The sequence below is a fragment of the Occallatibacter sp. FHG110214_02 genome (assembly GCF_059115385.1).
The window spans coordinates 1-105,965 of the sequence record NZ_JBZYWK010000049.1 but is presented as its reverse complement, the minus strand read 5'-3'; the positions used below and the strand labels follow the sequence as shown (position 1 = coordinate 105,965).

The following is a 105,965-nucleotide window of genomic DNA, read 5'->3' as shown; positions in this document are numbered from 1 at the left end:
CGAACCGCAGCTCGGGCACACGGGATAGTACGCGTTCTGGTTCGGAATATGTTCCTGGCCTTCCAACTGAACACCCACGTACTTGTTGAAGTAACGCGAAATGCTCACAATCGAGCCAAAGTTGATCGCCTGCGTCTGAACACCCGTCGTCGTCGTGCCGTGCGGCGCCAAGTAGCTATAGCCCGCAAAGATGTCCCACTTCGAATTTCCGGGATCGTAATCCCCTGACTTCGCCTGCGCGCTCAAACCCACTGGCAAACACGCCAGCAAGCCCAACGTCAACACGCGGCTCACCTGCCTCATTCCTCGAGAGTACATGCGTTTCTCCTCCGCAATCGAACTCGTTGCATGGTTCCACTTGCATGGTTCAATGCGCCGTATAAATGATGAATGGTTTGTGTGCCCCTGTTTAGCTTTCATTTCCCCCGGGGCTGCTACCTTCACAACAGATAAAAGTTACCATAGGTTTGAGGTAATTGTGTATTTTTTCAATCGGATGCCTCAGAAGTTGCAACCTGGCAATGCCTGAAAGACCGGGGATTCTGGCATTCCACACAGAAACATTTTCCGACTGAAAGAGCGGAAAAAGCTCCCAGAAAAGCACTCCAATACCTGTACGCAGGCCTGGGATTATGCGGTAAGGAGTTATTCGCTAAGTGGGACTTCGCTCACCAGGGGAGCTTTTAACTCGCCAAGCTGAATGAGGGCGGGCGGGGTGATTCCCGCCACCCGGTCAACGGGATAGCCGAGCTGCTTCCAAGCATCGTAGCCGCCGCGCAGCGGACGAACGCGCTCAATCCCACGCTTCTGCAACTCCAGCGCGGTTTTGGCGGCGGTCACTTCTCCGGGGCAGGAGCAGAAAACCACCACGTCACGGTCATGGGGCACATCGGAGATCCACGTTTTGAGGGTGTCCAACGTGCCGTGATGCGCTCCGGGGAGCGTATGCGGATCCTCGCTAAGCTCAACGGTAGCGCGCATATCCACGATGTAAACCGGTTCGCCGGCATCAATCTGGCGCTTCAAATCCTCTGGTTCCAGCCGCGCAGCCGCAAGCTTGCGCAATGTACGGTGCCGCCGCCAGAGGCGAACGAGGAAGAAGCCCACAATACCCACCAGCAATAGCGCGCCGGAGAACCGGCCAACCTCTTCCAGCAAACCCGGATTGTGCTTGAGAACATCTCCGAAAAGACGTCCGGCTAGAAGCAGCGAGCCTACCCATATGACGGAACTGATGCTGTCCAGCCAGAGGAATTCTCCAATGCTCATGCTGCTCTGCCCGGCAAGCGGAGAAACCACGGTGGCCACGCCTGGAATGAACTTGGAAAAGATAATCGTGATGCGTCGACGCCCGCCCAGCGAGTTTTCCGTGCGCCGCACGCAAACAGTCGGCTCCATGGACAGCTTGCAGAGCAGCTTGACGACCTGATGCCCGAAGCGCCGGCCAATATAGAACCACGTGCTATCCGCAATGAGGCAGGCGACAAGGCCATAGAGGAGCGCCAGGAAGAAGTTCATCTGATGCTCAGCCGAAAGCGCGCCAGCGGCCAGAACAACGGGCGCGGACGGAATCGGCGCTCCCAACTGCTCAATCAGAATCCATCCGAAGAGCAGCAAGTAGCCGTATACGAGCAAGATGTGGGTAGACAATTCCATCGGGTCCCGGCCTGTGGTCCTTAAAGGTTGGTAAGATGCGGCTCTCCGCACGCTGCGATGTGGCCGCTTAGTTGTTTGATGTACAGGATACGATTTTGTTTCACACTACGGCTACTACGGCTGAAAATCCCTATTCCTGAGGCTTGGCAAGACTGGCCGGTGGAGCCTCCGCCGCATCCGGCAGGATGCGCATTTCTCCTGCGTAACGATGGCAATTCGAGTATGTCGCATACATCCGGCCTCTGTCGTCCACATCCTCCGAATAGAACTTTGACGGCAGCCAGAATATCTGCTCGCCAAACTGCTGCGGCGCATAATCCATTGAGGCAAAGTGCGCCTCGCGATGTGCCTCTGCATTCTCCGGGGCAATTGTACGCTCGTTATGCAGAACGCGGCCCGTCTCCGGGTCAGCAATTACCATCCAGCGCGACCCCTGCCAAACCTTTTCGCTGCAAATGGAAATCTCGCGGCGCGACTTACCATCCCCAGGTTCCAAGGGAAAGGGCTTTACCGAAATTTCTATTTGCACATTTTTGCCGTCAGGAGCCCAGGAAAGCTGGTACTCGAAACAGTCGATCAGATCGCGACGGCGGAACCCCACCATGTTCGCAAAGCCGCCCTGCACAAAATAAGGCATCCGCAGCTTGAGCGCGTTCTTGAGGCGTCTGCCGTTCACGTTTTTGAAGTCATGCTGCTCTTGAAAGGGGTCGTCGGGGTCTTCCGAGCGAGTCTCGCGCATCGTCCCTTCCACACGCACGGTCTCTTTCACTTTGCCGTTCTTCACGCGCTGCGAAACGATGGACTCATCACAGGAGAGCGACGGCAGAGTGGCCGTATATCGCTCCGAGTAGGCATAGAGGCGGCTGAGAAACGCATTCAGAGGCGGAAGCTGCTGGGATTGCGCAACAGGTGCGACCAGGAACAAAAGCAGCAATGCCAATGGTCTCATGCCATCTCCGAAGGATTCATAAACAGAATGCCAGAAAGAAGAAGGCCGCCCGAAGGCGGCCTTCGCTTGAAAGAAAAGATACATTACTTGGCAACTGAATCAGCCAGGGGCCGAGCCGCGGACGCCGAGGTCTGCACCGGCGTATTCACAAAATAATTGTGATCCCACAGATTGCGGTAGAAGGATCCGGTCAGCTCCGCGGCACGCGGGCCAAATGTCGGACGGCCACCTTCGAGGAAGAAGACCGTTACCAAGCCGCCTTGTGGAGTCTGCGAGAACGAAGCAAACCAACCGAAGCGCGTTCCGTTATCCGAGCAGGTTCCCGTTTTGCCGAAGACCGGCAGTTCCGTAAAGCTGGCGCGCAGGCGGCGGGCAGTACCGTACTCCACGGCACCGGCCATTCCCTGCTCCAGGTCAGGAACGAAGCGGGCAATGTCCAACTGACGCTTGACGCGAGGCGCAAACGCGGCAACGTCTTCCGGCGTGGTGGGGTGCTGCAGATAGTAGAGCGTTCCACCGTTGGCCAGCGCGGCAACATACGCGCCAAGTTGCAGCGGTGTGAGAGAAACTCCCTGCCCAAAGCTGCACATCTTGCCTACGCCGCCTTCAGAGACAGGAATCGGCTCGTCAGGATACACGCCAAGATGCTCGCCGGGGATGTTGTAACCGGCCAGCTCACCGAGTCCGAACTCACGGGCATAGCGGCGCACACGCTCAAAGCCAAGCTCGCGGCCCAACTCTTCAAAGTAGGCGTTGTTGCTCTTGGCCAGCGCCGTGGTCATGTTCATCCGGAAGCCGTGCAGGTTCACCATCGTGTCGCGGGTGACAATGCCTTCCGAAAGCGCCGCCATGGCAACGGTAATCTTGATGGTGGAACAAGGCTCAGCGCCTGGCGAAAGGGCGAGCTTCTGATTGACCATCGCGAGGATGCGGCCATTCGAGGGATTGATGACGACAGCCGTACCGTTCATGCCGTCGAGTGCATCAATCGCGGCCTGACGCACCACCGGGTCTTCGCCCGTGGTCACATCGCCGGAAAAAATGTCGTTTGTGGCAAAGGAACTCGCAGTGAAACGCTCGTAGAAGCGATGACGCCCGTGCAGGCTGGCGCGCTGCACAATCACGCGGCCGCGACGGCCACGGCGAACGACCACGGTTGCCCGGCCCCCGGCCGCAGCACGGCTTGCCGAAGCACGTCCGGCAGAGCGGCGAGCCGAGCCATGTTGAACCGAATGGCGCGACTCATTCAGGTGAGGAGTCTTTTCATGGCGCAGCGTGTGATGCACATTCAGCGCATGAACACTGGCCGAACCGCCAGCAGCCATGACCACCGACATAGCCGCCGACAAAATATGAGCGTGAGAAAATCGCATTTCGCTCGCATCCTCTCAAAAAAAATCGAGTCGCGCCATGCACAATCCGTTTGGAATGTGCACTTCTTGCCTCATCGGCACCGAGGGGGACTTCCACACCCTGCCCTGCGGAACCGACCTTCCACTGAGAAAATAAAATCTCCAAATGCCACGCCCGGCGCTGCCGCTTTCTGTTTCAAAACGCCGGGCCTATTGCAATAACAGACCGATTGTCTGAAAAAGCGTACAGCCATCCGAATCAGTCACACTTGTTTGCGAACGGCACTCAAATCGAACAAACTGGGGAGCTTAGTTATAAGCACTATACAGCCTGCCGTCTCCCTTGCAAGGCCGTAGTTCAAAAAAACGCGACCTCGTCCCCATGAAAGTTACCTTACATAGTGACTTTCGCAGCGTCTCTCGAAGCCGGACCCGGGAGATTTTGCAGGCGTTTTTCCTATTATCAAACAATTTCCCAATTTGCGCTATTTTCCCGGGCCTGATTCTGCTTAAAACAAAGGCGACCGCCGCATGAACGTAGGTACTTCGAGGTCCCTTTCCACGTCGGGGTTGTTTTCGACAAACAAACCACCTGTAGGCAGGGGACGACGCTCGTCAAGCGGTGCCGGATGCCAAGCCTCTTCATGAGATGCCGCTGCATATGTCGAGGGTTCCGCCATCTCCATAAACTTGGGAGCGGCAGCTACCGGAGCTTCCTCTATCTGCATCGTGGCCACCGGCTCATGTGAGGCTCCGGCTCCATGCGAAGCACCTGCAAAAACCGGCTCCATCTCATCTTCTTCGCTCATAAAGCGCGGACGGAGCGGAGCAACTGTCTCGGGCTCAATCTCCGGCTCTGGTTCCATCTCCGGTTCGGGCTCGGGCATGGGTTCGATAACCGCCGTGGCAACAGCAGCAGGAGCCACAGCACGCGCAGAAGGCGTAGCGGGAGGCTCAGGCTTCTTGGCTGCCGGGGCGAAAGGAACAACCGGCTCCCGCATCCAGTTCTCGTTGGACATGACCGGCACGGAGACTACCGGAGCCTCTTCCACGCTCAGCATGCGGGCGCGGCGCTCAGGCATCTGCTCCTTGAAGCCGGTGGCGATAACCGTAATCTTCACCTCGTCGCCCATGCGCTCGTCGAGCACAGCGCCGAAGATGATGTTCGCATCCTCATGTGCGGAGGATTCAATCAGCGACGAAGCGGCATTCACTTCCGAAAGCTTCAACGCGCTTGAGCCGGTGATGTTGATGAGGATGCCGCGGGCGCCATCGATAGCTCCCTGCTCCAGCATCGGCGAAGCCATCGCTGCTTGCGCCGCTTCCACTGCGCGATTCTCCCCAGAGCGAACAGCCGTGCCCATCACTGCGTGGCCCATGCCTGCCATCGTTGTCTTCACGTCAGCAAAGTCGCGGTTGATGATGCCGGGGATTGTAATGATGTCTGAAATGCCCTGCACGCCCTGCCGCAGCACGTCATCGGCAATACGGAACGACTCGAAGAAGCCCGCATCCTTGGCTACGGCAAGCAGCTTTTCGTTGGGGATCACGATCATCGTGTCCACGCTCTCGATAAGCTCCTTCAATCCACGCTCGGCTTGCGCCAGACGACGCTTGCCTTCAAAACCGAAAGGCTGCGTGATAACAGCGACAGTCAGAATGCCCATCTCGCTGGCGAGCGATGCGATGACAGGAGCCGCTCCAGTGCCCGTTCCGCCGCCGAGACCAGCGGTGACGAAGACCATGTCCGCGCCTTCGAGAGCTTCAATAATTTTTTCGGAATCTTCCAACGCAGCGCGGCGGCCTACATCAGGATTCGCGCCCGCGCCAAGGCCGGCGGTCAAACGCACGCCAAGCTGCAGCTTCACGGGAGCCTGGCAAAGCTTGAGCGCCTGCACGTCGGTGTTGGCCGCGATGAACTCCACGCCTTCCATCTTGGCCTGGATCATGCGGTTCACGGCATTGCCGCCGCCGCCGCCCACGCCGATGACCTTGATACGCGCGCCACGCGGCGTCTCGTCGTGATACTGAATCCGCATCTCGCCCGCTTCGTTTTTCGCCTGATCCATAACCCGTTTGCCTCCGTCTCTTCTTTAATAACTTGCCGCGAATATGGCCCGCAGCTTCGCCCGTAATCCGTTGTTCTCAGCCGCGCGGGTTACGCGCGTTCGGTGTGCATATAACAAGAGCCCAATCGCCGTTGCGTACGAGGGATGCGCCAGATCTCCCGGCATATTTGAGAGCCGCACCGGCATGCCTGTTCTCGCGGGCACGCGAAGCTGGCTCTCCGTCACGTCCAGCATTCCCGGCAGCATGGAGCCACCGCCAGTCAGCACGCAACCAGCACCAAGCGCGTCCAGCACGCCTCCCTGCCTCAGACTTTCTTTGACGAAATACATCAGCTCTCGTGCGCGTGGCTCAAGAATTTCCGCAATCGTGCGCAGGCGCAGCATCTGCGGCTGCGGATTGGTAATCTCTATCTCCGCAGTTTGCGGCACGGCTGTTACAACCGCATGACCATAATGCCGCTTCAACTCTTCCGCCTGCGAAACCGGCATCTGCAAACCAACCGCAAGGTCATTACTGAAATGCGCGCCGCCAACAGGCACAGAAGCCGTATGCGCTACCGCGCCTTCAAAGAAGACAATCAGGTCGCTCGAATGCGCGCCGATATCCAGCAGGCAAACGCCAAGTTCGCGCTCGTCGGCGGAGAGCGTAGCTTCCGCTGCAGCAACCGATTCAAGCACCGCTTCCGTTACTTCAAGCCCTGCGCGATTCGCGCATGTCACCGTGCTCTGCAATGCGCTGCCGGAGCAAGTTGCAATGTGCAACTCCACTTCCAGCCGCGCACCAATCATGCCAATCGGATCAAAGATGCCCGGCTGGTCGTCCACGATGAACTGGCGCGGCAGCAGGTGCAGAATCTCGCGATCCGGAGGCCGCTCCACAGCACGCGCACGCTCTACGGCAGTGCGAACGTCTTCCCGCGTAATCTCGCGCATGCGCCCGGCAAGGTCAAAGCCGCCATGCGTGTTGATGCCGCGAACATGCGGGCCGCCCACACCAACCACGCACGAATCGATATTCACGCGAGCAGCGAGCTCGGCCTTCTCCGCAGCCGACTTCACCACGCGAGCAGCCGGGTTCAGATCCGAGATCATTCCCTTGCGCATGCCAGCCGACTCCAGCGCCGCGTGGCCGCGATAGCGAAGCGCGCCTTCATTCAGGTCCGCCGCAAGCACACGCGTATGCGCACTGCCCACATCCAGCACCACAATCAGATTTTCCTGCGCCTGGCTCATCGTTCGCTCACTCGTCCGTTATTGATCCCACGCGGTTGTTGCGTGACTGGTTTTCTGGTTCGGCGTTGCAGCAGCATGCGCTGCCGCTGGTTTCTTTACTGGTGTTGCAGGCTTCTTCACCGGAAGCTTATGCACTACAGGCTTCGCCGCTGCCTTGGCTGCGGGCTTACCGGCCGGCTTCCCAACAGGCTTCTTTACCGCGGGCTTCGCTGTTGTGCTTGCAATCTTCTTCCCGTCATCCGTTACGGCAACCTGCTTGCCATCCGTGCTGGTTGTTGCTGCCTGCGCCGCGGCCCCCGTTGCATTTGCAGTCCCCGGAGCCATCTGCAGAACCACCTGCTGGTCATAGCGCAAATCCACCGCGCTCAGATGCGGATACTGCTGCCGCCACTCCGTAATGTGCGCCTTGTAGCGCTGGTAGCGCTCCATAAAGTTGTCGCTGCCAAAGTGCGCAAGAATATCGGCACCCTGCTCCGGCATCAACACCCGCGCATCTTCGGGGTCCGTCAGGTCAATCTCTGAAATCTGTTCTGAAAGATGCTGCCCATTCGCGTCAAGATCATGAATCAAGCGCTGATACACAGCCATGCGCTCCCTGCGCGAAGGCTCCGAATCGCCAGCGTCAATCCCCGTTACCACCGGAAACGAATAATGATGCTGCGTCATCGCCGCCGCGGACATGTTGAGCAGAATTCCATCCGCATCCACAAGGCCAATCTGCTGCCCCTGCCGCACAAAGGCAATCGGCGTACGCTCCACAACGCTCACGCGAATCTGGTCCGGCAGAATACGCATCACCGTCGCGTGCTCAATCCACGGAATCTCTTCCAACTGTTTGCGCCGCGCTGCCAGATCAACAAAGAAGATGTTCTTGCCGACGTCTTCTCCAAAGACCGGCAGAATGTCTTCGCGTGAAACCTGCGTAAGGCCCACTGCCTGAATGTTGCTCACACCTGCAATGCGAAAACGGTTGTCATGCTGAAGAAACTTCTTTGTCACCCACACGCCGGTGCCAACGCTCCCTAGAACAGCCATCACTCCCAGCGCGAGAAAAACACGTCCAGCCTTGCTGGATGGCCGCCACCATTTACGCGCAGGTTCATCGAAGCGCCTGCGTGGACGCCGGAGGTCGTCATCTTCGTCTTCCGGCATATCGAGAGGCATGCCCGGAGCGCGCCGCGCACGGCCCGCTGGAGACAATACCTGCTGCGAGCGCCGAAAGCGAGATTCAGCGGGCGCGTCAAAGTCGTTTCTTTGCATCTCTTCTGTAATCACGCCTTGAGCAGGGTCGTGAGATTCGCCAGACTTCAATATAGGGCGCATCGATTCCAAAACTACCCGAAGAAACGGCAGGGGAACCCGCACGGTTAACGGAAAGGTCAATAGCACAGGAACGAGGCACGAAGAGCAAAGGACGAAGCATTATGCTGTCGGCATGACTAAAGTCATTTCCATGAAGGTCGTGCTGCTCCTTCTCTGTGCAGTCTTCGCAATTCCCTGCTCCGCGCAGCCTGCAAAGGCTTATCAATACTTCCGCGTTGGCAATACAGCGGATTCGCACATCACGCCGCATGCAGGATTCGCCTTGATGGGTGGCGGCGAGGATTTAGACGAAGCTTTTCTCTGGCTTTGCGACCATGGGAATGGAGGAGATCTGCTGGTGCTGCGCGCTACCGGAACCGATGCCTACAATCCCTACATCCAGAAACTCTGCCATCTGAACTCAGTCGCGACGGTTGTGATTCCGAATAGCGCCGCAGCAAATGATCCCTTCGTCGCGCAAGCCATTCGCAACGCCAGCGCCATCTTCATCAGCGGCGGTGACCAGTCCAACTACATCAACTACTGGATGAGCTCACCAGTGCAGACAGCTCTCAACGACGCCATCGCACGCGGCATTCCGATTGGAGGCACCAGCGCAGGCCTTGCCGTACTTGGCGAATACGCCTACTCCGCGCAGGGCGACAAGCCCGACGACCCCAATCTTGATTCCAAAACCGCGCTCGCCAATCCCGACTCGCCGCGCATCACGCTCGTTCACGGATTTCTACGCATTCCCCTGCTTGCCGGCATCCTCACCGACTCGCACTTTGCCAAGCGCGACCGTATGGGCCGGCTGCTCATCTTTCTTACTTCGCTCAAAGCCCGCGGCAATATTCGCGGCATCGGCATCGATGAACGCGCCGCCGTCCTTCTCTCACCCGATGGAAGCGCTACTATCGCAGGCCATGGCAGCGGTGCATATTTCCTTAGCCCAGGCAGCGCATCCAACTCATTCACCGTGCAAAAGGTAGCCCCGGGCCACACCTTCAACCTGAAGATCTGGACAGGAGACGCAACCAGCTACCAGCTCAGCGTGCAGAACGGAGCAATCCACTCCACCCAGCCCGGCGGCTCTGTTTATTGAATTACGGGAGCAGAATGCGCAAAGGGCCTCCCTTTTCGGGAGACCCTTTATCAAGAGAACCTGCAGCCTAAAACTCCCCAGCCTCACGGCAATCGAACTGCCAATTACCTTATCGTGAGCGGAAGGAGCGAATCGTTGCAGGCAAACGTTCTTCAATCAGCTTGACGCGCTCGGCTGCAATTCCACCGAGATAGGTTGGCACCGGCGTTGCCGTCAGTACCAGGATGAACGCAATCAACGAGAAGCACACGCCCGCAATAGCCGCGGAGACCAGCATCTGGTACATCGACGGCGTATCCAGCCCCAGCACGTTAAACGCAACGTGCTCCAAAGGCTTGACATGCTTGATAACGGCCAGCGCGAAGAGAAAGAACATAACTGCCAGCGAAGTTAGAACAGCCAGGGAAACATCCAGCCCGCGGTGAAACTTCAACCGCGCACGGCACTGGCTGCACTCCACAAAGTGCTGCTCGTAGTCGCGGCGCATTTCAGGAGAAATCCCCGAAATGTCGTACCGCCAGCTGGCTAGAATCGCGCCAACAACCGGATCTGTGCATCGGGTTCGTGCCATAGTTGTTAACACTCACTTTACTGAAAATTCAACACAACCGCTGTCCGATGCTGCCCAAGGGTAATCACAAAGTAACTACCGCCGTAAGACGCATACGTTAGACAACGCACTCCTGCGGACACGATCAAAATAAGCACACCAAGACAATCGCCCCGGCAAACCCGTGTCCAGAACCGCATGAGAAGTGATGCCCGTGCAACAACGATTATACCGTATTTACACAATCGTTAACAGCAAATTTGCTCGCTGCAGCCGGGCTATTACTTTCCCTAACTTATAGATTCTGCAACGCAGCCAACGATGCGTCTGTGATGTGTACTACATGGGCGCAATCCGCATAAATAGCGCAAAACAAAGCGGCTCTGCGCACAAAAACTTTTGCGCCGTTCCTGCATGCGGCACAAAGCCCTGGGAACCAGTCGCATTCCTCTGCCCACAGCATGTATAACCAGCCTTGCATGGCCTACAACAAGCCCATTCCGCAGCAGGACGGCAAGCGCAAGGACTCCTCCGGCCTCGCCACGCTCGTGCAGGCGGAAAAGCTCATGCAGATCGCCATTCTGCTGCCTTCCGCAGCCTTCGTCGGCTGGCTGATCGGGGCCTTTCTCGATTCCAAGCTGCACACCACGTGGATTGCCGCGGTAGGCATCATCTTCGGCGGCATCTCGGGACTGGTCTATGTCATCCGGCTCGTTCTGGCCGCCAGCGCCGAACTCGACAAGAAGCCCAAGCGATAATGTAAGACAAGCAATGACCGACTCCACCCCTCCCATCGCCAACCTTTCCGACGACGCGCTGCGGCACATCCTCAATCGCGCCATGCGTATCACGCTGATTCTGGGCGCGCTTGCGGGCCTTGCGCTCTGGTTCGCCTCCGGCTGGCGCACCGCCGCCATGCTCGCCGTTGGCGCAATCATCTCCGCCGCCAGCATCTTCGAGTGGAAGCGCCTCATCCAGCTTTTCAACGCCAAGCTCGACCAGCAAAAGACGCCCAAAGGCGCCGCGACGGTGGTGTTCTTCTTTCTGGTACGCCTGCTTATCTATGCAGGGGTTATTTATGGTAGCCTTAGGTGTTTGAAGGGTTCTCCCGTAGCGCTCCTTTGCGGTTTGGGTCTGGCCATGGTGGTTTTGGCCTGGGAAGCGCTCCGGCTGCTGCGAGACTGAGTCAGCGCTCGCGCACATTCACCCGAAACAGAAAGAATTCTTTTCAAGATGCACGAATCCTACGCGATTACGCGCCTGTTGAACTCGCTCTTTGGCCCCGCCGTGGCCGCGCTGCTGAACCTCGTCGGCGTACACCCGGCTGACGCTGAGGCCCCCATCAACAACACCTTCGCGCTTGAGTTCCTTGTCGCCGCGATACTGGTTCTCTTCTTCCTCATCGTGCGCTTCACGCTTTCGGTAGAAAAGCCGAACCCCGCGCAGCAGATCGCCGAGATGATCCACGAGTTCTCCGGCGGCCAGGCAGACCAGATCATCGGCCACGGATACCAGCGCTTCCAGGCCTTCGTCACCTGCATCTTCCTTTTCGTGGTGCTCAACAACCTGCTCGGCCTCATCCCCGGCATTGTCACGCCGACCAGCGCCCCGGTTGTTCCGCTTGGCATCGCGCTCTGCACCTTCGTCTACTACAACTTTTACGGTTTCAAGGAGCAGGGCCCGATCGGCTACATGAAGCACTTTGCCGGCCCCATCTGGTGGGTTGCGCCGCTGCTCTTCCCCATCGAGATCATCTCGCACTGCGCGCGCGTCATGTCGCTCACCATCCGTCTTTACGCGAACATGTTCGCCAGCGATTTGCTCACGCTGGTCTTCTTCTCGATGGTGCCCGTTGCAATTCCTGCCGTCTTCCTCGGCCTGCATGCAGCGGTTTCGTTGATTCAGGCGTACGTATTCATGCTGCTGGCGATGATTTACCTCACCGGCGCGGTTTCGCACGACCACTAAAACCAGCTTTTAGCCGTTAGCTATTAGCTCGATGCTGGCAATACAAACATTTCACGCTCTACGCCACAGTTCCCTGCCGCACAGCGGACTAAAAGCTAAGAGCTAGCAGCTAAAAAGCTGCCTTTCAAATTTCTGCCGGAGAGCGCTTCCGCTCCGGAACAACAGACAGGCCGCAAGCGTGAGGGGGTCAGCACGGTGAACCTCAACCACCCACTGGCGGCTAATTTTCAGGGAAGCTGGAGAACTATGAAGAAGCTTCAATATGTGTTCATGACTCTGGCGGTTCTGCTCCTCGCAACGCCGGTCTTCGCGCAGGGTGGCGGTTCCTCGTCCATCAACCTCGTTCCCATCGGCGCCGGCATCGGCATGGCGCTTGCCGCCGGCCTCTGCGGCCTCGGCCAGGGCAAGGCCACTGCTTCGGCCACCGAAGCCCTCGCCCGCAACCCAGGCGCACGCGCTGGCATCCAGCTCCTGCTGGTTCTCGGTCTCGCCTTCATCGAGTCGCTCACGCTCTTCACTCTCGTCGTGATCTTCCTGCAGGTCAAGTAAGCGAATCGCAAGCAACAACAAAGCGGCTCCGTCCAATGGACGGAGCCGCTTTGTTTGCTACCTCATCTTCCGGCAGCATTCTGTCTTGCTCGCATACGGCATCTTAGCGTTCGCCTCCGAATTGAAACTGCACTTTGCCGAAGTAAGAGCGAGCGTCTCCGACAAATCCACCCACGCCATTTGCCGCGGTAAAATACCGTTCATCCGAAAGGTTGCGCACGCCAAACACGCCCGTCCAACCACGCGTCTGAAAGTTAGCCACAGCATCCGCTGTCGTATAAGACGGAACCGAATTGGTATTGAGCAGGTCTGCAAACATACTGCTTCGATTGGTGAACCCACCGGATAGCGTGAAGCTCTCGTGGCTCGCATGCAAAAGGTCGTAGCTGGTCCACAGATTAACAATGCGATTAGGAACGCCCTGTGGCCGCCGTCCGGTTGCCGCAGGATTAGAAGGATTGTCCGTCAACGATGCGTGCATCCCGGTTGCATTCGCATTCAGCTTCCATCGGCGGCTCAGCGCAAATTCCACCGAACCCTCGCCCCCCTGCGTCCGCTGGTCGTTAAAGACAGGAACATCGCTCACCAGAGAAAAAACATTATTGCGCATGACGTGAAAGGCCGCGGCTGTCACCATCACACGGTCATTCAACGCAGCCACCTTTACGCCCGACTCATACTGCATGCCCGACTCAGGCGCCTGCACGCCGTTCTGCGTGGCTTCCGAATTAAAGTTGGCAAGGTTGCTATGCGCAACACCAAAGAAGAGCGAGACACCGGGAAGAACGCGATACACCGTGCCGGCGTTCCAACTGAACGGCGTGTCATTGCGCGTATACGTACCGGGCGGCTCAATCAGCTGCCCATTGCCCAGGCTGCGGCCCGGAACAAAAATCTGCGGAGCCAGCTTTGTCTGCCACCAGTCCTGACGCCCACCGATACGAAGCTTCCAGCGCGAGGTAAGGTCAAGCTGGTCGGTTGCATACAGGCCCTCGTAATTCACGCTCAGTTGGTCCAGAAAACCGGAATGCTTTGCATCGCGCAGAAAGACAAGTCCTGCTGTTGACGTCTCAGGAACCACCGGCGCAAAGATATCGAGAATACTCGGAAGGTCTGCGGTAGAACGGTTCGCCACCACGCTTTGGTGCTGCACCTCCAGTCCCGTCAGCAGCGTGTTATGCACCGAACCAATACGAAAGCTCCAGACTGGCTCGCTTTCAAAATCGAAATCGTTCACAACATCATGCTGACTGCGAAGCGAGCGTCCCGGAAGAGTGCTCCCCACCACTGCTCCTCCATCGCCGTTACGCAGAATAGATAGGTTCCTATACATGTACGAAAACCTGTTGTTTACCGTGACAGAATCCGTAGCCTGCCAGGCATCCGACCCGGTAAACCGGCCAATCGATTGATTGCCGAACCCAAACGGCGTGGAGTACTTGGCCTCGCGCGAAACAACCGTAATCGGCACGTGGTTGTAATAAATCAGTCCCGCCGGATCAGGAGTCGATTGCAAATATCGCCCATCCGCGGCAAGCAGCAATACGTTGTGACTCGTTGTAAAGCCAATCACCGGGCGTAATTCATAATCCGCACCCGCCAACGCACGAAATCCATCCTTGTGTTGAAACAGTCCGTCCACGCGGTAGTCCAGCCCATGGATTCCTGTTGCGCCAGTAAGGTATGCGCTGCCGGAAAAAAGCCCGAACGAGCCCGCCTGAAATTGCGCTCCGGTATCAAGCCGTGGCGAAGGCGTGTAATGCACCAGGTTAATCGTGCCTCCCGGAGGTCCGCTGCCAAAGAGCGACGACCCCGGCCCTTCCAGGACTTCAACACGCTCAACGCCGTTGAGCGAATGCGGAATGCCGTTGCGCTCATCCCCATCGGAGAACCCGTCGTTGTAAATGCGAGCCTCCAGGCCGCGAATCTGGAAGCGGTCTGCAAATCCGAATCCGTCCGTCCCGCCTTGAATAACACCGCTGGCATTGCGCACCGTATCCTGCAGCACAAGGTCGCCCTGCGAATCAGAGAGCCGATGGCTGATGACGGCAATGCTCTGTGGAATATCCTCCAGCAGCGTTCCCGTCTTGCCCACCGTGGGCACCTGCTCCAGCGTCTCGGCATCTCCCTGCACAACAATCGACTGCGAGCCGGATTGCAACGAGAGCCGAACCGTCCAGCTCAGAGCATCGCTACCGGAAACATGAATCGAGGAGTTTTCGTAGCGGCCAAACCCCGGAGCCTCCACCGTCAGCGTATAGGTACCCGCCCTCAGCAGCGAAAACCGGTAGCTACCAGCCGAATCGGAAACCACATTCTGGGTGCTCCCATGACCAGCAAGAGCAATATGCGCTCCCGCAACCGCAGCCCCGGACGGGTCAAGAATCGCCCCCTGAACAGCAGCATTTTGCCCCACAGCCCCCAAAGAACAGAAAAGCAACAACAGAACAGCAAAAAAATACTGGAAACAAACGCCCAACATAGACAACCATCTCCCAAACCGCACAAAAATGCGACTGATTTAGTCGCTTTTAACAGCGACCAAATCAGTCTGAATTAAGCGAACAGGTAAGGTTGTCAGGGAAATGTCTGAAAATTGTAGCTTTTAGCGGCAAAGTCTCAAATTGCGACGTTGCCCTTCAGCGCTATGACTCGCTCTTGCAAATGAGCGCACCATTACACACTACGGCAACTTTCACCACTGCAGCACAGGCAAAAGCGCCGAATAGTCATCCGTCCACAAGCGCAGGCCGGGCTTCAACTGCGGAACAAACGCATGCGCCGCAACTTCCGGATGCGCAAGAAAGCCGGTGTTCTCCGTAACCAGCATCCACGTTGCAGTGAACTCTCCACGAGCATCATTCGCCAGCGATGTAACTCGCCGCGCCTGCATCCCTGCAGAGACCGCCAGCAACGCGATAGGCGCGCCAAGGTCCACATGCTGATTGGAGATGTGAAACGCCACAATCCCACCCGGAGCAAGGTGCCTGCGATACAAAGCAAGCGCCTGCGCTGTCAGCAGGTGCAACGGAATCGCATCGCCTGAAAAAGCATCCACCACCAGGACATCAAATCGCTGCGAATCCTCGCGAGACAACTCCGCGCGCCCATCGCCGCCTACAACTTCAACCTTCGCACCCGACTCGCGAATATAGGTGAAGACATTGCGAGCAATCGGTTCCACGGCAGGGTTGATCTCATAAAAACGTATGTGGTCGCCCGGCTGCCCGTAAGCAGCAACCGTCGCTGCCCCTAGCCCAATCACGCCAACATTACGCGAGTGCCCTTCGCAGCAAAAACGCAGCGCCAGCCCCACGCCAGAATCCCTCGCATAATACGTAGTCGGAGTGTGCCGCAACTCATCCGTGGCAAATATCTGCGTACCGTGCTGAATGGAGCCATTGCTCAGCGTCCGCAGCGTGCCTCCAGGAAAGCTATGGTCCTGCTTCACGCGCAGGCTGGCATAAAAATTGCGCACCGCAACCATCGTCTGGCGCTGGCTTGCAATGCTGAGCCATATCACCAGCACCGCAAGCATCACGCTGGAAGAAACCCAGATGAGCCGTTGATTCCAACCACCATTCCACGTAGCGGCCAACGCCAGCAATGCCGTCGCAAAAAACGTAATCGCAAGATCAAAATCAAACCGAAACAGCAGCGGAAAAGCAATGCCAATCAGAAATGACCCCGCTGCTCCACCAGCAGCAAACAGCAGATAGAAGAGCGTCGCATCCGAAGTCTGAGCAGGACGCAGCGCAACCGCCCCCGCATGCAGAAAGAGCCCGGCGAAGAATAGCTCCACGAGAAAGAAGAGGATAGCAATGCGCATGGGAAGCGTCGCTTCCGTCTGCGTCAGCAGATAAGCAAGCGCCGCAAGCATCACCAGCAGAAACCGCGCCACAACCGCATGCTGCCCAAGCCGTGGAAACTGAAACGCCACAATCAGCGTAAGCAGATAAACCGCCAGCGGAAGAATCCACAGCAGCGGAATTGCTGCGATGTTCGCGATGAGATGGCTCGTAACAGCGCTCAACTGCATCGCCCCGCCCATCGGCAGCAAAAACCACAATGCCTTCGTAAACCGCGTAACCGAAGCCGCATTCTCTCCCGGCTGCACAGCCTGTTGCGAATCAAGCGAAGCCGCATGCGCCTTCTGCGCCAGCAGCGCAGCCAGCACCGCAAACACAACAAAACCGCAGCACCACACCACGCGCTGATTCCGCAACGCAAGATGCGGCTCAATCAACGTTGGATACAACCCAAGCGCCAGCAGCGAAGCAAGATTCGACAACGCATAGAGCCGATACGGAACGTTGCCCGTCTCCAACCGCGCCCACCACACCTGCATCAACGGACTGGTCGCCGCCAGCAGTAAAAACGGAAGCCCAATCGAAAGCGAGAGCGCAACAAAAATCGTGAGCACAGGATGCGCGGAGCCGGATGCAGTCACAAGCGGACGCACTGCCCACACAACTGCCGAAGCCGCTCCCAGAGCCAGAAGCAACAGGAACCCCACCCGCTGCGGCCTCCGCGAAAGCCAATGCGCATACAGGTATCCCGCCAGCAAAGCGCACTGAAAGAAGACAAGACAGGTAATCCAGATAGACGCGCTGCCGCCAAGCACCGGCAACAGTTGCTTGGCCACAATTGGCTCAACAAGAAACAGCAGAAAAGCGGCAAGAAACACAATGCTGCGAAACAACAGGCGCAAACCCGGCATCTTCTTCCCAATACGCTTTCGAGTCGGAACGCTTCGAACTCACGCGTAGCGTATCAGCGCTCGCCGCAATTCCTGGATTATCGAACGCGCGTATGGTATCACCGCGAGTCTGAAATCTCCCCATGCTGCCCTTCGCGCAGCATCTGGATTGCCTGCCTGTAATCGAGCGTGTCCGGCACAGGCCGGAAGTGCGTCTCCTCCTCCACCGTGTCAAAGCTACGCACCTTGAAGAGCACACGCCCGCTCATCGTCATCTTGAAATGAACAATGCGCCACACACCGCCGCCCACATCTGCCTGATCAATTGCCACCGAACCGCCCTTGTAGAGCCTTCCCAGCACACCCCAGCCAAAATCCACGTCTTCCTGCAGACGGCCTTCCAGATGCGCCACACGTGCATGCTCGGTATCAATCCAGATTTCGCCCACCATCTGCGTCAGCACGGTTGTCTCTAAATCCGGCGGGTTGAACTTCGGATTTGGCTTAAAAGTGTACCGCTCCACCGAACCAGAAGCGCCAGCCGCAGGCCCGGCATCCTGGTAGAGAAACGCCTTAGGCAGCGCCTTCAGAATTTTCATCGCGCGCTCGGTATCGGTATCTTCCTGCTGCTTGCGATGCCTCTGTTTTCCGGGGTCCGCCAGCAACGCATCAAGGCGAGCATTTTCCTTCTGAGCATCTTCCGCAGTCGGCGCTGCGCCATTCACCTGCACCAGCAGAGCAACCTGTCCATCCTTCGTCTCAACCAGCTCTTTGATAGTGGAAAGCCGCGGGCTTGTCTTGTGCAGCCGGTAGCGCATGGGATGCGACGTATCCCGCGCCGCCACAACCTCAGCCTGCAGTGCGCGGCTCACAAGCGTGGAATCTGCCTGCTGAGCTGCCAAGGCACTCTGTCCGGGGAAAACCACCAAAAGGGATGCAGCAAAAAGCACCCAGATTGTCTTGCCAAATAGGTCGTGCATCCAGTCTCGAATCAGAGCTGCCGTAGCACTCGCAGGTACACGATGCGCTCAGAAAATTAGACGCGAAACCGAAAGCCACGTTTCAGAATCTTCATACCCCGCTCCCACCGGGAACCACTTCGGGAATAGAGCCCCACAGTGTATAAATGGCACAACACTCTCTTCAGTCTGGCCCCGCACCCCGCAAAAACCCGCTACACTGGAGTCGAGATTTTTAGAATCATAGATCCGGAAGGATTGGACATGGCCATCGACAACACCCCTGCGCGAATCGGCAAGACCATCGTGGTTCGCGGCGAAGTGAAAGGCGCCGAGGATTTGATTATTGACGGGCGCGTGGAAGGCACCGTGCAATTAGGCGAAAACCGGCTCACCATTGGCCCCAGCGCCAACGTAGCCGCCGACCTTGTGGCCAAAGACGTTCTGGTTCAGGGACAGGTGCAGGGCAACATCAACGCCACCGGCCGCGTGGAACTGCGCGCCGGATGCCTCGTAGAAGGCGATGTGCGCGCGCTTCGCCTGGCGATTGAAGACAACGCAGGCTTCCACGGCAAGGTGGACCTGACGCAGGGAGCCGGCGGCAGCAAGCCGGCCAGCGCGCCCGCCGAGCCCGCAGCAACGCAAGCAACTCTGGGCCTCTAACCATTCCGGAAGAACAAGCTAGATGGACCGGCGCTCATCGTCAGAAGCGCCGGCCAGCAGTTCGCACTTCCACAACCCGCCGGAAGCAGCAATGCTTCCGCCAACGTTGATTCCAAAGAAAATGAATTCGCTTGTACTCTTTCGCCCTTTTTCGCTGCGTTTGCTTCACAGCATCACTGCCCATCGAGGATTTTGAAAGTCATGCTGCGTTGGTTGGATAAACGAAACTCACGAGAAGCCGAACCGATTCGCGGTTTCACCGGCCCGAAAGTGGCACGGCACTCCGGCGGCTGGGCGGCTCTGCGGAAGCGGCTGGAAAGCGAGCCCGGACTGCGCGTTTTGGACATGGGCTACACCTCGCCCACCAACATCAATTTCCTCACCAATCTTGGTCACAGCGTCAACATGGCTGACCTGGTGCAGGACGCTGTAAAAGGCGACTGGCAGCGCGGCACGGACGAGGACGGCAAGCCCATCTACGATGTAGAAAGCTTCCTTAGCACCACGCTCGAGTTCGGCGAAAAGAAGTTCGACGTCGTGCTCCTCTGGACCACGCTCGACTACCTGCCGGAAGCCTTTGTTGAGCCCGTCGTAAAGCGCCTCGGCGACGTTATTAACCCCGGCGGCTCCGTGCTGGCCTTCTTCCACACCCGCACGCAGGGCGAAGAGACCACGCACTGCCGCTACCACGTCACCCCCACCGACGATGTGGAAGTGCAGATGGCCGAGCAGTTCCCCATCCAGCGCGCCTTCACCAACCGCAGCATTGAAAAACTCTTCAGCGGCTGGTCCGGCCACCGCCAGTTCCTCGCCAAAGACAGCGTCTCGGAAGTGCTGATGACGCGCTAAAGCGGGTCAAGGGAACAGGGAATAGAAAACCAAAGCCCCGCCACAGCGGGGCTTTCTTGTATTTTCACCCCACATCCTAACCGTAGCCACTTTTAGGTAGGCGTGAAGAACCAGCTTTTGCATTTGCAGTTGTTTTCTACTCCCTATTCCCTGCTCCCTATTCCCTACTCCCTGCCCTTAAAACGGCAACCAGGGCTGCGTCTCCACCACCTGCACCGCTGGCGGCGCGTTCGTAATTCTCTGCCCCAGCTTGTACTCATTGCGCAGTGACTCCACAATCGCCCCCACGCGCTCACGGTACTCCTTCGAGACAAACGCATTTTGCCCATAGCGCATCTCGTAGCTCTTTTCCAGCGCCGGAAAATTCTCCCGCACAAACTGGAAAAACGTAGGCTGCGAGCACGGCTTCAAAAACAGCGCCCCCGCGTGAAAAAAGCTGGCGCCCGCCTCAGCAGCAGCCTTCGCCACCGCGCCAATCGACCGCCGCGAATCCGTAATCCCCGGCATCAGCGGCGAGCACATCACGCCCACACGCAGCCCCGCTTTCCGCAGCTGCCGCACTGCCTCTATCCGCAAATCCGGCCTCGGTGCGCGCGGCTCCAGAATCCGCGCCAGTCGCGTGTCCATCGTCGTGATGGTGATGTGTGCCGAAAACATATTCCGCCGCGCCACCTCCCGCAGCACGTCGATATCCCGCACCATCAGTACCGACTTCGAAATAATCCCCACGCGAAACCCACCCACCTCCGCAAACACCTCCAGCAGCGACCGCGTAATTCTCTGCCGCCGCTCCAGCGGCTGGTATGGGTCCGTCGCCGTGCCAACCCCAATCTGCGTCCCCGGCTTCAGGCTACGCAGCTCCTGCCGCAGCAGCCATGCGGCATTCTCCTTGAAGTAAATCTTTCGCTCAAACTGCTCCGGGTCGCGCAGCTCCAGGAACTCATGCGTATACCGCGCATAGCAGTAGCGGCAGCCGAACTCACACCCGCGGTACGGGTTAATCGCATGCGAAAACGGCGTCCCGCGCTTCGACGTGACTTTGCTCAAAATTGACCGCGACTTGAGCGGACGGTACTCGGTCAAACAGCCGGTATCGGCCAGCGGAGCCTCCGCCGCCGTACGTGCCAGCGGGCTGATGCGGTTGTCGTCAAGAATCGGAAAGAGGGTTTCAGAATTCGTGGAGGAAGTATTCATGGGGAAGCGACCTCATATTCGCTTTTTATTCTCCTACCCGGTCACAGTACACTTGCGCGAATCCGCCGTCAAGGGTGATTCTGTGGAAGCTTGCCGAAAAGAACGAGCCGGCAACTCCTACCCTCACCGCCGCGAATCTGCTTTCATCTTTCGCGGCAAACACAAGATTTCAATAACCTTAGATATCGGAGAAAAACATGGCTGCACCCGACAGCGTCAAAATCACCTGGCTTGGCCACGCAACCGTGCTGTTCCAGACCGCCAAGGGCATCACCATCCTCGTGGACCCCTTCATCGAGCACAACCCCAAATACCCCAAGGGCTTCGAGCTACCTGAAAAGATCGACTACATCCTGCTGACACACGGCCACGGTGACCACATCGCCGACGCCGCCCCCGTAGCCAAAAAACACCACGCCACCGTCGTAGCCATTTACGAGCTGGCCAACTACATCGCCAAGCAGGGCGTAGAAAACACCATCGGCATGAACCTCGGCGGAACCGTGCAGCTCGGCGACGTAGCGGCCACCATGGTTGAAGCCAAGCACTCCTCCGGCGCAGAAGATGCCAACGGCGTCCAGTACGTCGGCATCGCCACCGGCTTCGTCCTCACGCTCACCGACGGCCCCGTGCTCTACCATTCCGGCGACACCAACGTCTTCGGCGACATGGAGCTAATCGAAGAGCTCTACGAGCCCGATCTCGCGCTCTTCCCCATCGGCGGCCACTTCACCATGGGGCCAAAGGAAGCCGCGCTCGCCACCCTCTTCACCGGCGTCCGCACGGTCCTCCCGCTGCACTTCGGAACCTTCCCGCCACTCACTGGCACCCCCGCCGCACTGCAGGAAATCCTCGAAGACAAAGCCGAGGTCGTCGATTGGACCCCCGGCGAGTCCTTCTCCCTCTAGCCACAAACCCCATCCTCGCGGCAGAAAAACCGCAAAGATGGGGTTCAGCCCCTCCCTGAAATACCGCCACTCACCTCTAGAGCCTTCCCCGCCTATTCCATTTCATCTCGGAAAAGTGAAAAGCTCGACAAGCTCCCTCACGCGCTCTTTCTGGCGGCTGAGCGGAAATCGCCTGGTTCTCGTCAGCGCAGCGATACCATGCAGGCTAGCCCAAAACAACTCCGTTCTAACCTCCGGCTTCAAGCTCTGCCCCTGAAACAACTCTAGAAGCTGGGAAAACGCGAATCGAAGCTCTGGAGGAGTGGCAGCATCATCGAATGCCACACTTAAGCCGAGCGAAAACATCGCCTCATACAGTGCAGGAAAAGACGCCGCAAACTCCAGGTATGCGGCCGCGACCGATTCGACCACGTTTCCACGCTTTTCCCGTTTTCGTGCCTTCTCCAAAGCAAGGCCCATCTCCTGAAAACCCTCGACGGCAACCGCAGCCAGAATCCCCTCACGGCTTCCAAAATGAGCGTATAAAACAGGTTGGCTATAAGCAATCTCGTCGGATAGCCTCCGAACGGTTACGCTGGACCACCCTTCCGACTCCGCGATTCGCCGTGCGGCACCAATAATCTGTGCGCGGCGGGCCTGCTTGTCGCGCAGTTTTCGTTCCGCAATTCGGTTTGCTGCCAGTTTTTTCTCCATCGATAGAAATTATAGCGATGCTATATTTTTATGTCACGCGCTGAATCTTTCCCAAACTCCCCACATCATATCTAGCATTGCTATATTTTCTAGGAGAAAAACATTTCATGCATAACGCTATACCGCTTTCTCTCGCTGCCCTCATCGTCGTGGGGGTCAATGTGATCGGTTCGCTCTATCTGGTATCTCCCGCAAGGATCTTAGGGTCCTTTGGCCTTAAGCCACCTGCATCCGATGCCGATACTCATGCTTGGCTACGCCTGAAGGGAATTCGTGACGTCGCATCGGGCTTGGTCGTGCTGGCCTTAATGGTGACCGTCAACAGCCAGACGCTAGGCATCGTTCTACTCGTTTATTCCATCATCCCCCTTGGCGACATGTTCATCGTTCTAGGATCGGGCGGGTCGAAGTCGCGAGCGCTCTCCATTCATGGCGTAACCTGCGCGGTAATGCTTGTCGCCGGCCTCTTATTGATCCATGCCATTTGAAGACCGTTCTTATCCACTGTGAAGGTCGGATCACGATCAGCCATGCCAGTGTTGTCGGCCAATCGATCTTTGATACCGACCTCAACCCCTTCATCGCCAAAGTAGTTTTACCCCAAACCTGCACGTATCCTCTCCACACGCATAATCGATATACTGGCCAGTAAGGATTTTTCACCCACCAAAAGGAAGTTCCGTGCATTTCGAATCCGATTTTGAGCGCGATCTCTTCACGCTGCGCCAGGAAAAGCTGCAACAAATCGAAGCGTTGGGCCAGGCCAGGTTTCCCAACCAGTTCCAGTTCTCGCACACTATTGCCGAGATTCGCGCAAAATACAACGACACAGCCGCCGAAGCTCTCGAAGCCGGTAAGCCCGCCGTCGCCATCGCAGGCCGCATCATGGCCATCCGCGCACAGGGCAAGGCCGGATTCGCCACGCTGCAGCAGGAAGGCCAGCGCCTGCAAATCTACGTCCGCCTCGACGCAGTAGGCGAGCAAGCCTTCGCGCTCTACAAGCTCCTCGACCTCGGCGACCACATCGGCGTCAGCGGCTACCTCTTCCGCACCCGCACCGGCGAGCTGACCATCCACGTCGAAAGCCTCAAGTTCCTCGCGAAAGCCATGCTTTCGTTGCCCGAAAAATTCCACGGCCTGTCAGACGTGGAAATGCGCTACCGCCAGCGCTACGTGGACCTCTTCACCAACCTCGACAGCCGCGAAGTCTTCGTCAAGCGCGCCAAGGTGCTCCGCGCCATCCGCCAGTTCTTTGACACCCGCGGCTACCTCGAAGTGGAAACGCCAATGATGCAGCCCATCGCCGGCGGCGCAGCGGCGCGGCCATTCGTCACGCACCACAACACGCTGGACATGGACCTCTTCCTGCGCATCGCGCCGGAGCTATACCTGAAGCGCCTCGTAGTAGGCGGCCTCGACCGCGTGTACGAAATCAACCGCAACTTCCGCAACGAAGGCGTAAGCACGCAGCACAACCCCGAGTTCACCATGCTGGAGTTCTATCAGGCCTACGCAAACTACCATGACTTGATGCAACTCACCGAAGACCTGATCACCTTCGTAGCGCAGGAAGTAAACGGCACGACGAAGACGGTCTTCAACGATGTCGAAATCGATCTAGGCAAGTGGACGCGCTACGCCATGAAGGACGCTATCATCGCGTACTGGCCCGAAGAAGCCGGAGCAAAGCCGTCTGTCGAAACTTTCTCTAGCGTAGAATCGCTCACCGCACAACTCGAAACAGCAATCACCGCGCTCGCAGCAGCCACCGCCGAAGGCAGCGCCATCGAGGCCGAGCGTCGCAGCGATATCAAGACCATCCGCGAAGCACTCTTCGCCGTCAATCTCGATGCAAAGAAGAACGCGCCTTTAGGCAAGCTGGTTTACAACGTCTTCGAGGCAGTAGCCGAGCCGTTTCTGGTTCAGCCCACAATCATCTACGACTACCCAACCGTAGTCTCCCCACTCTCGAAAGCCAAACCCGACGACCCCGAACACGTCGAGCGTTTCGAGTTCTTCGCAGGCGGTTTCGAACTGGGCAACGCCTTCAGCGAGCTGAACGACCCCGTAGAGCAGCACAAGCGTTTCGAAGAGCAACTAGCCGAGCGAGGCCGAGGCGACGACGAGGCCCACCAGATGGACGAAGACTACGTCCGCGCCCTGAGCTACGGCCTCCCGCCCACCGGCGGCGAAGGCATCGGCATCGACCGCCTCACCATGCTGCTAACCGGCTCGCGCTCAATCCGCGACGTAATCCTCTTCCCGTTGATGCGCTCGCAGAAGACAGAAGCAAGCTCGTAACTGCAAGCTCTTAGCTGTTAGCTATTAGCTTTTAGCCCGGCAGTGGTAGAACGAACTTTCGGGCGAAAACAAGCATTGCAAAGCGCACATGAGCACAGCTCTTCGCACTTGCACAAACAAGCTAAGAGCTAAAAGCTAATAGCTAGGAGTTGTACTTGAACATTCTCTTCATCGGCGACATCTTTGGCAGCGCGGGACGCAAGATCGTCGCCGAGCACATCGACCACCTGCGTGAAACCTACGCCGTGGACCTCACCGTCATCAACGCGGAAAACGCCGCCGGCGGCTTCGGCGTAACTCCGGCCATCGCAGAAGACCTCTTCGACCTCGGCGCGGACGTGCTCACCACCGGCAACCACGTCTGGGACAAGCGCGAGCTCATCGACTACCTCAACGAGGGCGCCAAAGACGCCAGTTCCAATGGCCGCCGCGTCCTGCGCCCCGCCAACCTGCAGCGCAAGCTGCCCGGCTTCGGCGTCTATGAAGGCGTAACGTACAACGGCATCTCCTACGCCGTCATCAACCTCATGGGCCGCGTCTTCATGAACGGCACCAACGACCCCTTTGAAGCCATCGACGACCTGCTCAAAGGAATCACCGCCAAGGTTATCCTCGTGGACTTCCACGCCGAAGCCACAAGCGAAAAAGTCGCGATGGGCTGGCACCTCGACGGTCGCGTTACCGCTGTCCTCGGCACGCACACGCACATTCCCACGGCAGACGAGCGCATCCTGCACCACGGCACCGCCTACCAGACCGACGTAGGCATGAGCGGCCCCTACGACAGCGTCATCGGCGTAGATAAGGATTTAGTGCTGAACCGCTTCCTCACCGGCATGTCTGGCAAGTTTGAAGCCGCCAAAGCCAACCCCAAGCTCTGCGGCGCACTCATTACCTGCGACGCAGCAACAGGCCGCGCCTCAAAAATTCAGCGCATCATGCTAGGCGAATAAAAGAAGCTACCGTTATTTCGGAAATGTCGGCGACACAGCCCTCGGCGTTGCCAATACCACTGGCGGTATGGAATTTCCAGGAAGGTTCTGCATCCCGCCAAGGTTCCGAGCGTTGCTCAGCACAGTCCGCTCTACAATCCGAGCCTCTTCATCCCCGATTCGCCGCCGCGTGGCCTTTTTCAAAATGCCCTTGCGGTCAAAGACCATCGTCCACAGAACCATGTGCCGATTCCCAGTAATGAAATCCACACTGGCCTCTCCGCTGTACGCAATATGAAGCATCGGCGGCCGCGCCAGTTCAACGGACTCCGCATCTGGCCCGCCCGTGCCGGCAAGCGCAGCGTAACAAACAGCCATCGAACTCCAGTCCGGTTTGGTATCCGGCGCAAGATCCGAGCGCTCTTCCTGCAAAATGTGGTTAAACGCACCAACCGTAATCGCACTCACCGGCGTAGGAGACCATAGCGAATATCCCCTGCGCAGCAGCGGAATGAAACGGGTCTTGCCATCTCCATAACGGGGAATGGAAACCGTAAACGCACTCTCATCCCCCGCGCCATTATTGCGGTTATAGCGCAGGAAAAGATGTCGCGGAAAGCTCCGGCAAGCCACCTGGCTGTAATTCCACTGTCCGCTCGACAAATCGAGCGCCTGTATCGCCGCACGCTCTCGGATCGTAGACTCCGCATTCGCCTCAAGCAACTTATCCTGCTCCGAGATCACGGACTCCGGCCGGATTTCCACGACATGCGACGAAGAAGAGGTGTCCAGAGAAAACGGCGCGTGCGCACCAAGCCCGGGAAACCCGCGCTCCTCGCGCTCCTTCAACGGCTCAGTAGACGGAACCACGTGCTGCCTGGAAATATCTGTCGAAGGAACAGGCGTTTGCGCAGCAATGCGGAAGCCGGAAGCGAAGACCAGAATAAGCGAAAGTATCCCGTGGCGCACCATTGTAGATAGACTACCGGAGCCGCCCCGCAAGTTCAAAGAAGCCTCGCTCATCCAGCCGTGGCCCCATACCCAAAAAGTTCGGCACCAATGGCAAAGGGCAGCCACAAGGGCTGCCCTTTGTTGTTTCCAGAAGCAGAGTTGTCTTACTTGCCGTGCGGACGGTGCGCCGGAGAAGGCTTGCGAGCCGGAGCAGCCTTCTTCGCTTCCGCCGGAACCACTTCGCCGTCGCGCATGATGATCTGCGCGCTCGCCGCCGTGGTGTCTGTGGCAGGCACCTTGGTGTAGCTGTCAAACGTGCCGGCAAGTTCCGCAGCCGGAGGAGCCTTGAATTCAAAGCCCTTGGCATACTGCGCAATCTCGGCATCCGTCAGCGGCTTCTTCAGGTTCACCACAAAGTCGGCAACGTTCGAGGCCTTGGCGTCCTGCGTAACGGCAACCTTAATCTGGCTGGCCGTAACCTCAATCACCGTTGCGGGAATGCCCGTGGTCTTGTCCTTCAGAACAGCCCACATCTTGTCCGCATCTTCCTGCGTGCCGAGGGCAAGGACGGTCTCCTTGTCTTCAAGCGCCAGCGTGTTCAGGTCCGACGTGGAGGCAACCAGATCATGAATCTGCTCTGCCGGGCTCTTGGCTGCAGTGATAGCAAAGCTGTCCGGCGGGAAAACCGCGGAAGCGGACTGTTGCTTGATGGCATCCAGGCCGTCCAGGCTGCCGTGGAACTTCTTGTAGTAGTACTCCAGCTTGGGCTCAATCTGGGCCTTGTAGTTCGCCGGAGCAAAGTTCCATGTACGGGCGAAGAACCAGATGGCGCTCTTCAGATCCTGCGCGGAACCGGGTACGGAATAAGCCTGTGCCAACAGCAGCGTGTCATTCAGGCCGGCGGTCTGGCTTTCCTGATCGCTGTAAAGCTTGAGCTCGGAGACATATTCGCTCTGCGCGGTCTTGTAATCCTTCTTCACCGTGGCATCGAGCGCAATGGTCGAGTGATAAAGGGGATAGGCGCTCTTGGTCTGCGTAGTCCAGTCAGCATCGCTGGTGGCGGCAGGCTTGGCAAGGGTAAGCCCCTTCTGCGCAAGCGCGGCGGCGTCATCGCAGGTCTGTGCGTCCTGGGACTTGGCGCACTGGCCCTTCTTGATGATGACGGAGATGTAAACGGCCCGCATGTTGTCGGGGTCCACCTGCAGCAGGCGGCTGGCGGCATTGAGGGCGTCATCCTGGTCCTGCAGATTTGCATAGGTGGTCAACAGGTCATTCAGCACAATCTGCTTCACAACCGTCTGAGGATAGGTCTTAAGAAAGCTCTCCTCGGCCGCGGCTTTAGCCTTGGGGTCGCTCTGTCCAGCAGCGCTTGAGTAAGCGGCGTACTCGGCTGGATCCTTGATCTGGATGTCTTGTGCACGAAGCGCAGGCGCCGACACGAAACTGAGTCCGGCGAACGCCGTTGCGGACGCAAAGAGAAACTTCTTCATTCAGTGCTCCTGGGAAATACCTTAGTAGGAATTAATTCTGCAAGCACACGCTCATCCAAAAGACTACCGTCTGCTGCCCGCGGTTGAGGACCGGGGAAGTTCCACGGCTTCCATTGCGGTGTTGGAAGGATTATAAAAATCCTCGCCCGACCTGACAAGCGAATCTCGCAAGCAACTCATTTTCTGTTCTGCCACAACCTGCACATGCCCACCTGGAGCGGGCTTATACCGGCTTAGACACCGGGAAAAGAAAAAGTGTTCCTCACAACTATTTTGGATGCTCAAATCGGCAACACACGTTAAATGGCAGGTAAAAAAGAGCACGGGTGCGGGGTATAGAGTTCAGGGTTTTAGATAAAGGACAAAAGCTATACAAAGACCGTGTGCCCACTCATACGCAGTCTCATCGTACATGGGCAAGGTGTATCTACAGCTTTTGTGTTTATAGTTTTTGCTGTTTATCTAAAACCCTGAACCCTAATACTCCGCACCCTGTCTTACTGCAGCAACCGCACCAAATCCGTCTGCTCCGCAAGAAACGCATCATGCCCGTGGTCGCTGACCATCTCGCGATAATCCACGGCAACGCCCGCCCGGCGAATCGTCTCCGCAAAGCGCTTCACATCCGCCGCCGGAAAAAGCCAGTCCGTACTTATACCGATGAACGTCAGCTGCGCTTGAATCTTGCCAAATGTCTCTTCCGAGGAGTTCCCCCCGCGCAGCGGGTCCCACGTATCCATCGTGCGCAAAATCGCAAGATACGAGTTCGCCTCGAAGCGCTCCACAAAGCGCCTGCCCTGCTCGTCAAGATAGCCGGCAATATCAAACCGCCCGCCAATCAGCCCACCGCCAAAGTCATCCAGCCCCCACGGGTTTTCCCCGTTGCGGTTGGGATTACGCCCATAGCGCTCATCAAACAGCGGCCCGGACTTATAACTAAGCATCGCAATCTGTCGCGCCAGTGAAAGCCCGCTCCGTGGCGGCTTTTGCGGCGGATAGTTGCCATTCAGCCAATCGGGATCTTTGCGAATCGCATCGCGCTGCAGGTGGTTCAACGCCAGCCCCATCGCACCCAGCGGGGCCACGCCAATCACCAGCGCGCGTTCAACTTTTTCAGGAAAGAGGATGGTCCACTCAAGGGCCTGCATGCCGCCCATCGAGCCGCCCATAACCAGGCGAAGTTTGCGGATGCCGAGGGATTGAAGAAGTTTGGACTGTGCGTGAACATTATCGCGAATCGAGACGAGAGGAAAATCAGCTCCATAGGGCTCGCCGGTTTCAGGATTCACCGACGACGGCCCCGTGGAGCCATAACACGATCCCAGTAGATTCACGCAGATAACAAAGTCATGCTCCAGCGACAAAACCGCGCCCGGCCCAAAGACCTCTGGCCACCACTCGCCCACAAGCGCCGAACCAGAAAGTGCATGGCACACCAGCACCGCGTTGTCGCGCTTCGCATTCAGCCGGCCATATACCGCATAGTGCAGCGTAACGCCGGACAGAGCGCGCCCGCACTCCAACAGCAGGTTCTCGGGCAACACATAATCGCCCTCGTAGGTGGGCACCGGCGTAGGCGTGCGCGCCTTCGCGGCAGAAGACTTCTCCACCTTCTCCGCGACCACAGGCGAGGACTCGTCCGTGGATAATTCAGGCTGCGCGCCCTTCACGGCGCCCTGTTTCCTATCGGCCATTCCTTTTATTATCTCGCAGAAACAGTTTCCGTAGAAGATGCTGAACCCGCTGTTGCTGTTACGGAACTTGGCACGTGCCCATTCGCCGCCTCAATCGCCCGGTCCAAATCGGCGATGATATCGCGAATATCCTCAATCCCCACCGACAACCGAACCAGCTCCGGGGTAACTCCCGTCCCCGCCTGCTCTTCCACGCTCAGTTGCTGATGCGTCGTAGAAGCCGGATGAATCACCAGCGACTTCGCATCGCCAATATTCGCCACCAGCGAGAACAGCTCCAGCGCATCAATCAGCTTCTTCCCTGCCTCATACCCACCCTTAATACCAAATGTCACCAGAGCCCCCTGGCCATCCGGCAGATACTTCTTCGAGCGCTCGTAATACTGGCTCGACTCCAGCCCCGGATAATTCACCCACTCCACACCCGGATGCGCCTCCAGGTGCTTCGCTACCGCCAAAGCATTCTGCGAGTGCCGTTCCAGCCGCAGGTGCAGCGTCTCAATCCCCTGCAGCAACAGGAACGAGTTAAACGGCGACAGCGCCGCGCCTGTATCGCGAAGCCCCTGCACACGCGCCTTCAAAATAAACGCCAGCGGACCAAAAGCCTCCGTGTAGTTCAACCCGTGATACGAAGGATCAGGCTCCGTAAACTCCTTAAACCGCCCATTCGCCCAGTTAAACTTGCCCGCATCCACAATCACGCCGCCAATCGTCGTGCCGTGCCCGCCCAGAAACTTCGTGGCCGAGTTCACAACAATATCCGCGCCATGCTCAATCGGCCGCACCAGCGCCGCCGACACCGAAGTGTTATCAATCACCAGCGGCACACCCGCCTCATGCGCAATCGAAGCAATCCGCTCAATATCGACAACATCGAGCTTCGGATTCCCCAGCGTCTCCGTATAAACCGCGCGCGTCTTCTCGTTAATCGCCGCCTTCAGCCCGTCAAAGTCATCCGCATCCACAAACTTCACAGTGATGCCAAGCCGAGGCAGCGTGTAGTGAAAGAGGTTGTACGTGCCGCCATACAGCGAAGTTGTAGAAACAATCTCATCGCCCGCAGCCGCCAGCGTTGTAATCACCAGCGTCTCCGCCGCCTGCCCCGAAGAAGTCGCCAGCCCCGCCACGCCGCCTTCGAGCGCCGCAACGCGCTTCTCAAACACATCCGTCGTCGGATTCATGATGCGCGTATAGATGTTGCCAAACTCTTTCAGCGCAAACAGCCGCCCCGCGTGGTCGGCATCCTGAAACAGGTACGAAGTGGTCTGGTAAATCGGCACGGCGCGCGAACCGGTAGCAGGATCAGGCGTCTGCCCGGCGTGAACAGCAAGGGTAGCTAACTGGCGTTTCTCTTCCGACATGAAACTGACTCCTCTATGCAATCTTCTGTTGGCGATTTTTTAGTACCGGGGTCGTGGGGATCGTTAGAAACCAAAAGGCCCGCATCCTACCTGAGGACCGGGCCGCTTCACTTCTTCCGATTCGTCTGCGCTTACCGCATTCGCATCTCAGGAGCCAGGCGGACAGGTCCTATCCTCATGCACAGACACATGTACATGGTGGAAACCGCCGCAATCAACTCAAAAGCAAAGCGCATGGATGGAAGTATCTACGGCAGGCCGCCCCATGTCAATCGCAAACCTGCGCGCCTCAGGTCCATGCTGTCAGGAATCTGGGCTACCACAAAAGCAGATGTGTCATCCTGACCATAGCCGTTTTTCACCGGGGTCCCCAGCGAGCGATTTTTGCCCGCTGGGGTGGAGAAGGAGGGAAGGATCTGCTTTTGCTTTTCCCTCCCAATCCGCCACAAAATCGGGTGGCCCAGGTCCGCGTGTTCGGACCTGGGATAACCACCATTACTCGTCAGTTCCCCAAACATACGCCCCCGCCTGCGGCAGCCCAACATGCGCCAGCACGCGCCAGACAAACTGCCGCGCCATCTCATCCGAATCCACAGGCTTGTTATAAAACGAAGGAATCACCGGAAAAATCACCGCCCCCGCCTCTGCAGCCAGCGTCATATTCCGCAGATGAATCCGGTTGAACGGCGTCTCCCGCACGCAAAGCACCAGCGGTCGCCGCTCCTTCAGCGTCACATCCGCCGCCCGCGCAATCAGCGAATTGGCAAGCCCATTCGCAATCGCCGCCAGCGTGCCCATCGAGCACGGCAGCACAATCATTCCGGCGGAAGGATGGCTCCCGCTGGCAATCGCCGCCCCAATATTCGCATCCCCATGCGAGACAGTCTTCTTCGGCGCGAAACCAAGCAGCTTCTCCACCAGCTCATTTCGCCCGGAGATGCCAAGCTCTTCCCCAATCACCCGCAGCGAATTCTCCGAAGCCACAAAATGCACGCGGCTAACGCGCTCATCCGCCTCAAGCGCCCGCAACAACTCCCGCCCAAAAACAGCGCCAGAAGCTCCGGTAATCGCAACGGTGATTTCCATACAAGCAGCTACTCGCCCAGCACCCGCTCAAAAATCGCATCCACATTCCCAAGCTGCCGCGTGTAATCAAATGTCTTTTCGAGCTTCTCAGGCGAAAGCAGCACAGTAATCTTCGGGTCCTTAGCAACCTCATCGCGAAAGATCAAATCTTCCTTCCATGCCCGCATCGCATGGCTCTGCACCAGCCGGTAAGCATCCTCGCGCATCATCCCCGCCTCAGCCAAATCCAGCAAAAGCTGTCCCGAGAAGATCAACCCACCCGTAGACTCCAAGTTCTTCTTCATCCGCTCCGGATACACCAGCAGCCGGTCCAGCAAATCCGTAGTCTTCGCCAGCAGATAGTCCGCCAGAATCGTAGAATCCGGAAAAATCACGCGCTCCACCGAGCTATGCGAGATATCCCGCTCATGCCACAGCGCCACATTCTCAAACGCCGCCTGCGCATTGCTCCGCAGCACCCGCGCCAGCCCCGAAATCTGCTCCGAAATAATCGGATTCTTCTTATGCGGCATCGCCGACGAGCCCTTCTGCTTCTCGCTGAAGTACTCCTGCGCCTCGCGAACCTCCGTCCGCTGCAAATGCCTCACCTCAACCGCAATCTTGTCCAGCGTCGAGCCCAGAATCGCCAACGCCGAAATATACCCCGCATGACGGTCGCGCTGAATCACCTGCGTAGCCACCGGCGCCGCCTTCAATCCCAGCAAAGCGCAAATACGCTCCTCATGCTCCGGCTTCAAATGCCCAAACGTCCCCACCGCGCCCGACAACTTACCCACGCGCATATCTTCCGCAGCCGCATCAAACCTGGCCAAATCGCGCTGCACTTCCGCAAACCAGTTCAAAAACTTCAGCCCAAACGTCGTAGGCTCCGCATGAATCCCGTGCGTGCGCCCAATCGTAGGCGTGTGCTTGAACTCAACCGCCCGGCGCTTCAACACAACAAGCAGAGCCTCAATCCCCTCGCGAATCTTCGCCGAAGCTTCCTTCACCTGCAGCGCCTGGGCCGTATCCACCACGTCATTCGACGTGAGCCCATAGTGCAGCCACCGCGACTCCGCATCCAGCCCCTGCGCCTTCAGGCTCTCCGCAACCGTCGTCGTAAACGCAATAATGTCGTGCTTAACCTCAGCCTCAATCTCGCGAATCCGCTCCACCGTAAACGTAGACTTCTCTTCAATCGCCTTCGCCGCCGCAGCGGGAATCACGCCATCCTCCGCCAGCACAGCCGAGGCCGCCGACTCAACCTTCAACCAGAAGCGGTACTTGCTTTCTTCCGTCCAGATATTGCCCATCGCGGGCCGCGTATAGCGATCAATCAAGGGAGAACTCCTCAGCTAAAAAAGTAGTATCAGCGCAAAACAAGCCCGGCAAGGCAGTCTTCCACCTTGCCCACAGCCGCAAAGTGCGAAGGGCCAACTCTTCATTGTATGGGAATCAGCAAACAGCGCAGCCGCGCCGCGAAACTTAACCGCGAGGAATCCCGAGCCGCTGATACAGCTCGTCATACAGCAACCCGCGCCCCGGCGCATACGGCTGCCACCACTCGCCATCAATCACCATCTGCGGAATCGCCCGCTTGCCCACATGCCGCATCACTTCATCAAACGCTTCAGGCTTCTCTTCCACGTTAATCTCGGTATATTCCACACCGTGAGTATCCAGAAATTCCTTGGCCGAGCGGCAGTCGCGGCACCATGCAGCGGAGTAAACTTCAACTTTCATACACGGAATTGTAACCTTGGAAAGCAACATGGCAACAGGGCCATGTCAAGGAGAACGGTCACAGATGACACCGGACGAAATCAAGACACTCCTGCAACTTGCTCCCCATCCCGTCGAAGGCGGCTGGTTCCGCCAGACCTACAAATCCACCGCCACAGTGGAAACCCCAGCCGGAACCCGCGCCGTCGGCACCGCCATCTACTACCTGCTCGAACCCGGTACCTTCTCCGAAATGCACGCCCTCACTTCCGACGAAGTCTTCCACTTCTACCTCGGCGACCCGGTAGAAATGCTCCAGCTCCACCCCGACGGCAGCACAAAAACCATCCTCCTCGGCTCCGACCTCGCCAAAGGCCACCAACTCCAGCTCACCGTCCCCGCTGGAGTCTGGCAAGGCACCCGCTTGCTCCCCGGCAGCAAAGTCGCCCTTCTGGGCTGCACCGTCAGCCCAGGCTTTGACTTTGCGGACTACACCGGAGCAAGCTATGCTGAGCTGGCAGAAAAATGGCCGTCGGAATCCGAACGCATCCGGGCCCTCACAAGAAGTTAAAGAAGCACCTCAACAGCTACATGCAAACTACTGAATTGCCCTCACATATGGGCAATCAAGGAGCAGACACGATGCACGTTAATCGCAAGTTGGTTCCACTCGCCGCTCTGACCCTGGCCACCGCTCTCTCGCTAGGCGGATGCAAAAGCAACACCACCCCACCTCCTCCGCAACAGGCGCAAACGCAGCCCCCGGCAGCCACTCCCGCACCGGACCAGAGCCAGCCAGCGCCCGCAGCTCCTGCTCCGCAGACTGCACCCGCCGCACCAGCACCGGCTCCCGCAGCTTCAGCTCCGGCCCCTGCACCAGCCGCAGCCGCTCCAGCGCCTGCCCCGGCGCCTGTAACTCCGCCGCCACCGCCGCAGCCCGTCACCCTCACCATTCCCGCGGGAACGCAGTTGACCGTACGGCTTGACCAGGCTCTAGGCTCCAAAATCAGCCAGCCGGGCCAGTCGTTCACGGCAACGGTCATCAAGCCGGTCATCGTAAGGGGCACAACCGTCATCGCCGCCCGTTCGCAGGCCTCAGGCACCGTAACGGACGCCACCGCCCTCGGCAAAATCAAGGGCGAAGCGCGCCTCAGCATCACCCTGCAGCGTGTTCAAACCGTCAACGGAAGCCGCCCCATCGCCACCAGCTCGGTTGACCGCGTCATCCAGGGCAAGGGCAAGCGCACCGCCATCATGGGCGGCGGCGGAGCAGGTCTCGGAGCCATCATCGGCGGCATCGCCGGCGGCGGCAAGGGCGCACTCATCGGCGGACTCGCTGGTGGCGGCGCTGGCACAGCCGGTTCCGCCTTCACCGGAAACAAGCAGATTGTTCTCCCCGTAGAAACACTGCTGACCTTCCGCCTCACGCGTTCCATTCAAGTCACGCAATAACTGCAACGCAGCAAAAAGGCCCACCGCCAAGGTGGGCCTTTTCCATTTATCTCCGCAATTCTGGCCAGATGCACAAAAGGCACGGGGCTTTAGAGAGTATCCGACGAATGGTTTGGAAGGGTACAGGCTTTAGCCCCTGAGGCATGCTTTTGCGCTTGCCCCCATCACCGCCGCTCTCGAAAAAAACTCCGCAACATCTCCGCCGATTCTGCCGCCCCAATCCCCTGCTCCACCAGCATCTGGTGATTCAGCTTCTCGTGATTCAAAACGGAAAGCACCGACCCCGCAGCCCCAGCCTTCGGATCAGCCGCCCCAAACACCACCCGCTCCAATCGCGCATGAATCATCGCGCCGGCACACATCGCGCAAGGCTCCAACGTGGCATAAAGCGTGCAACCCAGCAGCCGGTAATTCCCCACTGCCGCCGCTGCCGCCCGCAAAGCCACAACCTCCGCATGGGCCGTAGGGTCGTTATCCCGCAGCACGCGATTCTGCCCGCGCGCCACAATCACGCCCTCATGCACAACCACCGCGCCAATCGGAACCTCGCCGCCTTCAGCAGCAAGCCGAGCCTCCGCAAGCGCAGCGTCCATAGCTTCGCGGTCAGAAATCATGCTTTTGATGGTAAGGCCGCCGGCTGCTGCTGCGTCATGCAATGCAACGTACCCAACCCCCACACCAAATCCACCGCATGAATCCCAATCACCTCGCGCCCCGGAAACACCTCCGCCAGGATATTCAGCGCCACGCGGTCATTCGGATCATGAAACGTAGGCATCAGCACCACGCCATTCGCAATATAGAAATTCGCATAGCTAGCCGGCAACCTCTGCCCACGAAACACCACAGGCTTAGGCAGCGGCAGCTCCACAATATTGAATTGCTTGCCATCCAACGTGCGCGCCGACTTCAGCCTCTGCAAATTCTCCGCCAACGGCTCATGGTTGTAGTCGCTCGTATCCGGCTCCACCGCCGTCACAATCGTGTCAGCAGCAACAAAGCGCGTAATGTCGTCCACGTGCCCGTGCGTGTCATCGCCAGCAATGCCGCGCCCAAGCCAAAGAACTTTATCTATCCCAAGATAGTCAGAGAACGCGCGCTCAATTCCCTCGCGGCTCACTCCCGGATTCCGCTGCTGCACTTCACTCAGCAAGCACTCCTCCGTAGTCAGCAAAACTCCCTGCCCATTCGTATCAATCGATCCACCCTCAAGCACCAGCCGCTTCTTGCCCGACACAGGCTCCCACGCCGAAGCTTTCAGCAGCTTCGCCGCGTGCCCCGGCAGCTTGTCATCAAGCTCCCAGTCGTCATACTTTGCCCACGCATTAAAGTGCCAGTTGGTAATCGCCGTCTGCCCCTTGGCATTGCGAACAAAAATCGGCCCCGAATCCCGCGTCCACACACGATTCGTCGGCCAGCGGTGAAAGTTCACATTTGCAAGATTCGCGCCATCGCGCTCCAGCATGCTCTTCACGCGGCCTTCGGCAATCGCATCCTGCACCAGCAGCTGCACCACCTCATTCCGCGCCAGCAGCCGCACAATCTCGGCATACAGCCACGGAATCGCCTGAAACTTCCCCGGCCAGTCTTCCGGATTATGCGGCCACGCCAGCCACGTTGCCTCGTGCTGTTCCCATTCGGCAGGCATGCGATAGCCCAGTTGCCGCGGAGTCTTTTGCAAAGCGTCGGTCATCGCTACTTCGCATCTCCATCCGGCGCCCATGCACGCACAGGGTCCAGAAAGCGCTTCGTAATCGACGAGTAAGCATCAATCCGCCGGTCGCGCAAAAACGGCCAGTTCCGCCGCGTCTCTTCCATCAGCGCCGGATTGATCTCCGCAACCAGGACCTCTTCGTCCGTATGCGAAGCCTTCGCCACGATGCGCCCAAACGGATCAGCAAGGAAGCTGCCGCCCCAGAACTCAAGGCCGTCTCCCTCTACGCGATTCCCCAGCACATCGCCATTTTCCTTACCCACGCGATTCACGCCGGCAACGTACACGCCGTTCGCAATCGCATGCGCCCGCTGAATCGTCTGCCACGCATCATATTGTGCCGCGCCAAACTCATCCTTCTCCGCCGGATGCCATCCAATCGCCGTCGGGTAAAACAGCACCTCAGCCCCTTGCAGCGCCGTCAACCGCGCGCCCTCGGGATACCACTGGTCCCAGCAAACAAGCGTGCCCACGCGTCCCACCTGCGTGTCAAAAGCCTGGAAGCCCAGATCGCCCGGCGTAAAGTAATACTTCTCGTAATAAAGCGGATCATCCGGAATGTGCATCTTCCGGTACACGCTCGAAATCTCACCCGCCGGATTCAGCGTCACAGCCGTGTTGTGATAAAGCCCCGGAGCCCTCCGCTCAAACAACGAAGCAATCACCGTCACGCGCAGCTCCGCCGCCAGCTTGCCCAGCCGCTGCGTCGCAGGCCCAGGAATCGGCTCTGCCAAATCAAACAGCCGCAGGTCTTCACGCTGGCAGAAATATTGTGCCTGGAACAGCTCCGGCAAACAGACAATGCCGGCGCCCTTTCCGGCAGCAGTGCGAATGCGTTCTTCCGCGGCGGCAAGATTCACCGCCGGGTCCGGGCCCATGCTCATCTGCACAAGGCCGACTTTGTATTTGCGCGCAGTAGTCATCCGATTTTCTTCCCGTTCATAAGCAAGGCCAACCCCGCCGCGCGGAATTGGCCTCTGCTGATTGCGTGCCTGAACATGCACTCTCTGGCTGGCTCAAAAGCCATTTTGGAAAACAAACGTTACCGCTTGAGTTTATCGCATTCTGCATCTTCGGCACAGTCAGGACGAAATTTTACGCGGCGTTCACACACCACCTGCTTTTTCATCAGCCAAAGCCATTCCCTCACCGCGCTCAAAATCTTTTGCACTCCTCGAAACTTTTCTCCCGCCTTCGTGTCTCACCAAACATGAACCAGCTCGTCAGGATCGGACTGCTCCTATACTGCGGCCTCTTCACCGCAACAGGCGCACAGGCACAACAACCACCCAGCCAGCCCGCTCCTCCGCCTGCCGTTCCAGACACAAACCCCGTCCCCCTCGAATGGACTCCGCCGGCCTTAGCAACCTTAAGCGCTCAGGCATCGCTCAAAGACAGCTTCACCCTCGACCGCAACATGCTCCGCCTCGCCAGTGGACTCATCCCCAACACGGACGAGCCCACCCGCAGCGCCTTCAACAAGCTCGACGGCGTCAGCGTACACATTCTCCGCTTCGGCAACGGCATCCCCGATGAAGGAGCCGTCAACGCCATCCGCGAGTCCTACCATCTCCGTGGCTGGAAGCACTACATCACCACCAGCGGCGACGGTGGCCCTGTCCACAACGGCCACACCGATGTATGGACCGTCCTAGACGGCATGAACGTCCGTGGCGTAGTCTTCCTTGCCGAAACCCCGCGCTCCGTAACGCTCGTCACCGTAGCCGGCAACCTCAGCCCCGTGGACATCTTCCACCTGCGCGGCCATTTCGGAATCCCCAAGTTCGACGACAGCACGATACAGCGCTGACTCGCACCCGTGTCCAGCAACACACCACCATGTGACGCGCCGCGTTGCCACTCCTGATTTCCCAGTGGTAGGCTTCCTCTTTGCTTTTTCATTCCATCCAAGAGGACACTGCCACTGCCATGTCATCCACGTATAACGGCCTTTCGCTGCCCACTGACGGGCAGCCCATCACCTACGAAAACGGCAAATACACCATCCCCGACAACCCCATCATTCCCTTCATCGAAGGCGATGGCACCGGCCGCGACATCTGGAAAGCATCCCAGCGAGTCTTCGACGCCGCTGTAGAAAAAGCCTACGGCGGCAAGCGCTCCATCAAGTGGTTCGAAATCTTCGCCGGTGAAAAAGCCTACAAGCAGTTCAACACATGGCTCCCCGACGAGTCCGTCAACGCCGCCCGTGACCTCCGCGTCTCCATCAAAGGACCGCTCACCACGCCCGTAGGCGGCGGCATCCGCTCCCTCAACGTCGCGCTTCGCCAAATCCTCGACCTCTACTCCTGCGTCCGCCCTGTCAAGTACTATCAGGGCGTTCCCAGCCCCGTGAAGCACCCTGAAAAGGTAGACATCGTAATCTTCCGCGAGAACACCGAGGACGTGTACTCCGGCATCGAGTTCAAGGAAGGCTCCGAAGATGCCGCCAAGCTCCTCGACTTCCTCAACAACGGCCTCCTCTCCAAAACCAAGAAGAAAATCCGCCTCGACTCCGGCGTAGGCATCAAGCCCATCTCCATCTTCGGCACCAAGCGCCTCGTCCGCTATGCCATCAACCATGCCATTGAGTCCGGCCGCAAAACCGTCACCCTCGTCCACAAAGGCAACATCCAGAAGTTCACTGAAGGCGCATTCCGCGAGTGGGGCTACGAAGTAGCAACACAAGAGTTCCGCGAGCACACCGTCACCGAGCGCGAAAGCTGGATACTAGGCAACGTCGAAGCCAACCCCAGTCTCACCGTCGAACAAAACGCCGCTCTCATCGAGCCCGGCCTTGAATTCGCCCCGCAATCCTTCCGCGACGAGCTCTACGCCGAAGTCAAAGGCGTCCTCGACTCCATCGGCAAGTCGCACGGCAACGGCGCATGGAAGTCGAAGATTCTCATCAACGACCGCATCGCCGACTCCATCTTCCAGCAAATCATCATCCGCCCGTCGGATTACTCCATCCTCGCCACCAGCAACCTCAACGGCGATTACATCTCTGACGCAGCCGCAGCACAAGTCGGCGGCCTCGGCATCGCCCCCGGCGCCAACATCGGCGACGGCTATGCCGTCTTTGAAGCCACGCACGGCACCGCCCCCAAGTACGCCGACAAGGATGTAATCAACCCCGGCTCCGTAATCCTCTCCGGCGTAATGATGCTCGACTTCTTAGGCTGGAAAGAAGCCGCGCGCCTAGTAGAAACCGCCATGGAAAAAACCATCCAGCAAAAATTCGTAACCTACGACTTCGAGCGCCAGACCGAAGGCGCAACCAAAGTCGGCACCAGCGAATTCGCAACACGCATCATCGGCAATATGTGAGACAGCTTCTAGCTATTAGCTCTTAGCTTTTAGCTATTCTGTTATCAGTTCGACAATTATGCGCTTGCCGAAAAAGAGTTTGTTCGACCAGTCTGCTCAAAACACGGCCAGCAGAACGCTTTGCAGCTAAAAGCTAAGAGCTAATGGCTAAAAGCTCAGGAGAATTTTGAAATGCGCAAAAAAGTAAGCATCATCGGCGCCGGCAACGTAGGCGCAACGGCAGCCCACTGGATCGCCTCCAAGGAACTCGCCGACGTTGTCCTCATCGACGTTGTAGAAGGCATCCCGCAGGGCAAGGCGCTCGACCTCGCCGAATCCATGCCCATTGAAAAGCGCGACGTGCAGCTCATCGGAGCCAACGACTACGCCGCCACCGCGAACTCCGACATCATCGTCATCACCGCCGGCATCGCCCGCAAGCCCGGCATGAGCCGCGATGACCTGCTCAACACCAACTTCAAAATCATGTCGGATGTCGTCTCGAAGGTCGTAGCGCAGTCGCCCGAGTCCATCCTCATCATCGTCTCCAACCCGCTCGACGCCATGGCGCAGACCGCCTTCCGCCAGGCTGGCTTCAACCGCGAGCGCGTCATCGGCATGGCCGGCGTTCTCGACTCCGCCCGCTTCCGCACCTTCATCGCAGAAGAGCTCAAAGTCAGCGTAGAAAACGTCACCGCATTCGTCCTCGGCGGCCACGGCGATACCATGGTTCCGCTCCCGCGCTACTCGACGGTTGCCGGCATCCCCATCACCGAACTCATCGCTCCCGAGCGCCTGGAGCAGCTAGTCCAGCGCACCCGTGACGGCGGCGCGGAAATCGTCAAGCACCTCAAAACCGGCTCAGCCTACTACGCCCCCTCCGCGGCCGCCGTAGAAATGGTAGAAGCCATCCTCAAGGACAAGAAGAAAATCCTCCCCTGCGCAGCCTACCTGCAAGGAGAGTACGGCATCAGCGGCTACTACATCGGCGTTCCCTGCAAGCTGGGCGCCGCTGGCCTTGAGCAGATCATCGAAATCAAGCTCACCCCCGAAGAAGACGCCGCCCTCAAAAAGTCCGCAGAAGCCGTCAAGGAACTCTGCGCTGTCATCGGCGTCTAGTTCAACTCAACATCACACAACAAAGGGCCGCACCAGCGGCCCTTTTTCTTTTACATATACCCAAAACTCTGGGTGCCGCATTCATGCGACGCATTTTGTCGCATGAATGGGATACCGACACCGCTCGCTCTCATCTTTCCACTAGACCAATTCAAGCAGCGAATCTCCACATTTCGATGGAGAAATCCCTCAACCTTCCATCCGTTGCCTGTCCTCACAATGCGCTGTGATGCTGAGCAGCACATTATGAAACCACTTTTATCTTCCCTGCTGCTTTTGCTTGTCTCCGCCAGTGTGCACGCACAAGACCAGAACTTCTACGCGCGTTTCTCCGCACGTACTTCGGCCATCCAATCCAAACAGCCAAACTGGCCGCCGCCGCTCGTCACCACCTACACCGGCCTCTTCCAGGTCGTTCGCACGGACATACTCCACCAGATCACCCCCACGCGCACCGGCACATGGAACATCGACAACAGCAAAGGCGTCAGCTTCATCCCCTTCAATCCCGTAGAAATCGACGTAAACCTGCCGCCCTACATCTTCCACAATGCGCCCGCCGTAAAAGACGGCTGGGGCGACATGTCCTTCCTCGGCAAAGCCCGCCTCGCCAGCGGCAACGAAACCCACGGCCACTACGTCATCAGCGTCTTCGCCCTCGCCACCGTACCCACCGGCAACTACAAAAACGGCTCCGCCAACGCCAGCATCGCGCCCAATCTCGCCATAGGCAAAGGCTTCGGCAAATTCGACATTCAAACCACCGCCGGAACCACGCTCTACACCAGCAAACCAGCAACCACAACAACCGGCAACCCCGTAGCATGGAACGCCGCCGCGCAATACCATCTCGCCAAATTTGTATGGCCGGAACTCGAAAGCAACGCCACATGGTTCAAAGGCGGCTCCAATCACGGCAAGATGCAGGAGTTCGTCACTCCCGGCCTGATCGTAGGCAAGCTCAAGCTCCACCCCAGCGACCCCAAATCCCGCCCCGGCCTGGCCGTAGGCGCAGGCATGCAAATCGCCACCAGCCACTTCCACAGCTTCAACCACTCGTTAGTAATGACCGCCCGCTGGATCTTCTAGGTCACAAAATGACTCGCGTCAATCTCAACAAAACTGGGTGCTGGGTGCCCCATTCATGCGACGTTTTTTGTCGCATGAATGGGATATATAACGCCCTTTATAGCTTTTGCCTTTTATCTACAACCCTGTCCCCTATCTCAAAAACCTCTGCACCACCGGCCCAAACTGATCTGCACACTGCGTAGGCGCAAGATGCCCGCATCCTTTCGCAATCTCCAGCTTCGATTGCGGCACAAGCGCGTGCATCTTCTCACCCAGACTCAGCGGCGTAGTCTTGTCCAGATCGCCCCACAAAAACAGCACCGGCATCTTCAACTGCGGCAGCATCGCATCCGTCACATCACCATCCGCGTTCAGCATGGAGTTCATCGCCTTATGAATCACCCACGCATTCTTCGCTGAAATCCGCAAAATATCGCGATTGATAAACTCCGGCGCATGCGGCGGATTCGGAATCAGCAGCTCCGTCAACTGCCACAACTCATCATCATTCGTCGGCGTAAACAGGTTCGTATTCCACGTCGGCCTCTCACTCAGTCCCACGCTGTCAAAAACCATCAGCCGTCTCACTCGTTCCGGATGCGCATGCGCCACAATCTGCACAATCCATCCGCCCATGGAGTGCCCCGCCAAATCCACCTGCCCCAACCCCAGCGCATCCAGAAAACCAACAACCACATTGGCCTCATCCCGCACCGAGTAAGAAAAGTCCTTCGGCTGCTCACTCTTCCCATACCCCGGCAAATCCAGCGCATACACGCGAAAACCGGCAGCAGCAACATACGGCATCAGGTTGCGCCAGTCCTCCACATGCCCGCCCAGTCCATGCACCAGCACCACCGGAGCGCCATTCTCCGGCCCCAGCGCAATGTAGTGCACCTTGTAGCCGGAAACCGTAACCTCATGGCTCTCAATCCCCTGCGAGCGCATCTGAAAATCCACCTGCCAGTTAAAAAACTCCACCGGCCGCAGATAAAAACTCACACCAAGCGCAGCAATCAGCAACAACACCACACCCGGAATCCAAATCCGTTTTCGAATCGCCATCTTCTATTTGTCTCCCATGTGCAGCGCCTTGGCCCGCTGCCATCCCGCTTCAACAATCCGCACCATCATCGCATCCAGCTTCAGCGCCGAGTGGCTATTCCACTCCGCCCGCTCCACCCATCGCACAGCCGCAGCATCAGAAGCAGCCTCAAGCTCCCCACCAACCACCTTGCAAAGATAATCCGCAACAACGTAATGGTAGCGAACCCGTTCGCCATCCCGATAAATCCTGTCCACCAACTCAATCAGCTCAACAACCTCAACCACCAACCCCGTCTCTTCCCGAACCTCACGCACAACCGCATCCGTAAGCGACTCCCCCAGCTCAATCAACCCACCCGGCAGCGACCACTGCCCAAGCCCCGGCTCCGTGCCGCGCTTCACAAGCAACACGCGCCCCTCATGCACCACCACCGCGCCAACGCCCACCAACGGCATCTCAGGAAACTCTCTCTGCATACCCACTACCATAAAGCCAACCCCATACAAGAAATGTCAGGCAGCAACAGGTAGGCCGGGGATTTATCCCCGGCAATCAAGAACCCAAGGAAAAGCACTGGGCTTTAGCCCCTGAGGTTTTGCTTTTGTCTTCTACTCCCTATCCCCTGCCTTCCCAACATCTCCGCAAGATTCCGACATCCCACCCACGCATCTTTTCCCCCAAAGTGGCATCCTTAGTAAAGAGGAACTTATGGCAGAACTAACTTTGCAAGTTGATGGAATGCACTGCGGCGCATGTATCCGCCGCGTAGGCCAGGCGCTCGCCACCGCGGGACTCAACGCAGCAGAAGTCCGCGTAGGTGCGGTACGCATCGAATCCGCCACCGCAGAAACCGAAGCCAAGGCCATCGAAGCCATCGCCAAAGCTGGCTACAAGGCACACGTCACAGCCGCAGCGAGCAACTAACATGCCCACGCAGGCAACAGAGTCCATCACACTGCCCGTCGTAGGCATGACCTGTGCCGCCTGCCAGCACCATGTCGAAGAAGCTCTGCTCCACACCAGCGGCGTCGAAGAGGCCCGCGTGGACCTCATGGCCCACCGCGCCCACATCCTCTTCGACCCCGCCATAGCGCAGCCCGACACGCTCGTCACCGCTATCCGCAACGCAGGCTATGACGCAGTCCTCCCCCACGCCAACGGCGAGCAGCAACAGGAACAACTCCCCAACCTGCACTACGGCCTCAAATCCGCCGTAGCCATCGCCGCCGGGCTCGTGGCAATGGTGCTAACCATGCACCCCGGCCAGCCCATGCACATGGCTGAGCCCAGCCTGATCGACTGGCTCCTGCTCCTAATGACCGCAATTCTCGCCCCCTGGGCCGGACGCACCATCTACATCAGCGCATGGCGCGGCCTGCTCCACGGCACGACGAACATGAACACGCTCGTCTCCCTTGGCACCAGCGCGGCATTTCTCTATTCCGCATTCGTAACCATTTGGCCTCACTTGAATCATGGTCCCGCTCAAATGGTCTACTACGACGCGGTCTTAATGATTCTAGGCTTCCTCTTGTTAGGCAAAGCCCTCGAAGAACGCGCCAAGCACCGCGCCCTAGCCGCGCTCAACGCCCTCAGCAAAGCGCAGCCCGTCACCGCCCGCCGCATCGTGGACGGAGCCGAAGCCATCGTCCCCCTCGAAGAAATCCGCCCCGGCGACCGCGTCCTCGTTCTCCCCGGCGAGCGCTTCCCCGTAGACGCCACCGTAGCCACTGGCCGCACCACCGTAGACGAATCCATGCTCACCGGCGAATCCACGCCGCTCGAACGCACCACCGGAGGCCGCGTCCTCGCCGGCTCGCTCAACTACGACGGCGCAGTCGAATGCGTAGCCAGCTCCCTCGGCGAAGAAACTGTCCTCTCCCGCATCACCCGCCTCGTCGAACAGGCCCAAAGCTCCCGCGCCCCCATGGAACGCCTCGCCGACCGCGCCTCCGCCATCTTCGTCCCCGTCGTGCTCGTCCTCGCCGCCATAACCTTCGCCGCATGGCTCCTCGCCACGCATTCCCTAGCGCAATCCATCGCCAGCACAGTGGCAGTGCTCGTCATCGCCTGCCCCTGCGCCATGGGACTCGCCGTTCCCGCCGCCCTCACCGTAGCAGTAGGCCGCGGCGCACAACTCGGCATCCTCTTCAAAGGTGGCGAAGCCCTCGAACGCCTCGCCAACTCCGACACCATCGCCCTCGACAAGACAGGCACGCTAACCGTAGGCCGCCCCGTCCTTCAAGCCGTACACTCATTCAGCACATTCGACGAGCCAACGCTGCTACGCCTCGCAGCCTCCGCCGAAGAACGCTCCAACCACCCCTTAGCCCACGCCATCGTAGACCACGCCAAAGCCGCCAACCTCACATGGCCCACCGCGGAAGACGTACAAATCATCCCCGGCCGCGGCCTCACCGCCCGCGTTGAAAATCACGAAATCATGCTGGGCAACGCCGCCCTCTTCGCGGAATCCTTCCTCAATCTCCCCGAAAACATTGAAGCCCCCACCCCCGGTGTAACCCGCCTCTGGATGGCCGTAGACAACACCCCAGTCGCATACTTCGACGCGCAAGACGCCCTGCAACCCAACGCCGCAGCCGCCGTTGCACAGCTCAAAAAATCCGGCCTCTATCTCCAGATGCTCACCGGCGACTCCGAAGTCGCCGCAAAATCCATCGCCGCGCAACTCGGCATCACCGCCGTAGAATCCTCCCTCGACCCCGCCGGAAAACTCGCCGCCATCCGCGCCCTGCAGCAGATAGGCCGCAAAGTAGCCATGGCTGGCGACGGCATCAACGACGCCGGAGCACTCGCCCAGGCCGACGCCGGAATCGCCATGGGAGCCGGAGCCGACCTCGCGCAGGAAGCAGGCGACGTCCTCCTTCTCCGCTCCGAAACCGCCGCCATCCCCGCCGCGCTCGGCCTCGCCCGCCAAACCATCCGCATCATGCGCCAAAACCTCTACTGGGCCGCAGGCTACAACCTGATAGGCATCCCATTAGCCGCAGGAGCCCTCTACCCCGCCTTCCACATCCTGCTAAGCCCCTGGGCCGCCGCAGCCGCCATGGCCTTCAGCTCCGTAAGCGTCTTAGCCAACAGCCTGCGCCTCCGCACCTGGAGCCCAGCCAGGTAAGCCTTTCGGTCCCCAGAGTCCCCGTCTTTCATACCCCTGTACCCCGTCTCCTGCTTGTTAAACTGAACCAAGAGCAGACATGCGCATCCTGACCCGCTACATCCTCGGCGAAATCCTCTCCCACGCCCTCATCGGCTGCGCATTATTCACCTTCATTCTCTTCATGCCGCACCTCCCGCAGATTCTCGAAACGGTCGTGCGCAACAGTTCCACCTTCTCCAACGTCGCGGAAATCTTCCTCTTCACACTGCCCTATCTGCTCAACGTGACCATCCCCATGTCGGTCCTCGTCGGCATCCTGCTGGGCCTCAGCCGCCTCGCCGCCGACAGCGAAATCATCGCCATGCGCGCCGGCGGCCTCGGCGTCGGATACTTCGTCCGCGTCTCCTCTATCGTTGCCCTCGGCGGCTGCGGTCTCGGTCTTCTCAACTCGCTCTATGTCAATCCCAAAGCCAACCAGGCCATCCTCGACATGGAGCAGCAGCTAGCCGCCTCGCAAGCCTCCTATCAAATCGAGCGCGGCGTCTTCATTGAAGACTTCCGCAACTTCGTCCTCTACGTGCAGGACGTCCGCAGCGGCACCGGAGCAGCCAACTGGCGTCAGGTCTTCATGGCCGACGTCTCCGACCCGTCCACCCCGCGCATCACCACCGCCACCTCAGCCACCGTCGTCAGCAACAACACACAAGAGCTCATGATGCGCCTCCGCGACGGCCAGCGCCACGAAAACACACCCGAGCAGGCTGACCAGTACAGCGTCTCCGCCTTCTCCACCACCGACCTCGCACTAGACCTCAACCCGCAAAACACCGCGCACCTCGGCCGCATGGACACGGCCATCTACGCCATCCCCACCAGCGACCTCCTCAGCCGCATCCACGCGCCCACCACCACACGCCCCGACCGCCGCCGCTTCCTCATCGAGCTCAACACCCGCTTCGCCTACCCTGCGGCTTGTTTAGTCCTCATGCTCGTAGGCGTACCGCTAGGCATCGTCTCCCGCCGCGGAGGCAAAAGCTCCGGCTTCGTCTTCACGCTCCTGCTCGTACTCCTCTACTACATCCTGTCCTATACAGGAGTAGCCATCGCCCGCCAGGACAAGCTCCCCGTCTTCGCCGGCGTCTGGATGGCCAACATCCTCTTCGCCGCCGCAGGCATCTTCCTGCTCTGGCAAATGGCCAACGGAGGCCGCGTCCTCTCCGCCATCGTCTCGCTCACCGCGCGCACCCCCAAGCTCAACCCCGCCGCCGCCCTCCATGAAGGAGGAGAAAAACTCGGCAGCTTCTTCGAGCGCCTCCAGCCCCGCGCCCTCCGCAAATCCACCGGAGGCTTCCCGCGCATCCTCGACGAGTACGTAATCCGCCAGTTCCTCAACACCTTCTTCATGGTCCTCAGCGGATTCGTCCTCCTCATGCTCGTCTTCACCTTCTTCGAGCTAGTAGGCGACATCATTCGCAACCACATCTCGCTCATCATCGTCGGCGACTACCTGCTCAACCTCACCCCCTCGATGCTCTACAGCATCGCGCCTCTTGCGGTACTCATCGCCGTGCTGGTCACCTTCGGCGTCCTCAACCGCAACAGCGAAATCATCGCGATGAAGGCCACCGGCATCAGCCTCTACCGCCTCGTCGTCCCCATCGTCTCCATCGCCGCCATCCTCTCCATCTCGCTCTTCCTCTTCGACGAGTTCTATCTCCCGCAAGCCAACCGCAAGCAGGAATCGCTCCGCAGCACCATCAAAGGCCGTCCCCCGCGCACCTTCCTCAACCCCGAGCGTCAATGGATCTTCGGCCAGCCCGCTCACGGCGAGCCCGACCGCATCTTCTACTACCAGTTCTTCGACCGCGATCAGGAAGCCTTCGCCAACATGTCCATCTTCGAGCTGGACCCGAGATCCTTCGCCGTCACCCGCCGCATCTTCGCCTCCCGCGTAGTCTGGGACGGCGACGCCCACACCTGGCGTTTCCAAAACGGCTGGGAGCGAGACTTCGACGGAGCCAACCAGACCAACTTCCGCCAGTTCATCAACACCAGCTTCAGTGAAATCCATGAAGAGCCCAGCTACTTCTCGAAAGAAAGCCTGCAATCGCAGGAGATGAACTTCGGCCAGCTCGACAAATACATCCGCGACCTCCGCCAAAGCGGTTTCGACACCATGCGCCTCCGCGTAGCCCTCTGGCACAAACTCGCCTACCCGCTCATAGCCATCGTCATGGCCATGCTGGCCATCCCCTTCGCCCTCAGCATGGGCCGCCGCGGCAGCCTCTCCGGCATAGCCGTGGCCATAGGCGTAGCACTAACCTACTGGGTAATCGACAACCTCTTCGGAGCCATGGGCAACGTAAATTATTTGCCCGCACCACTAGCCGCCTGGTCCTCAGACATCCTCTTCGGCCTGACCGGCGGCTATTTGTTGTTGCGCACGCCAACGTAAAAGCAGCTCTTAGCCTTTAGCTATTAGCTTTTAGCTTGTTCCCTGTACTCCATAAGTTCCGTGCCCCATCCTTGCGACTTCTTTCTGTCGCAAGGGTGGGACACCACAAAAGTCCGCACTCCCACCACCGAGCTAAGAGCTAATAGCTAGGAGCTAACAGCTAAAATAAAACCATGCTTCGCTCCCTCCGCCCCCTCTACTCCTACATGCGCCGCTACTGTTGGGGCTATGTCTGGGGCACGCTCTTCGTCATCGGCACCAATATCGTCTCCGTCCAATTCCCCCGCGTAGTAGGCAAAACGGTTGATTCCCTCACCCACCCCTCCACCACCCGCAACACCATCCTCTTCTACATCGGCCTCATCCTCGCCATCGGCGTCGTCAAAAGCCTCTTCCTCTACGCCCAGCGCTGGGTCCTCATCGGCATCTCCCGCGAAATCGAGTTCGATCTCCGCAACGACCTCTTCCTCCATCTAGAAAAGATGGATTCCGGCTTCTACCGCAGCTATCGCACCGGCGACATCATGGCCCGCATGACCAACGACCTCAACGCGGTCCGCATGCTCCTCGGCCCAGCCATCATGTACAGCGCCAACACCATCCTCTTCTCCGTCGGAGCGCTCTACTACCTTCTGCGCATCAGCCCCACACTCACGCTCGTAGCCATGCTCCCCGCACCGCTCGCGTCTCTGCTCGTGCAATACCTCGGTCGCAAAATCCACGACCGCTTTGAAAAAATTCAGGAAGGCTTTTCAGAAATCTCCTCGCAAGCCCAGGAGAACTATTCAGCCAACCGCCTCGTCCGTGCCTTTGCACAGGAAGAAGCGCAAATCGCGCAGTTTGAAAAACTCAACCGCAGCTACATCGCCCGCGCCCTGCGTCTCGTGCAGCTCATGGGCATGCTCTGGCCCACGCTGGAATTCATCCTCGGCGGCTCCATCATCCTCACGCTGCTCGCCGGCGGCCACCAGGTCATCACGCACCGCATCACCGTAGGCCAGTTCGTCGAATTCAACACCTACATGCTGCTGCTCATCTTCCCCATCATTGCCCTCGGATGGGTCGTCAACATCTTCCAGCGCGGCACCGCGTCGGTCAAACGCATCGACGAGATGATGCGCGAGCAGCCCTCCATCGACAACCGCGACGCCGACCAGTCCATCCCCGAAACCACCGTCCTGCGCGGCGAAATCGAATTCCGCAACCTCAACTACAGCTACGGCGATACCAAAGTCCTAGACAACGTAACGTTGCACGTCCCCGCCGGCTCCAGCCTCGCCATCGTAGGTCCCACAGGCTCCGGCAAAACCACACTCGTCAACACCATCTCGCGCATGCTCGAAGCCCCGGACGAAACGCTCTACGTCGATGGCCGCCCCGTCCGCCAATATCCCCTCAGCGTCCTCCGCCACAACATAGGCATGGTCCCACAGGAAACCTTCCTCTTCAGCGAAACGCTACGCGAAAATCTCCTCTTCGGCGCGCCCACCGCAACCAGCGAAGAGATGCTGCAGGCAACCAAAGCCGCCCACATCCGCAAGGAGTTCGAGGAGTTCCCGCAAGGCTTTGAAACCATAGTAGGCGAACGCGGCGTCACCCTCTCCGGCGGCCAGAAGCAGCGCACCGCCATCGCCCGCGCCCTGCTCCGCCGCCCGTCCATCCTGATCCTCGACGACGCCCTCGCTTCCGTAGACACCTACACCGAAGAGCAGATCCTCAACGGCCTAAGCAACTACTCGCAGAACGCAACAACCATCCTCATCTCCCACCGCGTCTCGACAGTCCAGCACGCTAACCAGATCGCCGTACTCGAAAAAGGCCGCATCGTAGAACTAGGCACACACGAAGAGTTATTAGCGTTAGACGGCTACTACGCCAGCCTCTTCCAAAAGCAACAACTGGAAGAAGAACTAACAGTAGCCTCCTAACCACCAGTACTTGTCATCCTGAGCGAAGCGCTTTGGAGCCCCATGAACGTTTTTTGTTCATGGGGAAGGCGGAGGGAAGGATCTGCGGGTGCCTTTATATAGTCTTTGCTCTTTATAGCTTTAGCCGTTTATAGCCTCCGCCGTTTATCTACAAACCCTGTACCCCGTCCCCTGTACCCTGCTCCCCCTAAGTAATCGCCAGCACTACAGACTTAATCTTCCGACGCACTCTACCCAACACGGATTCCCGCCCGCCAATCCCGGCTTCCAGCTCTCTCAAAGCCTTCTTCACTGAAGCCTCATGCCGCACAAAATCCGTCTCCGGATTCAACGGCGCATTATGTCGAATCACCTCATCCGACAACCACAGCGCCGGTGCATTTCCCACAAACCGCATCTTCAGCGAAACCGCCACCCGCTGCAAATCCCGCGCGCAATGCGTACCGCCATGCCCGCCATACGTCACAAAAGCAGCAGGCTTATCCCGCCACTCCCGGTAGAGATGGTCAATGGCATTCTTGAGCACCGCAGGATAGCCCCAGTTAAACTGCGGCGTAACAAACACAACTGCATCCGCGCCCCCAATCTTCTCGCTCCATGCCCGCGTGTGCGGTTGTGCATACTCGCTCAACGCCGGAATCCCCGGCTCATCATCCATCGGCAGCCACCAATCCGCCAGGTCAACAACCTCATAGCTCAGCCCGGTGCTGCGCTCCCCTATTCCGCGAACCCAATCTGTAATCTTCGGACAAACCCTCCCTGCCCGCACGCTCCCCATCACCAGCAGCACTTTTTTACCGTCGCTCATGGCAGCCTCAATTCCATGTATGATACACGCATTATGCCGCACGCGTGGAATAATGTAAAGCATGTATGATGCACGGATATTGGACGCCATCGCGTCCGCGCTCATTGACCTGACCGGATGCCTGAACAGCCCGCGCCAGGATGATGTTCTATTGGAAATGGCCGGAGTATCGCTCGACCGCGCGCTCTTCCCTCTTCTTGTGCGCCTGCACGCCGCCGGCCCCACAAGCGTCGCGCAGCTTGCGGAACAGGTCGGGCGCGATCCTTCCACCGTCAGCCGTCAACTCGCACGGCTGGAACAGCTCGGCATGGTGCGCCGCCCCAGCCCTCGCGGCGGCGATATGCGAATGCGCGTAGCAACCATCACCAAAACCGGCGCTCACACCCTCGCTGCCATCACCGAAGCACGGCGCAAACTTCTCAATGAGATGGTCCGCAACTGGTCAGCCGAAGAGCGCCGCATATTTCCAGTCTTGGTGCAAAGACTTGCAGATTCCATGAGAGCGGGCTTATCGCAGGAATAGAAGGCTGGCAGAAAAAGCGCCTAAGCACTCCACCCGCCATGCCCACCACCATCCACCATCGGCAACCCAGAATCCATCCCCTCGCGCATCACAGGCGCAATCCGGTTCGCTTCCGGATTCTCCGCCACCTGCTTCCACGCATCGCGAACATTCCTCACGCAATCCATCGCATGCACAAACTTCGCCTTGGAAGCCCCCTGCGAAGCCTGCAATATCTGCGCAAAAATCGAAGCATAAAAATCACTCAACGCCTGCGCTGGCCTCCCGCCCACATCCATCCGCAGCCGCGCCTGCAAATGCAGAATGATATCCAGCGCCCGCTTCACCGCCGCGCGCCGCCCCGCCTCATCGCCACGCTCCACCGCATCACAAGCCGAGTAAAGAAACCGAAGAATCCCGTCATAGAGCGCCACCACCAACTCCACCGCGGTGGCGCCCTTCAAAGCATGCTGCTGATACGTTCCCATAGCCCCGCGCTCCCAGGCACTAGCTCTTCTCGTTGTAGCCACTCAGCGCTGAATACATCTCATCCACGCCCTGCAACTGTGTCGGCAACTCCTGCAAAATCTCGTTCGCCGAGTTCAACTCGTTCGTCAGGCTCACCTGTTGCGCAGAAATCACCAGCTCCTGCCGCGAGACATTGCTGTTCAGCGTAGATTCGATATTGCTGTTCGAGCCGAGCGCCAGCTTCAACACGCCCACCGGATTCGACGTCCCCGCATTGCTCAGCATCGTGTTGAACGTCGCACCCCAGCTATTCGCATCCTGGAAGAACGCCAGCACACCCGAATAATTCGAGTTCAGAACCGAGTCCAGCGAGCTTTCATTCAACGAAATCGTGCCATCGTTGTTCATCGTGATGCCAAGATTCGTCAGCCCGTAGATGCCCGCGCCATTGCTGTTGTAGCTCAGCGTAGAGCCTGAAGTGGAATCCGTAATCGCTGAGCTGACCGAAAGGCTCGCCCCCGCAGTCGCCGGAGACAACACAAGCTGCGGCCCCGTGCCGTTGCTCACAATGCTCGCCGTCGCATCCACGCCGGAAGCATTGATAGCCGCCACCAATCCCGTCAGGTTGTCCGTGCCCGACCCCGCAGCCGGCACATCGATAGTCGTGCCGTCAATCGTAATCGAGCCCGTCAGCGTATCCCCCAGGTTCGACACCGAGCTCAGATAGCCATTCGGATTCTGGAAGTTAATTCCCGAAAGAAGCTGCTGCTGCAAGAGCGAAAGCGTCGGCGAACCATACAGCGGCTCCGCATTTCCCGAAGCATCTCTGCCTTCCTGCGCATTCATCGCAGAAATCAGCGAGTTGTAATCCCCCACAAACTGGTTGATTGTGCTCTCCACATCGCTGTTGTCATTCGCAATCACCACCTGGATATCCGCTCCCGCAGTCGTCCCCAGCAACTGAAAAGTCACGCCCGGAATCAGACCCGACACCGTATTGGAAGTGCTCGACAACGTCACGCCATTCACCGTCAGGGATGCATTCGCACCCGTTGCCAGCTTGGAGGTATAAGCCAGCGCAGCGCCCGTCGTAGAATCCGTCAACGCGGAAGTAACGCTCAGGCTGCCCCCGCTCCCCGAAGTATTCGACGTAATCGAAATCCGCGAGCCATTCGCATCCGTCAGCACACTCGCCGTCACGCCAATCGACGCGGAGGTAATCGCATTCGCCAGCCCCTGCAGCGTGTCATTGCCTGACCCCGTCGCCGGCACATTGATGGTCGTGCCGTTAATCGTGATCGACCCCGTCAGCGCATCCGAAGCATTCGTAATCGGGTCCACATAACCATTCGCCGTCGTCGCTAGCGAATCCACCGTCACGTCATACGTCCCCGTCGCCGCCGTCGGAGATGCCGAAGTAATCTCCAGCAAATCCGGATTCGAGCTCGAACCCAGCTTCAGCGAAAGCACGCCCTGAAAATCCGTCAACGCGCTCATATCATTCGAGAGCTTCGAGAACAGTGTCCCAAGATTAGACAGCGCCGTGTCCTGGCTCTCCAGGTTCGATAACTGGTTCTTCCACGGCGTCTCCACCTTTTGCAGATTCGCCACAATCGTCGATACCGTCGCGCTCACATCAAATCCCGTACCACTCGTAGGCGACCCGAAACTCAAGCCAACTGTGCCCATGTCACTCTCCTGAATACGCATATTGCAGATAACGGACCAACTGGGATGTGCGGCAGATTGGAAAGACTTTAGGGATTCTTGCCCACACCCACATCAAACAAAAACAGGAAGGACGCCAATCGACGCCCTTCCCGTATATCGGCTGTTTCTCCGATTTAAGTGAGTTGGTTTACTGCAGCAGCTTGGTAACTTCCTGCTGCACGCTGTTCGCCTGCGCCAGTGCCGAGATGCCCGTCTGGGTAAGAATCTCGTACTTGGACAGGTTCGAGGTGGCCGTCGCGTAATCCGTGGCCTGCACCGCGTTCTGCGCGCCCACGATGTTCTGCTGTTCCGTCGCCTCAACGTTCGAGATGGCGTTCAGCGTGTTGATCTGCGAACCCACGTAGCCATCCTGCAGGGCCACGGCGGAGATCGCCGAGTTCAGGTCCGTCAGCGCGGTCTTCGCGCCAGCGTTCGTGCTGATGTCGTCCGCGCCAGGCGTCGTGGTGCCGGCCGTGTTGGTTGCCGTGAACGCGCCCGCCGCAAAAGCAACCGAGCTGGCAGAGAAGCCAAGAGCTGTCGTCGAGTTCAGGTCGCCGAGGCTCAGCGTATCGGTCGAAGAACCAGCCGTCGAAGAGTCGCCCGTGAAGATGGCAACACCGGCAGCATTGCCGAAGACCGCTGTCTGGTTGTAGGTGGTCGTCGCGCCGATGTTGTCGATTTCACCCATGATTGACGAATACTCAGCCTGGGCAGCCGTCAACTGGCTGGTGCTGAGGGTACCGTTGGCAGACTCGGTGGCCAGCGTAACGGCACGGTTGAGCAGGCTGGTAACTTGCGAGAGAGCGCCATCGGCCACCTGGAGCAGGCCCACACCTTCAGTCGCGTTCACCGTGGACTGTGCCAGTGCCGTTGCGTTCGCGCCAAGGCCGTCAACAAGCGAAAGGCCCGCGGCATCGTCCGCGCCGGAGTTGATCTTCGAACCAGACGACAACTGCTGCAGCGTCTTCGTCAGGCCAGACTGCGTGTTGTTCAGGTTGTAGCTCGCAAACATCGCGGGCAGATTGTTCAAAACGCCCAAAGACATGGGGTTCTCCTTAAGGGATGCTTGAAATTGCGGCCCTGCCCTTACTGCCCGCTCCCATTCTGCTGCCTTCCCTGGAAGCTGCCGCCAGGCACTGCCGGTCGCATCTTGGCATCTTTTCGGCCTCCGCACAGCGGACTTTATCCCGCAGCGCAACTGTCCCGCCGCGGACACTTCCACCGCCCCGCCTTAATCTTTTGAACCTTTATTTCCACACGCCGATAACCAGGTTGATTGAGGAGCCACGAATGATTCAACTCACGCGCCTGAACGGAACCCCGCTGATGGTAAACAGCGACTTGATTAAAACCGCGGAGTCCTCACCCGACACCATGCTCACCCTCATCACAGGCGAAAAGCTGATCGTGAGCGAAGAATGCCCCGAGGTCATGAAGCGCGTCATCGCCTATCGCGCCGACCTGCTCGCCCAGGTTGCGCATCGCCTCGGCAGCAACGCGGACATCACCCGCGTCGCATCCATAACAAGCCTCCGCATGGACACCAGCGGCAACGCCACTTCATCAGGAAGCAAATCATTTTGAAGAGCACTGGCTTTGAACAGTACGAGCTTTAGCGCGAAGGGTACGGGCTTTAGCCCCTGAGGCACGCTTCACCAGGCACCAGGCAAGATCGATTCGCAGCATCAAGGAGTAATTTCATGGACAAGGGAAGCTTTGCAGGCATATTTCTAGCGCTGGGTGGCATCCTGGCCGGGCTTCTGATTGAAGGCGGCAACATCGGCCAAATCCTGCAGCCCACAGCGGCAATGATCGTGCTCGGCGGCACGCTCGGCGCGGTTCTTCTGCAATTTCCCATGCGCACCGTCTTCGCTGCCTTCGGGCGTATGATGCACGCCTTTCTACCGCCGCGCAAACAGCACGACCAGACCATTCAGATGCTCATCAACTTCGCCAACAAGGCCCGCCGCAATGGCGTAGTCTCGCTCGACGCAGACGTGCAGGCCATCGAAGACCCTTTCCTTCGTCAGGCGCTCATGCTCGCCGTGGACGGCACCGAGCCCGCCGACCTGCGCAAAATCATGCAAGTCAGCCTCGACTGCCTCTCTGAAAGTGAAGACCGCTTGCCCGCCGTCTTCGAGTCCGCCGGCGGATTCGCGCCCACCATCGGCATCCTCGGCGCAGTCCTCGGTCTCATTCAGGTCATGCACCACCTCGACAACATGCAGGAAGTAGGCCGCGGCATTGCCGTCGCCTTCGTCGCCACCATCTACGGCGTCGGCATCGCCAACCTCTTCTTCCTCCCCCTCGCTGGCAAGCTGCGCCTCCGCATTCGCGGCGACTACATGGAGCGCGAAATGATGATTGAAGGAGTCGTCTCCATCCTCGAAGGCATGAACCCGCGCATGCTCGAAATCAAGCTCGGCGGATTTATCGAAGACACCGCCAGCGACAAGGAACGCGCGGAGCGTGCCGCATGAGACGCCGCAAGCATGAGGCCCACGTCTCCCACGAGCGCTGGCTAATCTCCTACGCGGACTTCATCACCCTCCTCTTCGCCTTCTTCGTTGTCCTCTACGCATTCGCGCAAGCCGACCAGAAGCGTCAGGCAGAAGTATCCGAAGCCATCGACACCGCCTTCAAATCCCTCGGCATCTTCGGCCAGGCATCGCGTCTCTCGTCCTCCAAGAACGTCTCCCCCGCCACCGAAAAGGCAGCCATGGCCATGAACATCGTCATGGGCGAAGACGTTCTAGCCCCCGCGCAGGTAAAGAACGACCTCAACCGCATGAACCGCGAGCTCAACCAGCGTCTGTCGAATCAGGTTGCACAACACACCGTCTCTCTCCGCATGGGCAAGGACGGTCTCGTCATCAGCCTGCGTGAAGCGGGCTTCTTTGACTCCGGCGCAGCAATCCCGCGCAAGGAAGCGCTCGACACCATGCGCACCATCGCAACTGAGTTGAGCCAGATGCCCTACGATCTCCGCGTAGAAGGCCACACCGACAACGTCCCCATCCACACCGCCCGCTTCGATTCCAACTGGGAGCTATCCTCCGCCCGCGCCACCAGCGTAGCCCGAATTCTCCTCGCGCTCAACGCCGTCACCTCCGACAGGCTCTCCGCCGCCGGCTACGCGGAATTCCACCCCGTGGACACAAACGACACCGAAGAAGGCCGCTCCCATAACCGCCGCGTAGACCTGGTAATCATGCCCCGCCCCAAAATCAACCTCGCCGCCGCCGACCCAGTCCATCCCACCGGCCAGTGGCAAAAAATCACAGACACCGACCCCCCAGCAAAATAAGCCCGCCAACAAATCAGGCATTGTCATCCTGAGCAAAGCGGATTGGGGCCCCGCGAACGGTTTCATCGTTCGTGGGGTAGACGGAGCGAAGGATCTGCGGTTGCCTTTCGCTGCCCCCACCCCCATCCCGACCCCGACCACCGGGAGGGCCACAAAAGCCCCGTGGCGCGCCAAGCGCGCAGCCGCTGCATGCCATGCAAAATAAATCTCAAATCTGTGGATAACTCTTGCGCTCAATTAACCCCATCTGTGCCATACTCAAAATCACCAACAAGAAAGCCCGGTTCTAACGAACCGGGCTTTCTGTCTTTCCAGACCACAAAAAAGTTTTTTCGCGCTATTTTTTCTGCAAAGTAACCACTTTTCACAAACCTGTTAGCAAACAGGTAAACAGATTATCTAGCACATATAACTAGACTTACATGCAATATCGCTCCTCAGCGACACATCGGCACAAAAGGTAGGCCGGGAATTTATCCCCGGCAACCCAAAACAGGTTGAGCTTGATAGCTCCTGCGGCATGCGTTGTGTCTTAAATTCCTGCTATAGCGCAAAGCGCCGCGAACTCAAAAGAAAGGAGACACCATGCACACAATGGCAGGCACACCTTGTCCCCCGCTTTTACACAGTTCCGGAATAAAGAAACTGCACAGTCCCTGTGCAATCACCCACAACTCAAACAAAACAAACAATCTGGGGAAGGACCCCACTGTGCGCATACACACGGCGTCGCACACAACCCGCCCTACTCCACCCCCAGCACCTTCACAATCACCCGCTTCCGCCTCTGCCCATCAAACTCCGCATAAAACACCCGCTGCCACGTCCCCAGATCCAGCCGCCCCGCAGTCACCGGCAGCGTAGTTTCATGATGCAGCAGCAACGCCTTCAAATGCGCATCCGCATTATCCTCGCCCGTCTGATGATGCTTATAACCCGGCAGAGCCGGAGCAAGCTCCTCCAGCCACTTACCAATATCCTCAATTAACCCGCTCTCAAGATCGTTCACATACACCGCCGCCGTAATATGCATCGGCGAAACAAAACAAAGCCCATCGCGCACCCCACTGCGCTGCACAATCGCCTCCACCTGGTCGGTGATATGCACCATCTCGCGGCGCTTTTTCGTCTCAAACACCAGGTACTCCGTATGGCTTTTCATCGCGTAAGTTATCCTCCACCTTTTATTCTAAGAAGAATGGTAGACACCGCAGAAAGCCTCTCTGAAAAGGGGATGGAATTACTCGCCTCCGGCCAGGCCGCCGAAGCAGCGCAAGCCTTCCGCGCCGCCATCGCCGCCAATGACCACTACTTTGAAGCGCACCACGGCCTCATCCGCGCCCTCCGCGACGCAGGCCGCCTCGAACAATCCGTAGCCGCAGCCCTCGCACTCACAGCCCTGGCCCCCAGCGACCCGCTAGCCCACACCGCGCTCTCCATCTCGCTCCAAACCGCAGGCCACGTCCCCGAAGCCGAAGCCGCCGCCGGCCGCGCCCGCATCCTCGAATGGAAGCGCCAACTATCCGAGCCGCCAACCGAATAACCATGCCCCGTACCCCCGCCAGGCGCCTGCGCCACCTCTACGACCTGCTCTTCACGGCCTACGGGCCGCAGTCATGGTGGCCAGCTCAGACCCGTTTTGAAGTAATCATCGGAGCCTACCTAACCCAAAACACCTCATGGAAAGCCGTAGAGCGCGCCCTCCACGCCCTCCGCACCGCCAACGTCCTCACAATCGAAGGCCTGCGCGCCCTCTCCCTCGAAGAGCTTCAGCAGTTAATCCGCCCCTCTGGCTTCATCACCCGAAAGGCCCCGGCACTCAAAGCATTCCTCGCTCTCTTAGACAGCCACTTCCAGGGCTCCCTCGACACCATGGCCGCCGCCCCCACAGACGCTCTCCGCACGCAACTACTCTCCCTCCCCGGCGTAGGCCCCGAAACCGCCGACGCCATCCTGCTCTACGCCCTGGGCCACCCCATCCCGGTCGCAGACGAATACCTCCGCCGCCTCGCAGAGCGCCACAACCTGCTCCAATCCCCACTCGCCCGCAACCGCCGCACCTACGAAGCGCTCTCCCAACTCACCCGCCAGACCTTCGCCTCCGACCCGCCCGAAAAGCACGCCCAGCTCTTCAACGAGTTCCATGCACTCACTGTCGCTGTAGGCAAAGCGCACTGCGGCAGCACCCCGGATTGCAAAAATTGTCCCCTCCGCTCCGATCTTGTAAATCCAATCTTTACAATTTCGCAATAAAATACTCACGGCAACGCCAAGCGTCCCCAAAATCTATCAAGCGAGCTACCCATGCCCTGCAATCCCGAAGAGTTACGCCACGTCCCCCTCTTTGCGCTTCTCGACAACGATGAAGCAGCCGTCCTCGCCGCCCAGGTCGAGGTAAGGAAATTCGCACCGCGCCAGCGCATCTTCAAGGCCGGCGAACCCGGAGAACACGGCTACGTCGTCATGTCCGGCAAAGTACAGGTAACAACCACGGATGAAGATGGCCAGGAAGTAATCGTGGATGAGCCCCAGCACGGCGATTTCTTCGGATTCGCCTCCATGCTGCAGCAAATAGAACATCAGGCCTCCGCCATGGCGCTCGAAGAAACCTCTTGCCTAGAAATTGGCCGCGATGACCTCGCCGTGCTCTTGACGCGCCGCCCCATGGCAGGCATCGACATGCTCACCACGCAAGCGCGCCAGTTCCACGCCGCGCAAAAACTGGTCCGCAGCCGCGCCAACCGCAATCCCAACGAAGTCATCGAAGAGCAATCCACCTTCGGCGAGCGCATCGCCGATGCCGTTGCCGGGTTCGGCGGCTCATGGGCCTTCATCATCACCTTCGCCGTCGTGCTTATTTCCTACTCCACGCTCAACATCGTGCTCGGCAAAAACGCATGGGACCCCTACCCGTTCATCCTGCTCAATCTCTTCCTCTCCATGCTGGCCGCCATTCAGGCGCCGGTCATCATGATGAGCCAGAACCGCCAGGACGCAAAGGATCGCCTCCGCAGCGAATTGGATTTTGATGTAAACCGCCGCGCTGAAGCGGAGATTCAATCCCTCTCGCGCCGCCTGAGCCTGATTACAGACAAGCTCGAAGACGTGGAAGATATTCTTCGCAAGTCCTCCGGCACATCAGCCCCCACAAACCCTCAGCAATAAGCGCAATAAAAAATGCACCTGCGTATAGCCATACGCAGGTGCATTTCTACGGCTTGTTACTGCTGCATCTTGTAGCTCGAAGCAGGCACCTTTGCGCCAGTCTCAGCAGGCGACGGCAACTGCGAGCGGTCCCATCCACCGCCAAGCGCCTGGATAAGCTGCACAGCCGACAGCATCTCCTGCACCTGGAGCGAATTCAGTGTCACCTGGTCACCCAGCAGCGTGGTCTGCGTCGTCACCACGTCCACATAGGGATCAATACCCGTGTTGTATCGCGCCCTCTCTAGCTCATACGACTGCTGCGCAGACTTCACAGCTTCCTGCTGATGCAGAATCTGCTGCGAATAAACACGAGTACCAGACAGCGCATCCTCCACCTGCTGAAACGCCGTCAACACAGTCTGGCGATACGTTGCTACATCCGCGTTGTACTGCGCCTCGTACTGACGCAACTGGGCACGATACTGCCATCCATTGAAGATAGTCTCGGATGCCGAAGGCCCAATGGACCACACGCGGCTCGGCCAATCAAAGAGATGCTTAAAAAGAGAGCTCTCCAACGCGCCGGATGCGGACAACGTAACATCCGGGAAGAATGCCCCATAACCAATCCCAATCGTGGCATTCGCTGCTGCCAGCGTCCGCTCGGCTGCAGCAATATCCGGCCTGCGCTCCGCCAACTGCGAAGGCACACCAACCGGAATAGCCGGCGGCGTATAAATCATCGGCTTAACAGGAACCGAAAAATCCGTTGCCACCTTGCCCACAAGCACGGCAATCGCATGCTCGTACTGGGCACGCAGCAATCCAACATTCACCAGCGACGACTGCGCAGCCTCAAGCGTGCTCTTCGCCTCCAATACGGCCAGCGAATCGCCCGTCCCCGTGTCATAAGCTCCCTGCACGGAATCGAGAGATTCCTTATCCGCCTTCACCGTCGCAGCCAGAATCGTCTGCAGATTATCCTGTCCGCGAATCTCAAAGAAATACTCCGCGAGGCTGGCCTGCATCGAAAGCTTCTCCGTTGCAAGATCAGCAGCACTCGACTGCGCACTGTACTGCGCCTCACGAACCTCATTCTTGATCTTGCCCCAGAAGTCCGGCGTCCATGACACATCAATCGGAAGCGACCACAAAGAAGTCGCACTTCCCTTGTTGCTGCCGTTGGCCCCATTGTTGCCACCCGTGTTCGCGGAATTGCGCGAACGCGACCACGCGGGATTAAAGGTGACCGTAGGCCAGTACTGCGAACGCGCTTCGGCAATCATCGCACGCGCAGCCATGTAGTTCTGATACGAAACCTGGATATTCTGGTTGTTAGCATTCAACTGCTCTTCAAGAGCGTTCAGTTCAGGCTCATTGAAAATCTCCCACCAGTTGCCGCGAATCACCGCATCCTGCGGGCTCGCAACCTTCCATCCATCCTGATCCTGGAAATTAACCGACGACTCCTTATAGTTCGGCGCGGTTACTGCAGGCGGAACCGGCGCGTGGTAAGCAGGCCCCACGCGGCAGCCGGCCATCAGCGCCATCAACACAAGCGCGGCAGCTCCAGCCAGCTTCCCTTCCGGTCGATTCATGTCAAACATAGTCATAGTTCTCTCTCGAAATCAGGAGGTAGCCTCTGCCGTCCCATTCGGCAACGGCCTGTCATGCGAACGTCTCGCCACTCGCAAGCGAAGCCGGTCCATCGTCAGATAAACAACCGGAGTTGTGTACAACGTGAGCAACTGGCTCAGGATCAAACCACCCACAATCGTAATGCCAAGCGGCTTGCGCAGCTCCGAGCCTGTGCCAGTGCCAAACGCCAGCGGCAGCGCGCCAAAAATCGCAGCCATCGTGGTCATCAGAATCGGACGGAAGCGCAACATGCACGCCTCAAAGATTGAGTCGCGTGTGTTTTTCCCGCCGCGCTCGGCCATAAGCGCAAAGTCGATCATCATAATGGCATTCTTCTTCACAATGCCGATAAGAAGAATAATGCCGATAATAGAAATCACGTTCAAGTCGATGCTGAAAAGCATCAGCGCAATCATTGCGCCTACGCTCGCAGATGGCAGCGTAGAAATAATCGTCAGCGGATGCACTAGGCTCTCATACAAAATGCCCAGCACAATGTAGACGGCCAGCAAAGCAGTGATGACGAGATATTTTTCCGATGCCAACGAATCCTGGTAAGCCTGTGCGGTACCGGCAAAGAAGCCGTGAATCGTCGCCGGCATTCCCAGCCCCGCTTCCATATCCGTAATCTCACGCGTCGCGTCGCTCAGAGCCATCCCATTCGCAAGATTGAACGAAACCGTAACCGACGGGAACAACCCTGTGTGGTTCACCTGCAGCGGCGTAGTGCCCGTATGCGGGCTCATAATGCTCAGCAGTGGAGCCATGGTATTCACACCCGAACCAGATGAGGCCGAGCGCGGCTTGATGAAAATACTATGCAGCCCGGATGGGTCTTGCCAGTACTTCGGCTCAACTTCCATCACCACGTAGTACTGGTTCAACTGCGTATAAATCACCGACACCTGCGACTGGCCAAACGCACCGTACAACGCGCTGTCGAGTGACTGGGAAGTCTGTCCCAAACGCGCCGCTGTTGCGCGATCGAACGTCAGCATCTCCTGCAAGCCATCGTTCTGCTGGTCGGTATTCACATCCTGCAAGCCGGGAAGCTTCTTCATGTTCTCCAGAACAATCGGCCCCCAATGTGCAAGCTCTTCCACGCTCGACGTCTGAATCGTGTACTGATACAGCGCGCCGCCACCACGCCCACCGATACGCAGATCCTGCGCCGGCTGCAAAAACACTGATGCGATTGGCAACTTGGCCAGCTTCGGACGAATCTCGTTGATAATGTCCATCGCCGATGCGGTGCGACCCTGCCCAAGCTGTTTCAGAGAGATAAAAACGAAGCCGCCATTTCCCTGCCCTGTATACGCGTTAATGTGGTCCACACCGGGATTCTCTTGAATCACGTCCACAATTTTCTTAGTCGAAAAATTCATGAACGGGAACGACGCATCCTGCGGGCCCAGCACCCTGCCCATCATGATGCCGGTATCCTGCTGCGGAAAAAAGCCCTTCGGAATGCGGACGATCACCACCACATTCAGCGCAATCGTCAGCCCCAGCACAATCAGCGTCAAGACCGGATTGTCCAGCACCCATGACAGCGAGTGGCGATAAATATCCATCAGCCAGTTGAATACGCCCTCGCTGGCCCGATAAAACCAGTTGTGCTTCTCCCCTTCCTTATTCGTCTTCAGCAGGTGCGCGCACATCATCGGCGTAGTGGTCAGCGAAATCACCATCGACACCAGGATGGCGGTCGAAAGCACCACCGCGAACTCGCGGAAGAGTCGGCCAACAATGCCGCCCATCATCAAAATGGGGATGAAAACCGCAATCAACGACATGCTGATTGAAAAGACCGTAAACCCAATTTCCTTGGCCCCCTGCAGAGCCGCCGCAATTGGCTCCATGCCGTCCTCAAGATGGCGCGTGATGTTCTCCATCACCACAATCGCGTCGTCCACCACGAAGCCAGTCGAAATCGTCAGTGCCATCAGCGAGAGATTGTCCAGGGTATAGTTCAGCAGGTACATCACTGCAAACGTGCCTACCAGCGAAACCGGCACCGCCACGGTCGGAATCAGCGTGGCCCGCGGGCTCCGCAGAAAAACAAACACCACCAGGATGACGAGAATGATGGAGCCCGCCAGCGTGCGCTCCACTTCCACGACCGACGCGCGAATCGTCGTCGTGCGGTCCATCACGATTTCTGTCTTGATGCCCTTCGGCATCGCCGCCTCAAGAAACGGCAACTGTACCTTGATGTTCTCGACCGTCTCAATAATGTTGGCGCCGGGCTGGCGGAAGATCATCAGGTTGATGGCCTTTACGCCATCCAGGTAACCCGCGTTGCGAATGTTCTGCGTGGAGTCCACTACGTCCGCCACATCGGAAAGCCTCACCGCCGCGCCATTGTGGTAGCCAATCACCAGCGGCTTATATTGCTCTGCCTTTGAAATCTGGTCATTGGTAATAATGTCCATGGTAGTGTTCCCATTCGCAATCTGCCCGCGCGGCGAATGCGCATTCTGCAGGCTCAGCATCGACTGCACATTCGCAAGCGTCATGCCGAAGCTCTGCAGCTTCATCGGGTCCACTTCCACTCGAACTGACGGCGTAGCGCCGCCGCCCACGTTCACCTGTCCCACGCCTTGGATTGACGACAGCTTCTGCTGCAAAATCGTCGAAGCCAGGTCGTACACCTTCGTGATGTCGTACTTCTTCGACGTAAGCCCGATCATCATGATCGGCGAGTCCGCCGGGTTCACCTTGCGATAAGAGGGATTCGACGGCAGGTTCGCCGGCAGATATGTCCGCGCCGCGTTGATTGCCGCCTGCACATCATGCGCAGCGCCCTCAATATCGCGAGTCAAATCAAACTGCAGCGTAATCTGCGTATTGCCCAGCGAACTGGACGACGTCATCTCGTTGATGCCGGCAATATGGCTGAACTGCCGCTCCAGCGGCGTCGCCACGGAAGCCGCCATAATCTGCGCGCTCGCTCCCGGCAGACCAGCACTCACGCTGATCGTCGGAAAATCCACCTGCGGCAACGGAGCCACCGGGAGCACCGTGTATGCAACAGCTCCCGCAATTGCCAACGCAATCGTAAGCAGCGTCGTTGCTACTGGCCGGTGGATGAATGGAGACGACAGGCTCATGCAGGCTGCTCTCCTGCCGGCGGAGTGGCACTCGAAGCCGAGTGCGAAGGCTTGCGTCCCGTAAGCCGCTGGCCAAGCGCATCAAAGAAGATGTAGATGACCGGCGTCGTATACAACGTCAGCACCTGCGAAAGCAACAAGCCGCCCACCATCGAAATACCCAGCGGACGCCGTAGCTCCGAACCAAGCCCCGAGCCAAACGCCAGCGGAACACCGCCAAGCAACGCGGCCATCGTAGTCATCATAATCGGGCGAAAACGCAGCAGACTCGCTTCGTAGATTGCTTCCGTCGAAGACTTCCCGTGCTCTCGTTCTGCTTCGAGCGCGAAGTCCACAATCATAATGCCGTTCTTCTTCACAATGCCTATCAGAAGGATGATGCCGATAATTGCTACCACGCTCAGATCCTGCCGGAAGAGCATCAGTGCAAGCAGCGCACCCACGCCTGCGGAAGGTAGCGTCGAAAGAATCGTGATGGGATGAATGAAGCTTTCGTACAAAACTCCCAGCACGATGTACACCGTAACCAGCGCCGCCAGGATCAGGATCGCTTCATTGGACAAAGAATTACGGAACGAAGCCGCCGTTCCCTGAAAATCCGCTTGGATTGTCTGCGGAAAATCCATGTTCTTTGCGGTCTCTTCAATCTTGGTAATAGCCGTCCCCAGCGACGCTCTGGGCGCCAGGTTAAAGGACACCGTCACGGATGGAAACTGCCCCTGGTGATTGATCGAGAGCGACTCCGTCGTCATGCTCATTTGCGTAAACGCGCTCAGCGGTATCGCATTCGATCCCACAGCTGTCGTAGTCAGGTTCGGCGTCACGCCGCTGGTAATGCCTGTTGCTGCGGAAGTCCCTCCACCTGCCGTCGTCCCCTGCAGCACTGTCGCCGGGGGACCCATAACATCAGCCGACGGCGTGTACTTCACACCCGTCGTCAACGCATTCGATCCTGCAGATGCCGAGGCCGAGGCAGAGAACGTCGTAGTTGCCCCGGCACCACTCGCACCAGATGAAGCACTCGACTGGATATAAAGCGAGCCCATGTTCTCCGGATGCTGACGCCACTCAGGCTCTGTCTCCAGAATCACGTGGTACTGATTCGACTGCGTATACAGCGTGTTGATCTGGCGCTGGCCGTACGCGTCATAGAGTGTGTTGTCAATCGTCGTTGGCGCAATGCCAAGCCGCGACGCTGTCACACGATCAATTACCAATGAGACTGCCGAAGCGCCCGTCTGCTGGTCCGTAGCCACATCTTCCAAGTCCGGAATCTTCTTCAACTCCGCCACCAGCTTGTTGGTCCAGAGATTCAACTCGTTGATGTCCGGATCTTCCAGCGTGTACTGATACTGCGTACGCGTCACACGGTCATCCACCGTGATGTCCTGTACAGGCTGCATATACAGGTGCATACCCTGCACATGAGCCAGGCTGTTTTGCAGCCGCCGAATCACATCCGAAGCGCTCAGGTTCCGCTCTTCAATCGGCTTCAAATTGATCGAAATACGTCCGCTGTTCAGCGTAGTATTTAAGCCATCCGGCCCAATGAACGATGACAGACTCTGCACAGCGGAGTCTTGCAGAATAATGTGCGCCACCTGCTGTTGCTTCTTCGCCATGTCTGCAAACGAAATCGATTGATCCGCCTGGGAAATGCCCTGGATCACGCCCGTATCCTGCACCGGGAAGAAGCCCTTCGGAATCAGGATATAGAGCACAACCGTCAGAACCAGCGTAGCCACCGCAGCCAGCAGCGTAAGACGTTGATGCCGTAAAACGGCCTTCAGCGTGCGCCCGTAGAAGTCAATCATGCTGGTAAAGACATTCTCGGAAACCCGGTAAAACCGCGTTTGCTGGTGCGACGGATCATGCTTAAGTATGCGCGCACACATCATCGGCGTCAGCGTCAGTGAAACAACCGCCGAAATAATAATCGTCACCGCCAGCGTCACCGCAAACTCGCGGAACAATCGGCCTACAACGTCGCCCATGAACAGCAGCGGAATCAGCACGGCAATCAGTGATACGGTCAACGAAACAATCGTGAAGCCAATCTGTCCCGCGCCCGTCAAAGCCGCTTCCATCGGCGGCATTCCCTCTTCCAGGTAGCGCGAAATGTTTTCGATCATCACGATGGCGTCGTCTACAACAAAGCCCGTGGAAATCGTGAGCGCCATCAGGGAAAGGTTATCCAGGCTGTAGCCCAGCATGTACATCACGGCAAACGTGCCTACCAGTGAAAGCGGCACAGCCACGCTAGGAATAATCGTTGCCGAAAGATTCCTCAAGAAGAGGAAGATGACCATCACAACCAGCGCAATGGTCAACATCAGCTCAAACTCAACGTCCTGTACCGAGGCATGAATGCTGGTCGTCATGTCGGTCATCGTGACGACCTTGATCGATGCGGGCAGGTTCGCCTTCAATTGCGGCAAAATCTGCTGAATACGATTCACAACCGTAATCGTGTTTGCACCCGGCTGCCGCTGGATGTTCAAAATGACAGCCGGTGTCTCGTTCATCCACGCGGCCTGGTTCGTGTTCTCTACGCCGTTGATAACCTTCGCAACGTCCTTCACAAACACCGGCGCGCCGTTGCTGAAAGAGACTACGACGTTCTTGTAGCCCTCTGCTTCGGTAATCTGGTCGTTCGCGTCAATCTGGTAATCCTGCCGAGGTCCATCGAAGTTGCCCTTTGCCGCATTCACGCTCGCGCTCGTCAGCGCCGTGCGCACATCTTCCAGGTTCAATCCATGCGCAGCCAGTTTCGTCGGGTTCACCTGGATACGCACAGCCGGCTTCTGTCCGCCGCTGATGCTCACCAACCCCACACCGCTCAACTGCGACAACCGCGGAGCCAGCCGCGTATCCACCAGGTCTTCTACATCCGACAGCGGGATCTGAGGTGAATACACCGCGAGCGTCATTACTGGCGCATCAGCTGGATTCGTCTTGTTATAGACCGGCGGCGTAGGAAGGTTGGCAGGCAGGAACGACCCCGCCCCGTTGATCGACGCCTGTACTTCTTCTTCCGCCACGTCCAACCCAAGTGTCAGGTTGAACTGCAGCACAATCACCGACACGCCACCCGCGCTCGTCGATGTCATCTGGTTCAGCCCCTGCATCTGGCCAAACTGGCGCTCAAGCGGCGCTGTTACCGTCGTCGCAACAACGTCCGGGCTGGCGCCGGGATAAAACGTCAACACCTGGATCGTGGGATAGTCCACCTGTGGCAGCGCTGAAACCGGCAATTGCAGGTACGAGACTATTCCCGTCAGCAGGATGGCGGCCATCAGCAGCGCAGTCGCCACCGGCCGCGTAATAAATGGCCGCGAAGGATTCATGGGGCAAGGCTCGTACTGTTGTCAGACGCAGATGGAAGTTTGATTTTTGAGATTGTGATCGGCGAACCATCAATCAGCTTCTCAAAGCTGCTGTCGGATACAATCTCGCCGGGTTGCAGGCCATCCAGGATAATCGTGTCATTACTTTCCGATTGCCCCGCCTTAACCGCACGCATGATTGCTTTACAGGTTGGTGGCGTTCCGCCGCCCTGCGCGGCGCCTGCATGCTGCCCACCTCCGCCATGCGTTCCCTTGCCGGCTCCCTGTCCACCGCCTCCGCCTGAGCCGCCTTTACACACCGAGGTATCCGTAATGGCAGTCCCTGTCTTCGCATCTGCAATCACGTAGACAAAGTCTTCACTGCCGTTGTGCTGCACCGAGGATGAGGGAACAAGCGTCTGGTCGTCCAACGTCTGCACCAGCATGCGCGTATTCACAAACTGGTTGGGATAAAGCGAGCCGTCGTGGTTATCAAACTGCGCGCGCAGCTTAACAGTACCCGTAGCCGTATCAATCTGGTTATCGATAGCAGACAACTTGCCCGAAGCCAGATGGCCAGACTGCGTGCGGTCCAAAGCTTCCACCGTCAGCGCCTGCTTGTGCTTAATCTGCTCCTGTACCTTCGGCAAATCATCCTCGGCAAGAGTAAAGACCACCGTGATGGGCTGAGTTTGCGTAATCACCACCAGCGTCGTGCTGGAGTTCGCCGTAACAAGGTTGCCGGGGTCCACCAGGCGCAGACCAACACGGCCACCGATAGGCGCTGTAATGTGACAATAACCAACCTGGACCTGGTCGTACTGCACCACGCCCTGATCGTTCTTAACCGCTGCCTGCTCTTGTAATACCACCTTCTCCTGGTCTTCCAGAGTCTGCCGCGGAATAGCATTCTTCGCCCAGGCCTGCTGATAGCGATCTAAATCCATCTGGGCCTGCGCCAGCACCTGCTGATCGTGCTCCAGCGTCCCCTGGGCCTGCGTCAACTGCGCGCGGTACAGGCGGTCATCAATATCAATCAGCGGATCGCCTTTACGCACAGCCTGGCCTTCGCGGTAGTGAACCGCTGTAACCACGCCCGTAACCTGTGCAGTGATGGAGTTGGTATAGACAGGCGTGACGGTACCAAGAGCGTCAAAATAGATGTTCATTGAGCCCTTGCGCACCGTGGCTGTAGTCACGGGCACTGGACCGCCCATCTGACCACGGCGGCCACCGCCGCCAGCCTTGGCTGTCTGGCTCTGCTGCTGATGTTGAATCACCCAGTAGAACAGCAAGCCAAAGAGGATAAGGACCACGGCCCAGATCCACCAGTGTCGGCGCTTTTTCTCTGGCGCGGGGGCATCTCCAGCCTGTGGCGCCCCCGGCGTAACGTGCGAAGCAGATGATTGTGCGTCCATTTGTCTCGTGTGTGGTGCGCAAAAAGTCCTGGATTAGGGGAACATGTCGGCCATCCTCAACCCCGCGGGTCCAAAGAGCAGACCTGAGACTGGATAAGGCCTCCAAATCGCTAAGTTTATCATCAAGACCACACGCGAATAGGAACGCGCATCGCCTCTATGCCTAGACCTTTGTTAGGACGTTGAAAGACGAAGAAAAGTTGCAGCTCAGCGGGGCATATCCCGATGCAACGCCTTTACTTGGTACCCGACTGCCTGCAGGCGCTCTGCCATCTCCTCCGCCATCATCACACTGCGGTGCTGGCCGCCGGTGCAGCCAAACGCAACCGTCAAATAGCTTTTGCCTTCAGCCACATAATGCGGCAGAAGATAGAGCATCAATCCGGTTACCCGTTCCAGAAATTCCACGGTCTGCGGAAACCCTCGCACATAGTCCGCGACCTTGGGGTCCTGCCCCGTCAACTTCCGGAACTCCGGCACAAAATGAGGGTTTGGTAAAAAACGAACATCAAAGACCATATCCGCGTCCAGCGGCACGCCATTTTTGAAGCCAAAGCTAAGGCAGGAAACCAGCAGATGATTAACCTGCGCATCATGCCCAAACCGCGCCTGGATATGCGCACGCAGCTCATGCACGTTGAAATTCGACGTGTCGATCAGCATATCCGCAACATTGCGAATAGGGTCCAGAAGCTGCCGCTCTTCCACAATAGACCGCGAAACCGTATCCTGCTTGCGCAGCGGATGCGGACGCCGCGTCTCGGAATAGCGCCGCACCAGCACCTCGTCCTTCGAGTCAAGGAAAACGACACGCGTAGGAAGCACCGTTTTGACGCTCTTGAGAATCTCCGGCAGCCGGTCGAGCGTCTGCCCCTCGCGAATATCCACGATGATGGCGGCCTCTTCAATCTCACTGGACTTTTCAACGAGCCGCGCAAAATCAACCAGCAATTCCAGCGGCAGATTATCCACCGCATGAAAGCCAAGATCCTCAAACGCCTTGAGCGCCGTGGCCTTGCCCGCCCCGGAGATGCCGGTCACAATGACCAGTTCTTTGCCCAACTTCCTATCCGCATCTGCGGAGCCTGCAACGTCCCGGCCTGAATCGTTCTCTTGCGCCATGCGCAAATGATAAGGCAGGGACGTAGGGACTAGGGACTAGAGATTTCATCTCATCCGTATCTATACGCCTAAATCAATAAGGCCCCGGCTGGATTTCTCCAACCGAGGCCATATGTTTCTAGTCCCTAGTCCCTAGTCCCTACATCCCTGTTTTTAGGGAATCTCAACCAATTCCATCTGCCCATCGCGGCGGCGATGCAGAACAAACAGCTGCCCCCCCGGATTGCGGAAGATCAACAGCTCGCGGTCACGGAACTCCGCCTCTTTGACAGCCTCTTCCATCGTCATGGGCTTCAGCGAAATCGCGTCCGCGCTCTTCAGGATATGCGGCTCAACGACAGTCGGCTTAGCCGGGAAGGAATGCGCGGGAATGGCAGCGCGCGGCTTCACAGGCTTGATAGGAGAACCATCTTCCCCCACTTCCGGCTGGGCGGGCCGCGTCTTGGGACGCGCCACGGGCGGTTCCGTCAGCACTTTCTCTTCCTTGGGCAGCCGCTTGCGCGTGAGATGGCGGTCACGATAACGCAACGCCTGGTGCTCGGCATGCGAAAGCGCATCACGCAGCGCTGCCTCCTGCGTCGTAGCCTGCCCTGTGGCAGCAATGGTGTGATGCCGCGCCGAAACCGTCAACTCGGCAATCTGAAGATGGCGCTGCACGCGAAAGGTGACAGACGCGCTCGTTGTCCTGCCCATGATGCGCGAAATGCGCTCCATTCCTTCTTCAGCCTGCGCACGCAGAGCCTTGGAAATCTTCACTTGCCTGGCGGTCAACTCGACGTCCATAGCTATCCTCCGATTGAAAAATACTATTCATCCAGAATAGCAGCCTGAAGAGAACCTACGGATTCTATAGCACATTAGAATCTGAAGAACAGTGATGAATAACAAGGATTAGGAAACAGGGTTTTGCTTTTGCCTTCTACTCCCTATTCCCTGCCTCTTATTCCCTTCTTCGACGCTGATGCGTCGAAGGAATATTCATCTCTTCCCGGTATTTGGCAACTGTGCGGCGCGTCAACTGGATTCCCTGCGCCTGCAGCATCGCCGCAAGCTGGTCGTCAGTAAGCGGCTTGCGCGCATCTTCCTCTTCAATCAGCTTCCGTACCTTGCGCTTGAGCACAACAAGCGGCGTATCCGCGCCCTCCGGCCCATTCGAGCCTTCTGAGAAGAAGAACCGCAGTTCCAGAACGCCCTGCGGAGTATGCGCGTACTTGTTGGCCACCGCGCGGCTCACCGTGGAAGGATGCACGCCAATCTCTTCCGCAACTTCCTTAATCATCATGGGGCGCAGCGCTTCAATGCCCTTGTCCAGGAACTCCTGCTGCCGCCGCACAATCACTTCGCACGTACGCAGAATCGTGCTCTTGCGCTGAGCAATGTTGCGCATCAACTGCAGCGCGGAGCGGAAGCGCTCTTTCACATACTCTTTCACTTCGCGTTCCGTGCCCTCGGAAGCGAGCATCTGCCGGTATCTCCGGCTCAACCGCAGGCTCGGCAGGTCTTCCTCATTCATGGAGACAACCCACTCGCCGCCGCGCTTGACAAAAACCACATCCGGCTCAATCAGCCGCGTCTGTTCGCGGTTATACATGCGCCCCGGGCGCGGATCAAGCGTGCGAATGAACTCCACCGCAGCATGGGCCTCTTCCGCGGAAGCCTGAACAGCACGCGCCAGTTCCTTCACATCACGCTTCTGCAGCAGCATGAGATGCTTGTCCACAATCGCCGCGGCCACTTCCATTGCGCGACGGCGTTCTTCCAGCTTTACCTCCGCCTCTGCGCGGAAGCTGCCATGTGGATCTACCTCGACCTCATCTTCCTCGTCCTCTTCTTCCGAAACACTCTCGACCTGCTGCCGCCGCGCATACAGTTGCGCAAGCTCATGCCGCTGCGCGGCAATCTGAATCAGCAGGCACTCACGCAAATCACGCGCCCCAATGCCAGCCGGATCAAGATGCTGCACCAGGTTAATTGCACGTTGAATAAGCTTTCGCGCGATTTCATCAGCAACCTCGGCCCCGGCAAAAGAAGCTGCCAGCTCCTCTTCGCTGGCCGCAAGATAGCCATCTTCATTCAGATTGCCCACGATAAATTCAGCGGCAATCGATAACTCCGGCTCCAACGAAAGCGCGCCAAGCTGCCAGGTAAGATGGTCGGTCAGCGTTGTAGGCTGCGAAAGAAAATTCTCAAACGAAGGCTTCTCGCTGTCCTCGTACTCAGGCTGCGTCTTGAAGCCGGGGTCGAGATACTCCTGAAAATAAGAGCCGAAATCCACCTCTTCAAATGGGTCGGCAGGCTTAGGCGCGGCCTCTTCTCCCACATGCTCCAGGCTGCGCTCCGCGTTGCGGTCCAGCGCTTCCTCGCGGCTGGCCACCTCGTCCAGCATCGGAACCGACTCGTTAATCTCTTCCAGGACTGGGTTCTCAACCAGCTCCGCGTCAATCATCTCCTTGAGCTCAAGCTTGTTGAGCGCAAGCACGCTCACCATCTGCATCAGGCCCGGTGTAAGGACCTGGCGTTGTGCCACCTTCAAATTCAATTTGGGTTGCAACAGCGCCATGAGAACCTATCAACTCCCTGAAAAAGTCCGGATGAAATATATGTAAGTGTAGCCGCTGCGGGATGCACGCCCAGTGGAAAAGAACATGGACGCGTGACAGTGTTCCAAAATGAACAAAGCCCCATGAGAATCGTTTCAGAATGCGCCTGAAACCTCACACTCTGCACGCCACGGTTTAGCCAGCCTTAATCCAGTGAAAATCCCTCTCCCAGATAGACCCTGCGAACCTCAACATCGTTACCCAATTCCCGTGGGGTTCCAGCACGAAAGATTTTGCCTTCAGCAATGATATAAGCCCGGTCGGTCACGCTCAGCGTCTCGCGAACATTATGGTCCGTGATAAGAATCCCGATGCCGCTCGCCTTCAAGTCAAAAATAATCTTCTGCAAATCCAGCACGGCAATAGGGTCAATACCGCTGAAAGGCTCGTCCAGCAAAATAAAGTTCGGCTGAATACAAAGCGACCGCGCAATCTCCACGCGCCGCCGTTCACCGCCTGACAGCGCATACCCACGTGTGCCGCGAATATGTCCAAGATTCAACTGCTGAATCAGCCGGTCCGTGCGCGTGCGCCGTTCCTTGTTGCTCAACGGCTGCGCTTCCAGCACCGCAAGGATGTTTTCCTCCACCGTAAGCTTGCGAAAAACAGACGGCTCCTGCGGAAGATAACTGATGCCATAATTGCGCGCCCGCAGATACATCGGCGTGCGCGTGATGTCGGTGTCATCCACCATTACGCGCCCAGTCTCCGGCTCCACCAGGCCAACAATCATGTAGAAGCTCGTGGTCTTGCCTGCACCGTTCGGACCCAGCAGGCCAACCACTTCCCCACGGCTGATGCGGATATCGACGCCGCGCACCACCTGCCGTCCTTTATATGTCTTGCCGAGTCCTTCGGCGATCAGTGTCTCCATCCAACTCGCTTCTTTACCGGCCCGCTTTTGCAGGCGCGTGCGTCACTGTTGTGGTCTTGGTTCCCGCGCCTTCGATACTGACGCTATCATCGCGGCTATTGAAAATCAAAGCATTGCCGGTAACCGTTCCATGCTCGGAATCGCTCATCTTCGGCGGCACTGCCGCGGTTCCCGTCAGCACATACTGGCCCGTCTGCCCGCTGTACACAAGCTGCTCCCCTGTTCCCTGCCGTCCCTGCGAACTCAACACGACATGACCATGCGCCATCATGCGCTCAACCTGTCCTGCCGGATTCTCCTTACCCGCATGCGTTCCAGCAGGCTGCAAAATCAACTCAACCGAATCCGAGTTAGACGTAACGGCTCCCGTTTCGGCAGTAACAGCACCACCTTCCGCCGCGTACAGCACAGCCTTCCGCGTTGCATCGGAGTACTGCAGCTCCCCTCCGCGCACGCGAATCACAGACGGCGTTGCCGATTTGCTTTCTTCTGACTTCTGCCCCGGCGCACCACCGGAACTCAACAGCACCAGCCGCACCGGGTCCGCTGCATCGGTTCCATGCGCCACCAGCGTGCGCTTCGTGCGGTCCAGCACAATCACCGGAGCCGCAACCGAGTTCGCATCCTGCCAAAGCCGGGCTTTTCCATGGAAGGTCGCTTCCCCCGTAGCCTGGTGGAACTGCGCCTCATTCGCAATCACGTGCGCAGGCGTTTGCCCGCCAAAACCAACTGTGCCTGAAGCCGCCTTATCACGCTCGTCGTTCAGCCACGTCGCCTTCACATTTCCATGTCCAAAAGCATCACCGGACTGCTGCGCAACATCCACCTTATCCGCCGTCAGCTCAAGCCCACCATTCTGCACACGCGGATTTACGGTAAGGTGCAGCCACTGCCCTGCTCCTTCGTAAACAGCATGGCCGCTGGTAGCGCGCAAAGCCGGCTGTGGTGCTTGCCCCGGCTTCGCCGCAGGCTGCTGCGTCATCACCACATTGCCATCAATCGTTGCCGAATCAATCTGCGATTGCGCACCCTTCAAAGATGCCTTTGCGCCCTGCACAAAATGTGCCTCCAGCTTGTTGCCGGTTGTAGTTTGCGCTGCGCCGGATGCAGTAGTCTGCGCAAAACTTGCGTGCCCCGTACCTGTAACCTGCGACAACTGCTGATCCGCTCCAAACTCCGCAACAAGCTGCTCGGCAGCCATGCGCGAAGGCGTTACAACACCATCGCCGCGCCGAGTCTGCCCGCTCAGCACCACGCCGCCCTGTCCAGTGATAGACGCAATCTCCATCTGCTCCCTGGCTTTCTGCGTCTTCGCACCTGCCCGGAACTCCACATCTGTCACAGGCGATTGCCAATCGCGGCTGACATGAGAACCGCCTGCATCCTCTTCGCTGTGCATCGTAACGCCGCGCTCAAGATGCGCATGCTTCAAATCGCCCGTCGAAGTAAACGCCAGCTCCGCCGTTGGTGCTGCGCCATGCGACTGGCGGCCTCCGTTAACAGAATCAAGCGTCACGCCTCCTTCAAGATGCCCGCGCTGCGGCTGATTCTTCTCATTAAACTCAAGCCATCCCTGCGGAGCCGCAACATGGCTCCCCGTCACACTCGCCAGCGTAAATCCGCCATGCGCATCCAGCCGCACCGCCGAGCCATCCTGGCGAAACAGAATCTTCGATTCCCCCGCAGACGCCTTGCCGTTACGATAGCTCGCTGTAGCCCCGCGCAGATTACACTCCAACGCCGTGCGTTCAAACTCGGCATGCTGCGCGTGGACGTTAATCTCTTCGCCATTACGATGCGTGTTAAGCGCAACGTCATGATCCAGCACCATCAGGCCCTTGTCGGAGTCAAACGTTGCTCCCACCGCGCTGCCTTCGCCCTGCGCCAGCGTAAACTCAACACGCTGCTCCGTGGTGGCCGTGCCGGATTTCTGATTGAAAGTCAGGCCGCTGGTCTTGACCTCAATCTGGCCCTCCGCAGCCGTCTGCGCCATGTTTCCGAACGCCGTCTTATCTGGCCTTGCGCTGTGGGCTTTATCGCTTGCCGCTGCCTGTTCCGCAACAGCCTTGGGGGCCACGGCAGGCGCAACGCCCGGCTTCATGATGGTGATCTCTACAGGCCCGGCGGCGGTGGCAATGCCGGCCTTCTGGTCATACTCAAACTCGTTGCCGGCAATGCGGTCCACGCGGCTGCCGTCTTCGCCATAAAGCTCAATCTGCACATCATGCAGCAGCGCCTTGCCGCCTTCCTTAAGCTGCACCACCTTGGAAGCATGAATCTTGAAGAGCGTGTGGCCGCCGCGCGACTGCGTATACGTCACGCCATTCGCTTCCTGCTGAATATCCACTCCCAGCCGCTTGGGAACTTCGCTCAGGTTAAAGCGGCTTTTCCACTTGGAAAAAGTCAGCGAGCCGATGAGCGCCACAATAAGCAGCCCGGCAGCGACAAGCACCAGCGTTCGCAGCCGTTCAATCGTCAGCCGGAATGGGAAAGCAGGCACGCGCTTAATTCCCCTGGCCCAAACGTGCCGCAAGCTTCTGCGCAAGGCTCTCGCCCAGTTCGCTCCACAACAGGCGCGCCGTTGCGCCGGAGTTCTTTTCAACCGCAGCCGTCAGGTCCACAAGCTGGCGAATATTCTGCGCAATGTGCTGCTCCGCTGTTTCGTCCAGATCCACGCCTTCTTCAAGAAACGGAGCGTCAGGACCAAAATCAATGCGGATATGGCCTTCCTGTTCGTAGGTGCCTTCATCAAAGAGCGGACCAAAAGCCGTCACGCGAACAAGACGCTGCACGCGAACCCACCGCGCATCGAGACTGCCAGCCTCCTCCAGCTCCCAGAGATACCAGCCAATCTGGAACTCATAGGCATAGTCGTCGTGCAGCAGTTCCAAGGAGTCTTCAATCGCCTGCTTCGGCTCCGCGCCCTCGGTCGCATAGCCATAGACGCGCTGAAAAACCGGCGCTTCATGCCAGTTCACCGGCCAGACGGTCACAGCGTAAACCTTAGCATCGCCGCCGTGCGCGGCAAAGGTAGAAAGCACGGTTGCCAGCTTGTCGGGCAGTGCCGCAAGCCGCAGATTCGGGTACCACAAACTCAGATAAAGTGCGTCTGCCATCTCTATCTATTTTAGACTGCGGAAGTTCGCGCCGGATGCAGAGAAAGCCTGTTATGCTGGGCCGCATGAAGCGGAACGTTCTCCCCTTAATTGCCCTTGTGATTCTTTGCTCGCTGGCTGCGTGCCGGTCTGCGCTTTCCGGCAGCGGCGCTGCACCCAACCCGGATAGCGCCGTAGCCACGCACCGGGCAGCGCAGCCGCGCGTTGCTGCCGCTACGGGCAACTTTGACTACTACCTGCTGAATCTCTCCTGGTCGCCGGAGTATTGCCACTCGCACCCCGAAGCAGCCGAGTGCGCACGCCGAAGCACCTTCGTTCTGCACGGGCTCTGGCCGCAAAACAACGATGGAAGCTATCCGCAACACTGCTCCACCAGCGCCGCCGCCCCAAATCCCTCGCAATTTTCGGATATCTATCCCGAGCCGGGATTGCTGATGCACGAGTGGCAGACACATGGAGCCTGCACCGGCCTCTCCGGGAATGACTTTTTCACCGCCGCACGGACAGCCTACGAGTCGGTGCAGATTCCGGCACAGCTTGCGCATCTTTCCTCGCAGACTTCCCTGCCGCCTGACCAGATTACGGCGCTGTTTACCAAGGCCAATCCGAACCTGCGGAGTGAGGATATCGCCATCAGTTGCGGGCACAACTACCTGACAGCGGTCGAGGTCTGCCTCGATAAGAGCCTGCATCCGATTGCATGTCCCGCCGTTCGCTCCTGCCGGGCGAACACCGTCCGCATCGCCCCACCGCAATAATTCGAGAACACCTCAAAAATAAATCTCAAATCTGTGGATAACTCTTGCGCTCAATTAACCCTTTTTATGCCACACTAACAATCAAGCAGAAAAACAGCCCGATTCCAATGGAATCGGGCTGCAGTCTTTATCAGGCAGTCTCGCAAAAAAATTGCAAAAGTAACCACCCGCTAACTAAATAGTAAACATAAAAATTCCCCACAAAACATTGATTTGATTAACAAATCAAGCGAAAAACTCCAGTTCCCAAAAACAATACATCGAGTGGCGAAAGCAGAATCAGCCGCCCTGCAAGACTTTTACGCCGTCACAATCTCCGAAAAATCAGCGATGCCGCTGAAGCCCTTGAGAATGCCGCTGATGAGCCCCAGGTTGGCTCCGCGAACTGCCGGGTCGTTGTCCAGCACCATCACCTTGTCGAAGAAGGCATCGACGGCAGGGCGCAACGTGGCAATTTCGCTCAGAGCTTCGGTGTAAGCGTGGCCCTCACGAAGCTTCGCCACCTTGGGAGCCAGCGCTTCAGAGTCAGCCAAAAGCTGTTTGGCTTCCGGGGAGAGCTTCGCAGGGTCTGCAGCACCAATTTCGTACTTCTTCTCTTCGGCCTGCTTGAGAATGTTGGCAATGCGCTTGAAGGCTGCCGAAACCGCAGCAAAGTCTTCCGAGCCGCGAACCTGTGTGAGTGCTTCAGCACGAGCGATGGCATCGCGAACATCGTCCGCTCCCGAAGCCAGCACAGCGTTCACCACGTCATAGGCGAAACCGCGCACATCCTTGAGGTAGAAATGCAAACGTTCGCGCAGGAAAGCGAAAACTTCCGCAGAGACCTTCTCTTCGGCTGGAGCGGCCTTCACGATATCGCTCAGAGTAAGCGGCAGTGTGGACTCGGCAAGAATCTTGACGATCGCATTGGCTGCACGTCGAAGCGCAAAAGGATCTTTTGAGCCTGTTGGCATCTGGCCAATGCTAAACATTGCTGCAATCGTCTGGATGCGGTCGGCAAGACCGAGAAGCTGACCTTCCGTGGAGACGGGAATGTTGTCTTCCGTCGATGCCGGAATGTACTGCTCATAGATGGCAAGAGCCGTGCGCTCTCCGAGCCCCTGCACGCGAGCGTATAGCCCGCCAATGATGCCTTGCAACTCGGTAAACTCCTTGACCAGCTCCGCAGTAAGGTCCGTCTTCGCCAGCTCAACAGCCTTGAAAAGCGCATCCGCATCAAACTTCGCGCCGCCAGGCTCGGCAGTCTTCGCAAGCGACTCCGCAATCGCGAGATTTTGCTCGGTCTTCCAGTGGTAGCTACCCAGCTCTTTCTGAAAGGTAACGTTTTTCAGGCTTTCAAGACGGTCAGCAAGCGGCGTCTTCTGGTCAAAGTCCCAGAAGAACTGCGCATCCTTAAAGCGAGCCACGAGAACCTTCTGGTTGCCGTGACGAATAATAGCCTGCCCCTCTTCATCGGCCTCCGTATTGAGCACAGCGAGGAAATGCGGAGCCAGTTTGCCGTTAGCGTCTTCCACGGCGAAATACTTCTGATGGTCGCGCATGACCGTAACCAGCACTTCTTCCGGCAGGCTGAGAAACTCCGGCGAGAAGTTGCCAAGAATAACACTGGGCCATTCCGTGAGGTGCGTGACGGTTTCGACAAGGGGCTCGTCTTCGCGCCAGCGAGCCCCTTCAACGCTGCGCGCCGCGTAGTCCAGCGCCTTGCGGATAATGTGGCGGCGGACCGCTACATCGGCAATCACGTTTGCGCCTATCAGCGTCTCCGCGTAGTTCTGCGGAAGGTCAATGGATACCGGGAAGTCGCCGTGCATGATGCGATGACCGCGGCTCTGGTTCCCTGCCGCGATGCCGGCGATTTCGAGCGGCACAACTGCCGCGTCGAGGAGCGCCACTACCCAGCGGACAGGGCGGACGAAGCGCTCCGGCTTGCCGGCGCGCCAGTACATGTTTTTAGCCCAGTAGAGGGCGAGGACTTCTTTAGGCAAGTCAGCGGCAAGGATTTCCTGCGCAGCACGGCCCGTGCGCTTGACGGTTGCGCCAACATACTCGCCCTTCGCATTGGTGATTTTTTCCAGCGCTTCCACGGCAACGCCTGCCTTCTTGGCAAAGGCTTCGGCGGCTGGAGTGGGCGCACCATCTTTGAACGCAATCTTCCACGAAGGCCCGGTAAGTTGTTCTTCCGTGTCGGCCTGCGAGGCAAGCACGCCCGAGGCAAGGACAGCAAGGCGGCGCGGGGTCGAATAGGTCGTCACCTTCGCGCCTTCGGCCAGAAGATGCTCGCGGGTGAGCAGGTCAGTGACACGCTTGCCCAGCTCCGTTTCCGCAGAGGCAATCATGCGGGCAGGGATTTCATCGAGTCCGATTTCGAGAAGAAAGTCTGACATATCAACAAATCTTTCTGAGCTTGTAGCGATCAGCTTGTAGCTCATCTAGCGGAAACAAAAAGCATCGATCCGCGATAGAAAACATTTTGCGCTGCCGGGGAGTGCTTCCTTCCGCACTCCCCGGCCAAGAGCTGCTTTATGCCGCCTGTTGCTGGGCGTAGGCTTTGGCCACGCCCACAGCAAGGTTGCGGATGCGGCCAATTACACCGACTCGCTCGGTGACGCTGATGGCTCCGCGCGCATCCAGCAGGTTAAACAGGTTGGAGCACTTCAGAGCCAGCTCGTAGGTTGCCAGAAGCGGGAAGCGCTTCTTTTCCTTGGCGTCTGCCTTTTCGTCGGCTAAAAGAGCGTTGGCTTTAGCAAGCAGCTCCTTGGCTTCGGACTCGTACGAGTTGAAGTGTTCCCAGAGCTTGGGCACATCGGCATACTCGAAGTTGTAGACAGAAAACTGCAGCTCTTCGGCAAGCCGGACTTCGCCATAGGTGATCGGCGCGCCGGTCTCGGGATCGCGAGCCCAGACAATGTCGTAAATCGAGTCCACATCCTGCAGGAAGGCCGCAATGCGTTCGAGGCCGTACGTCAGCTCGGCGCAGATGGGGTCGAGATCGAGGCCGCCACACTGCTGAAAGTAGGTGAACTGCGTAATTTCAAGGCCGTCGAGCATGACCTGCCAGCCCACGCCCCAGGCTCCACCGGCGGGCCACTCCCAGTTGTCTTCCTCGAACTTGAGGTCGTGCTTCTTCAAATCAATGCCGATGGCTTCGAGGGACTGCAGGTAAAGTTCCTGCACATCGGCCGGCGGCGGCTTCAAGATGAGCTGGAACTGCGTGTGCTTGAAGAGGCGGTTGGGATTTTCGCCATAGCGGCCATCGGCAGGACGCCGCGAAGGCTGCGCGTAGCCAACCTTGTAAGGTTTCGGTCCCAGCACGCGGAGAAAGGTTTCGGGGGCCATGGTGCCTGCGCCGACTTCTACGTCATAAGGCTGCTGAAGAACGCAGCCACGCTCGGCCCAGAAGCTCTGCAGGCGAAAAAGCAACTCTTGAAACGTAAGCGCGGTGGGCGCTGCGGAAACGGATGAGGACACTTGGGCTCTCTCTGAAAGAAACTCATGCCGATTTTATCAGTCTGCGGGTGCTTCCCCGCTCACGATAGACTGGAAGGCGATGAAGATTCTTGCGCTTGCGGTTTTGGTCTTGGCGCTGCTGGTGGGCGCGGTTGCGTGGTCGGTGTGGCGCGCGGATACGGCTCCGGTAACGACGCCGCTGAATGCCGAGCAGCAGGGCGCGGAGAAGCTGCGCCAGCAACTGGAAGAGACGAAGCAGCATGAGACTGAGGTTGAGAAGAATATCTGGAGCTCGACCGACCAGTTGGTGAAGCTGATCCACTGGCATGAGGACCGGATTGAAAAGCTGAAGGGCAACTCGCAGGCCGGTGAGATTGTGGCTTACGATACCGACTCCATTACGCGGATACAGGCGCGGATTAACCAGTTGGCTGCCGAGGAAAAAGCAAAAGAGCTGGCAGTGATTGAGAAGGCCAAGGCAGAAGCCGCAGCAGCTAAGGCAGAAGGCGCTTCAGGCGGGGTTGCGAGTGCGCCGGCGGAGAAGCCGCAGCAGAAGTAGATTTCCTGGTTACAACGTGAGGCGGGTAAGAGCTTCGGCGGAGCGGAGTCTGCGCTCCATGTGGCGTTCCAATGCCTGGATGGCGAAGCGGCGCAGGTCCTGTGCCCGACGGCGCGGGAATGGCTCTTCCGCAAAGGCCGCGATAGGCTGCTTGAGAATGCGCTGCGCGAGACGCCAGGAGTCTTCGCTGAGCGTGTTGGCGTTAGGACCGTGATGAATCGCACAGAACAGGCCGTCAGCATGACTCAAAAAAAAGACTTCGCCGGGTCGCAATGCCTCGCCACAAACCGTGCAGTGCGATACGTCCGGTAGCAGGCCCATGAGGCGCGTCATCCAGAGCACGAAGTAGGTGACAGGCATCCACGGCGACTCTGCCGTAGTGTGGTCGAGAACAGCAAGAAGCAAGCGGAAGACAGTTTCCTGCGGGTCGTGCTCTGGGAGTGCTTCGTCGATAATTTCCGCGTAGAGACTAAGAGCGGTCATGCGCGCAGCATCAACAGGCAGCGAGAGTGGGGAGCGGTGGATTTCTAACTGGTCGAGGCGGGCTAGTTCTTGCCGTGGGCGTTCGACGAACCAGGCGCGGGCCAGCGTCATGGGCTCCAGCGCGCCGCCGAAACGCTTGCGGCTTTTGAGAGCAGATTTGGCCACGCCGCGCAGCTTGCCGTAGTCGCGAGTGAAGAAGCTGACGATGAGGTCGGCTTCATGCACGGGCCAGGTGCGCAGGATGACGGCGTCTGAGGTTAGTACGGCCATCGGGTTTATCATCTCATTCCAGGCGAATGTAAGGAAAATTCCGAAAAGTAAGGTAAAATCTCCATAAGAAAGGAATTCGCGCAATGTACAAGGCAAAAATTACATCGAAAGGCCAGATCACGCTTCCTGCTGGATTACGGAAAGAGCTTGGTGTCGAATCTGGCGAGAGCGTGGTATTTCTTCATGGAGATAACGGTGAGTTCCGTATACGGCGGGTTGGCTCCATTCAGGATTTGTATGGGATTGTGAAAAAACTCGGCTACGTACAGGAAGGACCGCCTCCATCGCTGGATGAGATGAAAGATGCGATCGGGGAACGGGTAGCTGAGCTGGATGCTGCCACAATGAGCGCAGAAGGCCGCCGCAGGGCACGTAGAAACGGGACAAAGGCTGCATGATCTGCCTTGATACCAATGTGCTGATTCGCTACGTGGTGGGCGACGATCCCCGGCAGAGCCGCGAGGCAAAAGCATTCATAGACACACTCACGGCATCTGCGCCGGGCTGGCTTTCTCTAGCCTCTATTCAGGAACTTGTATGGTTCCTCGACAGGCACGTGAAAATGTCGCGCGCAGACATCGTGACCGTTCTGACCAGTTTGGAATCGAGAAACGAATTTGTCATTGAACGAGCCAAGGAGTTCAAGCAAGCCTTGCATTTCTATCGGCAGACACGCGCGGACTTCGCTGACTGCCTGATTGCGGTGACAGCTCGTGCGGCTGGCTGCTCGAAGGTTGTCACTTTCGATAAGATTGCGGCTCGTGATCTAGGCATGGAGCGGCTGGGAGCTTAATTCCTTTTTCTTGCAACGCTAAACGCGCATCCTGCCGAAGCAGGATGCGCGTTTTGAATCACAGCAGAATGCCACAGCACGGATGACGCGCAATGTGCGCGGTCGCCTGTGCGGCCAGCACCTAGCGGCCGTAGTGAGCGGCGTTCTTTTCGGCGAAGCTGGCCCACTTTTCGGGCAGATCGTCGGCGGCAAAGATGGCCGATACGGGGCAAGCAGGAACGCAGGCACCGCAATCGATGCACTCTACCGGATCGATGAAAAGCTGATCTGCGTCGGCGTTGCCGTCTTCGTCCTTCTTGGGGTGGATGCAATCGACGGGACAGGCGTCCACACAGGCGGTGTCCTTGGTGCCGATACAGGGTTCTGCAATCACATATGCCATCTGGTTTTCTCCGAAGTGTTTCGCGGGGAGTCGAACTCTACGACCGTGAGAATAGCACAGAACACCGTGAGCAAGGTGAGCGCTCAAGGGTCCAGTTTTGCGATGTGGAACCTAGAAAAATAGGGACTTAATCAGTCGGAATCAGACATTTTGAGTCGCAATTTAAAAGCAGGCACGAGGGAAAAGCAGATGCGGCGAAAGTGATTCGTTACACTCTCGTTATGCGTTCTTTTCTTGCTGCCCTCTTGCTGACGGGCACCGCCGCTTCGGTTTCCGCTCAGTGGACTCTGCAAAATTCGAATACAACGGCCAGCCTGCGCGGGATTCATACTGTGGGCAACGGCGTGGCATGGGCCTCTGGAACAGATGGGACTGTGCTGCGAACCACCGACGAGGGTGCAACGTGGGAGAAATGCGCGGTTCCTCCGCAGGCAGAAAAGCTGGATTTTCGCGCAGTGCAGGGATTCAATGCAAAGACGGCGCTGGTAATGTCGTCAGGAACGGGGCGCGACTCGCGCGTCTACAAGACCGATGATGGATGCAAGACGTGGAAGCTGATTTTCTGGAACCAGGATGCGGATGGATTTTGGGATGCGCTGAGGATGGGGCCAGACCAGGGTTCGGGCAAGGAGACTACGGAAGGACTGCTGCTGGGTGACCCGGTTCACGGCCACTTCCCTCTGTGGGAAGTGAATCTGGATGAGACAAATTTCCCTGTTTCTCCCGTGCAGCCGCGGCCCGACGCAAAGCACCAGGAAGCGGCATTTGCGGCCAGCAATTCCTCGATTTTTATTGAGTGGACCTTTGGCACGTTCTGGATTGGGACAGGCGGCAAGGATGGCGGACGCATGATTCGGCGCGTGGTCAAGACCAACGGACCGTTTACGCGGTATGCGTATCCGGCGGCGAAGGTGCCGATGGCGCATGGGAGTGATTCTGCCGGCATTTTTGGCCTGGCCTTCAGGCCCGAAGAGAAGAAGCCGGGCAGGTCGCTGCATTTTTTGAGAGGCGTGGCTGTAGGCGGAGATTATCAGCAGCCCAATGAGGCCGCGGGAACGGCAGCTTACACGCAGGACGGCGGAAAGACGTGGCGTGCAGCAGCGGTTACGCCGGATGGATACCGGTCAGCGGTGGCGTATGATCCTCTGCTCCACGTCTGGATTACAGTCGGGCCGAATGGGACCGATGTTTCTACCAACGATGGAGAGGCTTGGCGGCCAGTGAAGAGCGCCGACAGTTCGGATAAGAACTGGAATGCCATTTCCCTGCCCTTTGTTGTGGGTCCGAAGGGACGAATTGGGAAGTTGAATCCGGAAGCATTGAAGTAGGCAGGGACAGCGGGCTATCACCAGAGAGGCGGGTAGCCTACCGTTCTTGCTTTGGCTTTTGCTGTTACCAGTAACCTTCTCGGCCTTGTTCCCTACTTCTTGCTCTGGGCGTACTCTTGCGGCGTGACGATGTGCGACAGATTGCGGCCTGCAAACATATCCGTGAAGAGGCCTACCAGCTCATCCTGAATTTTGCCGTTGGAGGCAAGGACTTCTTTGCTCTCCAGCTTGACGTGCGCACCGTTGTAATCCGTTACTTTGCCTCCGGCTTCTTCTACCAGCAAAATTCCAGCGGCGGTGTCCCAGGGGTTCAGGTTGAACTCCCAGAAGGCTTCGAGGCGGCCTGCTGCTACATACGCCAAATCAAGCGCAGCCGAACCCAGTCGGCGAACACCGTGCGAGCGCAAAGTGAACTCATGGTAGAAGTGCATGTTCGGTGTAAGGTGACGCTTCTGGCTGGGAAAGCCGGTAGCTACCAGCGATTCCGCCAGCGTGGCAATAGAGGATGTGTGAATCTGCTTGCCGTTGAGGAAGGCTCCCTTGCCGCGCTCAGCGGTATAAAGCTCATCGCGCATGGGGTCGTAAATGACACCGGCAACGAGGATGCCGTCTTCGTCTTCCTTCAGTCCGGGTTTGCGCTGTTCGAGTCCCATCGACACGGCGAAGTGCGGGACGACATGAGCAAAATTCGTCGTGCCGTCGAGCGGGTCCACGTACCAGCGAAACTCCTGGTCGAGGCGGTCGCGGGTTCCCTCTTCGCCGTAGATGCCGTGGTCGGGGAATGCCGCGGTGAGGCGCTCTACGATGAGCTTTTCCGCGGTGCGGTCGGCGATGGTAACAATATCGGCAGCGCCTTTGTACTCGGCGGTGACGCCTTGCGCGTAGAACTCGCGGAGGCGGGCTCCGGCTTCGCGGGCGATTTCGGAGGCAGCGGGAATGATAGCGGAAGCGGTCATGAATCTATTGTAGAGAGAGGTTACAGAGGACAGGTTACAGGTTGCAGAAATACCCGTCTACGCGACCTCTTTTCGCCGTCCCCTGCTTTACGAGTGAAAGACCCCTTCGGCGTGGCTGCGGTGGCGGCCTGCTTCGGTAATGGAGCGAATCTGGTGCTTATAGATAAATAAGTTTGGCTTGCCTTCGCGGGTCAGGCGCAGCATGCCGTCGTCAAAATATTCAATCCAGCCTTTGACTATGTCTCCGTCGCGAAGCTTGATGGCAACGGGAACTTTGCGCTCGCTCAAAGAACGCAGATAGAGCGCTTCCTGGCCGGTTTCTCCCGGCGGCGGGGTTTTAGAACGGCGGCGTGTCGAGAGTGGAGGAGTCATATATACAGGGTTAGATGCAGGAAACAGGGATTAGGGAATAGGGAATAGGGAGCAGGGAGTAGAACAACTTTAGTGCTGCGGAAGGCGGAAACGTTTCACTCCGGATTGGCAGTTGCAGCAGAATGGCGTGGTTTGGCAGGGCTGTCAGCGTAGTAGCCGGTGCGGTAGCGGATGTTGAAGGCGTCCGCGGCGGCGCGGGGTATGGTAACGGTAATGCGGTGGAAGGCACGGCCTGGCTCCTGGTTGTGGGGATAGTAGCCGAGGACGTATTGAGTGCGGAGGTCGTCGCTGACTTGCTGGAAGGCTTTGTCGAGACCGCCTGAATCCGCGTAGAAGCTTTTGCCGCCGGTTTGCTCGGCTAGCGTGATGAGCGCGTGTTCGCCGCCGAGGTCGCGGCCAGCGGAGGCTTCGATAGGCACGTCGATGATGGAGTAAATCATGACTTCGGCGCGGAGAGCTTGCTCCAACGCATCGGCGTAGGTGGTGGATTTGGCGGTGTCGCCGCCGTCGGAAACGAGGATGAGAACTTTGCGACCTTCTTTGCGGGCCAGTGACTGCGAGCCTAAGTAAATGGCGTCGTAGAGCGCGGTGGAGTCGCCGCCGCGGATGCCGGCAAGGGCGCGATCAAGCTGCGGAAGCTTATTAGTGAAGGGCGAAAGCTGGCTTACAACATCGGCAAACTGGATGAGGCTGGCCTGGTCCTGCTCGCGCACAATGGCGTGGAGGAAGCGCTTGCTGGCGTTTTGTTCGAGAACGCGGTCTTTGAAGGTGCTGCCGCTGGTGTCGATAGCGAGAGTCAGCGTGAGTGGCTGCTCGGACTGGCGCTCGAAGACGGCAATGGTTTGCGCGCGGGAGTCTTCGTAAATTTTGAAGTCGTCCTTGGTGAGGCCGCCGATGATGGCGCCTTTTGCGTCGGTAACGTTGGTGAAGACGGTGACGAGTTTGGTGTCGATGCGGAGGTCGGGTTGGGGGTCCTGTGCATACAGAACCCGCGCCAACACAACGAACGCAAGTGCCAGCCTACGCGCCATGTTTTGGCTCCGCGTCGGGAATAGCTACGCCTTCAGGGAATGGATCGCCATCGGACCAGACTGCGCCGTCGGTGAAGATTTCCTTTTTCCAGATAGGCACGGTTTTCTTGAGCGTGTCGATGAGAAAGCGGGAAGCTTCATAGCCTGCTGCCCTGTGCCCACTGGCGACGATGATGAGGACGCTGGTTTCTCCTACGGCAAGGCGGCCCAGGCGGTGCACGATGGTGACGTGGCGGATGGAGAATTTTTCGCGGGCTTCGGCAGCAAGTTCCCGCATCTGCTTGAGCGCCATTTCCTCATAAGCTTCGTAGTCGAGGTAGACCGTTTCGCGGTTGCGCGAATGGTTGCGAACGATGCCGTCGAAGGTGAGGATTGCGCCGTCAGTTGCAGCTTTGGCAGCAGCAATTAGCTGGTCTGACGGAATGACTTCGTTGGTCAGGTAGATGGTGTCTTCATCCCTGCCTCCGCTGACAGGGGGCAGGAGGCCGACTTCGTCGCCTTCTGCTAGCGGCTGGCCGGGCAGGGCGTATTCGGCGTTGACGCTTACGGCTATGCCGCGGAGTTGCGCGCGGGTACTGAGGCTCGCGAGGAGGTCGGTGACGGTCGCGCCTTCCGGCAGAGTGAGCGGGAACGCGGCTTGGCCGAGGGATTCTTTGAGGATGCCGAAGGGGAGAATCGTTACTTGCATGCTTTATTCAGGATAACTGCCTGTGTATTGGACGCAGAAAACGAACAAAGAGAAAAGGCCGGCTGGTTGGCCGGCCTTTCTGTTTGCGGTTCACTGATTCCTGAAAGCTGTTCCCTTTTTCCTGCAGTTACGCCGCAGGCGTTACTGCTATGGGTTGCGGTTTGAACTGCGGCAGGGCCACGGCCAGCACATCTTCAATGTGCCGGGCGTAGTGAATCTGCACGCCGTTAATCTGCTCGGGCGTGAGGTCTTCCTCTACGTCCTGGCGGTTTTCGTACGGCAGGATGACCTGCTTGACTCCGGCGCGGCGGGCGGCAAGGAACTTCTCTTTGATGCCGCCAACGGGGAGCACGTTTCCGCTGAGCGTGATCTCGCCGGTCATCGCCGTCGCGGGCTGCACCTGGGTTCCGGTAAGCAGCGAGACGAGCACCGTGGCCATCGTTACGCCTGCCGAGGGGCCGTCCTTGGGGATGGCCCCAGCGGGGACGTGGATGTGCAGATCAACGTCCTTGGTGAAGTCCTGTTCGAGGCCGAGGCGTTCGGCGTTCGAGCGAACCCACGTCAGCGCGGCCTGCATGGATTCCTGCATGACCTCGCCGATCTGGCCGGTAATGGTGAAGCCGCCCTTCCCTTTCATCTTGTTAGCTTCGATGAAGAGGATGTCGCCTCCTGCGGGGGTCCATGCGAGACCTACAGCTACGCCGGGACGGTTGACGCGCTCGGCTACTTCGGTATCGACGCGGACCATGATGTTGCCGAGGAAGTCCTTGAGAATTTCCTTCGTCACCACCAGCTTCTCCGTCTTGCCTTCCACTACGCGGCGCGCTTCTTTACGGCATACCGTTCCGATGACCTGTTCGAGTTTGCGCACGCCCGCTTCCCGTGTGTAGTGGCGGATGAGGTGGCGCGTGGCTTCCTCGGGGAACTCTATCTGCTCTTCCGTGATGCCGTTGGCCTTGATCTGGCGCGGAATCAGGTATCGGTCGGCGATGTGCACCTTCTCCTCCTCGCTATAACCCTGGAGCGGAATAATCTCCATACGGTCAAGCAGCGGGGCGGGCACGGTGTCGAGCATGTTCGCGGTGCAGATGAAGAGCACCTTGGACAGGTCGAACGGCACGTCGAGGTAGTTATCGCGGAACGTGTTGTTCTGCTCCGGATCGAGCGTTTCGAGCAGAGCCGAGGCCGGGTCGCCACGGAAGTCGCGGCCCAGCTTGTCGATTTCGTCGAGCATGATGACCGGGTCGTTGGTTTCGGCGCGGCGAATGCTCTGGATAATCTGGCCGGGCAGTGCCCCGATGTACGTACGGCGATGGCCGCGGATTTCGGCCTCGTCGTGCATGCCACCGAGTGCCACGCGCTGGAACTTGCGTCCAAGCGAGCGGGCAATCGACTTGCCGAGCGAGGTTTTGCCTACGCCTGGAGGTCCGACGAAGCAGAGGATCGGTCCCTTCATGTCAGGCTTCAGCTCGCGCACGGAGAGATAGTCGAGAATGCGGTCCTTTACCTTCTTCAGCTCGTAGTGGTCCTCGTCAAGGATTTCCTTGGCCTTGTTGATGTCTACTTTCTCGCCGGAGCTTTTGGCCCACGGCAGCACGGCGAGCCACTCGATGTAGTTGCGCGTGAGCGAGTAATCGGCGGCCATGGGGGACATGCGCTGAAGACGGGCGAGCTCCTTGAGGGCTTCCTTCTTTACGTCCTCGGGCATGTTGGCGTCATCGATTTTCTTGCGCAACTCCTCGGTTTCCTTCTGGCCCTCGTCCTGTTCGCCGAGCTCCTTCTGGATGGCCTTCATCTGCTCGCGGAGATAGTAGTCGCGCTGCGACTGCTGAACCTGGTCCTGCACTTCGTTCTGAATCTTGTTGCGAAGCTGCTGGACTTCGATTTCCTTGGCGAGATGCGCGTTCAACAAATCAACGCGCGCGATGACACCTTCGGTTTCGAGGAGCTTCTGCTTGTCGTCTGTGGTTAGGAACGGCAGCGAAGAAGCTACAAAATCGACAAGGCGGCCGGGCTCTTCAATGTTCGCGGCGATGGTGCGCAGTTCGTCGGAGAGCGTCGGGGATTCGGTGACGATCTGCTGGAACTGCGAGACCACAACACGGGCCTGGGCGTCGAGATTCGAGTCAGGCTCGGCTGTTTCCGGCGCTGTGGCTTCGAGAGGCTCGACTTCGGCGACCATGTAGGGCTCGGTCTGCACGTAGCGAAGGACGCGGACGCGCTCCACGCCTTCCGTGAAGACGAAGCGGCTCTGGTTGGGCATGCGGACGATCTTGTGAACCGTGGCAAGGGTGCCTACGGCGTGCATGTCCGTGGGCGTGGGCGAGTCGAGGCGCGCGTCAATCTGCGCGGTGACGGCAATGGTTCGGTCTTCGCCAAGCGACTCGATGAGCTGGATGGAGCTTTCGCGGCCTACCGTAAGGGGAAGAACCGCATGGGGAAAGAGAACGGTATCGCGAACCGGCAAGACGGGGACACGCCGGACCTGATTGTTTACAGGAGCGGTGTTTTCGGCGCCGGCAGGAGGGGTCGGAATAGAGGGATTTGACATTGAGTGTCCTCGTATCAACTTACCTTACATTAGACAACGAAGATCGGCAAAAGTTGCAAATTCAACAACAGCTAACCCGGAGGCCCCAAACGAGCTTACGCGGAGCTCTTTCTGCCAATACGATGTGGCTGGCCAGCCCGTTCCTGCTGAATTGGATGCGGCTCCCGCGTACTTCGTCTATTGCATTTGCTTTTTCTTGTAAAGATTAGAAAAAGCAAATAGTTACCCAACAATACTCGCGGCAGAATGGATTATCGGCGGGACCAGGATGAGAGTGATGGGTTTTCCCATCCTTGCGCCAGAAAAAGACACAGGGATGGGAAGCAGGGCCATGTAGGAACGCTGGATTGTTTAGACCAGTTCGCCGAGCGAGGAGACGTGGAAGCCGACTAGCTCGCTCAATTGGCTTTCGCGAACCTTGCGGGGCCATGCGGGGTCGGTAATCAGGGCGCGGCCTACGGCAACCAGGTCGAACTCGTTGCGCTCCAGGCGCTGGGCCAGGACATCGAGGCTGGTGGGCTGGGAATCCTGCCCGCTAAAGGCAGAGACGAGGTCGCCGGAGAGGCCGACGGAACCGACGCTGATGGTGAAGGCTCCGGTAAGCTTTTTGGCCCAGCCAGCGAAGTTGAGGCCGTTTTCGCCGTCAATTTCGGGGAATTCCGGTACCCAGAAGCGGCGCTGCGAGCAGTGAAGAACATCTGCGCCTGCCTCGACGAGGGGCACGAGCCAGAAAGCCATTTCGTCCGGAGTGGTAGCGAGGCGGGCGGCAAAGTCCTGCTGCTTCCACTGGCTGAGGCGGATGATGACGGGGAAATCGGGGCCAACGGCGGCACGGACGGCTTTAACAACCTCGACGGCAAAGCGGGAACGCTCCTGGATGGTGGCTCCGCCGAAGATGTCGGTGCGCTCGTTGGTGCCGGCCCAGAAAAATTCGTCAATCAGGTAGCCGTGGGCGCCGTGGATTTCAGCCACATCAAAGCCGAGGCGCTTGGCATCTGCGGCGGCCTGGGCAAAGGCGGCGATGGTGTCGGCGATGTCGGAGTCGGTCATGGCCTTACCGCGAAGCTTGCCGGGAGCCTCCAGCCCGGAAGGGCTTTCGACCGGCTCGTCCGGAACCCAATTGGTGGACGGGCTCTGCAGAGAGCCTGTGTGCCAGATTTGCGGACCGATGAGGCCGTTGCCTGCGTGAACCTCATTGACCACTCGCTGCCAGCCGGCCAGCGCTTCCGCGCCGTAGAACTTGGGGATGGCAGGATGATTGCGGGATGCGGGGCGATTGATGACGGTTCCTTCCGTAAGGATAAGGCCCACTTCCCCTTCGGCACGGCGGCGGTAGTAGGCAGCAACGTTTTCGCCAGGGACGCCCTCAGGCGAAAAAGTGCGCGTCATGGGAGCCATGACAATTCGATTTTTGAGATGGAGAGATTTGATCTGGAGCGGCTGAAAGAGGACATCAGCAATTGAGGAGGACATAAAGAAACCTCGCAAAGAAATCTTGACTCGTACGGGCAGGCGAAACAGACTTGCGCATTTCGTGAAACAGACGAATTCCCTTCCGCCACCCGGCACCTCTAAACAAGATGCGCGCACAGAGCGGAATGCTGTTTTTATTTTGATGACTATCGAAATAAAAACAAATTAGAAGCCGCCGCACGTATGCCAGCCTGGGCTCAGGCGCGACCGATACGCATGGATGAGGGCGGAGGCAGCCGCAGGCAGCAGTTATTTGCTGCTTGCGGCGTCTTCCTCGCGGATGGCGGATTCGATCTGCTCCCAGAGACGGTCCGGCGGGTCTTCCACGGGGAAGAGCTGGCGGGCGGCAGCAGCGATGGATTCAAGGTCGGCGAGCAGGGCTCTACAAAGCTCGCAGGTCTGGACGTGCGGGTGCTGGGAAACATCCGTACCGGAAGCAATCAGTTCGGGCAGGTGCGACTGAAATTCTTCGCACTGCATATCCTTGGGATCGTGAGGCATTTCGCTCATCTCCGCCCCTCCGTTCTGGAGTAGTTGCGCATTGCATCGCGCAGCTTGAGCCGCGCTTTGTGCAGTTGGGACTTGCTGTTGCCAATGGAGCAATCGAGCATGGCTGCAATTTCGTTGTGTTCGTATCCTTCGATGTCATGAAGTACAAAGATGAGGCGGTAGCCGGCGGGAAGGCCGCCGATGGCGCGTTCGAGGGCCATGCGGTCAATGGAGCCGGCGAGGGAAAGGTCGGGCGCGCCAAAGCTGCGGCCGGGACCTTCCTCGGGTGAGGGCTCCATTGCCTCGTCCAGCGAAACGACGGACAGCCCCTTGCGGCGCAGATGCATCAATACCACATTGATAGCTAGCCTGTGCAGCCAGGTGGAGAAAGCGGAGTCGCCGCGGAAGGTAGCAATCTTGCGATGAAGTTGCAGGAAGGCTTCCTGGGTAAGATCCTCGGCCTCTGCAACGTTGTTGACCATGCGCAGGCAGAGGGAGTAGATGCGGCGCTTGTGCTGCGCGTAGATGAGAGCAAAAGCATGCGGGTCGCCGGCCTGAGCACGCGCAAGAGTATCGGGGTCGCTATTTTTTGGCAAAGCACTGAGAGGAGTGATACCCCCTCCGGCTTCTACCGTGGCGGCTTGTGGTGATGGAGTTGGAATCCTCGATTGCGTCATTTGTTTCCCTTGGTTTCCGGTCGAAGTTCCGTGGATGCTGCGCGCTACATGATTCCTCGTTAGTATAAGGGGCAGAGGTTAACTGCGGCCCCTGCGAACTGCTGCCGTAAAGAAAAAAACCGAGCCGCATCAATAAGTTCGGGCTGGTTGAGTATTTCGATATTAACTTGCGAATAGAAGAGGTGGGAAATTTTGCGGCCGGAGCCCCTGTTGCACTCAGAAAAAAACGGCGATTTCGGCTGGGGGAGAGTGCCGGAGCTGGCCCGCCATCTCTGGTTGCCATTCTGGATTCTTTTATGGGCTGGGTGTGGATTTGCTGCAGGGCAGAATGCGGCGGGAGCGAATTCCGGGGCCCAGGCGCAGGCGGCTGACTGGAAGGCATGGGCGGGGCTGCCTGTGCAACGCATTGCGTTTGAAGGCGTGAGCGAGGAACGGCTTACGACGATCAAGGATAAGCTGCAGCAGGCGGTGGGTCAGCCGCTGGATGAGACCAAGGTTACCGCGAGCCTTCGTGAGTTGTTTGCTACGGGACTGTTTGAACAGGTTGAAGTGGCTGCGGTGCGGGAAGGCAATGGCGTTACGCTGGTCTTTCGCGGGACGGGACGCACCTTCATTGGAACCGTCACGGTGGAAGGCGCGAAGGGCGCGACCATTAACACGCAGTTGGAGCGGGCAAGCCGGTTGACAGCCGGGACGCGCTACACGGAAACGCGCATGCACCATGCCGTTGACCTGATGAAGCAGGTGCTGGCGGATAACGGATTCCGCGAGGCGGGGATTAAATATACGCTGACGCCGGAACCGGCCAACCAGTTGGTGAACATTGCCGTGCATGTGACGCCGGGGGCGCAGGCACGTGTGGGAACAGTAACGGTGTCGGGCGAGCCCGGGATGAGTGTGGAGGAATTTCGCAGCTACGCGAGATTGAGACCGGGCGCGCTGGTGAACCGCGATACGGTGGACCGGGCGCTAAGCGGGGTTCTGAAGCACTACCAGAAGCAGCGGCGGCTGGAGGCGGATGTGAAGCTTACTTCGCAGGAATATGCCGCGCACAAGGTGAACTACAAGTTCACGGCAACGCGCGGACCATTGGTGACTGTGCGTGTGGACGGCGCGAAACTGAGCGATGAACACATCAAGCGGCTGGTTCCGATTTACGAAGAAGGCACGGTAGATGAAGACCTGCTGAATGAGGGTGGCAGGCGGATTCGCGACTACTTTCAGAGCCAGGGATACTTTGATGTGGCAGTGGCACACTCGCAGCAGACGCCTTCTACGAGTGAAGTTCTGATTTTGTATAGCGTACAACTAAGTTCGCGGCGGCGCGTGGAGAGTGTGAAAGTAGATGGGAACCACTACTTCGACTCCAACACGCTGGAAGACCTGCTGAATGTGCAGGCAAAAAATGCTTTCGACCGGCAGGGGCTTTATAGCCAGGCGCTGGTGTCTGCGGATATTGCGGCGCTGAGCGACACGTACCACAACAATGGATTTTCCAAGGTTGCGATTACGCCGGAGACGGGGCCAATTGCAAACGGGGCCGGCGTGCAGATAGGAACACAGACTACAGCGCATCCAGCGAAAAAGATTTCCGCACCGCTGACGGTGGTTTACCACATTGACGAAGGACTGCAGCAGCGCGTGGGCACGGTGACGCTGGATGGCAATGAGCATGTGGACTCGCTAACACTGACGGGGCTACTGACTACGGTGCCGGGACAGTTGCATTCGCCGCGCAACCTTGCAGGCGACCGCGATGCGCTGCTGACCTATTACATGACGCTAGGATTTAATGATGCGCGTGTCGATGTATCCGAAACCGCAGACGCGCAGGATGCGAACAAGCTGAATGTGGTCTTTCATGTATCGGAAGGGCAGCAGAGTTTTGTTCGCAAGGTTGTGGTGACAGGCTTGCACTACACGAGGCCCAGCACGGTTGCTTCGCAGATTACGTTGAAAGCCGGCGACCCTCTGAACATGGAGGCGCTGCAGGAGACGCAGAGGAATCTCTACGACCTGGCGCTATTTAACGAAGTGAATACGGTGGTGCAGAACCCTGCGGGCGGCGAGATTGATAAGACGGTCTTGATTCAGGCGATTGAGGCGCGGCGGTGGACGCTGACTTACGGCGCTGGATTTGAAGCACAGACCGGTACGCCGCAAAACAACTGCGCGGGATATATTGCGACGGGCGTGGCTTGCAATCCCAATGGGCATACTGGCGTCAGCTTGCGCGGATTGCTCTCCATCACGCGGAATAATTTGTTTGGGCGCGAGCAGTCGGCGAGCATTCAAGGGACGTACGGCTCGATTGAACAGAAAGCGGATTTGATTTATCAGAATCCGCACCTGTGGAGCTCAAGGAAGTTTGCGCTGACGTTTACAGGCGGCTATGCGAATAGCCAAGCGGTGACTACATATGTTGCATCGAAGCTGGATGCTGGTTTGCGCATTACGCAGACATACAACAATCCGGCGCACTGGTTTTCGCGTGCAAATACGTTTGTGTATGAGCTTGATTTCCGACGCGTAAAGGTTGCGGGCGACAGCTTGCAGGTGTACCCGAATGCGATTCCTGCGTTGTCGGCGGCGGTGCGCGTGGGCGGGCCGGGGTTTACGTGGATTCGCGATACGCGTGATTCTCCCGTGGATGCGCATCGCGGAACATATACCAGCTTTCAGGAGTTCATCTCCGCCGGGCAGTTTGCTTCCGAGGCGCGGTTCAACCGGATTGATATGTCGAACTCCAGCTTTTACAGCTTTGATAAAGGCAAGCTGGTACTGGCGCGGAATACGCGCTACGGGCAGGAGCGCGCATTTGGCAATGGCAGCCGCGAATTGATTCCGCTGCCGGAGCGGCTGTATTCGGGAGGCGCCACTTCCCTGCGCGGATTCTCAACGAATGCTGCAGGGCCACGTGATCCGCAGACGGGATATCCGATTGGCGGAGCGGGCGCGTTTGTGAACAGCACGGAGCTACGCCTGCCACCGCCGACGCTTCCCTACTTTGGCAACACAGTGAGTTTTGTGTTGTTCCATGACATGGGCAACATCTTTAACAACTCGGGGGATATCTGGCCGAGCATGATTCGCGTACGGCAGCCAGACCGCAGCGAGTGCAAGATGCCGCAGGATCAGGTGCCTCCTCCTCCTCAGGGGGACGGTCCGCTTGATCCCGACGGGCCAACATACTCGACGGGCAAATCCGGCAAGTGCAGCTTCAATTACTTTTCGCATACGCCGGGGATTGGGCTGCGCTATCACACGCCTGTGGGGCCGCTGCGGTTTGACTTCAGCTACAACCTGAATCCACCGATTTATCCGGTCACATACAACTACTCGAATATCAATGAGCCGCCGCATGTAGGCGAGTCTAGCCACTTCAACTTCTTCTTCAGTCTGGGGCAGACGTTCTGATGCTTGCACTACGCACAATTCGACGGACGTTGACTGCGGTTGCGATGGCTGCTGCGTGCGGAACGGTACATGCTCAGCAGGAGCAGGTACTGGATCGCGTAGTGGCTGTAGTTAACAATCAAGCGATTCTGGAAAGCGATGTGCAGAACGAATTGCATTTGTATTCGCTTGATCCGGAACGCGGCAGGATGCGCGCTTTGAGCGCGAAACGCGCACTGCAAATGCTTATCAGCCGCGCACTGATTGAGCAGCAGATTGGGCAAGGGACTGTGCCGATTCCTGAGCCTACACCGGATGAGGTGAAAACACGGCTGCAGGACCTGCGCGAGCAACTGCCTGCGTGTGTGGCGGCGAACTGCAAGAGCGATGCGGGCTGGACGCATTTTCTGGACGAGAATGGATTGACCCAGTCCGAGGTGGAGCACTATCTGCGACTGCGTATGGTGCTGCTGCGGTTTATTGAGACGCGCTTCCGGCAAGGCATCCAGATTTCCGATGAGCAGATTGCGAAGTATTACAACGAAACGTTGCTGCCGCAGTATCCCAAGGGAGAAACGCCGCCAACGTTGGAGACTGTGTCGCCACGCATCCAGGAGATTCTGTTGCAGCAACAGGTGAACGTGCTTTTCGGCACATGGCTTACCGATTTGCGCAAACAAGGCGGCGTAGAGGTACTTGACCCTTCGCTGGAGACGAGCACGAACGGACAGGATAATCAGGAATGAGTGAATTGACGCCATCCCCCGAGCCCAAACAGCAGAAGGCGCCGCGCCGTAAGCGTCCACTGTTGTGGTGTGGCGTGATTGCAGCCGCGGTAATTGCCGTAGTTGGCGGCGGGTTTGCGTGGTGGATGAACTCGGCTCAGTTTGCGCAGATGGTGCGCCAGCACGTGATTGCGGCAGTAGAAGACGCGACTGGCGGACGCCTGGAGATGGGCGCGTTTCACTGGAGCCTGCAACATCTGGAAGCGGATGCAGACAATGTTGTGCTGCATGGCAATGAGGGACCGGATGAGGTTCCGTATGCGCGCGTGGACCATTTGCATGTGGCGTTCAGCGTGCTGGATATTTTTTCTCCGCATATCCTGCTGCGCGATTTGACGGTGGTGCATCCACAGATTCACCTGATTATTTATCCCGACCAGACGACGAACCAGCCGCAGCCGCGTGTAGTGAAGAAGCAGAAGAAGTCAGGTCTGGATACGTTTTTTGATTTAAGAGCCGGGCATGTCGCGGTGAATCAGGGGATGTTTGACCTGGACAACCATGCGGAGTCTTTTGATTTTCAGAGCCGGTATCAGCCGCTGGACTTTGAGGCAAATGATGCTTCCCTGCTGCTTCAATATGTGGCGGCAAGAAGCAAGACAACGCCGGAGAGTTATCACATTGAAGCAGGCGTAACGGATCTGGACCTGGCTCGCGGCAAGCTGCATGTTTCCACGCAAGGCGCGCAACTGCATGGCATCATGCAGGCTTCGCTGGATCTGACGAAAAATGCTGCTTATCTTCGCTCGATGCGTTTGACGGCGCATGCAACCGGGACGAAAGACCATACGCTGAACATCACTGGCTCGGTGAATGATTTTTCGCACCCGCGATGGGAAGCGAAGATTGCGGGCGACCTTGACCTCGACATGCTTGATCCGATTCTTGGTTATCCTGATGCGCCGGATGGAATTGCGCATCTGCAGATGACGGCTGCGGGACAGGGCAACAAGTTTTCTATCGATGGCCCGGTGCACGTGGAGCATGCGTCCTATGTGGGCACAGGAATTTACGCGAAAAACCTGGATGTTACGGCGGTGTATCACGCAGACAATGAGGTGATGCACATTGCACAAGCCGTTGTGAAGCCTACGACTGGCGGGCAGATTGATGCAGATGTTTTGCTGCAGGATTGGTTGCCGCATAACACCGTTGCGCCACAACCAAGCGCTCCGGCGAAGCAGACTTCGCCTTCGCAGAAACCGCAATCGCATGATGCTCTGAAGAAGGCGCCGGATAGCGGGCCGATTCTTGTGAACGGCAAAGTAACCGCTGTATTCAAGGGCATGTCGCTGGATACGGTGATGGACTTCACCACGCCGAAACAGTTCCAGCGGTTGGGGCTTTCCGCAACACTGGACGGGCCTGCGGAAGCCGTGTGGACGAAGGGCGACGTGGGTTCGCTTACTGTGCATGCGGTGCTGAAGGCGCATGCTCCGAGCCAGGCTGCGACGAGCGAGGTTCCGGCGAACGGCACGATTGATGCGACCTATATCAACCGCAACGGCAGCGTGGATATTCAAGCGCTGAATTTGACGATGCCTGCGACGCACATTGAAGCGCATGGACATGTGGGGGCTTATCCGCTGACAAGCCCAACGAACCTGAATGTGGATTGCGACTCGCGCAACCTTTCCGAATTTGATGCGATATTGCGTGATCTTGGACTGGCGCGTGAGGGCAAGGCGGGCGTTGCTGCGCTGCCAGTTGCACTGCATGGCGAAGGCGAGTTCCATGTTTTGTGGGAAGGGTCGCTACTTTCTCCCCGGCTCTCAGGCAAGTTGAAGGCGACGCAGATTGGGCTTGAGATTCCTGCGAGCGCGGATGACACGAATGCGCAGCCGCGGTGGATCTCGTGGGATGAAGTGGATGCGCAAGGCACCTATGATGCGCAACAGATTGCGATTCTGCATGGGCATTTGCAGCGCGGGACGGAAGAGATTGCGCTGGATGGAACGATTACCGCTCCCGACGATGTGACGGATACGGCTTCGCAAAAGCCTGTGCGTCATGTGAAGGGGCAGGTAGGCGTAAATGCTCGGCCGGCTTTTGACTCCAATTCCCTGCTGCATGCGCATGTGCATACCACGCATGTTGCGGTTGCGGATTTGTTGCCGTTTACGGGCTTGAACATTCCAGTGAGCGGCACGCTCGATGCACAGTTTGAAGCCAATGGCCCACTGCACTCGCCGGGTGGATCGGGCTGGGCTCAGCTTTCCGATGCGGTTGTGTATGACGAAGCGTTTTCCAAGATTCGCTCAGAGGGGTCGCTAGCGAATCACCAGGTGCACGTGACCTCCTTTATGGCACAGGCTCCAGCGGGAACTGTGGAGGGCACAGGGAACTATGACATTTCTTCAGGCCACTTTGAGGCGAGCGCGCATGGCAACAACATCGAGCTTGCGAAGATTAAGAACACACATCCGCTGAGCGATACTCTGCAGGGACGGTTGACGTTTGCAGCAACGGCCACAGGCACGAAGGACGACCCACATGTGGAAGGTCACGCAGAGGTAAATGGACTGACGCTGCAGGGACAGGCGCTGGGCTCGGTGCAGGTGACGACGCATACAGCGAATGGCGCGATGGTGTATGACTTGACTTCGCACACAGACACGGCAGAAGTGCAGGCGCATGGGCAGACCGTGCTGCATGGCGACTTTGTGACACAGGCGCAGGTGAACTTTTCGCACTTTGACGTTGGAGCCTTGTTGAAGCGTGCTCATGTGGAGAGCATCAACGCGGAGTCTGCGATGGCGGGAACCGCGAATATCTCCGGGCCGCTGAAGAATCCTGAGAAGATGCGCGGTGATTTGCTCTTGAACTCCACTGCGGTAACAGTTGCAGGTGTGCATCTGCGCAGTGATGGCGCGGTGCAGGCAACGCTGGCGGGGTCTGTTGTGCGGTTGTCTCCGGTGCATGTTGTGGGCGACCAGACGGATATCCGTGTACAGGGCACGCTTGTATTGAACGGCGACAGGAAACTCGACATGGCGGCCAGCGGTTCCGTGAACTTAAAGCTGGCTGAGACCTTAGATAAGGATATAACTGCCGACGGCATGACGACCTTCCAGGTAGAAGCACATGGGCCGGTTGCAAGTCCGCAACTGCGCGGGCAGATTGATTTCCAAAATGGCTCGCTTTCTCTGGGAGATATTCCGAATGGCCTGAGTCAGATTCGCGGGCGGCTGGAGTTTAATCAGAACCGACTTGAGGTGCGTTCGCTGACGGCAATGACAGGCGGCGGACAGCTTACGCTGGGTGGTTACCTTGCCTACCAGCGCGGCGTCTACGCGGATTTGACCGCGACAGGCAAAGGGATTCGCATTCGTTATCCGCAAGGAGTGAGTTCACAGGCGGACGCGAATCTGCGGCTGCAAGGCTCACAGGCGGGCTCGCAGCTTACGGGCGCTGTCATGGTTACACGCTTCTCTGTAAGCGATAATCTGGATCTTGCCACGCTGGCGGCACAGGCCAACGCTGCGCCCACAATTGCTCCGCCGGATGCGCCGTCGAATAAGATTCGGCTGGATGTTCACATCACTTCTTCTCCACAGCTCAACTTTCAGAATGCGTATGCAAAGCTGGCCGGCGATGTGGACCTGCGGCTGCGCGGGACGGTTGCTTCGCCGTCGTTGCTGGGGCGCGTTTCCATTACAGAAGGCAACGCGATGGTTGCAGGCACGCGCTATGACTTGCAGCGCGGGGAAATTACGTTCAGCAATCCGGTGCACATTCAGCCCAACATTGATTTGAATGCGACGGCGCGCGTGGAGGACTACGACATCACGCTGAGCCTGCATGGCACGCCGGATAAGCCAAACATCAGCTTCCGCAGTGACCCGCCGCTGCCGGAGTCGGATGTGCTTGCGCTGCTTGCTGTAGGCAGAACGCAAAGCGAGCAAGGGATTTATACAGCGCAGCAGCAGTCCGCAAATTCTACAACTGACGTACTTCTGGGCGGTGCGCTGAATGCCACGGTGAGCAGCCGCGTGCAAAAGCTGTTTGGTGCGGGCAGCGTGAAGGTGGATCCCAGTTATATCGGCGCGCTGGGCAACTCGACTACGCGGCTCACAGTGGAAGAACAGCTTGGGCGGTATGTCACGCTGACCTATGCGACAAACGTGGATACGTCAGCCCAGCAGCTCTTGCAGGCAGAGATTGCGATTAACCGGCATGTCTCCGTGCTGGTGGAGCGCGATGAGTCGGGTGTCTTCTCGATGGTGCTGAAGAATACTCGGCGGTATAAGTAACGCCAGCATCTCAAGTAAACTGAAGATTGAGACTTGGAATGCCTAACCTTTGGGACAAAACACGCACAACGCTGGAAATGATTAAGTGGGAGCACTCGATTTTTGCGCTTCCGTTTGCGCTGACCGCAGCTCTGCTGGCGGCGCATGGACTGCCTACATGGCACACACTGCTTTGGATTTTAGTGGCGATGGTTTCGGCGCGGTCCTGCGCAATGGCCTTCAATCGCTGGGCTGATGCGGACCTTGATGCCGCAAATCCTCGAACGAAGATGCGTGCGATTCCGGCGGGATTGCTAACGCGGAGCTTTGTACTGGGATTTACGGTGTTGACCGGGCTGATGTTTGTGCTCGCGGCGGCAATGCTGAACCGGCTGACGCTTGTTCTCTCGCCCGTGGTGCTGATTGTTCTGCTTGGCTACAGCTACATGAAGCGCGTCTCGCAGTTTTCGCACCTGGTGCTGGGACTGGCGCTGGGCATTGCACCGACCGCGGCGTGGATTGCGGTGCGCGGCTCGCTCGATGCGCGCATTGTGGTGCTGACGGCGGCGGTGATGCTGTGGGTTGGTGGCTTTGATGTGCTGTATGCCTGCCAGGACTATGAACACGACCGCGCGGCTGGGCTGCACAGCATTCCGCAGACGCTGGGGCTTGCCGCCGCATTCTGGATTGCGCGCCTGATGCACATAACAATGCTTGCGCTGCTGGTGTGGTTTGGGCTGCTCTTTCACTTCCATGTGGCGGGTTGGCTGGGCGTGGCCGCGGTGGGATTGCTGCTGGCTTATGAGCATTCGCTGGTTTCTCCACGAGACCTGCGCAAGCTGAATGCAGCGTTTTTTACGATGAACGGCGTGATTGCCATGGTGTTTCTTGTGTTTGTGGCCGCTGATTTGCTGATACGGAGTTAACGCTGTGCCGAATGAACAGATACCCGGCGTCGAGCAAAAGCCGGAAGAGACTGCTGGAAATAACAATGCGTCATTAGAGCTGTGGTATGGTGCGGGTAAGCCCAGTCCTCGGCCTGTCCCCGGCACGCAGGAAGTGGCTACCCAAGAAGCAACCGCACAATCAGGAGAGATTCCAGACGGCATGAAAGTCGCTGGCCAGAAAATTGCAATCCAGGGAGAACCCGGCTCATTTAGCCACGAGGCTGCGCTGAAACTGGTGGCGGATGCCACGATTGTGCCATGCGCGCTTTCGGCAGATGTCTTTGCGGCGGTTTCAGAGGGGCGCGTGGACTGCGCGGTTATTCCGATTGAGAACAGCATTGCCGGCTCCGTCTCAGAGCACTTTGACCTGCTGCTGACGCATGATGTGCAGGTGGAGCAGGAGACGCTGCTACGCATTCGGCACAACCTGATTGGCCTTTCAGGCTCAGCCGTGGACCATATTGACCGTGTTTTTTCGCATCCGGTGGCTCTGGCGCAGTGCAGAAAGTTTCTTGCCGCGCATCCGAAGATGGAGTCGTTTGCGTTTTATGACACGGCGGGCAGCGTAAAGCAGTTGATTACGCTCCGCGACCGGCATGCCGGCGCAATTGCCAGTGAAGCCGCGGCGTATTACTACGGTGCGCAGATTCTGGCCGCAAATATTGAAGATAATCCGGAGAACTACACACGGTTCTTTCTGATTCGGCGCACGGCCAAGACCGTCAACATACCCGATGCGAACAAGATCAGCCTGGCATTTGCCACGGAGAACAAGCCGGGAGCGCTGGTGGCGGCACTGACAGAACTTTCTTCGCTGGGGCTGAATCTGACAAAAATTGAATCCCGCCCAGTGCAAGGCAAGCCGTGGGAGTACATCTTTTACGTAGACTGCCAGTTGCACGCTCCGGCGGACGCAGCACAGGCCATTGGAGCGCTCAGGCCGCACTGCACCATGATTAAATCGCTAGGGTGTTATAAGGCAGGGACTAGGCCGTATCGACAATTAGGTTAAGGATGATGGCAGAGCAGGCGAGTGCGACGAGGGCTTGGAAGCACGTTTTCGATTTCTCGTAGCGAGTGGCGAATCTGCGGAACTGTTTTAATCTGCTGAAACAGCGTTCGATGCGGTTGCGCAGCTTATACAAGGTTCTGTCGTACTCGCGCTGCAGCTTGCGGTTGGAGCGCGGCGGAATCACCGCCTGGGCTTTCATCGCCACTTTCACATGCGCGACGATCTTGTCCGAGTCGTAGCCCTTGTCGGCAATCACGGCCTCGGCCTTGTGCTCCCCCAGCAACGCGACCGCCGGGGTGTAATCGCTGATCTGTCCGCCCGTAATCAGGAAGTCCAGCGGCAGGCCCAGTTCGTTGACCAGCAGATGAATCTTGGTCGTCAGTCCACCTCGGGAACGCCCCAGAGCCTTGTCGCCCCCTTTTTGCGGCCCGTGGCCGCCTGTTGGTGAGCTCGCACCAGGGTCGAATCGATCATCAGATACTGGTTCTTCTTGTCCCGCACCAGTTCGTGGAAGATCCGCTCCCAGACGCCGGCGTGGGCCCAGCGCACAAAGCGCTTGTGCACGGTCTTGTACTTGCCATAGCGGTCGGGAAGGTCGCTCCAGCGCGCTCCGGAACGCAGCACCCACAGCACGCCGTTTACAAAGATACGGTTATCGGCTGCTGTGCGGCCCACATGCTCCTTGCGTCCAGGCAGAATATCCTTGATCCGCTCCCACTGCGCCTCGCTTAACTCGTACCGGCTCGCCATACTTACACT

90 protein-coding genes and 2 pseudogenes are annotated in these 105,965 nt (G+C 58.1%); 39 read left to right on the top strand and 53 right to left on the bottom strand.

What is annotated here, in order from left to right; genetic code table 11:
- The 7 genes and pseudogenes from AC5S3R_RS20440 to AC5S3R_RS20410 form a co-directional block, all read right to left on the bottom strand.
- Window positions 1-318 (bottom strand): annotated as a pseudogene (locus AC5S3R_RS20440) (hypothetical protein); the annotation flags it as partial.
- 327 nt (window positions 319-645) lie between these two features.
- Window positions 646-1,656 carry a DedA family protein/thiosulfate sulfurtransferase GlpE gene (locus AC5S3R_RS20435; RefSeq protein WP_494269048.1) on the bottom strand — a complete coding sequence of 337 codons (1,011 nt, stop codon included), beginning with the start codon at window positions 1,654-1,656 and terminating at the stop codon, window positions 646-648.
- A gap of 130 nt (window positions 1,657-1,786) precedes the next feature.
- The gene (locus AC5S3R_RS20430; protein ID WP_494269047.1) at window positions 1,787-2,605 is read right to left on the bottom strand and encodes a hypothetical protein; all 819 of its coding nucleotides are present in this window, start codon (window positions 2,603-2,605) and stop codon (window positions 1,787-1,789) included.
- A gap of 83 nt (window positions 2,606-2,688) precedes the next feature.
- The gene (locus AC5S3R_RS20425; RefSeq protein WP_494269046.1) at window positions 2,689-3,978 is read right to left on the bottom strand and encodes a penicillin-binding transpeptidase domain-containing protein; all 1,290 of its coding nucleotides are present in this window, start codon (window positions 3,976-3,978) and stop codon (window positions 2,689-2,691) included.
- 488 nt (window positions 3,979-4,466) lie between these two features.
- A complete protein-coding gene (gene ftsZ / locus AC5S3R_RS20420; protein WP_494269045.1) occupies window positions 4,467-6,026 on the bottom strand; it encodes a cell division protein FtsZ in 1,560 nt (519 codons plus the stop codon).
- Window positions 6,027-6,050: 24 nt separating this feature from the next.
- Window positions 6,051-7,259 carry a cell division protein FtsA gene (gene ftsA / locus AC5S3R_RS20415; protein ID WP_494269044.1) on the bottom strand — a complete coding sequence of 403 codons (1,209 nt, stop codon included), beginning with the start codon at window positions 7,257-7,259 and terminating at the stop codon, window positions 6,051-6,053.
- Between the two features lie 18 nt (window positions 7,260-7,277).
- Window positions 7,278-8,582, bottom strand: coding sequence for a cell division protein FtsQ/DivIB (locus AC5S3R_RS20410; protein WP_494269043.1), 1,305 nt, complete (start codon window positions 8,580-8,582; stop codon window positions 7,278-7,280).
- A 112-nt stretch (window positions 8,583-8,694) separates the two neighbouring features.
- Here AC5S3R_RS20410 and AC5S3R_RS20405 point away from each other — a divergent pair, with 112 nt between their 5' ends.
- Entirely contained in the window at window positions 8,695-9,666 is a 972-nt protein-coding gene (locus AC5S3R_RS20405; protein ID WP_494269042.1) for a cyanophycinase, read from the top strand.
- 109 nt (window positions 9,667-9,775) lie between these two features.
- Here AC5S3R_RS20405 and AC5S3R_RS20400 read toward each other — a convergent pair whose 3' ends face one another.
- Window positions 9,776-10,237, bottom strand: a complete 462-nt coding sequence (locus tag AC5S3R_RS20400; protein WP_494269041.1) for a hypothetical protein — start codon at window positions 10,235-10,237, stop codon at window positions 9,776-9,778.
- 440 nt (window positions 10,238-10,677) lie between these two features.
- On the opposite strand from AC5S3R_RS20400, the gene AC5S3R_RS20395 reads away from it, so the two are divergent.
- The 4 genes from AC5S3R_RS20395 to AC5S3R_RS20380 all read left to right on the top strand — a co-directional run bounded on the left by AC5S3R_RS20395 (window position 10,678) and on the right by AC5S3R_RS20380 (window position 12,733).
- On the top strand, window positions 10,678-10,974 hold the full coding sequence (locus AC5S3R_RS20395) for an AtpZ/AtpI family protein (protein WP_494269040.1): 297 nt from the start codon (window positions 10,678-10,680) through the stop codon (window positions 10,972-10,974).
- 13 nt (window positions 10,975-10,987) lie between these two features.
- Window positions 10,988-11,401, top strand: a complete 414-nt coding sequence (locus AC5S3R_RS20390) for an ATP synthase subunit I (RefSeq protein WP_494269039.1) — start codon at window positions 10,988-10,990, stop codon at window positions 11,399-11,401.
- A 48-nt stretch (window positions 11,402-11,449) separates the two neighbouring features.
- Window positions 11,450-12,184, top strand: coding sequence for a F0F1 ATP synthase subunit A (gene atpB, locus AC5S3R_RS20385; protein ID WP_494269038.1), 735 nt, complete (start codon window positions 11,450-11,452; stop codon window positions 12,182-12,184).
- Between the two features lie 246 nt (window positions 12,185-12,430).
- A complete protein-coding gene (locus tag AC5S3R_RS20380) occupies window positions 12,431-12,733 on the top strand; it encodes an ATP synthase F0 subunit C (RefSeq protein ID WP_494269037.1) in 303 nt (100 codons plus the stop codon).
- A 103-nt stretch (window positions 12,734-12,836) separates the two neighbouring features.
- On the opposite strand, the gene AC5S3R_RS20375 is transcribed toward AC5S3R_RS20380, so the two are convergent.
- On the bottom strand, window positions 12,837-15,158 hold the full coding sequence (locus AC5S3R_RS20375; protein WP_494269049.1) for a TonB-dependent receptor domain-containing protein: 2,322 nt from the start codon (window positions 15,156-15,158) through the stop codon (window positions 12,837-12,839).
- Between AC5S3R_RS20375 and AC5S3R_RS20370 the strand changes: the two genes are divergently transcribed.
- Entirely contained in the window at window positions 15,063-15,293 is a 231-nt protein-coding gene (locus tag AC5S3R_RS20370) for a hypothetical protein (protein ID WP_494269050.1), read from the top strand. The genes AC5S3R_RS20375 and AC5S3R_RS20370 overlap by 96 nt on opposite strands.
- 135 nt (window positions 15,294-15,428) lie before the next feature.
- Here AC5S3R_RS20370 and AC5S3R_RS20365 read toward each other — a convergent pair whose 3' ends face one another.
- Together AC5S3R_RS20365 and AC5S3R_RS20360 are read right to left on the bottom strand one after the other, a co-directional pair.
- Complete coding sequence (locus tag AC5S3R_RS20365) at window positions 15,429-17,453, bottom strand: spermidine synthase (RefSeq protein ID WP_494269036.1); 2,025 nt, start codon at window positions 17,451-17,453, stop codon at window positions 15,429-15,431.
- Window positions 17,454-17,551: 98 nt separating this feature from the next.
- The gene (locus AC5S3R_RS20360) at window positions 17,552-18,412 is read right to left on the bottom strand and encodes a hypothetical protein (protein WP_494269035.1); all 861 of its coding nucleotides are present in this window, start codon (window positions 18,410-18,412) and stop codon (window positions 17,552-17,554) included.
- A 243-nt stretch (window positions 18,413-18,655) separates the two neighbouring features.
- On the opposite strand from AC5S3R_RS20360, the gene AC5S3R_RS20355 reads away from it, so the two are divergent.
- Window positions 18,656-19,054: a bactofilin family protein gene (locus tag AC5S3R_RS20355; protein WP_494269034.1), complete on the top strand. Its 399-nt coding sequence runs from the start codon at window positions 18,656-18,658 to the stop codon at window positions 19,052-19,054.
- 201 nt (window positions 19,055-19,255) lie between these two features.
- Window positions 19,256-19,903 carry a class I SAM-dependent methyltransferase gene (locus AC5S3R_RS20350; protein WP_494269033.1) on the top strand — a complete coding sequence of 216 codons (648 nt, stop codon included), beginning with the start codon at window positions 19,256-19,258 and terminating at the stop codon, window positions 19,901-19,903.
- 177 nt (window positions 19,904-20,080) lie between these two features.
- Here the strand turns inward: AC5S3R_RS20350 and AC5S3R_RS20345 are convergent, their stop codons facing one another.
- The gene (locus tag AC5S3R_RS20345; protein ID WP_494269032.1) at window positions 20,081-21,097 is read right to left on the bottom strand and encodes an SPL family radical SAM protein; all 1,017 of its coding nucleotides are present in this window, start codon (window positions 21,095-21,097) and stop codon (window positions 20,081-20,083) included.
- A 197-nt stretch (window positions 21,098-21,294) separates the two neighbouring features.
- On the opposite strand from AC5S3R_RS20345, the gene AC5S3R_RS20340 reads away from it, so the two are divergent.
- Window positions 21,295-22,005, top strand: a complete 711-nt coding sequence (locus AC5S3R_RS20340; RefSeq protein WP_494269031.1) for a metal-dependent hydrolase — start codon at window positions 21,295-21,297, stop codon at window positions 22,003-22,005.
- A 102-nt stretch (window positions 22,006-22,107) separates the two neighbouring features.
- Here AC5S3R_RS20340 and AC5S3R_RS20335 read toward each other — a convergent pair whose 3' ends face one another.
- Window positions 22,108-22,698 (bottom strand): TetR/AcrR family transcriptional regulator, encoded by a 591-nt coding sequence (locus AC5S3R_RS20335; protein WP_494269030.1) that lies wholly within the window; start codon window positions 22,696-22,698, stop codon window positions 22,108-22,110.
- Between the two features lie 107 nt (window positions 22,699-22,805).
- On the opposite strand from AC5S3R_RS20335, the gene AC5S3R_RS20330 reads away from it, so the two are divergent.
- The 3 genes from AC5S3R_RS20330 (at window position 22,806) to AC5S3R_RS20320 (ending at window position 25,952) form a co-directional block, all read left to right on the top strand.
- Window positions 22,806-23,186: a DUF4267 domain-containing protein gene (locus tag AC5S3R_RS20330; protein ID WP_494269029.1), complete on the top strand. Its 381-nt coding sequence runs from the start codon at window positions 22,806-22,808 to the stop codon at window positions 23,184-23,186.
- Window positions 23,187-23,379: 193 nt separating this feature from the next.
- On the top strand, window positions 23,380-24,999 hold the full coding sequence (locus tag AC5S3R_RS20325; RefSeq protein WP_494269028.1) for a lysine--tRNA ligase: 1,620 nt from the start codon (window positions 23,380-23,382) through the stop codon (window positions 24,997-24,999).
- Between the two features lie 155 nt (window positions 25,000-25,154).
- A complete protein-coding gene (locus tag AC5S3R_RS20320; RefSeq protein WP_494269027.1) occupies window positions 25,155-25,952 on the top strand; it encodes a TIGR00282 family metallophosphoesterase in 798 nt (265 codons plus the stop codon).
- Window positions 25,953-25,964: 12 nt separating this feature from the next.
- Here the strand turns inward: AC5S3R_RS20320 and AC5S3R_RS20315 are convergent, their stop codons facing one another.
- The 7 genes from AC5S3R_RS20315 to AC5S3R_RS20285 form a co-directional block, all read right to left on the bottom strand.
- Window positions 25,965-26,903, bottom strand: a complete 939-nt coding sequence (locus AC5S3R_RS20315) for a hypothetical protein (RefSeq protein ID WP_494269025.1) — start codon at window positions 26,901-26,903, stop codon at window positions 25,965-25,967.
- A gap of 143 nt (window positions 26,904-27,046) precedes the next feature.
- A complete protein-coding gene (locus AC5S3R_RS20310) occupies window positions 27,047-28,372 on the bottom strand; it encodes a hypothetical protein (protein WP_494269024.1) in 1,326 nt (441 codons plus the stop codon).
- Window positions 28,373-28,869: 497 nt separating this feature from the next.
- Window positions 28,870-30,066, bottom strand: coding sequence for a homoserine O-acetyltransferase MetX (gene metX / locus AC5S3R_RS20305; protein WP_494269023.1), 1,197 nt, complete (start codon window positions 30,064-30,066; stop codon window positions 28,870-28,872).
- A gap of 8 nt (window positions 30,067-30,074) precedes the next feature.
- Entirely contained in the window at window positions 30,075-31,427 is a 1,353-nt protein-coding gene (locus AC5S3R_RS20300) for a homocysteine synthase (RefSeq protein WP_494269022.1), read from the bottom strand.
- Window positions 31,428-31,922: 495 nt separating this feature from the next.
- Window positions 31,923-32,513 carry a UbiX family flavin prenyltransferase gene (locus AC5S3R_RS20295; RefSeq protein WP_494269021.1) on the bottom strand — a complete coding sequence of 197 codons (591 nt, stop codon included), beginning with the start codon at window positions 32,511-32,513 and terminating at the stop codon, window positions 31,923-31,925.
- An 8-nt stretch (window positions 32,514-32,521) separates the two neighbouring features.
- Window positions 32,522-33,832 carry an adenylosuccinate lyase gene (gene purB, locus AC5S3R_RS20290; RefSeq protein ID WP_494269020.1) on the bottom strand — a complete coding sequence of 437 codons (1,311 nt, stop codon included), beginning with the start codon at window positions 33,830-33,832 and terminating at the stop codon, window positions 32,522-32,524.
- Window positions 33,833-33,977: 145 nt separating this feature from the next.
- On the bottom strand, window positions 33,978-34,235 hold the full coding sequence (locus AC5S3R_RS20285) for a glutaredoxin family protein (protein WP_494269019.1): 258 nt from the start codon (window positions 34,233-34,235) through the stop codon (window positions 33,978-33,980).
- 64 nt (window positions 34,236-34,299) lie between these two features.
- On the opposite strand from AC5S3R_RS20285, the gene AC5S3R_RS20280 reads away from it, so the two are divergent.
- Complete coding sequence (locus tag AC5S3R_RS20280; protein ID WP_494269018.1) at window positions 34,300-34,785, top strand: cupin domain-containing protein; 486 nt, start codon at window positions 34,300-34,302, stop codon at window positions 34,783-34,785.
- Window positions 34,786-34,856: 71 nt separating this feature from the next.
- Entirely contained in the window at window positions 34,857-35,666 is an 810-nt protein-coding gene (locus AC5S3R_RS20275; protein ID WP_494269017.1) for a hypothetical protein, read from the top strand.
- 164 nt (window positions 35,667-35,830) lie between these two features.
- Here AC5S3R_RS20275 and tadA read toward each other — a convergent pair whose 3' ends face one another.
- From tadA to AC5S3R_RS20260, 3 genes are read right to left on the bottom strand one after another with little or no spacing between them, the layout of a single operon-like run.
- The gene (tadA, locus tag AC5S3R_RS20270) at window positions 35,831-36,280 is read right to left on the bottom strand and encodes a tRNA adenosine(34) deaminase TadA (protein WP_494269016.1); all 450 of its coding nucleotides are present in this window, start codon (window positions 36,278-36,280) and stop codon (window positions 35,831-35,833) included.
- Window positions 36,277-37,359, bottom strand: coding sequence for an agmatine deiminase family protein (locus AC5S3R_RS20265; protein WP_494269015.1), 1,083 nt, complete (start codon window positions 37,357-37,359; stop codon window positions 36,277-36,279). The genes tadA and AC5S3R_RS20265 overlap by 4 nt, the downstream gene beginning before the upstream one ends.
- Before the next feature lie 2 nt (window positions 37,360-37,361).
- Window positions 37,362-38,303, bottom strand: a complete 942-nt coding sequence (locus tag AC5S3R_RS20260; RefSeq protein ID WP_494269014.1) for a carbon-nitrogen hydrolase — start codon at window positions 38,301-38,303, stop codon at window positions 37,362-37,364.
- A gap of 287 nt (window positions 38,304-38,590) precedes the next feature.
- Here AC5S3R_RS20260 and AC5S3R_RS20255 point away from each other — a divergent pair, with 287 nt between their 5' ends.
- From AC5S3R_RS20255 to AC5S3R_RS20240, 4 genes are all read left to right on the top strand, one after another.
- Window positions 38,591-39,190, top strand: a complete 600-nt coding sequence (locus AC5S3R_RS20255) for a hypothetical protein (protein ID WP_494269013.1) — start codon at window positions 38,591-38,593, stop codon at window positions 39,188-39,190.
- 119 nt (window positions 39,191-39,309) lie between these two features.
- Entirely contained in the window at window positions 39,310-40,710 is a 1,401-nt protein-coding gene (locus AC5S3R_RS20250; RefSeq protein WP_494269012.1) for an NADP-dependent isocitrate dehydrogenase, read from the top strand.
- 171 nt (window positions 40,711-40,881) lie between these two features.
- Window positions 40,882-41,808 carry a malate dehydrogenase gene (gene mdh, locus AC5S3R_RS20245; protein ID WP_494269011.1) on the top strand — a complete coding sequence of 309 codons (927 nt, stop codon included), beginning with the start codon at window positions 40,882-40,884 and terminating at the stop codon, window positions 41,806-41,808.
- Window positions 41,809-42,054: 246 nt separating this feature from the next.
- Window positions 42,055-42,897, top strand: a complete 843-nt coding sequence (locus AC5S3R_RS20240; protein WP_494269010.1) for a transporter family protein — start codon at window positions 42,055-42,057, stop codon at window positions 42,895-42,897.
- A gap of 132 nt (window positions 42,898-43,029) precedes the next feature.
- Here AC5S3R_RS20240 and AC5S3R_RS20235 read toward each other — a convergent pair whose 3' ends face one another.
- Both AC5S3R_RS20235 and AC5S3R_RS20230 read right to left on the bottom strand, forming a co-directional pair.
- The gene (locus tag AC5S3R_RS20235) at window positions 43,030-43,944 is read right to left on the bottom strand and encodes an alpha/beta fold hydrolase (protein ID WP_494269009.1); all 915 of its coding nucleotides are present in this window, start codon (window positions 43,942-43,944) and stop codon (window positions 43,030-43,032) included.
- 3 nt (window positions 43,945-43,947) lie between these two features.
- Entirely contained in the window at window positions 43,948-44,403 is a 456-nt protein-coding gene (locus AC5S3R_RS20230) for an NUDIX hydrolase (protein ID WP_494269008.1), read from the bottom strand.
- A gap of 232 nt (window positions 44,404-44,635) precedes the next feature.
- Here AC5S3R_RS20230 and AC5S3R_RS20225 point away from each other — a divergent pair, with 232 nt between their 5' ends.
- The 4 genes from AC5S3R_RS20225 (at window position 44,636) to AC5S3R_RS20210 (ending at window position 51,428) form a co-directional block, all read left to right on the top strand.
- Window positions 44,636-44,851, top strand: coding sequence for a cation transporter (locus AC5S3R_RS20225; protein ID WP_494269007.1), 216 nt, complete (start codon window positions 44,636-44,638; stop codon window positions 44,849-44,851).
- A 1-nt stretch (window position 44,852) separates the two neighbouring features.
- On the top strand, window positions 44,853-47,063 hold the full coding sequence (locus AC5S3R_RS20220; protein WP_494269006.1) for a heavy metal translocating P-type ATPase: 2,211 nt from the start codon (window positions 44,853-44,855) through the stop codon (window positions 47,061-47,063).
- A gap of 79 nt (window positions 47,064-47,142) precedes the next feature.
- Complete coding sequence (lptG, locus tag AC5S3R_RS20215; RefSeq protein ID WP_494269005.1) at window positions 47,143-49,500, top strand: LPS export ABC transporter permease LptG; 2,358 nt, start codon at window positions 47,143-47,145, stop codon at window positions 49,498-49,500.
- Window positions 49,501-49,673: 173 nt separating this feature from the next.
- The gene (locus AC5S3R_RS20210) at window positions 49,674-51,428 is read left to right on the top strand and encodes an ABC transporter ATP-binding protein (RefSeq protein ID WP_494269004.1); all 1,755 of its coding nucleotides are present in this window, start codon (window positions 49,674-49,676) and stop codon (window positions 51,426-51,428) included.
- 187 nt (window positions 51,429-51,615) lie between these two features.
- Here AC5S3R_RS20210 and AC5S3R_RS20205 read toward each other — a convergent pair whose 3' ends face one another.
- The gene (locus AC5S3R_RS20205; RefSeq protein WP_494269003.1) at window positions 51,616-52,236 is read right to left on the bottom strand and encodes an NADPH-dependent FMN reductase; all 621 of its coding nucleotides are present in this window, start codon (window positions 52,234-52,236) and stop codon (window positions 51,616-51,618) included.
- A gap of 61 nt (window positions 52,237-52,297) precedes the next feature.
- On the opposite strand from AC5S3R_RS20205, the gene AC5S3R_RS20200 reads away from it, so the two are divergent.
- Window positions 52,298-52,759 carry a MarR family transcriptional regulator gene (locus AC5S3R_RS20200; protein ID WP_494269002.1) on the top strand — a complete coding sequence of 154 codons (462 nt, stop codon included), beginning with the start codon at window positions 52,298-52,300 and terminating at the stop codon, window positions 52,757-52,759.
- Window positions 52,760-52,779: 20 nt separating this feature from the next.
- On the opposite strand, the gene fliS is transcribed toward AC5S3R_RS20200, so the two are convergent.
- The 3 genes from fliS to AC5S3R_RS20185 all read right to left on the bottom strand — a co-directional run bounded on the left by fliS (window position 52,780) and on the right by AC5S3R_RS20185 (window position 55,961).
- Window positions 52,780-53,226: a flagellar export chaperone FliS gene (gene fliS / locus AC5S3R_RS20195; RefSeq protein ID WP_494269001.1), complete on the bottom strand. Its 447-nt coding sequence runs from the start codon at window positions 53,224-53,226 to the stop codon at window positions 52,780-52,782.
- A gap of 19 nt (window positions 53,227-53,245) precedes the next feature.
- Window positions 53,246-54,895, bottom strand: coding sequence for a flagellar filament capping protein FliD (fliD, locus tag AC5S3R_RS20190; protein WP_494269000.1), 1,650 nt, complete (start codon window positions 54,893-54,895; stop codon window positions 53,246-53,248).
- Between the two features lie 169 nt (window positions 54,896-55,064).
- Window positions 55,065-55,961, bottom strand: coding sequence for a flagellin N-terminal helical domain-containing protein (locus AC5S3R_RS20185; protein WP_494268999.1), 897 nt, complete (start codon window positions 55,959-55,961; stop codon window positions 55,065-55,067).
- A 245-nt stretch (window positions 55,962-56,206) separates the two neighbouring features.
- On the opposite strand from AC5S3R_RS20185, the gene AC5S3R_RS20180 reads away from it, so the two are divergent.
- The 3 genes from AC5S3R_RS20180 to AC5S3R_RS20170 all read left to right on the top strand — a co-directional run bounded on the left by AC5S3R_RS20180 (window position 56,207) and on the right by AC5S3R_RS20170 (window position 58,223).
- Window positions 56,207-56,500 (top strand): flagellar FlbD family protein, encoded by a 294-nt coding sequence (locus AC5S3R_RS20180; protein ID WP_494268998.1) that lies wholly within the window; start codon window positions 56,207-56,209, stop codon window positions 56,498-56,500.
- Between the two features lie 116 nt (window positions 56,501-56,616).
- Window positions 56,617-57,396: a flagellar motor protein gene (locus AC5S3R_RS20175; protein WP_494268997.1), complete on the top strand. Its 780-nt coding sequence runs from the start codon at window positions 56,617-56,619 to the stop codon at window positions 57,394-57,396.
- The gene (locus AC5S3R_RS20170; RefSeq protein WP_494268996.1) at window positions 57,393-58,223 is read left to right on the top strand and encodes a flagellar motor protein MotB; all 831 of its coding nucleotides are present in this window, start codon (window positions 57,393-57,395) and stop codon (window positions 58,221-58,223) included. Before AC5S3R_RS20175 ends, AC5S3R_RS20170 begins: the two co-directional genes overlap by 4 nt.
- A 745-nt stretch (window positions 58,224-58,968) precedes the next feature.
- On the opposite strand, the gene AC5S3R_RS20165 is transcribed toward AC5S3R_RS20170, so the two are convergent.
- A complete protein-coding gene (locus tag AC5S3R_RS20165) occupies window positions 58,969-59,385 on the bottom strand; it encodes a secondary thiamine-phosphate synthase enzyme YjbQ (protein WP_494268995.1) in 417 nt (138 codons plus the stop codon).
- 36 nt (window positions 59,386-59,421) lie between these two features.
- On the opposite strand from AC5S3R_RS20165, the gene AC5S3R_RS20160 reads away from it, so the two are divergent.
- The 3 genes from AC5S3R_RS20160 to AC5S3R_RS20150 are packed head-to-tail and all read left to right on the top strand — an operon-like array spanning window position 59,422 to window position 61,388.
- Window positions 59,422-59,766: a tetratricopeptide repeat protein gene (locus tag AC5S3R_RS20160; protein ID WP_494268994.1), complete on the top strand. Its 345-nt coding sequence runs from the start codon at window positions 59,422-59,424 to the stop codon at window positions 59,764-59,766.
- Window positions 59,767-59,768: 2 nt separating this feature from the next.
- On the top strand, window positions 59,769-60,476 hold the full coding sequence (locus AC5S3R_RS20155) for an endonuclease III domain-containing protein (RefSeq protein ID WP_494268993.1): 708 nt from the start codon (window positions 59,769-59,771) through the stop codon (window positions 60,474-60,476).
- A gap of 51 nt (window positions 60,477-60,527) precedes the next feature.
- Window positions 60,528-61,388 (top strand): DUF1003 domain-containing protein, encoded by an 861-nt coding sequence (locus tag AC5S3R_RS20150; protein WP_494268992.1) that lies wholly within the window; start codon window positions 60,528-60,530, stop codon window positions 61,386-61,388.
- Between the two features lie 56 nt (window positions 61,389-61,444).
- On the opposite strand, the gene AC5S3R_RS20145 is transcribed toward AC5S3R_RS20150, so the two are convergent.
- The 10 genes from AC5S3R_RS20145 to AC5S3R_RS20100 form a co-directional block, all read right to left on the bottom strand.
- Window positions 61,445-62,983, bottom strand: a complete 1,539-nt coding sequence (locus tag AC5S3R_RS20145) for an efflux transporter outer membrane subunit (protein ID WP_494268991.1) — start codon at window positions 62,981-62,983, stop codon at window positions 61,445-61,447.
- Between the two features lie 15 nt (window positions 62,984-62,998).
- Window positions 62,999-66,121, bottom strand: a complete 3,123-nt coding sequence (locus AC5S3R_RS20140) for an efflux RND transporter permease subunit (RefSeq protein WP_494268990.1) — start codon at window positions 66,119-66,121, stop codon at window positions 62,999-63,001.
- Window positions 66,118-69,468: an efflux RND transporter permease subunit gene (locus AC5S3R_RS20135; RefSeq protein ID WP_494268989.1), complete on the bottom strand. Its 3,351-nt coding sequence runs from the start codon at window positions 69,466-69,468 to the stop codon at window positions 66,118-66,120. Before AC5S3R_RS20135 ends, AC5S3R_RS20140 begins: the two co-directional genes overlap by 4 nt.
- Window positions 69,465-70,865, bottom strand: a complete 1,401-nt coding sequence (locus tag AC5S3R_RS20130) for an efflux RND transporter periplasmic adaptor subunit (protein ID WP_494268988.1) — start codon at window positions 70,863-70,865, stop codon at window positions 69,465-69,467. The genes AC5S3R_RS20135 and AC5S3R_RS20130 overlap by 4 nt, the downstream gene beginning before the upstream one ends.
- Before the next feature lie 207 nt (window positions 70,866-71,072).
- On the bottom strand, window positions 71,073-71,987 hold the full coding sequence (gene rapZ, locus AC5S3R_RS20125) for an RNase adapter RapZ (protein WP_494268987.1): 915 nt from the start codon (window positions 71,985-71,987) through the stop codon (window positions 71,073-71,075).
- Between the two features lie 153 nt (window positions 71,988-72,140).
- Window positions 72,141-72,770, bottom strand: coding sequence for an HPF/RaiA family ribosome-associated protein (locus tag AC5S3R_RS20120; protein WP_494268986.1), 630 nt, complete (start codon window positions 72,768-72,770; stop codon window positions 72,141-72,143).
- Between the two features lie 157 nt (window positions 72,771-72,927).
- On the bottom strand, window positions 72,928-74,547 hold the full coding sequence (locus tag AC5S3R_RS20115; RefSeq protein WP_494268985.1) for an RNA polymerase factor sigma-54: 1,620 nt from the start codon (window positions 74,545-74,547) through the stop codon (window positions 72,928-72,930).
- Between the two features lie 185 nt (window positions 74,548-74,732).
- Window positions 74,733-75,461 (bottom strand): LPS export ABC transporter ATP-binding protein, encoded by a 729-nt coding sequence (lptB, locus tag AC5S3R_RS20110; RefSeq protein WP_494268984.1) that lies wholly within the window; start codon window positions 75,459-75,461, stop codon window positions 74,733-74,735.
- 13 nt (window positions 75,462-75,474) lie between these two features.
- Window positions 75,475-77,961, bottom strand: a complete 2,487-nt coding sequence (locus tag AC5S3R_RS20105) for an LptA/OstA family protein (protein WP_494268983.1) — start codon at window positions 77,959-77,961, stop codon at window positions 75,475-75,477.
- A 4-nt stretch (window positions 77,962-77,965) separates the two neighbouring features.
- Window positions 77,966-78,577: a hypothetical protein gene (locus AC5S3R_RS20100; protein WP_494268982.1), complete on the bottom strand. Its 612-nt coding sequence runs from the start codon at window positions 78,575-78,577 to the stop codon at window positions 77,966-77,968.
- A gap of 35 nt (window positions 78,578-78,612) precedes the next feature.
- Between AC5S3R_RS20100 and AC5S3R_RS20095 the strand changes: the two genes are divergently transcribed.
- Complete coding sequence (locus AC5S3R_RS20095; protein ID WP_494268981.1) at window positions 78,613-79,335, top strand: ribonuclease T2 family protein; 723 nt, start codon at window positions 78,613-78,615, stop codon at window positions 79,333-79,335.
- Between the two features lie 299 nt (window positions 79,336-79,634).
- Here the strand turns inward: AC5S3R_RS20095 and glyS are convergent, their stop codons facing one another.
- The gene (glyS, locus tag AC5S3R_RS20090) at window positions 79,635-81,719 is read right to left on the bottom strand and encodes a glycine--tRNA ligase subunit beta (protein WP_494268980.1); all 2,085 of its coding nucleotides are present in this window, start codon (window positions 81,717-81,719) and stop codon (window positions 79,635-79,637) included.
- A 136-nt stretch (window positions 81,720-81,855) separates the two neighbouring features.
- Window positions 81,856-82,803 carry a glycine--tRNA ligase subunit alpha gene (locus AC5S3R_RS20085; RefSeq protein ID WP_494268979.1) on the bottom strand — a complete coding sequence of 316 codons (948 nt, stop codon included), beginning with the start codon at window positions 82,801-82,803 and terminating at the stop codon, window positions 81,856-81,858.
- Window positions 82,804-82,882: 79 nt separating this feature from the next.
- Between AC5S3R_RS20085 and AC5S3R_RS20080 the strand changes: the two genes are divergently transcribed.
- A complete protein-coding gene (locus AC5S3R_RS20080) occupies window positions 82,883-83,341 on the top strand; it encodes a hypothetical protein (RefSeq protein WP_494268978.1) in 459 nt (152 codons plus the stop codon).
- A 9-nt stretch (window positions 83,342-83,350) separates the two neighbouring features.
- Here AC5S3R_RS20080 and recO read toward each other — a convergent pair whose 3' ends face one another.
- Complete coding sequence (gene recO, locus AC5S3R_RS20075; RefSeq protein WP_494268977.1) at window positions 83,351-84,094, bottom strand: DNA repair protein RecO; 744 nt, start codon at window positions 84,092-84,094, stop codon at window positions 83,351-83,353.
- A gap of 83 nt (window positions 84,095-84,177) precedes the next feature.
- Here recO and AC5S3R_RS20070 point away from each other — a divergent pair, with 83 nt between their 5' ends.
- Both AC5S3R_RS20070 and AC5S3R_RS20065 read left to right on the top strand, forming a co-directional pair.
- A complete protein-coding gene (locus tag AC5S3R_RS20070; protein WP_494268976.1) occupies window positions 84,178-84,492 on the top strand; it encodes an AbrB/MazE/SpoVT family DNA-binding domain-containing protein in 315 nt (104 codons plus the stop codon).
- Entirely contained in the window at window positions 84,489-84,887 is a 399-nt protein-coding gene (locus tag AC5S3R_RS20065; protein WP_494268975.1) for a type II toxin-antitoxin system VapC family toxin, read from the top strand. Before AC5S3R_RS20070 ends, AC5S3R_RS20065 begins: the two co-directional genes overlap by 4 nt.
- A 121-nt stretch (window positions 84,888-85,008) precedes the next feature.
- On the opposite strand, the gene AC5S3R_RS20060 is transcribed toward AC5S3R_RS20065, so the two are convergent.
- Window positions 85,009-85,269 carry a 4Fe-4S dicluster domain-containing protein gene (locus AC5S3R_RS20060; RefSeq protein WP_494268974.1) on the bottom strand — a complete coding sequence of 87 codons (261 nt, stop codon included), beginning with the start codon at window positions 85,267-85,269 and terminating at the stop codon, window positions 85,009-85,011.
- Window positions 85,270-85,469: 200 nt separating this feature from the next.
- On the opposite strand from AC5S3R_RS20060, the gene AC5S3R_RS20055 reads away from it, so the two are divergent.
- A complete protein-coding gene (locus AC5S3R_RS20055; RefSeq protein WP_494268973.1) occupies window positions 85,470-86,597 on the top strand; it encodes a hypothetical protein in 1,128 nt (375 codons plus the stop codon).
- Window positions 86,598-86,689: 92 nt separating this feature from the next.
- Here the strand turns inward: AC5S3R_RS20055 and AC5S3R_RS20050 are convergent, their stop codons facing one another.
- From AC5S3R_RS20050 to AC5S3R_RS20015, 8 genes are all read right to left on the bottom strand, one after another.
- Complete coding sequence (locus AC5S3R_RS20050; RefSeq protein ID WP_494268972.1) at window positions 86,690-87,553, bottom strand: inositol monophosphatase family protein; 864 nt, start codon at window positions 87,551-87,553, stop codon at window positions 86,690-86,692.
- Between the two features lie 87 nt (window positions 87,554-87,640).
- Window positions 87,641-87,925 carry an RNA chaperone Hfq gene (locus AC5S3R_RS20045; protein WP_494268971.1) on the bottom strand — a complete coding sequence of 95 codons (285 nt, stop codon included), beginning with the start codon at window positions 87,923-87,925 and terminating at the stop codon, window positions 87,641-87,643.
- Window positions 87,926-88,020: 95 nt separating this feature from the next.
- Window positions 88,021-88,956, bottom strand: coding sequence for a VWA domain-containing protein (locus AC5S3R_RS20040; RefSeq protein ID WP_494268970.1), 936 nt, complete (start codon window positions 88,954-88,956; stop codon window positions 88,021-88,023).
- On the bottom strand, window positions 88,946-89,644 hold the full coding sequence (locus AC5S3R_RS20035) for a molybdenum cofactor biosynthesis protein (RefSeq protein ID WP_494268969.1): 699 nt from the start codon (window positions 89,642-89,644) through the stop codon (window positions 88,946-88,948). The genes AC5S3R_RS20040 and AC5S3R_RS20035 overlap by 11 nt, the downstream gene beginning before the upstream one ends.
- A 127-nt stretch (window positions 89,645-89,771) precedes the next feature.
- Window positions 89,772-92,195, bottom strand: a complete 2,424-nt coding sequence (lon, locus tag AC5S3R_RS20030; RefSeq protein ID WP_494268968.1) for an endopeptidase La — start codon at window positions 92,193-92,195, stop codon at window positions 89,772-89,774.
- Between the two features lie 351 nt (window positions 92,196-92,546).
- On the bottom strand, window positions 92,547-93,668 hold the full coding sequence (locus tag AC5S3R_RS20025) for an NADH:flavin oxidoreductase (RefSeq protein WP_494268967.1): 1,122 nt from the start codon (window positions 93,666-93,668) through the stop codon (window positions 92,547-92,549).
- Between the two features lie 249 nt (window positions 93,669-93,917).
- Window positions 93,918-94,178 (bottom strand): hypothetical protein, encoded by a 261-nt coding sequence (locus AC5S3R_RS20020; protein ID WP_494268966.1) that lies wholly within the window; start codon window positions 94,176-94,178, stop codon window positions 93,918-93,920.
- A complete protein-coding gene (locus AC5S3R_RS20015; protein ID WP_494268965.1) occupies window positions 94,175-94,834 on the bottom strand; it encodes an RNA polymerase sigma factor in 660 nt (219 codons plus the stop codon). Before AC5S3R_RS20015 ends, AC5S3R_RS20020 begins: the two co-directional genes overlap by 4 nt.
- A 210-nt stretch (window positions 94,835-95,044) precedes the next feature.
- Here AC5S3R_RS20015 and AC5S3R_RS20010 point away from each other — a divergent pair, with 210 nt between their 5' ends.
- From AC5S3R_RS20010 to pheA, 5 genes are read left to right on the top strand one after another with little or no spacing between them, the layout of a single operon-like run.
- Window positions 95,045-98,251, top strand: a complete 3,207-nt coding sequence (locus AC5S3R_RS20010) for a BamA/OMP85 family outer membrane protein (protein ID WP_494268964.1) — start codon at window positions 95,045-95,047, stop codon at window positions 98,249-98,251.
- Window positions 98,251-98,976, top strand: a complete 726-nt coding sequence (locus AC5S3R_RS20005) for a peptidylprolyl isomerase (protein WP_494268963.1) — start codon at window positions 98,251-98,253, stop codon at window positions 98,974-98,976. The genes AC5S3R_RS20010 and AC5S3R_RS20005 overlap by 1 nt, the downstream gene beginning before the upstream one ends.
- The gene (locus tag AC5S3R_RS20000) at window positions 98,973-103,268 is read left to right on the top strand and encodes a translocation/assembly module TamB domain-containing protein (protein ID WP_494268962.1); all 4,296 of its coding nucleotides are present in this window, start codon (window positions 98,973-98,975) and stop codon (window positions 103,266-103,268) included. The genes AC5S3R_RS20005 and AC5S3R_RS20000 overlap by 4 nt, the downstream gene beginning before the upstream one ends.
- Window positions 103,269-103,306: 38 nt before the next feature.
- The gene (locus AC5S3R_RS19995; protein WP_494268961.1) at window positions 103,307-104,173 is read left to right on the top strand and encodes a UbiA-like polyprenyltransferase; all 867 of its coding nucleotides are present in this window, start codon (window positions 103,307-103,309) and stop codon (window positions 104,171-104,173) included.
- A gap of 4 nt (window positions 104,174-104,177) precedes the next feature.
- On the top strand, window positions 104,178-105,206 hold the full coding sequence (pheA, locus tag AC5S3R_RS19990) for a prephenate dehydratase (protein WP_494268960.1): 1,029 nt from the start codon (window positions 104,178-104,180) through the stop codon (window positions 105,204-105,206).
- On the opposite strand, the pseudogene AC5S3R_RS19985 reads toward pheA, so the two are convergent.
- Window positions 105,181-105,956: pseudogene (locus AC5S3R_RS19985) on the bottom strand (IS5 family transposase). The gene pheA and the pseudogene AC5S3R_RS19985 sit on opposite strands and share 26 nt — an antisense overlap.
- Window positions 105,957-105,965 lie beyond the last annotated feature (9 nt).

Coding starts and splice junctions, on each gene's coding strand:
- AC5S3R_RS20275 (WP_494269017.1), top strand. CDS start 34,857: ATGCACGTTAATCGCAAGTTGGTTCCACTCGCCGCTCTGACCCTGGCC.
- AC5S3R_RS20365 (WP_494269036.1), bottom strand. CDS start 17,453: ATGCCGGGTTTGCGCCTGTTGTTTCGCAGCATTGTGTTTCTTGCCGCT.
- AC5S3R_RS20350 (WP_494269033.1), top strand. CDS start 19,256: ATGCTGCGTTGGTTGGATAAACGAAACTCACGAGAAGCCGAACCGATT.
- AC5S3R_RS20130 (WP_494268988.1), bottom strand. CDS start 70,865: ATGGACGCACAATCATCTGCTTCGCACGTTACGCCGGGGGCGCCACAG.
- ftsA (WP_494269044.1), bottom strand. CDS start 7,259: ATGAGCCAGGCGCAGGAAAATCTGATTGTGGTGCTGGATGTGGGCAGT.
- AC5S3R_RS20225 (WP_494269007.1), top strand. CDS start 44,636: ATGGCAGAACTAACTTTGCAAGTTGATGGAATGCACTGCGGCGCATGT.
- AC5S3R_RS20360 (WP_494269035.1), bottom strand. CDS start 18,412: ATGCACGACCTATTTGGCAAGACAATCTGGGTGCTTTTTGCTGCATCC.
- glyS (WP_494268980.1), bottom strand. CDS start 81,719: ATGTCAGACTTTCTTCTCGAAATCGGACTCGATGAAATCCCTGCCCGC.
- AC5S3R_RS20200 (WP_494269002.1), top strand. CDS start 52,298: ATGTATGATGCACGGATATTGGACGCCATCGCGTCCGCGCTCATTGAC.
- AC5S3R_RS20040 (WP_494268970.1), bottom strand. CDS start 88,956: ATGGCGCGTAGGCTGGCACTTGCGTTCGTTGTGTTGGCGCGGGTTCTG.
- AC5S3R_RS20230 (WP_494269008.1), bottom strand. CDS start 44,403: ATGCAGAGAGAGTTTCCTGAGATGCCGTTGGTGGGCGTTGGCGCGGTG.
- AC5S3R_RS20025 (WP_494268967.1), bottom strand. CDS start 93,668: ATGTCCTCCTCAATTGCTGATGTCCTCTTTCAGCCGCTCCAGATCAAA.
- AC5S3R_RS20255 (WP_494269013.1), top strand. CDS start 38,591: ATGAACCAGCTCGTCAGGATCGGACTGCTCCTATACTGCGGCCTCTTC.
- AC5S3R_RS20095 (WP_494268981.1), top strand. CDS start 78,613: ATGCAGAGAAAGCCTGTTATGCTGGGCCGCATGAAGCGGAACGTTCTC.
- AC5S3R_RS19995 (WP_494268961.1), top strand. CDS start 103,307: ATGCCTAACCTTTGGGACAAAACACGCACAACGCTGGAAATGATTAAG.
- mdh (WP_494269011.1), top strand. CDS start 40,882: ATGCGCAAAAAAGTAAGCATCATCGGCGCCGGCAACGTAGGCGCAACG.
- AC5S3R_RS20430 (WP_494269047.1), bottom strand. CDS start 2,605: ATGAGACCATTGGCATTGCTGCTTTTGTTCCTGGTCGCACCTGTTGCG.
- AC5S3R_RS20120 (WP_494268986.1), bottom strand. CDS start 72,770: ATGGACGTCGAGTTGACCGCCAGGCAAGTGAAGATTTCCAAGGCTCTG.
- AC5S3R_RS20380 (WP_494269037.1), top strand. CDS start 12,431: ATGAAGAAGCTTCAATATGTGTTCATGACTCTGGCGGTTCTGCTCCTC.
- AC5S3R_RS20150 (WP_494268992.1), top strand. CDS start 60,528: ATGCCCTGCAATCCCGAAGAGTTACGCCACGTCCCCCTCTTTGCGCTT.
- AC5S3R_RS20345 (WP_494269032.1), bottom strand. CDS start 21,097: ATGAATACTTCCTCCACGAATTCTGAAACCCTCTTTCCGATTCTTGAC.
- AC5S3R_RS20395 (WP_494269040.1), top strand. CDS start 10,678: ATGTATAACCAGCCTTGCATGGCCTACAACAAGCCCATTCCGCAGCAG.
- AC5S3R_RS20065 (WP_494268975.1), top strand. CDS start 84,489: ATGATCTGCCTTGATACCAATGTGCTGATTCGCTACGTGGTGGGCGAC.
- lptB (WP_494268984.1), bottom strand. CDS start 75,461: ATGGAGACACTGATCGCCGAAGGACTCGGCAAGACATATAAAGGACGG.
- AC5S3R_RS20405 (WP_494269042.1), top strand. CDS start 8,695: ATGACTAAAGTCATTTCCATGAAGGTCGTGCTGCTCCTTCTCTGTGCA.
- recO (WP_494268977.1), bottom strand. CDS start 84,094: ATGGCCGTACTAACCTCAGACGCCGTCATCCTGCGCACCTGGCCCGTG.
- AC5S3R_RS20390 (WP_494269039.1), top strand. CDS start 10,988: ATGACCGACTCCACCCCTCCCATCGCCAACCTTTCCGACGACGCGCTG.
- AC5S3R_RS20210 (WP_494269004.1), top strand. CDS start 49,674: ATGCTTCGCTCCCTCCGCCCCCTCTACTCCTACATGCGCCGCTACTGT.
- AC5S3R_RS20370 (WP_494269050.1), top strand. CDS start 15,063: ATGACCAGCAAGAGCAATATGCGCTCCCGCAACCGCAGCCCCGGACGG.
- lptG (WP_494269005.1), top strand. CDS start 47,143: ATGCGCATCCTGACCCGCTACATCCTCGGCGAAATCCTCTCCCACGCC.
- AC5S3R_RS20050 (WP_494268972.1), bottom strand. CDS start 87,553: ATGACCGCTTCCGCTATCATTCCCGCTGCCTCCGAAATCGCCCGCGAA.
- AC5S3R_RS20160 (WP_494268994.1), top strand. CDS start 59,422: ATGGTAGACACCGCAGAAAGCCTCTCTGAAAAGGGGATGGAATTACTC.
- AC5S3R_RS20035 (WP_494268969.1), bottom strand. CDS start 89,644: ATGCAAGTAACGATTCTCCCCTTCGGCATCCTCAAAGAATCCCTCGGC.
- AC5S3R_RS20100 (WP_494268982.1), bottom strand. CDS start 78,577: ATGGCAGACGCACTTTATCTGAGTTTGTGGTACCCGAATCTGCGGCTT.
- AC5S3R_RS20115 (WP_494268985.1), bottom strand. CDS start 74,547: ATGGCGCTGTTGCAACCCAAATTGAATTTGAAGGTGGCACAACGCCAG.
- metX (WP_494269023.1), bottom strand. CDS start 30,066: ATGGCCGATAGGAAACAGGGCGCCGTGAAGGGCGCGCAGCCTGAATTA.
- AC5S3R_RS20145 (WP_494268991.1), bottom strand. CDS start 62,983: ATGACTATGTTTGACATGAATCGACCGGAAGGGAAGCTGGCTGGAGCT.
- AC5S3R_RS20400 (WP_494269041.1), bottom strand. CDS start 10,237: ATGGCACGAACCCGATGCACAGATCCGGTTGTTGGCGCGATTCTAGCC.
- AC5S3R_RS20310 (WP_494269024.1), bottom strand. CDS start 28,372: ATGAAGAAGTTTCTCTTTGCGTCCGCAACGGCGTTCGCCGGACTCAGT.
- AC5S3R_RS20170 (WP_494268996.1), top strand. CDS start 57,393: ATGAGACGCCGCAAGCATGAGGCCCACGTCTCCCACGAGCGCTGGCTA.
- AC5S3R_RS20240 (WP_494269010.1), top strand. CDS start 42,055: ATGAAACCACTTTTATCTTCCCTGCTGCTTTTGCTTGTCTCCGCCAGT.
- AC5S3R_RS20155 (WP_494268993.1), top strand. CDS start 59,769: ATGCCCCGTACCCCCGCCAGGCGCCTGCGCCACCTCTACGACCTGCTC.
- AC5S3R_RS20355 (WP_494269034.1), top strand. CDS start 18,656: ATGGCCATCGACAACACCCCTGCGCGAATCGGCAAGACCATCGTGGTT.
- AC5S3R_RS20265 (WP_494269015.1), bottom strand. CDS start 37,359: ATGACCGACGCTTTGCAAAAGACTCCGCGGCAACTGGGCTATCGCATG.
- AC5S3R_RS20235 (WP_494269009.1), bottom strand. CDS start 43,944: ATGGCGATTCGAAAACGGATTTGGATTCCGGGTGTGGTGTTGTTGCTG.
- AC5S3R_RS20020 (WP_494268966.1), bottom strand. CDS start 94,178: ATGAGCGAAATGCCTCACGATCCCAAGGATATGCAGTGCGAAGAATTT.
- AC5S3R_RS20070 (WP_494268976.1), top strand. CDS start 84,178: ATGTACAAGGCAAAAATTACATCGAAAGGCCAGATCACGCTTCCTGCT.
- AC5S3R_RS20260 (WP_494269014.1), bottom strand. CDS start 38,303: ATGACTACTGCGCGCAAATACAAAGTCGGCCTTGTGCAGATGAGCATG.
- AC5S3R_RS20220 (WP_494269006.1), top strand. CDS start 44,853: ATGCCCACGCAGGCAACAGAGTCCATCACACTGCCCGTCGTAGGCATG.
- AC5S3R_RS20335 (WP_494269030.1), bottom strand. CDS start 22,698: ATGGAGAAAAAACTGGCAGCAAACCGAATTGCGGAACGAAAACTGCGC.
- AC5S3R_RS20340 (WP_494269031.1), top strand. CDS start 21,295: ATGGCTGCACCCGACAGCGTCAAAATCACCTGGCTTGGCCACGCAACC.
- AC5S3R_RS20315 (WP_494269025.1), bottom strand. CDS start 26,903: ATGGTGCGCCACGGGATACTTTCGCTTATTCTGGTCTTCGCTTCCGGC.
- tadA (WP_494269016.1), bottom strand. CDS start 36,280: ATGATTTCTGACCGCGAAGCTATGGACGCTGCGCTTGCGGAGGCTCGG.
- AC5S3R_RS20185 (WP_494268999.1), bottom strand. CDS start 55,961: ATGTCTTTGGGCGTTTTGAACAATCTGCCCGCGATGTTTGCGAGCTAC.
- AC5S3R_RS20280 (WP_494269018.1), top strand. CDS start 34,300: ATGACACCGGACGAAATCAAGACACTCCTGCAACTTGCTCCCCATCCC.
- ftsZ (WP_494269045.1), bottom strand. CDS start 6,026: ATGGATCAGGCGAAAAACGAAGCGGGCGAGATGCGGATTCAGTATCAC.
- AC5S3R_RS20060 (WP_494268974.1), bottom strand. CDS start 85,269: ATGGCATATGTGATTGCAGAACCCTGTATCGGCACCAAGGACACCGCC.
- fliD (WP_494269000.1), bottom strand. CDS start 54,895: ATGGGCACAGTTGGCTTGAGTTTCGGGTCGCCTACGAGTGGTACGGGA.
- AC5S3R_RS20005 (WP_494268963.1), top strand. CDS start 98,251: ATGCTTGCACTACGCACAATTCGACGGACGTTGACTGCGGTTGCGATG.
- rapZ (WP_494268987.1), bottom strand. CDS start 71,987: ATGGCGCAAGAGAACGATTCAGGCCGGGACGTTGCAGGCTCCGCAGAT.
- AC5S3R_RS20080 (WP_494268978.1), top strand. CDS start 82,883: ATGAAGATTCTTGCGCTTGCGGTTTTGGTCTTGGCGCTGCTGGTGGGC.
- fliS (WP_494269001.1), bottom strand. CDS start 53,226: ATGGGAACGTATCAGCAGCATGCTTTGAAGGGCGCCACCGCGGTGGAG.
- AC5S3R_RS20140 (WP_494268990.1), bottom strand. CDS start 66,121: ATGAGCCTGTCGTCTCCATTCATCCACCGGCCAGTAGCAACGACGCTG.
- AC5S3R_RS20425 (WP_494269046.1), bottom strand. CDS start 3,978: ATGCGATTTTCTCACGCTCATATTTTGTCGGCGGCTATGTCGGTGGTC.
- AC5S3R_RS20295 (WP_494269021.1), bottom strand. CDS start 32,513: ATGGAAATCACCGTTGCGATTACCGGAGCTTCTGGCGCTGTTTTTGGG.
- AC5S3R_RS20135 (WP_494268989.1), bottom strand. CDS start 69,468: ATGAATCCTTCGCGGCCATTTATTACGCGGCCGGTGGCGACTGCGCTG.
- AC5S3R_RS20205 (WP_494269003.1), bottom strand. CDS start 52,236: ATGAGCGACGGTAAAAAAGTGCTGCTGGTGATGGGGAGCGTGCGGGCA.
- AC5S3R_RS20330 (WP_494269029.1), top strand. CDS start 22,806: ATGCATAACGCTATACCGCTTTCTCTCGCTGCCCTCATCGTCGTGGGG.
- AC5S3R_RS20285 (WP_494269019.1), bottom strand. CDS start 34,235: ATGAAAGTTGAAGTTTACTCCGCTGCATGGTGCCGCGACTGCCGCTCG.
- lon (WP_494268968.1), bottom strand. CDS start 92,195: ATGTCAAATCCCTCTATTCCGACCCCTCCTGCCGGCGCCGAAAACACC.
- AC5S3R_RS20300 (WP_494269022.1), bottom strand. CDS start 31,427: ATGTCGGAAGAGAAACGCCAGTTAGCTACCCTTGCTGTTCACGCCGGG.
- AC5S3R_RS20045 (WP_494268971.1), bottom strand. CDS start 87,925: ATGACTCCTCCACTCTCGACACGCCGCCGTTCTAAAACCCCGCCGCCG.
- AC5S3R_RS20165 (WP_494268995.1), bottom strand. CDS start 59,385: ATGAAAAGCCATACGGAGTACCTGGTGTTTGAGACGAAAAAGCGCCGC.
- AC5S3R_RS20000 (WP_494268962.1), top strand. CDS start 98,973: ATGAGTGAATTGACGCCATCCCCCGAGCCCAAACAGCAGAAGGCGCCG.
- AC5S3R_RS20410 (WP_494269043.1), bottom strand. CDS start 8,582: ATGCGCCCTATATTGAAGTCTGGCGAATCTCACGACCCTGCTCAAGGC.
- AC5S3R_RS20435 (WP_494269048.1), bottom strand. CDS start 1,656: ATGGAATTGTCTACCCACATCTTGCTCGTATACGGCTACTTGCTGCTC.
- atpB (WP_494269038.1), top strand. CDS start 11,450: ATGCACGAATCCTACGCGATTACGCGCCTGTTGAACTCGCTCTTTGGC.
- AC5S3R_RS20175 (WP_494268997.1), top strand. CDS start 56,617: ATGGACAAGGGAAGCTTTGCAGGCATATTTCTAGCGCTGGGTGGCATC.
- AC5S3R_RS20250 (WP_494269012.1), top strand. CDS start 39,310: ATGTCATCCACGTATAACGGCCTTTCGCTGCCCACTGACGGGCAGCCC.
- AC5S3R_RS20015 (WP_494268965.1), bottom strand. CDS start 94,834: ATGACGCAATCGAGGATTCCAACTCCATCACCACAAGCCGCCACGGTA.
- AC5S3R_RS20180 (WP_494268998.1), top strand. CDS start 56,207: ATGATTCAACTCACGCGCCTGAACGGAACCCCGCTGATGGTAAACAGC.